The sequence below is a fragment of the Hahella sp. CCB-MM4 genome (genome assembly GCF_002260525.1).
In the GTDB taxonomy this organism is placed as follows: domain Bacteria; phylum Pseudomonadota; class Gammaproteobacteria; order Pseudomonadales; family Oleiphilaceae; genus Hahella.
In genome coordinates this window covers 1-115,343 of the sequence record NZ_MRYI01000014.1, presented here as the reverse complement: position 1 = coordinate 115,343, position 115,343 = coordinate 1, and the positions used below count along the sequence as shown (strand labels likewise).

Here is a 115,343-nt window from a genome sequence, read left to right as displayed (position 1 = left end):
TCGCTGAATCTGCCGCTACCCGATCAACTTTACTTGCCGGGCACCGCATAAAGGGGCAAACTTACGCAACTGATCATCTGCCGGTAAAAAGGACGCGTGATCATACCAGAAAACCAGAATATCACAAGCCCTGCTGCAAGCATTAAAATAAATTTCGCGTCAACCCCAGAAAGTTTCTGCCAGGCGCTTAACCGTACTCACTACCCAGGCCACCTTGCATTCCAGAATGTCAAACCAATTTGTTGTCTCCGTTGCCGTCCCCGTCCCCCTGAGAAAAACGTTTGACTACCTTCCATCGCCGTCCGCACCGGATCGTGCGCAATACAACGCCGGCAAAAGATGCGTAGTCCCTGTAGGGCGCAGACTGCTGACAGGCGTCATCCTGGGAACTCATGAAGCCCCGCAGGTATCTCATGACAGGCTCCGCCCCATCGAGAAGATTCTTGATCCAGACAATACAATTCCAAACCCGGTGTTAAGCCTGTGCCGATGGATCAGCGACTATTATCACGCTCCTATAGGGGAAGTTCTGTTGAACGCCCTGCCTCCACTCATGCGTCAACAGCGCACCTGGGTGCAACTGGAAGCATCAGTAAGTACAACGATCTGGCACGCCAGCACTAAATCAGCTGAAGCGAAAAGACCCAGGGGGAGCAAGCAAAAACTCTTGTTGGAACTGCTATTACAGTCGACCTCCGGCATGGAACAAAAGGACATCATCAGCCAGGGATATACCTCAGCACAACTACGCTCACTCCAGGAAAAAGGGCTGATTGGCTCGACTCAGGTTCGCCACTTTTCGCCACCCCAAAGAGACAACACCAACAAGCCCCGGCTTAGCGATGAACAGCAACTGGCCCTGCAGGAGCTTGAAGATAACGGGCACACCCCCTCTCCAACCCTACTCGAGGGCATAACAGGCAGTGGCAAAACTGAAGTCTACCTGGAGTGGATAGAAAACCGCTTAAATACACTTCCATCCGGCCAGATTCTCGTGCTGGTTCCCGAGATAGCCCTCACCCCTCAAACATTACGTCGATTCAGGGCAAGATTTGGGGGTAATGTTACCTGTTACCACAGCGGACTAAACGAAAGCGAGCGCCTGCTGACTTGGATGCAGGTCAAAGAAGGAAACACCCATGTCGTCGTGGCCACCCGCTCAGGCATTTTGCTTCCCTTTAAAAACCTGTGCGGCATCATTGTTGACGAAGAGCACGACTCCTCGTTTAAGCAACAGGATAATGCACGCTATCATGCGCGGGACCTGGCCATTATCAGAGGACAGCAAAGTCGTTGCCCGGTAATCCTTGGTAGCGCCACCCCTTCATTCGAGTCAATGAATAATGTTGCTGATGGCAGATACCGGCATATCAGACTTTCATCACGAATCTCAGCAACTCCACTTCCCAAAGTCTACTTAATAGATGTGAAAAGTCGCCCTCTTGAAGGTGGCATATCCCCGCCCTTGCTACAGGAAATCAAATCAACCATTTCAGCGGGCGAGCAGGTTATGATCTTCATCAACCGCAGAGGCTTTGCTCCTGTCATCATGTGTGTGGATTGCGGATGGATAGCCGAGTGCCAATCCTGCGACGTAAGGCTGACCTATCATCGACGCCAGAATTTGTTGAAATGCCACCATTGCGAAAAGCAGTATCGCCTTCCCCCCAAGTGCCCAAAGTGTGAGTCAGCCAATCTTAAACCTATAGGGGCCGGCACAGAGCGGACTGAAGAGTTTCTCGAGCAGCAATTTCCAGACTACCCGGTTATACGAATTGATCGAGATGCGATCCAGAATAAAGGTGCTCTTGAGCAAAAGCTTACCCCCATCCGGGATGGAGCCCCCTGTCTGATCGTCGGCACACAAATGCTGGCAAAGGGACATGATTTTCCCAACCTCACGACTGTTGCAGTGCTAAATGCTGATGGGGGACTATTCAGCAGTGATTTCAGAGGTGCTGAAAAGACCGCCCAACTCCTAATTCAGGTAGCCGGACGTGCCGGACGCCGGGAAAAAGCCGGCCGGGTATTTATTCAGACACAATTCCCTGACCACCCCCTCCTTCAGCTAATACGCCAGCATGACTACCAGGGCATCTATACCAGCGAGATGGAGATGCGACGACAGGGGCATTTCCCTCCGGTTCATTCCATGGCACTCATCAGGGGAGAAGCCGCAACTCTTGAGGATACACTCAATTCGCTTTGGCAAATGAGGGATCTACTTGAGGCAACCCAACACTCATTACCCTCAATACACGGTCCGTTTCCGTCCTTGATACAAAAAAAGCAAAACCGGTTTCATGGGCTCATCTGGTTGTTTTCACCGGAGAAACCCTCATTAAGGAAGTTTCTGAAACACTGGCTTCACCTGATGGAAAGCCAAAAACCCAAACTCTCCAGCAAGTTTCGCTGGCTGCTCGACGTGGACCCTATTGACACCCTCTAGCAACTATTACCCTTTAATAACATAGGCAACTGGAGCTATCGGTTGCGGACCCCGTCGAGGTATAGGATAATCACGCGGTTTAAGCACCTGTATCATTTTTAGACAGGTCACTCCCTGGTAATTGAGGTTTCATTGTTGCCGCACGCTATCTCCATGGTTGCGCCATCTCAATCACGGGCCGTAATGTCAGTTGATCGACATACGCGGTTAACATTCAGGGCCTATTTTCAATGGGTCGATGAAAGTGCTGCAACGGCTCCAAGAGTCAGAATTCATTGACACCGAACTTACAAACGAACTTTCAGAGAAGTTAATCGGATTTATATAGAATGAAGCAAACTATCGCATCGCTGCTTCGCACCGCGCTTTACAACCTAAGCCACGAAGGTACTCTGACCGAAGACCAGATACCGGAATCCATCCTGGTGGAAAACTCCCGTGACAAAAGCCACGGAGACCTGGCCACCAACATCGCCCTGACCCTGGCCAAACAGGTAAAAATGCCACCGCGACAGTTGGCGGAGTCGATCATTTCCAGATTGCCATCCTCGCATCACATCGTGGACGTACAAATCGCCGGACCGGGGTTTATCAACTTCTTTCTGAATGCTTCCAGCCAGTTTGAAGTTATTGGCAGCATTCTCGCCGCGGAAGACAGCTTCGGGCGCAGCAATTTTGGCCAGAAAAAGCGTATTCAGGTCGAGTTTGTTTCAGCCAACCCGACCGGCCCCCTTCATGTAGGCCATGGCCGCGGAGCCGCCTACGGCGCAACCATTGCAGAGCTGCTCAAAGCTGTCGGGTACAGCGTCCACAGCGAGTACTATGTCAACGATGCTGGTCGGCAAATGAACATTCTTGCGGCCAGTGTCTGGTTGCGCTATCTGGAAAGTCACGGGGAAAGCTTCGCATTTCCAAGCAATGGCTACAAAGGTGCCTATGTAAAGGATATTGCAGCCAATCTGACTGAACAGTTCGACGAAGCATTCAAGCACCCGGCTTCAGAAGTCTTCAAGGATATTCCTGTAGACGAACCTCAGGGCGGAGATAAAGAGGAACACATTGACGCCTTAATTCTCAAATGCCGTGAACTTTTGGGAGAAGCTGACTATCTCAAGGTTTTCAATGCGGGACTCAACAGCATTCTTGACGACATCAAAGACGATCTAGGTGAATTCGGGGTCCACTATAACCAGTGGTTTTCTGAAAAGTCCCTTAGTGAAGACATCGAGAAAGCTCTCGCCAAGCTGGATGCCTCCGGTCACCTGTATGAGAAAGACGGCGCCATCTGGTTCCGCTCCACCGATTTCGGAGACGATAAAGACCGGGTCGTCAAACGGGATAATGGTGACGCCACCTATTTTGCTTCTGACATCGCCTATCACCTGAATAAATTTGAGCGTGGTTTCGATCGGGTAATCAATATCTGGGGCGCAGATCATCACGGCTACATTGCCCGGGTTAAAGCAGCACTGGAAGCACTGGGGCTGAACAAAGACAAGCTGGACATCAAACTTGTACAGTTTGCCATTCTCTATCGCGGCAAAGAGCGCGTACAGATGTCCACCCGTAGCGGTGAGTTTGTTACGCTGCGAGAGCTTCGCAGTGAAGTCGGCAATGACGCCGCACGGTTTGTTTACGTTACACGTAAATCTGAACAGCATATGGATTTTGATCTGGAGCTGGCCAAGTCCGAGAGCAAGGACAACCCAGTCTATTACGTTCAATATGCGCACGCCCGTATTTGCAGCGTGTTACGCAAACTGAACGACATGAACCTTGACTGGGATAAACAGAAAGGACTTGAAGCCCTTTCCATGCTGGAGCATGAAGCGGAAAAAGATCTGGTTGCACAATTGAACCAGTATCCAGAGGTCGTTCACAACTCAGCGGTCAACCTGGAACCTCACGCGCTGACTCACTACTTACGGGAGCTGGCCTCCAACTTTCATGGTTACTACAACTCCCATAAGGTTCTGGAGGATGATGCCAGATTGCGTGATGCCCGTCTGACATTGAGCATGGCCGTGCGGCAGATACTGAGTAATGGGCTGGGCCTACTCGGCGTATCTGCGCCGACTCACATGTAAGACCTGGTGAGCCGGCACCATAAGTAAACAAAATCCCTGCAGCCTGTATCAGGTTGCGGCAGTGCAGTTCTCTGCCCCGCATCCTGATCAGCTGCTGATGACGTCATAATTTTTAAAGCTGATATTGCCAGACTCCCATCATGGCCAAGAAATCTTCAACTTCAACACAAAAAAAAGTTCCCGGCTGGGTCTGGGCCTTCAATCTCGCCCTCGCAGCGCTATTCCTTTATTTTCTTTACTATTTGAAGTCAGTTCCTGAAACCCGGAATGTAGAGCTACCTGCTGACACAGCTTCTCAACAGCCGCCGACTAATACAGCCCCCGCCAAAAGCGAAGACACTGACAAGAACGATCAGCGCTTTAAGTTTTATGACATGCTGCCCGAAACCAAAGTCGTGGCCCCGAAAGTTGAAGAGTACACCCCGAAAAAACTTCCGGAGAATGTCGCCTATATGCTGCAAACCGGCTCATTCAGAGCTTTTGACGATGCAGAAAGGCAACGTGCGATGATCGGATTTCAAGGGCTTAAGGCCCAGGTGGAAAAATTTCAGGCGAGCGAGGACAGCATCTGGTACCGGGTCCAGGTGGGACCATTCTCGTCCCGCTCAAAAATGAACAGCGCTGTTGATAAGCTGGTCGCCATCAATATCCAGCCCCTGGTAAAAACCCTGAAAACAGAAGGGGAATAGGCTTACTTGAATTCCATCAAAGTGGCTCCATATTGTCTTCTCTGTTGCGAGGGTTCCGCCTTCTGCTTTTTATCTCATTCACTTTACCTGGAGTAAGGAATGACAACCATCGTATCCGTTCGTAGAGACGGCCACGTCGCCATGGGAGGCGACGGCCAGGTATCCCTTGGCAATACAGTCATGAAAGGCAACGCACGTAAAGTCAGACGTCTGTATCATGACAAAGTCATCGCGGGTTTTGCCGGCGGCACCGCAGACGCATTTACGTTATTCGAACGCTTTGAGGCCCAGCTGGAAAAACACCAGGGAAATCTCGTTCGAGCGGCCGTAGAACTGGCCAAAGACTGGCGAACTGACAGAGCTCTCCGGAGACTCGAAGCCTTGCTGGCCGTAGCAGACGAGAAAGCCTCACTGATCATTACCGGTAACGGCGACGTAATAGAACCGGAACAAAGCCTTATTGCGATCGGTTCCGGCGGCCCTTATGCCCAGGCGGCAGCCCGGGCGCTACTAGAGAACACTGACCTGGATGCCCGCGAAATTGTTGAAAAAAGCCTGGAGATTGCTGGGGATATTTGCGTTTACACCAACCAGCATCGCACACTTGAAGAAATCGGCGGCACTCAGTAATACCAACGAATTTTAGAAGGTCCTAGATAATGTCAGGCATGACACCTCGCGAAATAGTTCAAGAACTCGATCGACACATCATTGGTCAAAACTCGGCAAAGCGTGCCGTCGCCATCGCACTCAGAAACCGCTGGCGAAGAATGCAGATTGACGAAGGACTGCGGGAAGAAGTTACTCCGAAGAATATTCTAATGATCGGCCCTACAGGTGTCGGTAAAACTGAGATTGCACGACGCCTCGCAAAATTGGCAGACGCCCCCTTCATCAAGGTTGAGGCCACCAAGTTCACAGAAGTGGGCTATGTGGGACGCGACGTAGAATCCATTATCCGGGACCTGGCGGATATGGCGATTAAAATGCTTCGCGAAAAAGAAATCGCCAAAGTGGAAAACAAGGCACTTGATGCCGCGGAAGACAGAATCCTAGATGTACTGCTCCCTCCGGCCCGCTCATTCGGCTCAGAGGACACACCAGCAGATCAGGAATCCACTGCTCGTCAGGTTTTCCGTAAAAAGCTGCGCGAGGGTGTACTCGACGATAAGGAAATCGACATCGAAATCAAGGCCACCCCTGTTGGCGTTGAAATCATGGCACCTCCCGGAATGGAGGAAATGACCAGCCAGCTGCAAAACATGTTTTCCAACATTTCTGGCGACCGCAAGCGTACCAAACGCATGAAAGTAGCCGACGCCATGAAAAAGGTAAAAGATGAAGAAGCCGCAAAACTGATCAATGAAGAGGAGCTCAAGCAACGCGCCCTCTCATTAGTTGAACAGAACGGCATTGTCTTCATAGACGAAATCGACAAAGTGGCAAAGCGCTCTGAAACAGGATCTGCGGATGTCTCCCGGGAAGGCGTGCAAAGAGATCTTCTGCCATTGATCGAAGGCTGTACCGTCAGCACCAAGTTCGGCATGATCCGCACCGACCATATCCTGTTTATTGCTTCCGGCGCATTTCATTTATCCAAGCCTTCAGACCTGATACCGGAGCTCCAGGGACGCCTGCCAATTCGGGTTGAGCTTGACGCACTGACCCCCGAAGACTTCGAACGAATTCTGACAGAGCCTAATGCATCCCTGACTGAACAGTACACTGCATTGATGGCGACTGAATCAGTCAATATTTCGTTTGCTCCGGGAGCGATCACCCGTATTGCCGAGATTGCCTGGAAAGTGAATGAAAAGACCGAAAATATCGGTGCCAGACGTCTACATACCGTCATGGAAAAACTCTTGGAGGAAGTCTCTTATAGTGCGGGAGATCAGATTCGCGAGCACTTTGAGATCACGCCGGAGTATGTGGATAAGACTCTTGGCGAGCTTTCCGAAGACGAAGACTTAAGCCGCTATATTCTGTAGACATAATCAAGCACTCAGGAGTAAACCACCAATATGAGTTGCATCCCAACGCAGATTCAATTGCATCAAAAGTCCCGAACACTGGAGCTAACCTATGCTTCAGGGCTGCATGAGACGCTTGATGCAGAGTATCTCAGGGTCAATTCACCAAGCGCGGAAGTCCGCGGACATGGAGGACAGGGAGGTCAGTTGCCGACGGGCAAAAGACTGGTCGGCATCGAAAACGTGGAAGCAGTCGGGAACTATGCACTGAAAATCACCTTCAGTGACGGCCATGACAGCGGACTTTACTCCTGGGAATACCTACTTGATCTCTGTCAGCACAAAGACCGTTACTGGCAAACCTACCTCAACAAGCTTGCTTCCATCAATGGGAGCCGCGACTGATACCCGCGAACCCAAGCAATAAAAAACCCTTCGTCCAAATGGGGTTTGATAGGAGGGGGAATCGGACGAAGGGCCAAAACTGAACCTTCACTATTCTCATCACCCTCTCCTGTTAAAGCCTTGATGAGAATTAAATAATCTTCCTGGCGCTATGCAGAAAATCTGCAACACCCTCCATACCTGCACCAAGTCGATTCAGATAACCACCACTGCGCCGACGTTCATTGGCAACATACAGCGGCAGCATCTCTCCATATAAACTGGTACTGATCGTTCTCTGTTCGTCTTCAAGAATATCCTTGCGCACAGAGATATTGAACGGCGCTAATTGCTCGGTCAGTTCTTCATAGCGATTCAGCAAATCCTGCCGGGTCATTTGATATGCGTGCTCACACACAATTCTTCGCGACTGAAAGCTAAACACATTGGAAAAGAATAGCTTGGCATCATCCCGAGTGGGCTCGAACAGACTGATCACAGCCTCGGGGTATTCCTTATCGTACATTGCCATGCCGGCACGCATTCTCGAATACACCATGGTGCGGTACGTCTGCGCCACAATATTGGGCATCCCCCGGTTCAACAGAGCTCCCGGCTCCATCGTTCCCGCCTCCACGGCAGCTTGCACATCAATCGGCACGACCGGGTTAATTGCCAGAATCAAGTCAGCACCATCTTCCAGCGCCACCGAAGCGTGAATCCCTTTCCTCAACGTACCGTCAGCATAGTAACGCCCATCAATTTCCACCGGCGTATACACTGCCGGGGCGGCAACACTGGCCTGTACCGCTTTGGAAATAGGCACGTGGTCGAATCCCGGCGCTCCAAACCTTACCGTCTCACTACTTTCCACATCGGCGGCAATCAAATACAGACGACGGCTGAGCTTGCGGAAATCATTTGTTCTGCCGAGTAGGCTGAATGAACGTTCCAGATATTCATGCAGACCTTCATTATCAAACAAACCGGAGGGAACTGCCTGCGCCAGAATGGTCATCGCCTCAACAAAGCTCTGATCCCTGGGGTTCTCCACAAATTTTGCGCACGCTTCCAGCAACAAACCCGGGACAGATACCGCCCGCTTTAAATATTCCCTGACTGCCGGCCGGTAAAACACCTCAGGGTGAAACGGGTGCACATCCGCTTCATTCTTCACGAATATCCGGCACATTTGGGCCGTCGTCATCTGATTGGCCAGATTGGCAGCCACAAAGGCTCCTGCACTTACGCCGACATAGACATACAGATCATTGAAATCGATACCTTCCAGCGCTTCATCCAGCGCACGTAACGCCCCGATTTCATATATTCCACCGAGCGCCCCGCCGCCGCCAAGCACCAGGCCAACCTTCGGTGAAGTCTTATTATCTTTGCGGTTTTCCGCCATAAAAGGTTCCGTTTAAGCTACTGACAAAGTCTGATAGAGACTGTGACTATGTAATGTTTAGCCACTGATACGCGTTGACTAAACTGCTTAAAGTATAATGTCTACACGAGAAATACTTGGCGAATCCTGCCACAAATTGGTCAAATCTCTCGACACTCGTCACAAAAGCTATCAGAGCTGATTAGAATAATCATACTAAAGAAAGGAATTAAAACTGGAGAACCTACCTATTCAGGCTTGGTTGCCATGATCAAGCTGTATGCCGGAAAGGCCGGCCAAAATGCTCAAACCCTATTTCTTTGAGCGCCAGCTCAAGGGAGCTCTTAACCACTTGCGGACTATCCATGTTCAGCAGGCGTCTGAGCACGTCTTCAGCCCATCTCAGGGAAACGGAACGTAACACCTGCTTAACCTTTGGCAGATTGACCGCATTCATTGACAGGACATCGTATCCCATCGCCGTCAACAGAATGGCACCACCAGGGTCGCCCGCCAACTCACCACAGATACTCGCCTGCTTGCCGGCGGCATGGGCATCACAAACAATTTTATACAGAGCCTGCAGCACCGCGGGATGAAATGAATGATAGAGGCTCGCCACACGGGGATTGTTACGGTCTACTGCCAGCATATATTGGGTTAAGTCGTTACTTCCCACACTGACAAAGTCAACCCGCTCAGAGATCTCCTTGACCTGAAAGACGGCACTGGGCACTTCGATCATGACCCCTACCGGAGGCATCTTGACGTCCACCCCTTCTTCCCGAACTTCGTGGTAAACCCGGTATATCAGATGAAGCGCTTCCTCAACCTCCGAGATATTGGAGATCATAGGCAGCATGATCCGGAGGTTATCCAGACCCTCACTGGCCTTGAGCATGGCCCGTACCTGAACCAGAAAAATTTCCGGGTGGTCCAGCGTTACCCGAATCCCGCGCCATCCAAGAAATGGATTCTCTTCCTTGATGGGGAAATACGTCAGTGACTTATCACCACCAATGTCCAGCGTTCTCATGGTGACCATAGAAGGGGCAAATGCTTCCAGCTGCTCCCTGTAGCAGTCCCGCTGCTCCATCTCACTGGGAAAGCGGTCATTGATCATGAAAGGAACTTCTGTCCGGTATAAACCGACACCTTCCGCTCCATGATTCAGGGAGCGCATGACATCCGTCATCAAACCGGTATTGACCCACATGGAAATATGGTGGCCATCGGTTGTAACACAGGGTAGATCCCTGAGCTCATCAAAGCCCTTGGAAATCTGCTCTTCTTCCTCCACCAATACGGAGTAGGAACTCAGCAATTCCGGAGATAGATGACTGTAAACCTCGCCTTTATAACCGTCGACTATCACCTGACGGCCATCCAGTTTGCCGATAGGCATGTCCACCACGCCCATGACACAGGGAAGCCCCATCGCTCTGGCAAGAATCGCCACATGAGAGTTTCCTGAACCCAAAACGGAAACCAGTGCCTTTAGATTTTCTTTAGGCACCTCTCCCAACATTGAGGGGGTCAACTCTTCACTTACCAGAATCGTTTCAGGCGGAAATTCCTTTTGCTCTCCACAATCAGGCTTTTGCAGATATGCAAGCACTCGCTGACCAAGATCCTTGATGTCTACAGCCCGCTCACGAAGATACGGATCATTGATACTTTCAAAGTGGCGTACATACTCCTGTACAACCTCTCTTAAGGCTCCCTGCGCCCAAAGCCCCTTGTGAATGATGTTCTTCACCTCACCACTGAGTGCGGTGTCGTCCAACATCCCCAGATAAACATCAAACAAAGCCTGCTCTTCCGGCCGCAGCTGACTGGCCAGTCTGGCACCCACGTCTCTAATGTCCTGCCTGACAGATTCAACAGCGGATTCGAAGAAAGCGATCTCTTCATCAATATCTGTACATTCTTTGTCAGGTACGGAATTAAGGTCAGCATGAGGATAAAAGACAACGCAGGAGCCTATCGCGACCCCCGCAGATCCTGCCACGCCTTTAAAACAGATGTCCTTGGCTTTCTGCCCGGTAAAATCCAGGCCCGATATGATATCTGTTGCCTCGCCATGAGCGATGATTGCCGCCAACTGGGCGGAGATAGTGACGAGAAAAGCCTCTTCCCCCTCATCGAACAGCCGACTGGCCCGCTGCTGAACCACCAGGACACCGAGTACTTTTCTGTGGTGGATAATCGGCACACCAAGGAAAGATTTGTATTTTTCCTCTCCGGTTTCAGGGAAATACCGATAGCGGGGGTGAGCAGGCGCATTGTGCAGGTTCAGAGGCTCCTCACGAACCCCCACAAGTCCGACAAGACCTTCAGAATGGCCGAGCTTTACTTTACCTATAGCTCCGGGATTCAGGCCTTTGGTGGCCATCAGGATGTAACGATTGGATTCAGGATCAAGCAGATAAATTGAACATACTTCGGTGTTCATCGCCTCATGTACACGCTCGACAATAAGCTCTAACGCTACCCCAAGGTCGGGAGCGGCATTGACCTCTTGTACAATACTTCGCAGTACACTCAGCATGGCCTACCTGTATATCTGTATATCAGTCGTCCTGAGACAACCACATTGGCGGAGTTATGGCCGGCAAATCCATTCACCACAAGGATGTTGTTTTCCGGATAAGCCCGGCCATTATTGTTATGTTCCGCAAGACTATCAGCATCTGCGGATATATTCGTCTGGTTATATTCCGCAGGGCTACCGGCACCTGCGAATGTATTCGTCTGGTAGTTATATATTGACGGATAAATGTCTAATTTCCATCATTTTTTAACCACCCTACCGTGGACAGGGTAACCCACGCAAAACATGACAGCTACTAAAGAATAGCAGCTCTTGGAACGCATGGTTCAATCCAGCCCCGGACTTCTCTTAAATAGCACAGGAGCAAACTCTTTCATGGCACGCCGGTAGACTTCCCGCTTAAAAGACACAACCTGCCCCAGCGGATACCAGTAGCTTACCCAGCGCCAGCCATCAAATTCAGGCTGGTCACAATCATCCATACAAATAGCACTGTCTTCTGCCAGAAGCTTGAGCATGAACCATTTCTGTTTCTGGCCTACACATATTGGATGCGAATCGTGTCGAATCATTTTCTTAGGCAGCCGGTAGCGCAACCAGCCCCGGGTTCCAGCGACAATTCTGACTGATTCCGGAGGCAGACCAACTTCTTCTTTCAACTCACGATATAGAGCATCCTCCGGCGATTCATCCCGCTTGATCCCCCCCTGGGGAAACTGCCAGGAATCCTGCCCAATCCGTCGAGCCCAGAACACTTGATTGCGCTCATTACATAAAATTATGCCGACATTGGGCCGATAACCTTCAGAATCGATCACACTTCTTTTCCTTCTACAGTCAAAGCATTGTTCCATAACTTGCTGACTTTATTCAAACCCTCTTGGATTCCGTTGATATTTAAGGCCTGAATTGAGAACGAAAAATAGGTCCGTCAGCCACTCATCATGTACAATTCAGCTTTTTCTGAAGGAGTCTGGCTTTGGCTTTAGCAATCTTTGACCTTGATAACACTCTAATAGCTGGTGACAGTGACCATACCTGGGGTGATTTCCTGATCAAACTTGGCGTGGTAGACAAAGATGAACACAAAGCCACCAACGACCAGTTTTATGAAGATTATCTGCGAGGTGAGTTGGATATATTTTCCTATATTCGCTTTGCAACCCGTCCACTCACCTGCCATCCCCTACCGCAGTTGCATGACTGGAGAGAACAGTTTATTCGCGATGCCATCAGCCCGATGATGTTGCCAAAGGCTACCAATCTATTGCAAAAGCACCGTGATCAGGGAGACTTTCTCCTGATCATTACGGCGACCAACCGGTTTGTGACTGAACCAATTGCCGAACTATTGGGAGTGGATGACCTGATAGCCACTGAGCTGGAAATGAGAGACGGTGCGTATACAGGCGAAGTGGAAGGCACTCCAAGCTACCAGGAAGGTAAAGTTACACGGTTGGGCCAGTGGCTACAGCAACGTCCTTTCGACCTATCTGACGCTTATTTTTACAGCGACAGCCACAATGACATTCCTTTGCTGGATAAAGTTGGCAATCCCATCGTTGTAGATGGGGACAGGCAGCTACTTGAATATGCGGAAAGAAATAACTGGCCGACCATGAGCTTGAGATAAGCCGGAGACCCCTATGCCACTGAGAGCTTTTCTTGTTGTACTCTCTTTATCCGTTCTGGCAACGGCCTGCTCAGACCGAAAAGATGCTCAGGTGCCATCAAAGCCCTCTGGGCAGAAACCGGAGGTAGAGTCCACCGGTGTCCCGGCAAGTGAACCCTCTCCAGAAAAACAGGAGAAGCTTTCCAGGGTCTCAACTCTCTCCGAGCAGTTGCACCAGCAGGCACTGAATGATGCCGTGGCATTACACGCCAGCACCACGAACCTCAGGAAAAACCATTCCTTCGAGACACTGCAGAAATCCCGTGAGCTCTGGCTGGCCAGCCACCGATCACTGCAGGCGTTATGGTCACTGTATGTCTTGGATAGTCCTGCAGAACTCCTTAAGCAGCATCCGAATAACTCATCATTTCAATACCGTTCTATTCTGGATCAAACTCCCTTATTGCCGGGGTATCTGGATACTGTAGAAGGATACCCGGCCAGTGGACTCGTTCACGCACTGGACCTGCCGATCAGCCATGCTCTTCTGGAAGAGAAGCATCTGTTTGCAGATCCATTATTTCTGACTTATGGCATGCACCCCTTGGAATTCATGCTTTGGTCAAAATCAGGCCTGTCTGCCGACCTGAATAGTGATGCCCCCCAGCCGGCCACCACTGCCAGCGAGGACGCCATGCAGGTTATGCAAAGACGGCTTGAACTGGTCGACACGTTATCCACAGATCTGGTCAGCTATCTGACCCAACTCAAAGCTTTGTGGCACCAGAAAAGCCCCCTGAATGCTTTTTTGCCCAGCGACACTCCAACCAAGCGAAATGAGCAGCACCCCCAGCTGGAACAAGTCATGCGCATCATTGACAGACTGATACTCGCGGAACTGACGCCGCTGGAAGGAGAACCTGGCTGGCATTACCAAGAGCACATGGTGTATGCAGAGGATTCCGCCCACTTCTGGCAAGGCCGGGTAGACGGTCTGACCAGCAGTCTGACTCTGTGGAAAAATAACACCGCGCCTGTTGAACAGGAGGTCTCTGAACTGAGGGAATGCCTGATAGCTCTCTCTCCTACTGATACCAAACAACAAGAGCAAATCCAAAGTTGTGAAGCCCTGGCCCTGTCGTTAAGAGAGAAACTGATCATCCGCTTTTCGGAGATATCCAGCTGACGCTACCAGCCTCGGTCAAATAGTCTACAATCAAAGATAGACCGGGTTGTAGCGCAGCGGCCTTGCTGATAGCAGTGAAACGTCCTCAGTAGCGGGGGCTTGCAGTGATATCGACCTATCTCAGAGGATAATTGGCAAGTAGTGCAGTATGGCGACCGAACTTACCGAAGAGCAGATCAAGCACATCCTTCAGGGCATAAAGATTCCACCGCAACCACAAATTCTGGTGGATATTCAGATCGAACAGATCATGCCCGACCCAGACATTGGACAGATAGCCACACTAATCAGCCAAGATGTCGGCCTGTCAGGGACCATACTCAAATTCGTCAATTCTCCATTGTTCGGCCTTTCCAATAAGATCACATCTATTGCCCAGGCCGTTTCTTTGCTGGGCATTACCAGTGTCGTCAACATCATCAACGGCATATCCATCAAGGGAGAAATGACGGACGAAACCATTGTCGAGCTTACCCGTTTTTGGGATACCGCTAACGACATTTCCAGCATTGCCGCCAATATTGCCAAAAAAGTGGGTTATCACTCTCCTGACGAGGCATATATGCTTGGGCTGTTTCACAACTGCGGCATTCCACTGATGCTGTCCCGATTCAGAGATTACATGGCCGTACTGGAAGAAGCTTATGCTCAGCCGGATAAGCGCATCACAGAGACTGAGAACCTTCATTACAATACAAATCACTCAGTTGTGGGTTACTACACAGCAAAGTCCTGGAATCTTCCACGCCACATCTGTGAATCAATCGCCGAACATCATTCCGCAGAGAGTGTGTTTGAAAACAAGGATGGCCGTAATCCAGAGAAAAAGACCCTGCTGGCGATTCTGAAAACGGCTGAGCACATATGCGGCAGCTTTCACGTCATAGGGAACCAGGACACGGACTATGAATGGCTGAGAGTACAGAATGATGTGCTGGAGTTTCTGGGTTTGTCACAATACGATGTGAACGACATGCGAGATAGTTTTGCGGAGATGGGCATCAACGTCTATCAGCCCTGATGAAGGGTGGAAGCCACCCCTCATCCAATTCGTCACCAAGTTCCGGTATAAAAGCCTTCAGTCTTCGGCGTCACATTGAGCCTTATATTCTACCGAGGACATAAGCCCATCCAATTCAGACTTATCTTCAACCTTGAGCCTGAAAAACCACCCGTCGTTGTATGGATCGCTATTCACTAGCTCCGGAGTCTCTTGTAGCGCGTCATTGATCTCGACCACTTCCCCGGCAATAGGAGCATAAATGTCAGAAGCCGCCTTTACAGACTCAACCACACCGGCCTCTTCTGCCGCAGCAAGGTTAGAACCGACTTCAGGAAGCTCAACAAATACCACATCACCTAACAGATCCTGTGCATGATCGGTTACACCGATTGTGACGGTACCATCCTCTTCCAACCGCACCCATTCATGGGTGGAAGTATATTTCAGTTCGCCTGGAATATTGCTCATTTTTAAACCCTTCTCACTGGATAAGTCATTATTGCGGGAACTATCTATGATCTGGAGTCTATTATCAAGAGGCTGTGTTACCTTGGATTGCCTCGTAGAAAAGTGTAGCAGAATTTCTCCCTGCCCCGAGTCGCCTGCAAATTGCTTCAGGGTCGGTGAAATCCTTCCAGATGACTCACTATCGCCGGAAGCACCTCAACGAAGCCATCAAATTCATGGCTGCCTCCGGGAATAATCCACATGGGATGACTCCCATACTTTTCTACGGCTTCATGATAATTGAGGGTTTCATCACCGGTTTGGACCAGCGTCAGTATTTGATCCCGGCGACACTCGGGAGCCCGATCCAGCGACAACAGTTCCTGCATGTGTGCTGGAATCACTTCAAACACTTCACCGGTATAGAGATTCTCATTTTGCCCCAGGTAATCATTCAGCAACAGGTATGGCTTTACAGCAGGATTGATTAATGCGGCAGGAACATGATGCTCCAGACTGAGGTAGTTGGCGTAGTATCCACCAAGAGAGCTTCCGATAATCCCTACCGGCCTGGTGCTGGAATGGAAGTATGAAGTTTCCAAATAGCGGATCGTTTCTTTCGGAGAGAATGGCAGTGCAGGGATTTCCACGTGCAAATCGGGACGCTGATCACGTACCCAGTCATACAACTTTTTCGCTTTTATGGATGCAGGTGAACTTTTGAAGCCATGTAGATAGAGAAGATAAGGGTTAGCCAATAGTATTTCCGTATCGTCAAACAGCAGCGATGAATTCGCGCCTCACACCGAGCCTAGTATCCTTTACTGCTCATATCCACTACAAACTCGATGTGGTCAGCCCGCTCAACCGCTGTTTCAATCGCTCCATCAACACCGAGCTTTAACCAACGGTAACCCGGAGCCAAGTCATCCACCGCGAAGTCTTCGCTCAGCGGTTTGAACTGCACACAGGTGGAGGGTGTGGCCAGCATTCTGACACCGTTACGAACCTGATCATATTCCTGGTGAATATGCCCCCAGAGTATCAGCTTTATATGAGAGTGCTGATCCGTAATGGCAAACAACTCATCGGCGTTCTTCAGCCCGATGGTATCAAGCCATGTGCAATCGATCGCAACAGGATGATGATGAAAACAGATAGCGACATGCTTGTCCTGATCCTTTTCCAGCTCCTGTTTTAAGAGAGCCAGCTCCGAGGCGGCCAACTCACCGTATACTTTGTTGCGCACAGACGAATCCAGAAAGATCAGCTTCCACTGCCCCATGATTTTGACTTTCACAAAGGCTTCAGAGTTTCTGATCGAACTGGTCATGACTTCCGGATCATCATGATTACCGGAAAACCATACAACGGGACATTTGAATCGAGACATTTTCTTCTCGAAACAATGATAGGCCTCAGCACTGCCGTCCTGAGCCAGATCCCCTGTTGCAAGAACCAGATCAGGCTGCTCCTTATGGGAATCCACCAATTCAAGCACCGCATCAAGACTTTCCCGGGTATTCATACCCAGCAGCTTGCCATCCACTTCCTTGCGCAGATGGGAATCCGTCACTTGAATAATGTTTAACCAGCGTTGCTTCTTCGCCACCCGATGCGGTCCTGTTTACCTTCTGTCAAAACTTTACGGCGTATCGATAGACACTCACTAAAGAATTATCGGTACGATATAAACGATATAAGCAGATTCGACTATTTTCCAGTCAATCATTCACAAAATGCTTGAAAAGTAGCAGCTTACAATGAAATGTGGGAACAACAGCGCCATTTTTGGCTGTCGCACTTGAAATCAGAAACCTTTTAGCGGGACGCTGGAATGACCATGATTCAAACAGTAACCCAACCATTCGGATAAAAACTGGTTAAGTTGCAACTTCTCATCCGGGAGATGCATCTTGTGATTTGGATAATCATTAACCGCCTCCACCCTTGGGTGATCGGCCGCACTAATGACTTCCACCATGCGTGCATCATGATATACACGAACAATCAGCTGGGGGTTGTTAAGCCACTTCCCTGCCGCCTGGATCTGCTCGAGCATAATCAGATTGGTATAGCGACTCGATTCCAGAACCTGCAACCGGATATCCCCCAGGTACATTCCATCGTTGTGCAACTGGTATATCACCTCCGAGCCTTCATCCATGTCGGATAGCAACTTATTTATCCGCACATAGTTCGACTCACAGATCGCACCAAATTTTGCTATGTCAGGGACATAACGTTGTTTCACCCATTCACCTCTTGGCAACAATTGAATCAATACCTCCCTTGATACATTCCTTTATCCGCCCCTTTATCTGACGACCAACGCCCTTGTGGAACCGGAACCGGTGATGTCCATTTCCTTACTACGTTACGCGATTACCCTTGGGTCCGCCACTCTTCCTGCAAGAATTGATAATTCATCTCCAGCCACTGCAAACCGATAATAGAGGCCGCATTATTGATGCGTCCGCGGGTTACCAGAGCAAAGGCATCCGATCTAGGCAAAACATGTACCCTGATGTCTTCTCCCTCTTCATCCAGCCCGTGCAGGCCACCGGCGGAGTCAGAATGAACCAAACCACAATACAAATGTATAAACTCAGAGCTTCCGCCTGGTGACGGATAGTATTGACAGATCTGCTTCAGGGCTAGCACCTCCAGACCGGCTTCTTCCTGCGCCTCACGAATAGCAACCTGCTCCGGAGATTCGCCGGGATCATCCATGCCTGCCACCAATTCCAATAACCAGGGGCTTTGTGCGTCTTCGATTGCACCAATACGAAACTGTTCACACAACACGACCATGTCCCGCCACGGATCATAGGGCAGCATGACAGTCGCACTACCTCGTACAAACAATTCCCGCTGAAGTTCCGGCCCCCATCCTCCTGCAAATTGGGCGTGCTGAAGTTTCAACGACTTGATTTTGAAGAACCCCCGATAGCTGTCCTTAGTCTCAAGAATTTTGACATTTTGCTTGCTGAAAGCTGCATCCTCTACCGACATGCATGTACCTCTTTCCGTGTAAACATGTTCTTTGTAAACATGGTGATTGCGTGAATATATCTCATTGCAGTATACGGTATCATGACAGACTTGCTCTGTCAGACTCCCGGACGTTCACAAAGAATCATCCGGGAGGCCGGGCAGCGTACTTTATACTTCCTGGTACAACTGACTTCCCTGGGCTTTGAATTCCGCAGATTTTTCCTGCATGGCAGAATCGAGTGATTCTGGATTATCTGCCGCAAAATCCCGCACTTCCTGACTGATTTTCATCGAACAGAATTTGGGACCGCACATAGAACAGAAATGGGCCACCTTGGCGGAATCCTTGGGTAAGGTTTCATCATGAAACGCACGCGCAGTATCAGGATCCAGAGAAAGGTTGAACTGGTCTTCCCAGCGGAATTCAAAACGCGCCTTTGACAGAGCGTTATCCCGCAACTGGGCTCCGGGATGGCCTTTGGCCAGATCAGCCGCATGTGCAGCAATCTTATAGGTAATGATCCCGTCTTTTACATCCTGTTTATTGGGAAGTCCGAGATGCTCCTTCGGTGTCACATAACAAAGCATGGCACAACCAAACCAACCGATCATGGCAGCACCGATACCGGAAGTAATATGGTCATAGCCAGGCGCAATATCCGTCGTTAGAGGCCCAAGTGTATAAAACGGCGCCTCATCACATTCCCTCAACTGCTTATCCATGTTTTCTTTAATGAGGTGCATGGGAACATGGCCCGGGCCTTCAATCATCACCTGAACGTCATGTTTCCAGGCTATTTTGGTCAGCTCTCCCAGCGTCTCCAACTCGCCGAACTGCGCCGCATCATTGGCGTCCGCCACACTGCCCGGACGCAGACCATCCCCCATGGAAATAGCGACATCATAGGCCTTGAGGATTTCACACAGCTCTTCGAAGTGGGTATACAGGAAATTTTCCTGATGATGGGCCAGACACCACTTCGCCATGATAGAACCTCCACGCGAAACGATGCCTGTTGTCCGATTGGCCGTTAATGGCACATAACGTAGCAACACCCCGGCATGGAGAGTAAAGTAATCCACACCCTGCTCAGCCTGTTCAATCAGCGTGTCACGCACGATTTCCCAGGTTAGATCTTCCGCTACGCCACCGACTTTTTCTAAGGCCTGGTAAATGGGTACCGTTCCAATAGGAACCGGCGAGTTACGAATGATCCATTCACGGGTTTCATGAATGTGTTTACCCGTGGATAAGTCCATCACCGTATCAGACCCCCAGCGAGTTCCCCAGGTCAGTTTTTCCACCTCTTCTTCGATGGTGGAAGTCAGGGCTGAGTTACCGATATTGCCATTGATCTTGACCAGGAAGTTCCGGCCGATAATCATCGGTTCGGACTCAGGATGATTAATATTCGATGGGATAATCGCCCGCCCCCTGGCGACTTCCTCACGCACAAACTCGGGGGTGATTTCATCAGGTATTGCAGCGCCGAATGACTGTCCGGCATGCTGCTGCAACAAAGACTCACTCTGCTTGAGTTGTGCACGCTTCATATTCTCCCGAATGGCGATGAACTCCATTTCCGGGGTAATAATGCCTTTACGGGCATAATGAAGCTGGGTGACGTTGCCTCCGGATCTTGCTTTTCGTGGCTGATGCATAAAGCCGAAGCGCAAGGTATCCAGTGCAGGATCCTGCATCCGACGACGGGAAAATTCAGAGCTGAAACCATCCAATAGTTCAGTATCCTCTCTTTCCTCAATCCATCGCTCCCGCAATCTGGGCAGGCCTTTGCGCAAATCAATCTCAGCCTGTGGATCGGTATAAGGGCCGGAGGTATCGTAAACGACGACTGGCGGGTTCTCTTCCAGACCATCCTTGGTCGGTGTGGGACTCAGGCTGATTTCCCTCATCGGTACCCGGATATCGGGCCGGCTTCCCTCCACATAAATCTTTCGACTGTTAGGTAGCGGCTCAATGGCTGCGTGATCGACCTTAGCATTCTCACGTAAGTATTGCAGTTCACTCATGAATAACCATCCTCGCCATGCAGATTGTCTGCCGGCACTGGTAAATGAATTTTATTTTTGACTATCCGATTACACGGATTAACTGATGCGGAGTGAACTGATGGTCGGCGGTTGGTTTTCCGACACTGCATGGAAGAGTAAAACTTTGCTCCCTACGCCGGTATTATCCGGATCAGGTCAACGGGTCCCACCTATGGTGATCTCAGCCGATAAAATTATCAGCACCCCGACAAGAGTGTTCCAAAGTGTAGAGATAAGCGTTATTATTGTCCATCATGTAAACAGTGAACACATTGAACAGAACTTCTCAGTCAACAGCAAGAAGGCATTTCCTTTGAAATACCCTCTAACAAGTAGCCATAGGATCAGATCATCGTCCGGGCTATGTAGAGAAAGAGAAAAGTCGAGTAGGAGAAGATGTCTAGACTGTTTAGAGAAGTTGTTAGGGTTTTATAGAGAATGTTATAGATAGAGTGTGAAGACAATTGGTCTCAAATAAACCCTTTACTTTTCAAACGATGACATTCAATGTCAACTGTTACCGACAATCAGCCCGGAACGACTACCGATAACGCCATCTGTCAGATTCCGGCCCCATAGCGGAAACCGGCAATTTTCCGCTGAACGTAACATCGCTACTTTACACTGGTTGAATATGGTGGAATTACCACCACTTATATACCCGGCACCATCGGGCGCCAGGTAGCTAATGGATTATTTTCAACGACCCGGCCGGACTATCAGGCTCGTCGATGAACCCAACGGTCGATGAACTCAACGAAGGTATTCACATGACATTCCGTTTTCGCTTACTGCCACTTGTGGCCAGTTCCCTATTCCTTTCACTGTCAGCGCACGCCATCGATCTTTCCAGCGCCTACAAAAAGGCCACCGAATATGACTCGGAACTGGCAACCGCCCTGGCCGCACGTAACGCTTCAGCAGAAAATGTCACCATTTCCCGCTCTGGCTTGCTGCCGCAGGTTGCGCTGGGCGGTAGTGTCACCCACCATGATGTGGACAAAGACGCCGGTGCCGATGACAGTTACCTGACGGAGGGTGCGGAACTGAGTCTTACCCAGCCAATCCTGAAGTTTGATACTTACCACAGCTATAAAGCCAGCGAATATTCCCGCAATCAGGCGGATGCAGAGTTGCGGACAGCGGAACAGTCTCTGATTCTTCGTACTGCACAAGCTTATTTTGATGTGTTGAGAGCCTGGGACGACTTAACCACGGCCAAGCGTGCGGAAGAAGCTTTCAAGCGACAGTGGGAACAGGCCAAGGAACGTTTTGAAGTTGGCCTGATCGCCATCACTGAAGTGCATGAATCCAAAGCGACCTATGATTCGGGCAAGGTATCCCGGATTAATGCTCAGGGTCAGTTGGATGTCGCGCTGGAAACTCTCGAGCGGATTACAGGCGAATACTTCAACCGCATCCAGATCCTGAGTCCGGACTTTCCTGTTGCAATGCTCGCGCCAGCTTCTGTCAATGAATGGGAAACCATCGCCTTTGAAAATAACCCACAGTTGCTGGCAACCCGTTGGAACGTTCAAAGTGCGGACAGCAATGTTTCTGCCCGCAAGGCAGGCCATTACCCGACATTAAATGCCGTGGCAAGTTATGCCTACAGCGACTATAACGGCCCGTCTCCGGCAGATGATAACTCCACCGATGCCAGCATCGCCCTGAATCTGACCGTCCCGCTGTATACCGGTGGTGGCACTCAGGCCGGAGTTCGTCAGGCTCGCTACCAACTGGAGCAGGCTCAGGAAACATTGAACACCACCCAGCGCAATATCCGTCTGCAATTACGCAGCCTTTACCGGACATTGCAGACTAACATTGAAGCGATTCAGGCGCGCAAGCAGGAAATCGTTTCCAATGAAAGCGCCCTGCAGGCTACCCGGGCCGGATATGATGTCGGCACCAGAAACATCGTTGAAGTACTGGATGCAGAGCGGCGTTACTTCGAATCACTGTCCAACTATGCGAACGCACGCTATGACTTTGTCGTCAACCAGCTATCTTTCAAACAGACTGCCGGTGTGCTTTCAATGGCTGATATTGAAGAACTCAACAAATGGCTTGGCGCACCAGTTCAGGTGGCTAACTAAGGTCTCCTGACGAGTTTTGGCCCTTGGGTGCTACCTCAGTAGCGCCCATTAGGGTCTATACGCTGAGAAATCCCTGATACCAAACGCTCAAGCGCACCTTGATTGGACTCGACAAATTGTCTGGCCTTCCCTCCCCGCTCCTGACGCAACTGTTCGCTCTTCAACAGACTCTCTATTTCCTCCTGCAGAGAGGTTTGACTAACCGTTACAAGCGCACCCTCAGTTTCCAATCGGGTACATATATCCTGAAAATTGAACACGTGGGGACCCATTAGCACAGGCAGCCCCAATGCAGCAGGTTCCAGAGGGTTGTGACCGCCTCGTTCAATCAGACTTCCTCCCACAAAGGCCACGTCAGCCGCCGCATAGAACTTCATCTGCTCCCCCATCGTGTCCCCCAGCACTACCTGCACCTCTGGTGAAAAGGGCACATTCAGGCTGCGACGCGACATGGTCAATCCGGCCTGATCAATTAATCCGGCCACAGACTCAAAACGCTCAGGATGACGGGGAACAATAATCAACAAAGCTTCAGGGTAACGGGTTCGTATCTTTTGAAAGGCTTCAAGTAATAGACTTTCTTCGCCTTCATGGGTACTGCCTGCCATCACCACCGGCCTCATCTCTCCCCACTGCTGCCGAAACTGTTTCCCGGCCCGCCTGATATCATCAGTGATCTGGATATCAAACTTGATACTACCGGTGACAGTCAGACTTTTATCTTTGACTCCCAAACGAGCGAAGCGAGCGGCATCCTGCGAATTCTGGGCGGCCACCCAGCTAATTTCCTCGAACATCGAACCGGACAACCAGCGAACTTTTTCATAGCCCCTGGCTGACCGTTCAGATAACCGTCCATTCGCCAGAATGGTCGGTATGTTCCTCCGCTTGCAAAAGTGCACCCAATTAGGCCACAACTCAGTTTCCATCACGATCAATGCCATCGGACGAAGCCGCTGGTAAAAGCGCTTAATGCAACCTGGCAGATCATAAGGGGCATAGACGTGGAAAACCGTGTCACCAAACAGGGACCGGACCCGTTCAGATCCCGTTGGTGTCATCGTCGTCACCACCAACCGAACCTGTGGATAACGGGCCTGTAACGACTTAATAAGAGGGGCTGCGGCGATGGTCTCTCCCACCGACACAGAGTGTATCCACAATGTAGGGGGAGTATCCGATGGCGAAGAAAATATTCCCAGGCGTTCCAACCAACGGAGCCGATACTGAGGCGCTTTCTTGCCCCGCCACCATAAACGCAATAACACCAAAGGAAAAATCAGGTAATAAATAAAAGTATAGAGGTATCTCGCCATGCCACGGTCTGCCGGTAACGCCTGAACAATTAGCGGGGCAGTGTAGCATAACTACCTAATGAGCTGTTTATCCTGAGCATTCCGCAGGCCGGGCCAGAAAACATTACAAATTGCCAACCTGAAATTTCAGGGATTGGTTTGGGTTCACTTGCCGGACTCGCTATAATGGCGCCCGATTTGTCAGCATGAGGCCAGTCCATGGCAGAAACTCTCGACACCGACATTGTCATTATCGGCGGCGGCATTGCCGGGCTTTGGCTCAATTACCGGCTCAGGTCAGCCGGCTACAGTACCGTTCTGCTGGAACGCCAGACACTGGGCGGCGGGCAAACCGTCCGTTCCCAGGGCATCATCCATGGCGGCACAAAATATGCCCTGCACGGGGCTTTGAGCAATGCATCCAATGCCATTTCAGAAATGCCAGCACGTTGGCGGGCCTGCCTGAATGGAGAGGGAGACGTGGACCTCAGCTCTGCTAAAGTGTTGTCCGAGTACCACTATATGTGGTCCAGGGACAGGCTTATGTCCAAACTCACGTCATTCTTTGCCAGCAAAGCGGTCAGGGGCAAAGTGGAAACTGACGAGTTTGAACAGCGTCCGGAGGCTTTTAAAAATCCGGCATTCCACGGCAACTTCTACGCTCTTAATGAAATAGTGGTAGATGTCCCCAGCGTGATCAATGCCCTGATAAGCCCCTTTGATGAAGGGATATATCAGTATGATTGTGCCCAACACAGCTCGCTGGAACTGGACAATGGCAGTGTTACTGACCTCCAGCTGTTCGGGAAGAACAAGCGTGTTCGAATCAAGGCCAAGCGTTATATTCTCACCGCCGGTGAGGGCAACGAAAGTGTATTGCATAGCGCACAGTTACATGGCCCCGCCATGCAACGACGCCCCTTGCACATGGTCGTAGTAAAGCACCACTACCCCCATCCGATTTACGCACACTGCATCGGTTCAGGCTCCAAACCCCTGCTCACGATTACCACACATTATATGGCCGATGGGCAACCCGTCTGGTATTTGGGTGGCAACCTGGCTGAAACAGGTGTTGAGCTGGACAAGCAGACTCAACTTGAGTCGGCCAAAACACTGATCAAGGAATTATTGCCCTGGGTTGATCTTGGCGAGGCGCACTGGGACAGCTTCATGATCCACCGGGCAGAGCCCCAGCAGAATGCTATGCTCAGACCGGATTCTGCCTTCGTTCACCAGAACGATAATGTCATCACCTGCTGGCCGACCAAGCTGGCTTTGACCCCCAATCTGGTCGATGAGGTTCTGGAAAAGCTGGAGCAGGACAACATCACCCCGGAGCTCGCAACAAATTACGAACTGCTCAAGTTCCTCAGTCGCCCACCAATCAGCAAGCCTGTATGGCAGGAGTTGTTGTCGTGATCTACCGACCGCTTGGAAATACAGGCATGAGCGTCAGCTGTCTGGGGCTCGGCACAGTAAAACTGGGACGTAACCAGGGAGTAAAGTATCCACAGGGCTTTGAAATTCCCAACGATATGGATGCCAAGGCCATTATCGATCTTGCAGCCGATCTCGGCATGAACCTGATCGATACCGCCCCTGCTTACGGCACAAGCGAAGAGCGCCTCGGAACTCTGCTAAAAGGACAGCGGGACCGCTGGATCATCTGCAGCAAAGTGGGTGAAGAGTTTGAGCAGGGACAGTCCAGTTTCGATTTTTCTCCCGAGCATGTGCGCTATAGCGTGGAGCGAAGCCTGAAGCGACTGAACACAGACTATATCGATATGGTTCTGGTCCATTCCGACGGCAATGACCTAGACATCATCCGCAAAGGAACTTTGGAAGCACTGGACGATCTTCGGCAACAAGGGAAGATCAGGGCCACGGGCATGTCCACAAAAACCGTGGAAGGTGGCATTGCTTCGCTACAGCATAGCGACATAGTGATGGTGACCTACAACATCAATGAACAGGATGAAGGGGCAGTCATTGACTATGCCCGGGACCACGGCAAAGGTGTCCTGGTCAAAAAAGCCCTGGCAAGCGGCCACCTGTGCCTGAAACCTGGAGAAGATCCCCTGACAGAAAGTTTCCGATTCGTCTTCTCACACCCCGGCGTCACCAGCGCCATCGTTGGCACTATCAATCCTCTTCACATGAAAGCCAATGTCGATGCACTAAACCGGGTCATGGCTCAATAGTCCGCTTTCGCTTAAAGAGATTCGCCCTAAAGAAAAAAGTTAAAAAAATAGCCGCAGATGCGGCTATTTTTTGCTCGTCCTATTTTACCGCTAGCCCTGCGCCAGCAAACTCCTCAAATCAATAATCGCCGCGTTGGCACGGGATATATAGGACGCCATGGTTAATGAATGATTCGCCAGCACCCCGAATCCACTGCCATTCAGAATAAATGGGCTCCACACCGCTTCCTGGGTCGCTTCCAGTTCAATAATGATCTGCCTCAGACTGACCAGTGCATTCTTATCACGAAGAACTTCCGCAAAATCCACTTCAATGGCCTTGAGTATGTGAATGAGTGCCCATGCAGTACCTCGGGCCTCATAAAATACATCATCCACTTTCAGCCAGGGAGTCTTCAGTTCCTGTTCCTCCAACCCGGGTTTGGATTGGGTTGCTGCCGGATCACCCGCCAGATCCAGGTTAAACTGACGCTTGCCAACGCTTTCACTCAAACGTTGAGACAAACTTCCCAACCGGGTTTCCACGTCAGTTAACCAGCTTCTCAAGTTGTCTGAGCGAGCATAAAACTGTCCGTCATTTTTATCTTCATCAGCCAGACGCACCATATAGCGCTTGAGCGCAGCAACGCCTCTTTTATACTCAGCCTCAGTTGACGGAATCATCCAGGAAGCGCTGTCAAAATGGAGTTGCGGCTCGGCAATCGTCAGATCCTTATCTTCCACCGACTGGCTCTGGGAACGGCTAATGTCTTTTCGCAGTGCCCGGCTCAAATCCCTGGCCTGAACCAGAACACCGAATTCCCAGTTACTGATATTGTCCAACCACAACCCAGGAGGGAATACATCATTACTGATATACCCGCCGTTTTTCTGCAGGAGGGTTTCCATCAACGCGATAAGGGTTGCTGTCGTGTGACTACCAACCACCGCCTTAGTGTGTAGCTCGGTCGCCTGGCGCTCTGTTTCCTCATTAACATCAAACAGTCCCGGTTCCTGACTCCAGTACCAGCCCACTAAAAGAGCGACCAACAGGTATACCAAAAGCAACAGGCCGATAAATTTCAACAGCCGGCCACCACCGAGATAGTCTTCCAGATCTTCCCAGCGCTCCACAAAAAACACTTTTATTGATTGCCACATAAACCTTTCCAGTATTGATACACACCTGATCACCCTGACGGCTCAGGGCGCTGCCCTCTTACTCTCCGAAATGCACAGGCTCAGATTGAGGATGGCATATATGATACCCCATTGCACCATCTACTCCGATATTTACCAGACATTCCCATTCCTCCTGACGCTCAACTCCCACAGCAATCACTTGACTATTTTGAGAATGGGCAATCTGCACGATGGAACGCAAATAGAACTGATGCCCATCATCTTGTTCGATATTTTTTATCAAGCCGGGATCAACCTTAATCGCATCCACGGAAAGATCCCGCAAATACCCGAACGGTAGACCGGCGGTGCCGAAACGCCCGATTATCAGCCGAAACCCAAATCTTTGCCGCAACTGCATTAAAACATCCACACCAGCCCAGCAAATTTGTAATGCGTATTCAGGGCACTCAAGGTACAAGCGCTTGGCCTCTTGCGGGAACTGGTGCAATAAGGCGGTCAGTGCTGCAGCCAGATCATCCCTGCTGAGAGTCTGAACAGATAATAAAATACATAGTGAACTGTCTTCCGGATGATGACTCAACCGAAGCAAGCCTTGCTCCAGCATGTACAAGTCCAGTTCAGACGTCATTGAGAAACGGTTCAACATCGGCACAAATTCAGCTGCCGCATGTTGCCCCTGGGCATCTGGAAGCCTAGCCAGGACTTGCTGCATGACGACCCGATAGCCGTCATCTCCACTCCGGGCAGTAGCCGCCTTTCCTATCGCGACCACAGGCTGAAAGTTCATCACAAAGCCCTTTCTATCGAGAGAATCACGCAGAAGATCATGCCAGTAAGAAGCCGGCTTGGCGGTTTCGGCAGCTGAACCGGCCTCCCGCCCGTTAGCGGACCAGCCTCCCTTGGGCAATTGCGCGGCCTCCTGAACAGCAAAATCTGCTGCAGACAACAGATTCGTTAACTGGTCCCCATCCCGGCACTGCGCCATCCCCAGCGCGGTAATACATCCCTGATCTCCCTGAAATGCTTCCAGGGCACTGAGACGCAGGAGCAGATGGTCAGCCATCTCTCCCGCGTGTGACATTTCACATCCTGGAATAAATGCGGCAAACGAGGACCCGGCATGCCGACCGACAAAACTCCCCACGACGGCCCCCAGCTCATCACGAAGAATCTCAGCCACTTCCGTCAAGAGCCTGTCTCCCGCCGCACGCCCATGCACCTCATTGAATTGAGCGAAATGCTTTATTTGCAGCAACCACAGCACTCCTGCCCCTTCTCCAGCTTCACCAGAGAGATTGGCCTGGAGCCGCTTATCAAATGTCTCGCGATTTATTAGACCGGTCACGGAGTCCTGGAGGGCAGACTTGCGCAAACTTTCAATTGTATGAATCTGCTCATCGAATATAGAGCGGAGAGAGGACGCCATCGTGTTTACCGCCAACGTCACGCTTCGCATCTCTCTCGTGGAGGGCACCGGAAGCTCCACATCAAATCGTCGATGGGCGATCTTGTCTGCGACAGACTCAAGATTCTTCAGAGGCCGCAGCAGTTGTTTCAACAGCAGATGCAGTAACAAAAATACCAGAATGCCCAGCCCGGCAAACAACGCCCCCTGCTGCTTGACCGTGGACCAGAGATCCCGGTAGGCCAAGCCAGGATGACTTCTGACCTGAAGGGTCCCGACCCGCTGCCAGCCCGATATCACATCCGACTGCCCCATTGGCGTATCCAGCGGCAACAGCGCCACAAACCAATCCGGCACCTCTTCCAGATGCAACCCAGCACTGCGGTTGATAACGACCTGCCCCTGACTGTCCAGCAACCGAACATTCGAATAGGCACCGGAATCAAATATCACATCGATCATGGAAGAAGCGGCAACCCAGTCTCCCTCTTTCGCCACGGTTGAGAGGGACAGGCCAAGGGAGGTGGCAGAATCCTGGCCATGAGAAGCCAATTGATCCTGCAGATAGTTACGTTTCTGCAGGACGTTCAGTAGCAGGCCGCCCAATAAAAGTAGCAACAGGACACCATAGACGACAGCCAAAAGCAGTCCTTTAAAACTGTACGGAGCTTGTATTTCCTGGGGCTTTTGACTCACGGGAAAGTTATCCTCTTTATTCTTATCCACCAATCAGTGCACCCATCGCACGTTCTGAAAATCTGACGAAAGTCTCACTCGAACAATAAGTTACAGAGCTATACAGTTTCCCACTATGCCGATCCGAAAAACCACTACTATACTTCATCTAGTTGAAAGAATAACAATAGAAGAGCCTGGGCGTAGATCAATCACAGATTCCTTCCAGCTCGCAACCCAATTCAGGCGCCGTCATCAAAGGACTCTTCACAAAAAAAGCGGATATGGGCCACACTACACTTATGACCATCGAAAGCCAAAGGGACAAGCTCAAACAACATTTTGCCGGCCGGGTGACCACTCAGGCCCGTGTTGTTCTGGAGGCCTGGCAACAACTAAAACTAAGACATTGGAACGACTCCCAATGGCTGACAGATTTCCAGAGTGCCACCATTAAACTGGGCCGCTATGCCGCCCGCTTTGATATGACCGATCATTTAAGCATCGCTCAGGCCATCAATCAGGAACTCAAGAAAGTCCACATTCGGGGCAGCAGTGCCATCAGCACGGAGATCGAAGCCCTGGAAGCCCACATACTGGAATTGGCCAACCTGACTCAACGCAAGTCTGACAAGCCTGGCATGTATGCACAACGCACCTATATCAAAGCGCCGATTTACATTGCATTGAACAATGACCAGCTCGCTGATCGCATTATTCAGCAGATGCAGTTCTTTGGTTTTCGTGGCGAACGCTACTATGACCATGAAACCCTGATTGCAGCAACTCAGAAAAACAAGCCTGAAACACTGATTCTTGATGTGGACTTCGGCGACGCTTCCAGAGCTGGGCTTGAAGTGATCAAAACGATACAGGGCCACCACGAAACCCCGATTCCCGTTCTTTTCGTCTGCGCTGACGAAGGAGACATCGAAACCCGGTTGATTGCCGCCCGTAATGGAGGCGAGGAATTCTTCTCCGGCCAATTCGATGCCTCCCAACTGATTGAAAAGGTAGAAACCTTTACCCGAACCAGCAGCCATCAGCCCTATCGGGTAATGGTTGTAGACGACTCTAAAGCCCAGGCTGCCTTCATAGAGAGTGCGCTGAAGAAAGCCGGCATCATTCCAAAAATCATTACCGACCCGATGCAGGTATTGGTGGGACTCAAGGAGTTTTCACCGGAATTGATCATCATGGATATGTACATGCCCGGCTGCACAGGCACCGAGCTGGCCAAGGTGATTCGCCAGCAAGACCAGTTTGTCAGTGTTCCCATTATCTACCTGTCTGCTGAAGACGATATCAATAAGCAGCTGCATGCCATGAGCCTTGGTGGGGACGACTTCTTGGTCAAGCCGATCGTGCCGCGCCATCTGGTGGCTACAATCCACAACCGGGGCCGCAGGGCGCGCTCATTGCTGGCTCTGATGATTAGAGATAGCCTGACCGGCCTGTTCAACCACACTCATACCCTGCAGTTGCTCACCACTGAAATTGAAAAGGCAGCTCAAAACGCCTCGTCTCTTTGCTTCGCCATGATGGATATTGATTATTTCAAAAAAATCAACGACCGCTATGGCCACCCGGTAGGCGACCGTGTATTGAAAAGTATCTCGCTGTTCCTGAAGCAGAGACTGCGCAAATCCGATCATATCGGCCGCTATGGCGGAGAGGAATTTGCCGTCATTCTTCCAAATACCTCGGAATCTGATGCCCGGGACATCATGAACGAAATTCGGGAGAAGTTTTCAGAATTGACTCATCCGACAGACCTGGAACATTTCAAGGCAACGTTCAGCTGTGGCATCGCCTCATGTACCCCGTCGGACACTCAACAATCTCTGGCGCAAAAAGCCGATAAGGCACTATATGATGCCAAACACGGTGGAAGAAACTGTGTCCGCGTTTATCGTGACAGCTGAGGGGCTTTGGCCGCTCAGCTTGCCACAGCACCGGGATTAGCCCTGTACAGCATATCCTCCATATACCAAAGTATGACCAAAGTCACCGCCAAATTGCTTGAATACCCCTATTAAAAGAGTCAAACTTCTGCAAACTTGCTGAAATCATTCATTTCTATAATTAGCCAAAAAAGCCCTAAGGATATTGAGCAATGGCAAGCATCCTGGTTATTCATGGCCCCAACCTGAACCTCTTGGGAACCCGGGAACCGGACATCTATGGATCCGAAACCCTGGACGACATCAACCTGCGTCTGGCCCAAATGGCCAAAGCTCAAGGGCATCACCTGCTGACTCTGCAAAGCAATGCAGAATATGAGTTGATTGACCGCATCCATGAAGCCAAGCGGGAAGGCGTCGACTTTATCATCATTAACCCGGCAGCGTTTACTCATACAAGCGTAGCCATCCGTGACGCGCTACTCGGCGTCAGTATCCCGTTTATTGAAGTACATCTTTCCAATGTACATGCACGGGAAGCCTTTCGGCACCATTCGTATTTCTCCGATATCGCCATTGGTGTGATATGCGGACTCGGCAGCCAGAGTTATGATTTAGCTTTGCAAGCCGCCATTGCAAGAATTAACCCTTAACCATCGAGACACCAATTATGGATATTCGTAAAGTAAAAAAGCTGATAGAACTCCTAGAAGAATCGGATATTGCGGAAATCGAAATCAAGGAAGGCGATGATTCCGTTCGCATTTCACGCAAATCCTCGGTTGCAGCCGATCCAATCTATGTCAACGCACCTGCCGCAGCCGCCAGACCTGTAGCTGCAGCTCCTGCAGAACCAGCGCCTGCCGCTGCCGCATCTGAACCAAGCAAACCGGCACTGAACGGACATGTCGTTAAATCTCCCATGGTTGGAACCTTCTATCGCTCACCCTCACCGACGGCTCCTGCATTTGCAGAAGTTGGCCAGCAGGTAAAAGCCGGCGATGTACTGTGCATCGTGGAAGCGATGAAAATGATGAACCAGATCGAAGCGGACAAATCCGGCACCGTGGAAGCTATCCTGGTGGAAAACGGCCAACCGGTGGAATTCGATCAGCCGCTGTTCACCATCGTCTGACTCTAAGCATCACGTCCGTATGTGACGGCCGGCTTCTGACACCAGACCAGCCTGTCACTGCACAAACGGCTTTCTCTTCTTAGTTACCGAAGAAAGCCATTGAAAACGAAATTCTTACGAGTACATCGACCATGTTGGAAAAAGTACTGATCGCAAACCGTGGCGAAATCGCTCTTCGGGTTTTGCGTGCCTGCAAGGAGCTGGGCATCAGCACCGTTGCAGTACATTCAAGTGTCGATCGTGATCTGATGCACGTTCGACTGGCGGATGAATCCGTGTGTATCGGTCCGAACAGCCCGACTGACAGCTACCTGAACATTCCCGCCATTATCTCTGCTGCCGAGGTGACCGACACTGTAGGCATTCACCCTGGATACGGCTTCCTGTCAGAAAACGCCGATTTTGCAGAACAGTGTGAGAAAAGCGGCTTTGTATTTATCGGTCCTCGTCCCGAAACCATTCGCCTGATGGGGAACAAAGTCTCCGCCATACAGGCCATGCGCAAGGCCGGGGTCCCTACAGTCCCAGGCTCCGACGGCCCGATTACCGAAGACAACCAGCGCACCATTGAGGTCGCCCGTAAAATTGGCTATCCAGTATTGATCAAAGCTGCCTCTGGCGGCGGTGGCCGTGGCATGCAGGTGGTTAACAGTGAAGCGGCTCTGCTTAACTCTATCCACGTGACCCAAAGTGAGGCCAAAGCGGCTTTCGGCGATCCCACGGTATATCTTGAGAAGTTCCTCGACCGGCCGCGCCATGTGGAAGTACAGGTACTGGCTGATGGCCAGGGAAATGCCATTCACCTTGGTGATCGTGACTGCTCACTTCAGCGTCGCCACCAGAAGGTCATAGAAGAAGCGCCGGCTCCGGGTATTGATCCTGAAGCCCGAGCCAAAGTACTGGAAGCCTGTACCCAGGCGTGTATCGATATCGGCTATCGTGGGGCGGGCACCTTCGAATTCCTGTATCAGGATGGCAAATTCTATTTCATAGAAATGAACACCCGTGTACAGGTCGAACACCCTGTTTCAGAAATGATCACCGGCATTGATATCGTCAAGGAACAGCTGCGTATTGCCAGCGGAATGCCTCTCTCGATCAAACAGGAAGACATTCTGTTCCGCGGCCACGCCGTCGAATGTCGTATCAATGCGGAAGACCCGCAGAAGTTCACTCCAAGCCCAGGTACTATCCAGCATTTTCACGCTCCCGGTGGCAACGGTGTACGAGTGGATTCGCACCTTTATAGCGGTTATTCAGTACCGCCCTATTATGATTCACTGATTGGAAAAGTGATTTGCTGGGGAATTGACCGCGACAACGCCATGGAACGTATGCATAATGCGCTCGAAGAAATGGTGGTAGAGGGAATCAAAACCAATATTCCCCTGCATCGTCGCCTGGTGAGAGATTCCGGCTTCAGAAGCCAGAACTTCACCATCCACTACCTGGAAAAATTACTTAAGGATTAACATGAGCTGGCTACAGGTAACTGTTGCTGCAAGTGATGACACTGCTGAATATATAGAGGGGCTCCTTGAAGATCTTGGGGCACTTTCCATCACCATGGTGGATGCCCATGATGATCCGGTGCTTGAACCGGATCTCGGCACCACGCCGCTTTGGTCTAATACCCAAGTGGTTGCCCTGTTCAGCGCCGAAGTTGATCGGCAACTGGTCACATCACACCTTGAACAGCACCAGATACCCGTTAGCGCCATTCATTGTGAAATCATTGAGGACCGTGACTGGGAGCGGGAATGGATGACCCACTTCCAGCCCATGCAATTCGGGCAGAGACTCTGGATCTGTCCCAGCTGGCAGCCACCACAAGACCCTAATGCGGTGAATCTGCTGCTGGATCCGGGTCTTGCCTTTGGCACCGGCACCCATCCCACCACTGCCCTATGCCTGGAATGGCTCGACGGGCAGAACCTGCAAAACCAGGCGCTTCTCGACTTTGGCTGCGGCTCCGGCGTACTGGCTATCGCAGGTCTGTTACTCGGTGCAAGCAGTGCTGTCGGCACTGACATCGATCCTCAGGCACTTGATGCCAGCCTGGACAATGCTGAGCGTAACGGCGTGGAAGACAGGCTGACACTTTACCTTCCAGACCAGCTTCCGGAAATAACAGCCGATATCGTCGTTGCCAACATTCTGGCTAATCCACTCATCGCCCTTGCCCCCACCCTGGCAGGTTTGACTCGTGCTGACGGATCTTTAGCGTTATCCGGCATACTGCGGGAACAGGAGCAGGACGTCCGGGACGCCTATGAAGTGTTTTACGATCTGGATCCCACGCAATATAAGGAAGACTGGGTTCTCATCAGCGGCAAGCGCAAGAGCGGGATTTAATTCATTTGCCACTCCTGGTGCTTACGTTGTCTGCACAATATTGTGGCAAAAATGAAAGTTGACGGGGATGTGTTTGACACATGCCCGTCTGTCACCAAGTATTAAAGATCAGATACTTGCAAAAATTCTGTCTTTCATTCATGTTTAAACAGCTCTTTCCTACCGAGTACGCAGCAGCCTTCAAAGCTATGCATCTGAACCTTGATTTGGATGTCTGAATTGAAATCCGGCTTATACCTGTCGGCAGGAAGTGGAAATTGGTCATTTGCTAGTTAATCTTCGGAGGCTTCATTGTTAACCCGTTGTCCACATTGTTCCGCCAGCTTCAGGGTTTCCGATGCACAACTACAGGCTGCCCACGGAAAGGTCCGGTGCGGAGCCTGCATGAAAGTTTTCAATGCCTCTGAACATCTGATGTCAGAAGATACCGCTGCTGCGCCGCCACCCCGCTCACAGGCTACCAGACCACAAGCCAAAAAAGCGGCTCCAGAACCTGCTGTTGCAAAAAAAGACAACACATCCAGCATTGTCTCCGGTGACAACATATTCGCCGATACAGACTTTGAAACTCCGGAAATCGACGATAGCCTGGATGAGCTGACAGAAGCCCTTACTGCTGCCGGCGACGATATCGATGACGAATTGATGTTCCAGGATGACCCGGATGAGGATAAGGAAGAGGAAGGCTACTCAGGTGGACTGCTTGACGAAAGCGAACTAAGTGACAGCTTTCGTGAACTGGAAAAGCCCGATGAGAAAAAAGCTTACGAATTTGAAGGAGACTCCGAAGAAGAGGAACCTGCCGGGACAGATGAAAGCTGGGCTGAGCAAATGTTGCGCGAGCTCGAAAAGCCGTCATCGCCATCACCCGCACCAGATAAACCGGCACCACCAAGCAAGGCTCCGTCCAAGCCGTCCTCCCCTTCAGCCTCCGCCCTGGAAGTAGCGGATTATTCCGAGCCTACACCGGCGCCGCCTCCACGCCCGAAAACGACCTCCAGTCCGCCGCCTCAGCCTGATCCGATGGCCTCATCGATTCGTGCCGAAAGGGATAACCCCTACCATTCGTTAAGGGCCGACCCTATCAGTGTCCGCTCGATTGCAGGGGAAGGCGGGGGCTCCAACTGGTATAAAACCGCTTTCTGGACCCTGTCGATTATTTCTCTGCTGGTGTTCCTGGTACTTCAATTGGCCTGGTTTCATTTCGACAAGCTGGCCCGCTATGATCAGCTACGTCCTATATACGCCAAGGCTTGTGACGTCCTCGGATGTACCCTGCCCTCCTTGTACGACATTGATAAAATCAAGAGTCAGAACCTGGTTGTCCGTAGCCACCCATTGGTTAACAAAGCGCTGATTATTGATGCCATCATCATTAATCAAGCCACCTTTGAGCAGCCGTTCCCGGATATTTCATTAAACTTCTCCGATATCAATAATGCAGTGATCGCACAACGTCGATTTACCCCGCAGGAATACCTGTCCGGAGAAGCCAAAGGTATGAAAGTCATGCCGTCCAATGTGCCGGTGCATATTGCTTTGGAAATACTCGATCCAGGCAAAGAAGCGGTCAATTACACCCTCGATTTTATTGCCACATATGAAACCGGCAAGTAATACCTGACGGTTTCAGATCGGCCCGGATCAACGGGCCGAGAACACTCCTCCACAATGTATTGGTTAAATTTAACCCTTACGGGATAAAAAATACTCTATTTTTTAAATTTCAAGTCTTTTCCGCCCCCTGTCATCTGAGTATCATAGGCACCCCTAATCAGGGCGAACATTTTTTAAACACCTATCGTCATTGAGCTTCTATAGTCGCTACACGAAAGTAGCTGAACGAATTTGGTAGTAACTAAACGAATTTGGTAGTAACTAAACAAATTTGGTAGTAACTAAACAAATTTGATAGTAGCCGAACGAGCTAGATAGTAGCTGAACGAAACCGGCAGTAGCCGAACGAACTTGATAGTAGCTAAACAAAACTGATCCGCGGCCAATAACGAATACACCTCATGCAAATCGGACCTTACCCATTGCGTAACAATCTGATTCTCGCACCTATGGCAGGTGTTACGGATCGCCCTTTTCGACAGCTGTGTCGTTCGTTGGGAGCAGGCCTTGCGGTTTCGGAGATGATGGCGGCCAATCCGGACCTGAGAAACACCCGCAAATCAAAATTGCGGATGGACCACTCAGGTGAAGATGCCCCTATCGCGGTACAGATCGCCGGGGGAGACCCCGAAATGCTGGCAGCTGCCGCTCGCTACAATCAACAGCATGGTGCCCAGATCATCGATATCAATATGGGGTGCCCTGCAAAGAAAGTATGTAATAAAGCCGCTGGATCGGCTTTGTTAAGGGATGAAATCCTGGTCAGGGACATTTTGACCGCTGTGGTAAAGGCTGTTGATGTGCCTGTTACCCTGAAAATCAGAACTGGCTGGAGCCCGGAGAATCGCAACGGTTTAACCATTGCAAAGATGGCAGAAGATTGCGGCATTCAATCACTTGCCGTTCATGGCCGCACCAGAGAGTGCAAATATTTTGGCCATGCAGAATATGACACCATTGCAGAGATCAAACAAAGCATCTCAATTCCGGTTATTGCCAATGGTGATATCACCTCTCCGCTTCAGGCAAAAAAAGTACTGGACTACACCCAGGCTGACGGCATTATGCTGGGCCGTGCAGCTCAAGGACGCCCCTGGATTTTTCGGGAAATCGAACATTACCTGCGTACGCAGCAGTTTTTACCGGAGCCGTCTCATCAGGAGATTCGACTCATATTGGTCGGGCACATCAGTGATTTGCACGCGTTTTATGGCCCTGTGCAGGGCGCCAGAATCGCGCGTAAACATGTTGGGTGGTACCTCGACAGTGCCCGTATCGGAGCAGAATTTAAATCGCAATTTAACCGAATAGACGACGCCCAGGCACAATTAGATGCCCTTGAGAGTTTCTTTGAGCGTTTGTCGATAAAAGGAGAGGAAATCGCAGCATGACTACAGAGACCTTTGCCACGCCAGAAGCACCACTTCAGGTTGATAAATCCACCGCAGATACTATGACTCTCCGTGACAGCGTTGAGCAGGCATTGGAAAACTACTTTACCCAACTGGATGGTGCACCGGTCAAAGATGTCTACAACATGGTGCTGTCAGAAGTCGAAGCTCCTCTGCTGGAGCAGGTGTTGAAGTATACCCGCAACAACCAGACTAAGGCGTCAGTGTTGCTGGGACTTAACCGCGGCACCCTGCGCAAGAAGTTGAAACAGTACGGCTTGCTTTAACCTAAACAGGTAATCGTCGACTAGACTTATCATTTTCATTTAAATCAAGAGAGGGCTTAAAGCCCTCTTTTTGCTTAAACGAGAGACCCACTGACCATGACCAGTTCTGACTCAGTCAAAATCAAACGCGCCCTACTCAGCGTTTCCGATAAAACCAATATCGTAGAATTCGCCCGCTCTCTGGCTGACCTTGGGGTCGAGCTTTTGTCCACCGGTGGCACATACAAATTACTGAAAGATGCCTCTATCGAAGTAAGGGAAGTATCCGATTACACCGGTTTTCCGGAAATGATGGATGGCCGGGTTAAAACACTTCACCCCAAAGTACATGGCGGCATACTGGGACGTCGCGGTCAGGATGATGCGGTCATGGCAGAACATGGAATTGCCCCGATTGACCTTGTGGTGGTCAACCTTTATCCCTTCGAAGCCACGGTAGCCAAACCCGATTGTCAATTGCCGGATGCGATTGAAAATATCGATATCGGAGGTCCGACCATGGTGCGCTCCGCTGCCAAGAACCATAAAGATGTCGCCATTGTCGTCAATCCTTCAGACTATAACGGCATCGTAGAGGAATTGAACGGCAGCCAGGGTCAGTTGAGCCACGCAACCCGTTTTGATCTGGCCGTCAAAGCTTTCGAGCACACTGCGGCCTATGACGGCGCGATTGCCAACTATCTGGGCAAGCAGGTTCTGGCAGAGGAAACAGCCTATCCCCGGACCCTGAACCAACAGTTCATCAAAGTTCAGGATCTGCGCTACGGTGAAAACCCACATCAGTCCGCTGCATTCTATGTGGAGAAAAATGCCACAGAGGCTTCCGTGTCGACCTCAACGCAATTGCAGGGCAAGGAACTCTCCTATAACAACATCGCCGATACTGATGCGGCACTTGAGTGTGTCAAACCATTCGCTGACCCTGCATGTGTTATCGTCAAGCATGCCAACCCCTGTGGAGTGGCAATCGGGGCAGATCTGAAACAGGCCTATGACCTGGCCTTCGCGACAGACCCGACCTCAGCATTTGGTGGCATCATTGCCTTCAACCGGGAACTGGATGAAGAGACCGCCAAGGCAATCGTTGATCGCCAGTTCGTGGAAGTCATCATTGCACCACGGATCGCCCAGGCAGCCAAAGCGGTTGTCTCAGCCAAACCCAACGTCCGCTTGCTGGAATGCGGCGAGTTTGACGGTGAACGTCTGGCTGCCTTTGACTACAAGCGGGTTACCGGAGGGTTGCTGGTTCAGGACCGTGACCTGGGAATGGTGAACATGGACGCGCTGACCATGGCGACAGAGCGGGCGCCGACTGAGCAAGAGCTGAACGATCTGCTGTTTGCCTGGGAAGTGGCCAAATTCGTCAAGTCAAATGCCATCGTATATGCCAAGAACGGTCGCACTATCGGGATCGGCGCCGGACAAATGAGCCGGGTATACAGCGCCAAGATTGCCGGAATCAAAGCCGCAGACGAAAATCTGGAAGTCAAAGGCTCCGTCATGGCATCCGACGCATTTTTCCCATTCCGGGACAGTGTCGATGCGGCAGCTGCGGCAGGTATCACCGCGATCATTCAACCTGGCGGCTCCATGCGCGACCAGGAAGTGATCGATGCAGCGAATGAGCACAGCATTGCCATGGTATTTACCGGCATGCGCCACTTCCGTCACTAAGCGCCCAACAAGGCTAAGGATTCACAATGAATATTCTGGTCATCGGCAGCGGCGGGCGTGAACACGCACTGGCCTGGAAAGCTGCACAGGCTGACTACGTCAGCAAAGTCTTCGTTGCACCGGGTAACGCGGGCACGGCTCTGGAAGACAAACTGGAAAACGTCGCAATTGATGTTCTTGATTTTGATGCCCTGGTGGATTTTGCCAGACAAAATCAGGTGGAACTGACAATTGTCGGCCCCGAAGCACCACTGGTCGACGGGATTGTTGACCGCTTTCAATCCGAAAAACTGTGTATTTTCGGCCCCAGCAAAGGTGCAGCTCAACTGGAAGGCTCCAAGGCATTTACCAAGGACTTTCTGGCTCGCCACAATATTCCGACCGCGGCCTATGAGAACTTCACTGACATCGAACCCGCTCTGGAATATGTACGTCAGCAGGGAGCTCCGATTGTCGTCAAAGCCGACGGACTTGCCGCCGGTAAAGGCGTGATTGTCGCCATGACGCTTGAGCAGGCAGAAGATGCCATCAAGGACATGCTCGCCGGCAATAAGTTTGGCGATGCAGGGCATCGAGTGGTGGTTGAAGAATTTCTGGAAGGAGAGGAAGCCAGCTTCATCGTCATGGTGGACGGCAAGAACGTTTTGCCAATGGCAACCAGCCAGGACCATAAACGAGTGGGGGACGGCGACTCCGGCCCCAACACCGGCGGAATGGGCGCTTATTCACCTGCTCCGGTGGTCACAAAAGAGATTCACCAGCGCATCATGGACGAGGTGATATACCCCACTGTGCAAGGTATGGCATCTGAAGGAAATGACTATACCGGCTTCCTGTATGCCGGTCTGATGATTGCTGAGGATGGTACCCCCAAAGTCATTGAATACAATTGCCGTTTTGGTGATCCGGAGACTCAACCGATCATGCTGAGAATGAAGTCTGACCTGGTCCGGCTTTGTCAGGCAGCCACACGTGGCGAGTTGGATCAGGAGACCTCTGAGTGGGACTCCAGAGCCTCTCTGGGTGTCGTTCTCGCAGCAGGCGGCTATCCGGACGCTTATGCCAAAGGTAACGTTATCAGTGGTCTGAAGGACGCTGCAGAGCTTCCTGGAAAAGTGTTTCACGCTGGCACCAAACTGATTGATGGTGAAGTAACCACCAGCGGTGGACGGGTTCTGTGTGCAACGGCACTGGGCGATACTGTCTCAGAAGCTCAGCGGAACGCCTATGCACTGGCCGGCACCATATCCTGGGATGGCATGTTTTTCCGTAAGGATATCGGTTACCGAGCTGTAGCAAGGGAAGAAGCTAACAAGAGCTGATACGGCTTCCGAAAATTCCCTTTAAAACGGCAACCATAACGGTTGCCGTTTTTTGTTGATCAGACAGAACTTTAGCCGGCCTCTTGATCTTCGAAATTCCCCTGAAACGCTTTCCGCTCTTCAATTTCCTGAAGCAGGCGGGCAACGACACAGTCGTGAGTACCGGGGAAATTATCCCGTATGGTTTCCAGATACTCTTCGGCAATCTCGTAGTTACTCTCACGGCGTCTCATATAAGCGACTGCCACGTGATAAAGGGCATGAGAGCGCACCTGATCAGTCTGGGTGGTGTCGTTATAGATTTCCATCAACATTTTGATGGCGGCATCCAGACCATAGGGCGGACGGCTTTTGGCGAACTCCACAATCTTGGGACTGACCTCATATTCATTCCGTGGGCAGTCAGATCCTTCCCAATCCTGCTGATACTGCGCATAACCGTCTTCCATAGCATGAATAAAGGCATGCTTTTGTTTGGTTCTCTCAATAATGGCCACATCTGCCACCCCCACGGCAGCAGAATAGAAACAACCGCTCAGAAAGGAGCTGATCAGAATCATTCCGACACAGACGATTTTTTTCACTAAACTTTCCTCTATATTTTCATCCGGCCTGACTATCAGCAACAGAATAGCATTCAGACCCGGTCAACATTTCACACCTATCAACTTAACTTGAGGTACTTCGTGATTACTCCTCTCCCCAGAGACGCCAGCTCACAGGACAAACGGCGTCATTATCAGGAAACATTGAAGATTATTCAGCATCTCATCGCAGAAGAGCGGGATTGGATCACAATTCTGTCCACCGTATGTTGTGAGCTGCATCAGAGGTTTGATTATTTTCACTGGACCGGCTTCTATCGTGTTGTAGAACCGGCTCTGATGAAAGCGGGCCCTTACCAGGGCGGGCACGGCTGCCTGACAATCCCCTTTCACCGAGGTGTTTGCGGAGCAGCAGCGACCACCCATGAAACTCAGTTGGTGGAGGACGTTAACACGTTCACCGACCATATCGCCTGCTCCTCGACAACTCAAAGCGAAATTGTTGTTCCGGTCTTGAATAAAGAGAATGCGGTGATTGCTGTACTGGATGTCGATTCAGACTTACCAGCAGCCTTTGATCAGACAGATAAAGAGCAATTGGAATACCTGGCGACGATGCTGAAAGAAAAAGCCCCCTTGTTATAGCCTGTCCGAGCGAGTTTGAACAGCTCCGAATCCGCCGTTCTTTTCGGTAGCACACTCCCGACTCAACTATACTGAAATGGTTCCCGGGAAAAACCGAGCAGGCCGATAGTCGCCTCATGGTTGTCTCCATTCGCCCTTTGCGCCTGGAGGTTGTAATGAAACCTGTTTCGTCTTATTGCATGAGATCATTAGTGCTGCTGGCATTCAGCGCCTGGAGTTCTATGGTCGCAGCTATCAGCTATATAGGGCTCCCTGAAGTAAAGGCGGCCGGGATCACAAGAACCGAAATCAGAGTCGCCATTGATGCCTGGCCGCCATTTCGAATCCTCAATGAAGAAAGCTATAGCGGAATCGACTTTGATTTGTGGACCCGTCTGGCAGACGCACTGGAGCTGAAAATAGACTACGTGCGTTGTCCGTGGATTCGTTGCCTGAAAATGATGGAAGATGGGAATGTCGATGCCATGGGAGGCTTGGCGCTACGGCCGGAGCGAGCGGTTTATATGGAGTATCTGAAGCCGCCCTATTATAGATGCTCAACGGTTTTTTATGTAAGGAAAGGAGAACGGCAGCGTATTCGAAGTTATCAGGATCTTTATCAGATCGATGTCGGCATCGTGTCAGGCTCAGCGTATTTTCAGACATTTGATCACGACCAGAAAATCCATAAGGTCAATGTCAGCACCGAAAAGCAGCTGGTTGATATGCTTGGAAGAGATCGACTGGCAGCGATCATCGGAACAGATTGTCAGGCAGATTATGAAATCGCGCAGTCGCCCTATAATGACGTCGTCGAAAAAGCAGAGTTTCGGCCAGGCAACAGTGTCGATTTATATTTTGCCATATCAAAAAAATCTCCCTACCGTGCCCACGCCGAAATGTTCTCGAAAGCATTACGCCGACTTCTGAATAATGGGGCTATCGATGAAATCCGTAATGCTTATCTGGCACCGGATGCCAAGCCTGTTAAACGATAACGACTAGACGATAGCTGCCAATGCCAGATTCAGATAAATCATTCAGCAGCCTTAGGTGCGGCTGCTGAATTGTTTCGCAACGGACTGCAAGCGTATGACTTCTTCCAGCAAGTTCTGGTTCGCTGCATGGGTTTGCTGCGCATTCTGCGTCGTGATAGTCGCGGAATCATTGATATGGTGGATATTTCCATTGATCTCTTCGGTCACCGAGCTCTGCTGCTCAGCGGCGGTAGCAATTTGTGTCACCAATGAAGTGGTTTCCTGGGTTGCTGCCAGAATAGACTCTAATGAACTTCCCGCCTCCCGTGACAATTCGACAGTGTCTATCGACATTTCCTTCGCACGGTTCATCATCGCCACAGCGTGATTCACATCCGACCGAATAGACTCAATCGCCTGCTGGATCTCCTCAGTTGTCTTGGCAGTGTTGCTGGCGAGGTTGCGCACCTCATCGGCCACCACCGCAAAACCACGCCCCTGCTCACCGGCGCGGGCAGCTTCAATAGCCGCGTTTAAAGCCAGTAAGTTGGTCTGTTCGGCAATATTTTGAATCGATTCTACCAACGTGGAGATATTCTCACTCTTCGAACTGACCTCCTCCACTTTCCCTGAAGCTTCCGTCAGGCGATTGACCAGGTGATCCACCGAACTGATGGTTTCGTTGACCTTCTTCGAGCCTTCATCAACGAGCTTTTCAACCGCATGCATGGACTCAGAAGCGGAACTGGAATTTCTCGCAACATCATCAATGGTGGCAGACATTTCATTCATTGCCGTGGCAATCTGCTCTATTTCCACCTGTTGGTTGCGAATCTGCTGTTCAGAATCGGTGGACAATGAAGCGGTCTGCTGCGCAACAGTTTCCAGTTGTCGTACAGAATCCTGCAGGCGCCAGATCACTGTTTCCAGTTTGTTCTGCAGAAAGTGATGTACGGTTGCCAGTTGTCCCAGCTCATCATTTCTACCGCCATAAATCAGCCGGGATACCAGATTATCGTACACCTTGCGGGAGTTATCCGCGGCAGCCCGATATGGGGAGCTAATCCAGGCTCCCGCCCCTGCCCCCAACACCAGCCCAATGATCATGGATACCAGCATCGCCGTAGTGCCGACGTTTCCGACAAACAGGTTGACAGCCACCGGTAGCATGGTGAGCAGCACCGCTGCCATGACTTTGAAATACAATGACCAATGGCGAGGGGCCAGTTTGACATCCGGCATCTGTCCGGCGTTCAGTTTCTGATATATCTTTTCCGCCGTCTCAACCCGTCCGGTATCCGGTTTCACCCTGACAGACTGAATGCCGCTCTCTCCTGTTGATTTGGAGACAAAGGCGTCAACCCAATAATGGTCGCCGTTTTTACAGCGGTTTTTGACGATTCCCATCCAAGGTTTGCCGAGCTTTAGGGTATCCCACAAATCCTTGAAAGCCGCCGGAGGCATATCAGGGTGGCGCACAATATTGTGCGCCTGCCCCATCAACTCTTCCTGAGAGAATCCGCTGACGCTGACAAAGTCATCATTTGCATAGGTAATGACACCTTTGTCCGTAGTTGTTGAGACGATATGTATATTGTCAGGGTAATTCTTATTAACCTGAGTAACCGGTGTATTCTTTCTCATCTTTAACCTCGATGACATTGTTACGATCCGAGTTTCCGAATGAGGTCGGTTGAGATCGCATCCATGGTTAAAGCATAGAAATTATTGCCGGGTAGTCAAACCGTTTAGGAGGAGACAAAAGTAGAAATCTTCTGCCTTCTCTACACGTAACTGTATGATTTTTAAACTGAGGAGATTATCTTTCCCAATCACGCCCTCAGCACCTGAATGACCTCGAACAGTGCATTCAGATTGTGATAATCACACTTGGAACCCGCCTCGCTTTTCCGATTACTGACACAATGGTTGTTGCGAGTCAGAAGCCTAAACCAGGCTCCGTGCGTATGATCAACGAAATGGTTCCAACAATACTCCCACAGCTTTTCACAGGACTGCCAGTAATTGTCATCGCCTGAAGTCTGCGCAAGCATGGCAGCGGCTGCCAGTGACTCCGCCTGCACCCAAAAGTATTTGTCGTCATCGCAGATTGACCCATCAGGAGCAAAGCCATAATACAGGCCCTGGAAATCATGGTCCCAGGCGACCTCCATACTTTTATCAAACAGAAAACGGGCTCGCTGCAGCCACTCGGGGTTTTCATCATGGCGGTGCAGCATGAGTAACAGTTTACTCCATTCGGTCTGATGGCCCGGCTGAAAGCCCCAGGGCTTATAGAGATTTTTGGGATCATCACGATTGAAGTCCCAATCGATACTCAAATCCTGATGATAATGCTCCCAGATCAACCCCTGCGTGTCTGAGACCAATTGACCGGTAAATATTTCAGCAAGTTGTCGGGCTCTGTCCAGGTAACGGTTTTGACCGGTTGCCTCATAACAAAACAGGAGGGCTTCACAGGCATGCATATTGGCGTTTTGCCCTCGATACCCGGACACTTCAGACCAATCCGCACTGATTTCGTCCGCATATAGCCCTTGCTCACTTAACCAGAATTCCGATTCCCATAGTTCCCAGACTTCATCAAGCCATTCAGCCGCTCCGGGTTCCCGGGCCTTAACCGCAGCGGACAACGACAGCATGACAAAAGCATAGCCGTAACAATACTGAGTAAGATCTGCGGGCTCGTTATCTTCCAACGTCCAGACAAATCCCCTACTGTCCTGTCGTTGATGACGAGTTTTCAGGAATTCAAAGCCATGTTGGGCATGCTCCAGCATCCATTGCTCTCTGAACTCGAAGTATCCCCGGTAAAAATTGAACATCATGCGGGTGCTGCTGACCAAGTGCTTTGTTCCGTGATCAAACACCTCACCGTTATCAAAAAAATTCTGAAAATATCCTCCTGCCGGGTCAATGCAGCGATCCCGATAGAATTCAAGAATCTCCCGACAATGCTTAACGAGAAACGTCTCGTTACGATACATATCCATAACTCCCATTAGATAACCATCTAAGCCACGGCTGGTTTCAGTGCTATCCTGAATCAGAAATCAGCCGGGCGGTTTAATCATCATCCCCTGCCCCCCTCCAGTGGCCGGAAAAGTGCCGCTTGCGATACTGCAGAGGAGAGATTCCAAAATATTGTTTAAAGACCTCATAAAATCGGGTCACCGAACCAAAACCACAGGAAAAAGCAATCTGTATGACCTGTTCATCAGTACTCAGCAATAATTTTTGAGCCTGGCTCAGTCGTCGGGCGGTCATGTATTCCAGAATGGTGGTTCCCAAAGACTTTTTGAACAACCCCATTAAAAAGTTTTTGTTCAGCCTGACAGAATCCGCTACCTCAGCGACACCTATAGGACTGGTGTAATTCTGATGTATATATTCCAGAGACTTTAACACATGCGAATTCAACGCCTGACAAGGACCACCGCTGGAACCGTGGCATTCCTTAAGATTCGGACCAAGTTTACGCCTCAGAAACAGACAGACTTCGTCGAGCACCAACTCCTCCAGAGCATGGTCCTGCAGACCCAGCTCTGACTGCCACCTTGGTAAAAGAGATTCGTTACAGTAATAATCCTGGGACAACAACAGAGGATACCCATGGAGAATTTCGGTCTTATAGATGGAGGGTAACTTCAGGTTGAAAAACGCCATGAGAGACAGACGCAAACAATACAGATCAACATCTTCCGCCTGGGTAAAGCGGTAGGGGTGCATTCCGGATAAAAGAATTAAATCCCCCTGCTTTACGGCCATCTGTTTGCCCGCATACTCTAGCTGCATACTTCCGTGTAAAGGGAAAAGCATTTCCACACCGGGATAATGCTGAATATCTTCTGGAGCACTGTCGTAGGAAATCAGCGCAAGCGAGCACCGTCTGGTGTCGCTCTCGGGCTGAAACTCCACAGCCGGACAGCTCGACATCTGACCAAATTTCACGTTCAGCTCCTGACCAGTATTCTTATTTTTAGAGATTGCCGGAGTAGAAATTTCTGTCTTATCAGACCAGAAAACTACAGCCCCGCCAAAGCGGCTGGGAAATATATCCGGCAGATGGTCGCATTCCGTTATCTAAAAAAAACGGCGACCGGAAAACCGTGCCGCCGTTTTCGAGGCTAGATCCTGGCCTCTGTTTCGCTGTCGAAGAAGACAGCTTTTGATAAGTCCACCATAAAGTCCATCTCCTCTCCGGCTTTCACTGCAGAGTCTGGAGCCACCCGGCAGCCCACCTCTACACCGTTGAGGTCGATATGGATCAGAGTATCCGGACCTGTAGGCTCAACAATTTCCGTTTTCGCCCGGACCACCACCACGTCTTCTCTCTCGACTTCCGTGATGTTTACTTCACTGATCCGCTCAGGACGAACACCCAGGATAACCTGACGCCCCTCATAATCTTTCAGGGCAGCTCCTCGCTGACCTAAAGGCAGGCTGTAGGTACGGCCATCGGCAGTGGTCACTTTAGCCACCAGCTGATCCTGCTCTTTCTGAATAGGCGCCGGAATGAAGTTCATTGCCGGAGATCCCATAAAACCGGCAACAAAAATGTTGGCGGGTTCGTCGTAAATTTCCTGGGGAGTACCAAACTGCTGCACAATTCCGTCTTTCATTACCGCGATACGGTCAGCCAGTGTCATTGCCTCGATCTGGTCGTGGGTAACGTAGACAATGGTTGTCCCCAGATTCTGATGCAGCTTCTTGATCTCGGTCCGCATCTCAACCCTTAGCTTGGCATCCAGGTTACTCAGGGGCTCGTCAAACAAATAGATCTTCGGCTTACGTGCGAGAGCACGTCCCATTGCCACACGCTGACGCTGGCCACCGGACAACTGAGACGGCTTGCGGTCCAACAAGTGCTCTATCTGCAACATCTTGGCAACACGATCCACCTCTTTCAGGCGATCTTCCTTGGGAACCTTACGCATTTCCAGGCCAAAGGCGATGTTATCCCGCACATTCATGCTGGGGTACAAAGCATAGCTTTGGAAGACCATCGCAATATCACGGTCCTTCGGAGAGCTACCGGAGACATCTTTGCCGCCAATAAGAATGCGCCCGTCAGTGATGTCTTCCAATCCTGCGATACTATTCATCAAAGTGGACTTACCGCATCCGGAAGGACCGACCAGTATCAGGAACTCACCATTCTCGATGCTGATATTGATTCCCTTCAGAACTTCTGTCTTACTGCCGAAAACCTTGCGGACATTATCAATTTCCAACGCAGCCATGTTGCTAACCTCTCTTCATTCAGGGCCGCTTTACGCACGACCCTGCATAATCATCAAAATTCAGGGAAAACTCTTTAACCTTTTGCCGAACCGTTTAACCTTTTACCGAACCGGCGGTTAACCCTCGAACGAAATACTTGCCTGCCAGGACATAGACCAGCAGCGTAGGCAGACCGGCAATAATCGCTGCCGCCATATGAACGTTGTATTCCTTAATCCCGGTAGACGTATTGACCAGGTTATTCAGCGCTACGGTAATAGGCTGGGTGTCACCACTGCCGTATACCACGCCGAACAGGAAGTCATTCCAGATCTGAGTCGTCTGCCAGATGATAGTCACCACAATAATCGGGCCCGAGATCGGCAACAGAATTCGCCAGAAAATTCTGAAGAAGCCCGCCCCGTCCAACTGGGCAGCTTTGACCAGTTCACTCGGGATATTGACGTAGAAGTTACGGAAAAACAGCGTGGTAAAGGCTACGCCGTAGGCCACATGAACCAATACCAGACCGGCAGTGGTGTTAGCCAGCCCCAGCCAACCCAGAGTCTGTGCCATAGGTAGCAGCACAACCTGGAATGGAATGAAACATCCGAACAACAGCAGACCGAAGAACAACTCACTGCCACGAAAGCGCCACTTGGTCAGTACATATCCGTTGATGGCTCCGACTGCTGTCGAAATCAGTACAGCAGGCACCACGATTTGAACTGAGTTGAAAAAGTAACTGCCGACACCTTCACACTTCACACCGGTACAGGCGGAAGACCAGGCTTTGATCCAGGGCTCAATGACGAACTCCGCTGGCAGGGAAATCAGGTTACCCGCACGGATATCGCCCATTGTCTTAAACGATGTCAACAACATCACCACCAGCGGCAACAGATAAAACAAGGCTGCGGCAATCAGCAGAGCATGAATAATGCCCCGATTAATCCAGAATCCCCAGGAACGCTGGGCCATGTGTGTATTAACCATTGCGGGTTCCTCTCAACTCTGAATACAGGTAGGGAATCAAGATCGCCAGAACACCGCCCAACATAAGCATGGCGCTGGCTGCTCCCAGACCGATAGAACTGCGTGTAAATGAGTGCGCGTACATGAATGTGGCCGGCAGGTCAGTTGCATAACCTGGTCCGCCACCGGTCATCGCCATGACCAGGTCAAAACTCTTGATGGCAATGTGCGAAAGAATAATGAATGCGCTGAAAAATACGGGGCGCAGACTGGGGACAATAATTCTCCAGTAGATACGGGGCATGCTGGCACCGTCCATCTGGGCCGCCTGGATGATCGAATTATCAATGCCTCTCAGTCCAGCCAGGAACATGGCCATGACGAAACCTGATGATTGCCATACCGCAGCAATTACCAGCGTATAGATCGCCATATCAGGATCAACAATCCAGTCAAAAGAAAAGTTTTCGAATCCCATATCCCGAACCAGCTTTTCCAGTCCAAGTCCAGGGTTCAACATCCACTTCCAGGCAGTACCGGTCACAATGAAAGATAGCGCCATGGGATAGAGGTAGATGGTTCTGAGTACACCTTCCCGGCGAATCTTCTGATCCAGCAGAATGGCCATCATAACGCCGATAATCAGGCAGATCAGAATAAACAGTCCACCAAATAACCCCAGATTCGTGTAGGCGGTTTCCCAGCGAGGGTTATCAAACAGCTTTTCATACTGGAGTCCGCCAACGAAGCTATAGGATGGTAAGAACCGGGAATTCGTTGCAGACAAAACACCGGTCCAGATGATGTATCCGTAGATAAAGACCAACATCATAATGAATGTTGGTGCTACCACCATCTTGGGTATCCAGTGCTCCATCCGCTGCAGCAACCCACCTGATTGCTTTGCTGCCTGCAGAGGCTCTTCAGCACTCATCGTTATCGCCCTCATAGTGACCTCTAGTAGATATAAAGATAGCCCATTCCACAGAGAAGACTCCCTGTAGTCAGATTCATGATTTCAGAAGGAAACGGCTCCAGAGGCCCTGGAGCCGGTTATTATTACATGGCCGCTTTGACAGCTTGTGCCAGACGATTGACTGCGTCTTCTGCAGACAGGGAATCGTCGTTGAAGAAGTTGGTTACAACATCATAGATCGCACCTTGGATGTAAGATGTTGTGGACATACCGTGAGCCATACTGGGCACCAGGTCGCCGGTAGCCGCTGCGGCGTTGAAGGCGTCCATGGAAGCATCGGCACAGGAATCAAACTTCTCGCGGGACATGCCGGAGCGTACAGGAATCGAACCTTTGTTCAGGTTGAATGTTTCCTGGAAGGCAGGTTCCATGATGGTCTTCGCCAGTGCATTCTGGGCTTTGGCGTTTTCAGCATCGTTCAGCTTGAACATTGCAAAGCTGTCGATGTTGAAAGTGTATTGACCAGAAGTTCCTGGTGCAGGCAGACAGGCAAAGTCAACACCCGCTTTCTTGCCGGCAGCAACGAACTCACCTTTCGCCCAGTCACCCATGACCTGCATGGCAGCTTTACCGTTAATCACCATGTTGGTAGCGATGTTCCAGTCACGACCGGCAGAGTCTTTGTCAATGTACTTACGCAGGCCTTTGAAGGTTTTGAAGATATCGACCATTTTCGGGCTCTTCAAAGTGTCCATATCGTGGGTCACGAACGCCTTACGGTAGAAATCGCTACCGCCCATGCCCAGGGCCACAGCTTCAAACAGAGTTGCGTCCTGCCATGCCTGGCCACCATGTGCCAGAGGGATGAAACCGGCTTTTTGGATTGCGTCAGCCGCAGTGGAGAATTCTTCCCAGCTATTCGGGATACCAACACCGGCTTTCTTGAAAACTTCAGGGTTGGCCCACAGCCAGTTAACACGGTGAACATTGACGGGAACTGCGACGTAGTGGCCGTCAGACTTCATAACGTCTGAAACAACTTTGGGAAGCAGGTTGTCCCAATTGCCTTGCTTGGCGACAGGATCAAGATTGGTCAACAGACCCAGATCCGCCCATTCCTGGATATCAAGACCTTTGATTTGAGCTGCAGCAGGAGGATTGCCGGATACTGCGCGGGACTTCAATACGGTCATGGCACTTTCACCGCCACCACCAGCTACTGCGAAGTCTTTCCAGGAGTGACCCTGTTTTTCCAGCAGATCTTTAAGCACGGCTACCGATGCTGCCTCTCCGCCGGAAGTCCACCAGTGGAGCACTTCCACTTCACCAGCCTGTACGCTGGTAGCTGTAGCTGTGGCGCATGAGAGAACGATTGGAGCCAGATACTTTTTGAAATTTTTCATGATCAAACCTTCTGTTTATTTTTTTTAACCAGGTTTGCCAGTCAGCAAGCACTGATCGCTGTCAAACCCGAGATAAGCGAAAGCCCTGCTGAAAAGGCTGACAATTAGTATAAGGAGAGTTTTTCACCAACGGGGTAAGATAGAGCAACCTAATGTAACAAAACCTTACACCCTCATTTGACGGGCGTTACAGGGCAATCTTCCCGGATCTGACTCCCATTTCGCACATACATACGACGACGATATTGATTTGTCTCACCCCACCGGGCTTGTTTGAAAATTCTGCAACTTACTGAAAAAAGGCGATCAGCGGGCTGTATCAGAAAGAGGAAAGGTTGAGTATTGCTGAATAATTTTGTCCAGAGTTCCATTGCCCTTCAGCAGGGTAAGCGTGTCGTTAAAGTCGTGCAGAATATCCGAATATTTGCCTTTCTTTGCGGCAATAAAGATACCCACCTTGGAAATTGGATCAGAAACCACCCGTATTCTGTCCGACATCCCCGAAACCTGCAATTGATAGAGCCCGGACAGTCTGGAGTGGAGAAACCCATCGACAGTACCTTGGTCGGTCGCAAGAATATTGGCCGTCAAAGTGCCGTCAACCGTATTGAACAGCAGGGAGTCGCGCGCTTTGTCAACCACCTCACCATAGCTCCACCCCAGAATCACCCCAAAGGTTCTGCCCTTCATATCCTCAACAACCTGGTAATATTTGGGGTGGTTCATAACACTGAATACAACCATGTCCTCCTGGTAAATCGGGTCTGAATATTCCAGGTACTTCAGTCTTTCTGAAGTTTTCAGGATCCCCGCCACGATGGATTTACCGTCGTAAGCCATCTGCAGCGCACGCCGGAATGGATGTATTTGGACCTCTACCGGCTGATCCATGGCACCAAATACAGCCAGGACAATATCCAGGTACATTCCAGCGGGTTTGCCATTATCGTTATATAGAAAAGGGGGATTCTCCGGGTAGACGGAGATAAGATATTTGGAAGCCCCAAAGGCCAGACTGCTCATCGCAAGCGATAAAACCGCCAACCATTTTGAGATAACAGAAAGCCCGTTCCGCAATGACTCGCACCCAATGATTTCTGCTTTATTTTCAGTATAGCCGTTCTGTTAACGGGGATAGCAAAATCAGGCAATAATGGACTTCGGCAGTCGTTTTGTTCAGCCCGGACGATCAGTCCAGTGCCAGGGCCTTGTCGGTAATTGGCAGAGTCACCTCAACCACCAGGCCTCCTCCGGGATGATTCCGCAGGCGAATTTCGCCTCCATGTCCCTTAATAATATTCCTGACAATACTTAACCCCAAACCAGAGCCACCGGTGTTGCGATTGCGAGACTTTTCCAGCCGGACGTAGGGCTCAAAAATTCGTTCCATATCCCGTTCAGCCACACCGGGACCGTGGTCCCGAATAGTGACCATCATGGCTTCTTCTGTTTGCGACAAATGCACATTGACCGGTTTCTGAAGATCTACGACATGCATGCCCTTGGAGGTCTGCGACAAATGCGCTTCCGCCTGCCTTCCATAGAACACGGCATTATCCACCAAGTTGGTAAATGCCCGCTTCAGCGCCAGCGGCTTGCCCCAGTATTTTTTATTCACAAGACCAGTCAGGGACACCTGACGCTTTTCCAGGTTCGCGCCATCGCATATTTGCTGCAGCATGATGTTCATGTCGATGTTGACCGGATTCTCATGAATAGCGGTGTCTTTAACACACTGCAGGGCGCCCTGCACCATGTGCTCAAGTTCCAGCAGATCCTGCACGAACTTCCCTTTCACCTGCTCGTCCTCTAGCAGTTCGGCCCTCAGACGCAAACGGGTAATAGGTGTTTTTAAATCATGAGAAATGGCGGAGAAGAGAGTCTCGCGATCTTCAATATATCGCCGCAGCCGTTCCTGCATGGCATTAAAGGTTCTCGCTGCAGTCACCATTTCTGCGCTCCCGGATTCAGGGATGGGAGGACGATCGATATCACGCCCCAATTCCTCTGCGGCGCGGGACAGCAATTTCAAAGGTCGGGTCAGATAACGTATGGTCAACAGGGAAACCAGCATCACCAGAACTATGGTAATCCCCATAAACCACAAGCGATCTGCAGGCAGATTATCATTTTCCAGCAATCCATCCGGCGTGGGCATTAGGGTGGCGAGATAAAGCCACTCGTTTTCCTTGAGTCCCACCTGGATAACCAGAATCGGTGTTTTTGCCGGCTCCAGCAGCAGACTGTGGTGCCCCCATCCTGGCGGCAGGTCCAGCAACCGGATATCGTTGTTGAACACATGGAGTGTGGACGCCAGGGAAAAGTCCGCATGAAGATCAACTTCTGATCCCAACTGAGCCTTTAACACCTCGTTCATTTCCTCAAGAACCGCTTGTTTGAGCTCACTTTGAGGCGTGGGAGTGATGTTGATGTATTCGCTGTTGAAGGTGACGAAAAAGCGCGAGCCGCCGAGACGGCGCAACTGATCCAGCACGATATGGCGATAGTCCACGGGTAACGATTTGAAGAAGCGGACGGTTGAACTGATGCTGTAGGCAATCTGACTAGCCATACCGATCACACTTTCGTGGTGCCGGGTCTTGAGCTGGGTAACCCACACCAGCGACGACAATCCTTGCGCTGAGAGAACGGCAATCAATAACAGCAGAACAAAGCGGGATGCCAAAGATTTGGGTAACCACCGATTCAGGAATCTTCCAGCAGCGGCCTTATTCGCCCGCATCGACGTCCACCGGGACCGTTAACACATAGCCGGCACCTCGCACAGTTTTAATCAGGTGCGGATTCTTGGCATCATCGCCCAGACGTTGACGAAGACGACTCATGTGAACATCAATACTGCGATCAAACGGGCTACACTCACGACCATGTAGTACGTCGGAGATTTCATCCCGACTCAATACATCGTTGCCCTTGTTGAGAAACATCAGCAGCAGGCTGTAGTCCGCTCCGGTCAGATGGGTTTGTTCGCCATCAGGAAACTGCAACATACGTGTCGTGGTGTCCAGAGTCAGTCCACCAAAATGATAGAGTTTGGGTTGCTGGGCAGATTTCACCGGCTCCTGAACCCGCCGCAATATGGCTTTGATTCTTGCCAGCAATTCCCGGGGGTTAAACGGTTTGGCAAGATAGTCGTCTGCCCCCATTTCAAGCCCCACGATTCTGTCGGTCTCATCGGAGTTTGCAGTCAGCATGACCACCGGAACCCCGGATTCCCGCCGCAAGCGTTGGCAGATGGCGAATCCATCCTCACCGGGTAACATGATATCCAGAACCACCAGGTCGGGTGTGGATTGAGCCAACATCTGAAAGAACGCTTCACCATCGGCAGCCGATGACACATTGAATCCGTTTCGGGTGAGGTAATCACTCAACAGGGAACGAATCTCAGCATCATCATCGACCACTAAAATGTGTTTATTCTTCTGGGTCATCCCGTTCGACTTCTCTACGTCAAGTTCTCGTCAATTATCACTGGCCTTGAAGTGCCTTTGGCGGGATCATAGCACAAATTTCTGTTATGGCAGCGTCTGACAGCCTTGCCAGCGGTCGTCCACAGGTTAAAGTGGGCGGTCAGAATATACTTTCAGGAGAGCAGTGAAGCTACATGTATTTCTTTCTCGATGTCTTCGGTATTGCAGTATTTGCCATCAGTGGCGCATTAAGTGCCGGACACAAAAAGCTTGATGTTTTCGGGGTTCTGGTCGTGGCTCTGGTGGCTTGTCTGGGTGGCGGCACCCTTAGAGACCTGATCCTGGACGCCCACCCGGTTATATGGATTGCCAATACTTCATACCTATTTATCGGCATTCTCGCGGCACTTGCCACTTTTGTTCTGGTACGAATGCACTGGATTCCCAAACACACGCTGGAAGTCTGTGACGCGATCGGACTGGCCTTTTTTACCCTGGCCGGTACCCAAAAAGCCCTGGCGCTTGGGCACAGTACTGAAATCTGTCTGTTGATGGGCTTGATGACCGGCGTTGCCGGCGGTGTGCTCAGAGACATTATCTGCAATGAAATACCTCTGATTTTCCACAAAGAGATATACGCGACTGCCGCAATTGCAGGCGGGCTGATCTTCCTTTCTCTACACCACTTTCAGGTCAACGAACAATTGGCGGCAATTCTCGGCATGGCGACGACTCTTGTCTTCCGATTAGCCGGGATATTCTTCGGCATCTCACTACCCGCCTTCCTGTTTTCTGAAGACGAAAGGAGTAACGAATAAGATGCCATCGTAGCTTTCTATTTTGATATTCATTCATCGTTCTCCCTACCCCCAACGACTCCTTCAGGCTGGCAGCCTCCGTACGATTGTCTATTCTAAACAATATCTTTTTGAATTTTTTGATACTTAGGCCACGCATATCACCGGCCCGGATCAAGGGCACTCAAATTGCTGGCTAACGGGACACAATCCTGAAATGAGACTGAAACGGTTGCAAAGTGTTTTATCAGAAGTATGCGTTTCTGGCTCCTGGTCCGTCGTTCACCATGTTGTTTTAATGGACACCCCATTATGAAGAATCTCTTATCTCTATTTAAAAGCAGGCTGTTAATGCCGGTATTCCTGGTTTTGATTGCCGCAGTTGCCTTGCAGATATTGATTAATACCTGGCTGACCCAGTCCCAGGTACAGGGACTTGCAGAGCAAATTCAAAGGGATTTGAACGACAGCACAGCCACCGTTAACGCCGAGCTTAAAGTGGCGGAAAAGGCGGTGCTGGAAAGGCTACAGTCCATGAGAAGTGATGCCGCCTCCCAACTGGGACAAAGCCTCAATAAAGCCTTAACGGAAACCCAAACCAAGATTGAATCTGACATCAAGGCCTCCATGACCACGAACGCACAGAATCTGGCGGATATTGTGGCAGCCGTGGCGGCCCCCTCAATCTGGGATCGGGACGTCCCCGTCCTGACCAGTCTGGCGGAAATGGCCGATGCCAATGAATCGGTGGTGTTTGCCGGCTTTTATGATCAATACGGCGAACGCCTCACCCGCTATGTGGACCGCACCGATGAACGCTTGAAAGAGTTAGTATCCAAGGGAACAGGTAAAGGCAGCCTGGGTAAAGCCATTAATGCGGCAGAGAATGATCCCTCCATTATTATCATTACTTCTGATATTTCTCCCAATGAAGTCTCCATCGGCAAATTCATCATGGGACTGAGTACCGATCGCATCGATCGTGAAATGCAGGTACTCAAGGGCGAATTTGAGCAATTGACCACACAAAGCCAACAGGCGGTATCCACCATTCTTGATGAGCAAAGCGGCCAGGTCTCCTCTCGTCTGGCACAATCCCTGGCACAGACCGAAAAAACCTCTACAGAGGCCAGTACCCAGGTGCTGGAAACCATCGACGGAGGTGCCAATCAGATAATCGCCAGCTTATTTATGACCGCCTTTATGTTGGGGATCGCTCTGTTTATTGTGATTGCGCTGATGCTTGGTGTCCGCGTCCTGCTGAAAGTTAACGTCCTGAAGAGTGCGATATGGGATATCGCCGAAGGCGAAGCAGACCTGACACAGCGAGCCAACGTCAGAGGCAAAGATGAAATCTCCCATATGGCGGAAGGCCTGAACCAATTTATCGCCCGCATCCAGAATATCATCATAGAGGTGGCCAAGTCGGCCCAGGCGGCCACTCTCAAAGCTGGAGAATTGACCGCCAACAGTGATCAGGCTTCCTCTGCCGTCAATAAGCAGAAGCAGGAAATCGACCAGATATCGTCAGCGATTACGGAGATGTCTGCCAGCATCCAACAAGTGGCAGAAAACGTTCAATATGTTGCCAATGACGTTGACCATGTGAATGCGGAGACCAAGGCTACTGCCACAATCTCGCGTCGCGTCAGCGGAACTCTGTCTGCCATGGTAAGTGAAGTGGAAGCTGCCGCCACTGTCGTACGAAAACTGGATCACCAGAGCCAGGAAATCGGTTCCGTGCTCACCGTCATTAAAAGCATCGCGGAGCAAACCAACCTGCTGGCACTAAATGCCGCAATCGAGGCTGCCCGAGCTGGCGAAAGTGGGAGAGGGTTTGCTGTGGTCGCAGATGAAGTCCGTAATCTTGCGAGCAAAACCCAGCAATCCACGACGGAGATAGAAGACATCATCACTCAACTGCAACTCGGCAGTGAAGAGGCCGTTGCCGCTATCGAGAACGCCTCGCAAAAGGTACAGGTATCCACTGAATCTTTCAGAGAAGCGGACCAAAACCTGGAAAATATTCAGAACCTGGTGAGTAATCTACACGGGCGAGCCACTGAGATTGCCTCGGTAGCGGAAGAACAAAGTGCCGTATCTGAGGAAATCACCCAGAACGTGACTCATATTGCTGATTCCGCAGAAACCACGGCCACCGCCATGCATAAGGCAGAACAGGCCAGTACGGACATCAGTCAGCAGATCAAAGCTTTAGAGGTTCAGGCATCACAGTTCAAAGTGTGACCCCAGGGATTAATGGAGGATGCCCTTCACGGGCATCCGTCATCGCTAAGATCGCTAAGATCGCTAAGATCGCTAAGATCGCTAAGATCGCTAAGATCGCTAAGATCGCTAAGATCGCTAAGAAAAAGACTAGCTCAGCGCGCTGTGCAGCGTGTGGAGCACGTCGTCTGTTTCATTCCAGCCGATACAACCGTCAGTAATGGATACTCCATACTCCAGGGGCTGTCCTGGACAGACTTTCTGTTTCCCTTCATTGAGGTGGCTCTCGATCATGACGCCCATGATCGGTGAATGTCCGAGGCTCAATTGACGGGCCACTTCCGCAACCACATTGCCCTGCTGGCGATAATCTTTACCACTGTTGTCATGGCTGCAGTCCACCATCATGCGGGACGACATGCCATGCTGCTCCAGAATCTTGCTGTACCGCTTCACAGAAGCTTCATCGTAGTTGGGCTTCTGTGCCCCGCCACGCAATACCAGGTGAACGTGAGAATTACCGAGAGTTCTTCTGAGCTGTGGACGACCACAGGCTGACAGGGTGGGATAAGCATGAGGGGCCTGGGCAGACTGCATGGCTTGAATGGCCACATCGACGCCACCGTCAGTTCCATTCTTGAAGCCTACTGTGGACGTGAGACCACTGGCCATCTCGCGGTGCAATTGACTCTCCGTAGTACGTGCACCAATGGCGGTCCAGGAAACCAGATCCTGGAGGTAATCAGAAACAATCGGGCTCAGAGCTTCTGTCGCCAGTGGCAGCCCCAGCTCTGCCAGGGAGACCATCAGCCGACGAGCCTCTGACAACCCCAATGCCATATCGTGACGTCCGTCCAGGTGTGGATCGTATACCAGCCCCTTCCATCCGACGGTGGTGCGAGGCTTCTCTACGTAGGCGCGCATCACCAGCAACAGTTTATCGCTCAACTGAGTCTGCAGTTGCGCCAGCTTGCGGCCGTACTCAATGGCGGCATCCACATCATGAATGGAACAGGGGCCGACCACCACCAGAAGACGCTTGTCAGTACCATCCAGAATGGCGTTGATCTGTTCCCGATGGGACTGCAATTGCAGCTGCAAAGTTTCCGATACAGGGTAACGCTCAGCCAGTTGCTGGGCAGAAGGTAAATGGTCTTCAGTCATGGACTCGGATACCGCACCGTTGATCTGAATTTCTGAATTCTTGAGGGTTGATTCTAAAATAGCCTGGTTCATCAGTATTACTCCTTTGGATTCGTTTCGCATTAAATTGTCTGGGTCATTTCACTTTCTGAATCTTATTTGCCTGAAAAGGCGGTTAGATTTAGTGACTAAACCGAGACTGGCACCACCAGCGAATCCAATAGAAGTGATAAGGTTCCCACCGCCGGAATACTGACTGCATTCTGGATGCTTCCACCTTATCTTGCTGATTTTCCTGACCTTTCATTTTAATTCCCGTTTTCTCAGGTTTTCCGGTTGTACCTAGTTGAGCGATCCTGCAGATCCGGGACATAAAAAAAGCCCCGAGGGTGCGACCTTCGGGGCTTTTGGGTTTCCGGAAGGCCGCTTGCTTAAGCGTTCCTTCCTGTAATTCTTTTCAGGCGGCGCGCTTAAAGGTTCTAAAAAAATAAAACCAAAAGTGCCAACCGCTAAAATAAGCGCCAGATGCAACAACACCTTCAGCCGCTGCTGAATGGTTGATTTTGTTGTTGATGAGTGCGCTTAAAGTATTCATGGGCCTGAGTCTATCCGCTAGCCGAGGGTTTCTGCAACCCTTAATTCGACATAATTAACATTTTTTCTCGATATCCGTGACTCGCCTCAACGCAATTCATCCAGCAGCTTCTTTTTGGCTTCATTAATCTTGGCCGCCAGATAATTACTGCCTCCCCGGTCCGGATGAAATTTCTGCATCAGTCTACGATGAGCCTCAACGACTTGCTCTTTGGTCACCTCTCCTTCCAATCCCAGGATATCCTTGGCGTCATCCATACTCATGGAACCATTCGAGCTTCTATCACGAGAACCGACATCGTCCACTTCGAACTGTGTCCTCCAATGCACCCCATAGGTTCGTTCAAAGTAGGTTTCCAGGACTTCAATGCTATCGCTATAGCCTCGCACTGCTGTCCGGTACAGATCGGCCAACTGCTGAACAGACATAGCGCTAAGCCTCTGTCCAGTATAGGTTCCCGTCAGTATTGTACCGTCCATAGCACCTGAAGCATGGTCAAGACTCATCCTTATCAAGCTGGTTTCCAGAGTTGATTCCTGCCCTTGCCCCATAGAGCTCTGAGCATTTCCCATGAGTTGCCTGATCACCGGCAGTGATTTCAATATCCAGGGCAACTGTCGCAGTATCAACAGAGCCGCCGCGCCAAGAGCTGCCAGAATGTGCAGTCTTCCTGTAATCACCAACATCAACAGGATGATGCCGGCCAGCCCCAGCGCGATATAGATCATCCTTTTCTGGCTGGGTGTGGAGGGATTCTTGAAAGCGTTATTGAGCAGATAGAACACTACTAACAACAGCGCAATTCCCAAAAATATCTGCACGTCGATAAATCCTTAGAATTTGTTTTTTTGACTAAATCAAAATAATACTCGCAGGTCTAAAATTAATACCCGCATGTCCACAATTATTACCCAAAGGCCGGAATCAGGACGACAGCCGGAATAGCATAATTATGTGACAGTGACATGTGACAAAGACATGTGACAAAACTATGCGACAGACTGGCATATGGCAGACCGATGCCGTCAACGCTTGGGTGAAGGCAACTGTCTGATTAATTCCAACGCCCGCGTATTCTGATGACGTCTGGCATAATCTTCCAGTGCCATATAACCACCAGCTGCGTATTCTGCGACAGCCTTCAATAACTCCTTCAGCTGCGCAACGCTCCCAGCGTCAAATCGACAATAGGCACCACCGGTCAACTGAGCCAGCTTGCGATACACCGCTTCCACCCTGGGATCATAACCTTCCTGGAAAATAAACAACGGCATTCCCAATAGCCCCAGTTGCCCCGCCAGCTTGTACAGGTCCTCAGCACTCTCTTCCAAGGCATCACCAACAAAAACAGCCGCATTCACTTTGTGCTGACGGGTTTCATTCTGCATATGCTGCAGTGTTCTTCCTAACTGAGTTTGCCCTGCCTGACAATATACCCGTGTCATCTCATTGGTCAGCCGTTCAGGCTGATCTACCCAGGAACTATGATAAAACTCCAGCAGTCCCCGGTAGTAGGCAAACTGTACTAACAAACCTGTGTCATGACCGGCAGCCAACAGCATTTCTGCCTGCAACTGGCTGGCCTGATCCCACAATGGCTGCCGGCTCATTGTCGCATCAATGGCAAACAGCAACCTTCCTTTACCATGCCGGGGAGCCGGTGGAGTTGATTTGACTTTTGCCAGAAACTGATCAATATCCGATCGTTTTGCCGGTGGCTTAGCGCCCTGTCCAGACATGGATAAAGTCCTCCTGCTGTTTCCCCCTAATCTGCTATCAGCACAAGCAAATATCAACCTGAACAGGCAAATATCGACACCCTGCGCGCCAAGAATGCCTCGCTCTCTTCATTCGCTGCGTAAAATAACTTAAAGTAAGCTCCCTGTTTAACACCTGACCAGAGGTATATCGTGATCGTTTATCAAGGCCATGAAGGCGCCTATTCCCACCTAGCCTGCAAGCATGTATTCCCCGATAAGGAAGCGCGGGCCTGCTCATCGTTTAGAGCAGCCATGGAGGAAGTGGAACAGGGCAAGGCTGAGTTGGCCATGATTCCTCTGGAAAACTCAACCGCTGGCAGAGTTGAGGAAATTTACCGCCTGATCCCCAAAATGAGCCTGTTTATCATTGAGGAGCATTTTGAGTCGGTCAATCACTGCCTGATGGCGCCCGATGGGGCAACCAAAGACAGCATCAAAACCGTATATTCGCACCCCCAGGCACTTGCCCAATGCAACGAGCATATTCGTCAACTGGGCTATAACCCGGTAGCGACTCTGGACACTGCCGGCGCTGCATTACAGGTCAGTCAAAGCGGCAAGACTGATGCCGCCGCGATCGCATCGAGTCTGGCAGCAGAGCTGTATCAACTGAACATTGTTGAACAGGGATTCCAGGATCAATCCGGCAATACCACCAGATTTATTATTCTCTCCCATGAGCAGAACTTACCTCCTTTGGAGCCAGGTGTTGCCTATATCACCTCATTGCTGTTCAAGGTCCGCAATATCCCGGCGGCTTTGTATAAGGCCTTGGGAGGGTTTGCCACCAATGGGGTGAATTTGGTGAAACTGGAAAGCTATATGCCCGGCGGCACTCTGAATGCCAGTCAGTTTCATGTGGACCTGGAAGGCCACATCAACTCACGCCAGCTTCAACTGGCGCTGGAAGAGCTGAATTTCTTTGCTGAAGATGTCCGCATACTGGGCACATACAGAGCACATCCCGCACGTGCCAGCCGCAGCTTTCACGATTAAACGATCATATACCGATGAGAAAACGGCAGCGGATTGAACGGCTGCCGCCCTCACCTGACGGAGTACCCGATACCATGACCCAATGGCTGAACGATATATCCATCTTCGCCGTCAACCTGGCACTGAAGGCCGGTGAAGTCATCGAAAAAGAGCAACGCCATGCGGCCTTTGAAACCCAGTTCAAAAGCCACCAGGAATTGGTTACTTCAGCTGATCTGAAGGTGGATGAGATGATTCGGAAAAGTATCCAGAGCAACTTCCCGGACCATGTCATTTTGTCTGAAGAAGGCGCCAACGATCTTTCCAAAATCAAGGACACCAATGCCCCGCTATGGGTGGTTGACCCTATCGACGGTACCGTCAATTTTGCCTACGGCCATAGCCAGGTTGCCGTTTCTATCGCCTATTTCGAAGGCGGAGAGGCCAAAGTGGGCGTCGTTCATGCCCCAATGCAGAAGGAGACTTTTCACGCTATTCGCGGTCAGTTTTCCCACTGCAACCACAAACCTATTTCAGTCAGCGGCGAATCTGACTTCCGTCAGTCCTTGATCGCCACAGGTTTTCCTTACCACAAGAATACGGTGCATCATCTGGTTAAGCGGCTTGAGGCCGTTCTCAGCGAATGCCGCGACATCCGCCGCATCGGATCAGCAGCTCTCGATATCTGCTGGGTCGCCATGGGTCGTCTGGACGCCTATTACGAAACCGTCAGCCCCTGGGACTTTGCCGCAGCCCGCCTGATTGCATCAGAAGCCGGAGCCCGCTGCGGCCACCTGGGCCCTGTACCTGACGACATTCCGGAAGAGTTGTATGGTATTGACAATATCATCGCAACACCAGCGATCTACGATAGGTTGAAAGAGTTACTACAGGAAGCTGATGCGCGGGAGTAATCCCGCTTTGCTGTAAATGGCTCCTCCTCTGACGCAAGGAACACCTGAGACCCCTCTCTCATCCCTATCAGTTTGAGTTAATACGTCAACGAGGCCCTCATGACCAACTCAACGACCGACACCAGCCCCTTTGAGAATAAGCGTGATATAAATAAGAAGGAGAGAGAGGCCGGACAGAAAAATGCGATCACAGGCTCGCTATTGGGCTTGATGGTGGGCGATTCTTTAGGCTTGCCTTATGAGGGAATTTCTTCGCGGCGAATCTCCAAATTGCTCAAAGACAGGCCAAGACAGCGCCTGATTTTCGGTAAAGGTATGATCTCGGATGATACCGAGCATGCCGTAATGACGGCGGCATCTCTCATACAGTGCTGGAATGACTGGAATCACGTTCAGTCCAGCTTAGCCTGGCGATTGCGCTGGTGGTTTTTACGTTTACCGGCCGGGATTGGACTCGCCACGGGTCGCTCAATCATAAAGCTCTGGTTAGGCTTTCCTGCGAAATACAGCGGCGTGTATTCAGCAGGAAACGGCCCCGCAATGAGAGCCCCGATTATCGGTGTTGCCTTAGGAGATCAACCTGAGGTGATGAAGCGCGTTGTCAAAGGCTCCACCGAACTGACCCACAAGGACCCTAAAGCGGCCATTGCTTCCTTAGCTGTCGCACAGGCTGCTTATCTGGCAGCTCAGGGCGAAGCAGTGACGATCCAGAGCTATCGCAATAGGTTAACTGAATTGCTGACCCGTGAAGACGAACTGGCAGTCAATGAATTCCTGTCACTTATAGATTCAATCGATAAAAATTCGTCTATGGACGCAGTGGGATTCGCCAAGGTGCTGAAGCAAGAGAGTGGCATTAGTGGTTATATCTATCACACCGTCCCGATGGTTCTATTCATCTGGTTAAAGCATCAAAACGATTTTTCAGGTGCAATAGAATCGATGATTCGATTAGGCGGGGATACGGATACCACCTCTGCCATTTTAGGCGGAGTGATTGGTGCAGGTATCGGTAAGGCCGGCATTCCAGGAGACTGGCTGGACAATATTGCGGATTGGCCCATAACGGTGCGCTATGTCGAAAAGGTCGCAGCCCAATTGCAGCAGTGCAAACAAACCAATTCCAAAGCGTCTATTCCACTCTTACCCGGACCATTGATTTTTATACGCAACATGGTCTTTTTGATGATCGTGCTGCTACACGGTTTTAGACGGCTACTTCCACCTTATTAGCGTTCACCTATACTTCTTAACTATGAAAGCCCGACAGGCGCTTCATTTTTGGGATGCTTAATGTAGAACTTCAGCCGGATCTCTTTCGTTACGCCTGGGCCAAGTTCGATATCCCAACCCAGCACGCCTTCCTTGGACTGATATTCTTTTTCTGTCGGTTCGGGGTTTAACTCCACACCTTTGACCTGAATAACATCTGTTTTGGCTACTGGAATATGGTCAATGTATTTAACCGTAATCGATTCATCCTTAAGGTTCTCAATCCTGGTGAGAAACTCTATCTCTCTCGCCACACTGGACCGATCCACCATCCCGAAAAAGGTCTCTGCTTTTTTATCGCTGACCTTTTGCCTTGAAACCTTCACACCTCGATCAGCCCCCAGGTTAAAGACCATCGGCTCTCCTGCCGCTTTGTCCTGAAGCAGTGTATTCGCGATATAACGCCCACCGTAGTAAACATTCACAGAGCCAGGGAGCAGGTTGCTATCCGGTTGCACGGCACAGACGAAATAGGTGTGCGAATCAATTTTTGGGACGGAGTAGTGATAGAACTTACAGGGGAGCTTTTTCTGCATAATGGGCAAGGTTGCATCGTCGCCGCCCGAGTTAATCTGAACCCGCTGCGGTAAATCAAACTCAAAGGAGATCCCCTGCTCCCTTTGTTCAGCCTGCATGAAGGCCGCAGGAGCGGGCTCTTCCAGATCTTCCAGCATTTCTCCAGCAGCCGCAGCGCCAAGCATAACTTCGTGAGCAACGGGACTAGCGACGGGCATAGGCGGTGCACGGTAGATATCCAGTAACCAGCTATTCAAATTTGGCAGACGAGCGCTCTGGATAGCCACAGCATTGGAGATACTGATTTTGGTATTGGGCCAATCCTCACCGGTGCGCTGGGCTATTTTGGCAAATTGTTGCAGAGTAATTTCATCAGAATGACGATCTACATCGAGCTTATATATAGGTTGCCAGCTGGCCAACCCCACGTTGTAATAGATATCGAGCTTGGCTGTTTGCTCTTCGTTGCTCTCAAATATCACTTCGATCAGCTTCAGGCTTTTTTTGTCAGAACGGGCTTTATCCTTTAGCTTCTGGTCAATCACACTTATGGATTCATCGCGCGCTTCAATCCCGGCTTCAAGCTCTGTAACGCTTTGAGTGACGTCCTCATAACCTTCGGAAATAAATCCCATGATTTCGCGCATCTTCTCTACCGAAACCAGTGACGTTTGAATTTCTTGCGGCACTTGGACTTTTGAAAATTTCGAGATCGAATCAAGAAATTCCCGGCGCTTGAGCTCGTTCTCCTTCTTCTGGTCGAGCAATTGACGCTCTCGTTGCAATTGCTTCTTGTCCGCTTCCAGCTGCATCAGCTCTTGCTGTCGGAACTGCTTCTGCGGAACTTCCTTATACTGCACACCCACAATATTGCCATTGGCATACACCTCTGCTTGCACAGTATCGCCAAATACCTTAAACGCCGTTACCTCCACCGAGATAACATTCATGCCTTGCTTCAGTTGGGTCGAGACTGAACGTTTGACCTGTGCCTGGTCTGCAAATACGAGCACACTATCTATGGTGTTATCAGCACCGGATTCTAGAATGTTTTCTGGTTCTACATGGGCATGCATAGCAGTCGTCCTTTTATTTCTTAGGCGCTCTAGTCAGGACTTTCCATCCATCCTCTGTTTCAGCGACGTAGGTATTGAAATAGCTTACAAACCCACTTTCAGATTCACAATCCTCAGTCGCAATAAAGATATTATCTTGATGATGCCTCAATAACCCCAACTCGCAGCTCGCCTCGCTGAAATCTGGAAATCCGTATTCTCTAATTTCATGCCGATAGGTTAGTTCCAGCACTTCCGCCGCTTGAATAACCAACCCAGGGTCCTGATCAAATGAGTCTCCCAGGTCTCTTAGCATTAGCTTTGCCTCCTCCTTGAACCCTTTCACCGCAACGGCCGCTTCTATATTCTTCGCCCTATATGCCTCAATCAACAACGCCATTGCCTCAGCAGCACCGGTGTATCTGTCTTTTTCCAGCTGCTCCTCACTTACCGTCGAACAACTGGAAACCATCAGTGTCGCAGACAAAACGATGACTGCCGAAAGAGAACTATTTTTACTTGAGAGTAGGGGAACCATCCTCAATGTATTGGTATTGTCCATTACCTATTGCTTCCTTTTTTAATGACAAACCCTTCAATGCGGGAAATTTAGAGCTTGCCCCGAGGACATACTGTGCCAGCTTTACCAAGTCCAAGTATTTTGGCTTGTGAAATTCACTCGCTAGTATGTCTTTCTAAAATCCAGGCATAACGTGACAATTCCACCTTCCTGCCCTTCCAATTTCTGATCTTGAAATATCATGAACAGGCTACTGTCTGTATCAAAATGAAATTCAATTTCATCGTACTTATATATTAACGGGGTTTTCCTTTTTCCAAAGAAGCCCCCCACATCATCAGGATCTCCAAGTTTCCCTTTCACGGACTCTTTAGTGTCTATTTTTGAAAGAGACACCACTCGCCCCCTAATTTCTAGTATTAGTTCTTTTATGTTCATATTGGACCCTAACGCTTTGCACACCTGCACTAAACCAGATATTTCTTCGCTCGTAATGGTATGTCCTTCAATTCAATATCAAACCTCTGCAACCAGGATTTGATCCGATGAGTATCATTGGTCTGTTTGCGGCGTAGACGGGAACGATCAAAGAGCTTACGACCCGCTTCGGCATAGGAAGACGATTGTTTGATTGTATCAACCGCCAGAGTCAACGCATGAAGGTCAATCGCATCGATATTGCTAAGCGTGGTCTGGTCAATACAATCCAGAGCCGACTTATCCCCAACACATTCCCCAGTAGTATTGTCGCCGAACCAAATAGCTTTAAGTCGACTGATCTCTCTTTCAACATCATCCGTTCGAATAATGCCGCCATCGGACAACGTCGTCATTCTTCGGACACTGGCAATCAGATCACGGAAGTTTCCGCTCCATATAGCATCCTGATGCGAAGAAAATTCCACAAAGCGCCTGCGGGCATCCGAGGCCATACGAAAACGCTGATCAAGGGCTCGACTGACCTGATCAAGCTCGTAATCCAGATTAGGCTCCAGGTCTTCGAGGCGCTCTTTTAACCCCGGCAAAGTAAAGGTCCACAAATTTATCCGCGCCAGCAGATCTTCTCTAAAGGTTCCTTGCCGGCAGGATTCACGTAGATCGCGATTAGTTCCGGCAATCAGTTGAAACCTGCTTTCCTGCAGACGGTCACTTCCCAACGGATAAAATGACTGGTTTTCTATGGCAGACAACAACATGGCCTGCTCCTCAAGCCCCAACTCACCGATTTCATCCAAAAATAGCAATCCGTTATTCGCGCGCTGCAGCAGGCCCTCTCTGTTTTCAGACGCGCCGGTAAACGCCCCTTTTTTATGGCCAAACAACGCCGACATAGCATTGTCCCCCATCAGAGTGGCACAGTTGATCTCTACATAATCGCCGCTAATTTGAGATGATTTATGCTTTAACGCATAAATTCGCCGGGCAAGGTCTGATTTACCCGCACCGGTGGGGCCCATCAACAATATTGGATAGGGACTACGCCGACTGATAATTTCCAGCTCCTCGATCATTTGATTGAATTTCAGATTCAGTGTTGGAATGCCTCTTTTAAGATCATTCTCTTCAGCCTCTTTTTGCCGACGCACACGTTCTGCAACCGCATCATATTTGGAAAGATCCAGATCAATCACCTGAAACCTGGCTTCCCCGCCTTTTTCTCCTGGTGCGGTTTGAAGGATTTTTCCAGGAAAATAATGCCCTTCCACTAATTTATAGATACAGATCTGCTGAATATGGGTTCCGGTTGTAATATGAAAAAGATACTCGTGGTCAGGCTTAAAGTTGACCACCTCCTTCTCAACAAAATCAACCAAAGTGAGATGCACCTCAGCCAGCTCCCATGGATCAGCAAATCCGACCTGATGAAGACTGACGCAAACGTCACTATTTAGTTTCTGGATATCCTCCTTCACTTCCTCTGCCAACGCCCTCTCGTTGTCATAGAGCAAATGTACTTCAGAGACATTATCCATCAGGGCCAAAGACACCGTCGGCCGCCATCGGCGTTCAAATCTTTTTTCATATGCTCCCCGACGCTTTGACGCTTTATCCAATCTCTGCCCGACAATGGAATATATAACCTTTGAGGATGTCATCGCTCTTTACACCTACAGATAAACAATTATCCAAATTTGTTCCATGAATCACGGTTGTTATTTCATCAGTGTCATTCAAAGCACAACAGAATATCAAAATTTATAGTTTTGATATAAACACTATTTAAATAGATACCTTTATTGTTCACTTGAATAGAAATTTTCTCCTCAATTCTCACAATTTTGGGACTTTTCAAAAGTTGGCACGGAAAGTGTTAATACATATAAAAATTGCAGATGTAAGCACGAATACAAACAAGCTGCCTAACATCATTAGCAGCTAACTGTTTTTAAGAACTTTGGAATTCAGCATGAGACATGAACTTTTCACAATCTATTGGCCAACCGGCAAAGGCAACTATCGCCTTTGTGCCAATAGTATACGTGCGCTCAGTAATAGCGCCGCTGAAATGTGTCGACTGAATCTCCATGCTAAGCATGACATACAGCAAAGCAACTTGACTGATCCCTTCTGACTAGACGTCTGGAGGGTCACATGCGCCCTCCAGGATATCTGTTAATACCCGGAAACCTGGTGGGCTTATTGAGACACCAGGTTTTTTTGTGCCCGGACAACCGTGATAAGAACGTCCCGGATCCGGACACAAATCTGACTTAACAATGAAATATCGGATGGGCTGTCGATGGAGAGACAAGCAGACTGTAAATCTGTAGCCAAAAACTGCGGCGGTTCGAATCCGCCCCCATCCACCAGATGAATCGTGTATTCGGTAGGTTGGCAGAGTGGTAATGCATCGGATTGCTAATCCGACGTCTTGAAAGAGGCGCGTTGGTTCGAATCCAACACCTACCGCCATTATCAGTGTATTAACACATCGATATTTAGCACATCGATGAGCAAGTGAAACGAATTGTGGTCCTGTCGCTTAACAGGTTAAAGCACCGGCCTCATAAGCCGGCAGATGCAGGTTCGAATCCCGCCGGGACCACCAGATTTTGGGTTGATAGCTCAATTGGCAGAGCAAGGGCCTTTTAAGCCCGAGGTTGAGGGTTCAAATCCCTCTCGACCCACCAGAATGTTCCGGAATAGCTCAGTGGGTAGAGCGGGCGGCTGTTAACCGCCAGGTCACAGATTCGAGCCCTGTTTCCGAAGCCAGATATTGAGGGTTTGGCCGAAAGGTGAAGGCGCAAGACTGCAACTCTTGTTTCTGTCAGTTCGAATCTGGCAACCCTCTCCATCTTTTGAAAGATGGCAAATGATATACCCGTGTAGCTCAGAGAACAGAGCGCAGGTCTACGAAACCTGAGGTCGATGGTTTGACTCCATCCACGGGTACCAATTTAAACATGAGCGCAAGTGACGGAACTGGCATACGTACTGGTCTTAGAAACCAGGTTTTAGGGGTTCGACTCCCCTCTTGCGCACCAATTAACAGATCCAAAGGATCATTTGGCCGCTGGCGCAATGGGCAGCGCATCTGACTTTGACTCAGAGGGTTCCCGGTTCAAATCCGGGGCGGCCAGCCATTTGCATTATGGTGATCGTAGCTCAATGGCAGAGCGCCTGGTTGTGGCCCAGGTGATACGAGTTCGATTCTCGTCGATCACCCCAAATACTTTTAACCATATATTTAGCAACTGCACAGCATTTACAACCAAGCTTTAACAAAAGGAGCCAGCCGCTCAAAGACGCTGTTATTGTCATGAAGTACCCACTAATTCTGAAAATTACCTCAGGCGGCCAACCTCAAAGTTGGCTAACAGTGCACCAGGCCGCCCAACACCTGACAGCAGGAAGAGTCTCCTGGTCATTTGGCGAGACAGATATTGTCCTGAAAGGCGGTTTCAACAAAAAGGGATCCCAATCCTCTCTGGTGATACCTGCCATTCTGGCCAGCAGGAGCGACTACGCACGTATCGCGCAGTCCATCCCGTTGACCCGCCACAATCTGTTCGCCAGGGACCGATATACATGCATGTACTGCGGGGATATTTTTCCAGAGAGAATACTCACGATTGACCACATTATCCCGACAAGTCGCGGAGGGCATCATACCTGGACAAATACCTGCGCCAGCTGCATGGCATGCAACCAGCGCAAGGCAGCCCAAACTCCGGAAGAAGCTGGCATGGCACTACTGTCAGTACCTTATACTCCTAACCGATACGAGTATATGTATCTGCGCAACCGCGCAATTCTGGCAGATCAGATGGATTATTTGTCCAAAGGGTTTCGGAACTTCGTCGCCTGATAAGACACTGGCTGGGCTTACCCAACGACCCCCAGGGTGAACCCGGCCATTACTTATCTATTCAAAACAGCCTTCATGTCAGGAAAACGCTCGCTTGAGAGGAGGTATTCTCTGTAGCACCAACATATCCATGGCCAATATCACCAACACTGCGATCCCGGCCAACGGAAAAGCCAGACACAAAGCCAGCCCGATACAAATAGCCCCTTTCCAGAGAGGCATATCTATCGGCATTGGAGGTGCTACCAATCGTCCCGCTTTCGCAGGACGGCGCTTCCACCACATCACCACCCCACTGACACACACAAAGATGACTGACAGACAGAAGATTGTATTCAGCGCAATATTCCAGATTCCCATATCTCCTTCGTGAAAAGCGATTGAAACAGCCATGACCTTTCCACCTGGTGAATAATCTTCGTATTTCACATCGGCGAGAATTTTTCCGGTATAACGATCCAGATGCATCGTCCGGTCAGAAGAGGGATTTGTGGTATCGTCACTCATTGAATCCTGTGAAAGCGTCCAGACTCCTCCCTCCCCCTGAGGAAGGTTTACCTGAAACCGGCGCTCTCCAAAACCAACCGTGTAACCAAAAGCCACAACAGTATCAAGACTAATGGGTGTCCCAGTGGGCATACCTGTGACGCCAGCGACAGAGCCGGACTCAGGCATCGGAGTTTGTTCCAGCGCCCAGGGAACTTCCTTGATTGCGCCATGATTCATTGAGGCGTGAATATCATCGGACAACGGGACGTTATCCCATTTCTCCGCGGGAAAAGTGCTCCAGGCCTGCACGAACTTTTCTCCCCAGATTCCCGACCACGACAAGCCGGACAATAAAAAGACCAGTAATACTGCCGAAATATAAAAGCCAATACTTTGATGCAGCGTTTTCCATAGGGCACGACCTCTCAGCCTCAAATCCGGTATCAAAGTTTCTGCAAAGCTTGCCCCGTTTCTTGGCCACCAGAGATATAAGCCCGAGACAATCAAAACCACCCCCAATCCCGCGGCAATTTCGATCAACCTGTCACCAACATCACCTATTAGCAATGAACCATGTATATCATTTGCCAGATCATACAACCCCGCCCTTCGCGACCATGTATCAATATGCTCACCGGTGTAGGGGTTAACGGCTACCATAAGCGCCTCGTCACCCATATCCACCCGAAACAACGCTGCCCCATCTACATCCAATGGCCCGATATATTTTTTCAGCACTCCGCCGGGGATGGAGCTAACGGCCGTTTCTGCCTGCATGGAAACGGCGATAGGATCTCCCTTGGGTTGTACCGCATATGCCTTTTCTCCGTCGCGTCCGTCGATAACACTCGTCCAAAGCATCATCAATCCTGTTACGGCCAGCACGCACAGGAAGGGGATAACATAAAGCCCGGCATAAAAGTGCCAGCGCCATACGGCACGATAGAATTTTTCAGTCAGATTGGCTTCCTGGGTGGGTAAAGGTGAATCATGATCCGTTGCCATTTTTTTATTCCCTATACATTGTCATTCTTATCACCCCCGGGGATTCACCTCCCTGCGGGCAATCAGAATAGTAAGGCGTGCAATAAGGGAATGCCATATCCCAAGCGGATAAGCGACTAGAGATTTTTACTCATGCAATTTGGATAGAATACCACCCGATGAGGCGTAGCAGAATTGCGGGAATCTGAAAGCCCCACACTAATATAGATAGCCTGATATAGATTTCAGACTATCTATAGGCGGCTCTTCTTTTTGGTAGTGTTAACCATCTCCAGCACCTGACGGGTACAAAAATAATCATGGGCCAGATCAGAAAATATAACAGGAAGGTGATTGGCGCGAAGTTCGGCGTCATCTGTCCGAACAGCAGAATAGTAAGCTCACGCTGCCGCTCTCTGTCAGCAAGCAGGTTCTCTATCGGCCAATACAGCATCGCAATCAAGTCATGACCGTATTTGATCGGCAGCAAAAATGATGCGCCGATCAAAACGATAGCAATGGCTATTGCGAATATATATTCGAGAAGGAAACTTTTAATCACAAGCTTCTCACTCAGACCGAGCAATTCCCTGCCATACGATATCCCACTGAACCGGCCAGGCAGACGTAGGATCGTACTTGAATTGAGTTCTCACAAAACGCTGAAGCGTTCCCTCAATGACACTCACCAGCAATTGGGCGGCAATGGTACTGGAGACCTTCAACGAAACTTGATTTTGAATCTCAGCATTTCTGATCAGGCTGCGAAGCTCGGTTTCCAGACGGTCGGTAAGTCCTCGGGCACGCTGTTGGGTCCGGGGATTTTCACCCACCAGAGCCTCACCATTCATCAGACAGCTGAGGCCAGGGTTACGTTTGGCAAAGGTCAGCCACAACATGGCCACTTTATTGACTTTGTCCTTCAGGCTATCCGTTTCGCCGGCGATCACATTGATGCGACTGAACAGCGCTTCTTCCATAAATTCCAGCAATGCTTCAAACATTTTCGCCTTGCTGGGAAAATGCCGGTAAAGCGCAGCCTCAGAGACGCCAACCGCCTCCGCCAATTTTGCAGTGGTAATACGAGCACCACTTTGTTCCTGCAGCATGATTGCCAGACATTCCAGAATCTGCTGCTTACGCTGACCTCGTTCGGGTTTCACTATATTCTCCAGATATACTGCTTCAAGAGATGTTGATTATTAGTAGTTATCAGACAGGGCGGTTCCTTCCTATCCCTTACCGGAGAGCCGGCGTTGAATTTGCAGTTGCGGCAGGATCATCTACCTGATCACTCACAACCGCACAGATGCGTCCTTTCATCTGTGTTTAAAGGATTGAGTCAATGCACAGAGTAAAAACCGTACAGACTAAAAGAAAGTCCCATCAATCGGGGAAGAGGCACTAGCGTACAATTTACGCGGCATCCGTCCCGCAAGATAAGCTTCCCGACCACTTTCAATGGCCAAACGCATGGCGCGCGCCATACGCACAGGATCCTGCGCCGCAGCGATGGCGGTATTCATCAGAACACCATCACATCCCATCTCCATCGCAACAGTGGCGTCGGAAGCCGTCCCTACCCCCGCATCCACCAGAATCGGCACATTGGCATTTTCCAGAATGATACGAATGTTGTAAGGATTACGAATTCCTAAACCAGACCCGATAGGAGCTCCTAAAGGCATGACCGCAATACATCCTATTTCCTCAAGCTGCTTGGCCACCAGAGGATCGTCACTAGTGTAGACCATAACCTGGAAGTCTTCCTTTACCAATTGTTCGGCAGCTTTCAGAGTTTGTACGACGTCAGGATACAGAGTCTTCTGATCTCCCAGCACTTCCAGCTTTACCAGATTGTGACCATCCAAAAGCTCGCGGGCCAGTCGACAGGTACGAACAGCATCATCCGCGGTATAACAACCCGCAGTATTTGGCAGCAGGGTGTATCGCTCCGGAGAAATTACATCCAGCAGGTTAGGCTCATCCGGATTCTGTCCCAGGTTGGTTCTACGTACGGCCATGGTAACGATATCCGCACCGCTGGCCTCAATAGCCCTGGCGGTTTCATCCAGGTCTTTGTATTTTCCGGTGCCGACCAGCAATCTTGAGCTATAGGTCTTACCGGCGATAACGAGAGGTTTGTCTTGTCCAGGTGTGTTTTGTGTCATGAGATGTATGCTCGTGTTCTTATTGGGAGAAGAGATTGGAATGAAGTTCAGACGGGAAATCAGCCTCCGCCCACAGCACCAACAACTTCGACAACATCACCATCATTCAGCAAGGTTGTCGGGTGCAGGCTTTTAGGCAGTATTTCCTGATTCAGTTCAACGGCCAGGCGCTTTCCGGAAATACCGAGCTGCTGCAGAAGTTCAGTCACGGAAACAGAGCTTTCCAATGCACGGATCTCACCGTTTAGACGGATATTCAGCATAAAGGAATCTACCAGCTATTAATTTTTTTGTGATGATTGTTTAATTTATTTGTGATGATTGCTGTATCCGGTTGGCAATGACCGGTCAGGTATCTGAAGGGGAGCGACTTTCTACAGCCCCCCACAGCACCCCACTACCCCAAAGTATCCAGCCGATGATCAGGCTCATTCCCCCAACTGGAACCCAGGGACCCGATAACTGAATGATCCCGAAAGATTTGAGGTATAGCAGACCACAAAACAAGATCAGACCAGCAACGAAGCAGCCGCTGACCAGCATGACCAACCGTCGATGGCATAAAGAGGCCAGCAGACTAAGCAATACTACCCCAATACCATGCAAAGTATGGTAACGAAGTGCAATCGCAAATGTCGATGCGCCTTCCGGATAATGTAGCTGGACAATATGACTCCCTACGGCCCCCATGGCCACAGAGGTTCCGATCAGGATTAAACCAATTCCCAATCCAATTCTCTGCCGAGGCGACAATGAAGCAATAAATGCCGTAGCACCCACACTATTCATTTCAGCGACTCCACCCTACTCATCCCGATTACTCAACCTTCTCCTTTGCATGGCTTTCGACCTCGATGTATTCACCGGTATCGACATTCATTGCCCGCAAAACACCACCCCAGACACAACCGGTATCCAGTGCATGACATCGCTCAATGCCCGTTTTTCCCTGAATCGCGGCCCAATGACCAAATAGGATAGTGAGCTTGTCTTCACGGGGATACATGAACCAGGCCCTGAACCCTTCCGGCGCAGTTTCCAATCCTTGCTTGTGAGTCAACTCCAAACATCCTCCGGCATCCAGAAAACGCATACGAGTGAGATAATTGGTGATGACCCGCAGCCTTTCCATTCCCAAGAGACTTTCATCCCAACAATGGGGAAGGTTGCCATACATGGCATGAAAAAAATCTATGGCATGAGAACCACGAACCACTTGCTCCACCTCACCGGCAAGGCGCAGTGTTTGATCAACATTCCACTGCGGCGGAATCCCCGCATGAGTCATCATCAGATGACGAGACTGGTCGTAGTATGCGAGAGGACATTCTCTGAGCCACTCCAACAGAACCTCCGCATCCTCTGCCTCATACAGGTCCGACAACGTATCTTTCTTTTTGCTTTTCTGGCGACCGAAGTACACCGCCAGGGCATGCAGATCGTGATTCCCCAAAACAGACATCACAGAGTGCCTGAGAGAATAAATCAAACGCATTGTCTGCAACGACTCAGGACCACGATTAATGAGGTCCCCGGCGAATAGAATCTGATCCGATGCCGGATCAAAGTTCAGCTTATCAAGCAGGCGTCCCAGGGCATCATAGCAACCCTGAACATCCCCAATGGCATATACGGACATGTGGCTTCCAGGTCAGTGGAGTGTACGCGGTGTAGAGAGTACAAAGCGGGGAATGGGCGCGATGAATTCATGACCGTCTTCCGCCTTCATAATGTAATGGCCCTCCATGGTACCGACTTCCGTTTCCAGCACACAACCGCTGCTGTATTCATAGGACTTTCCAGGCGCAATCACAGGCTGCTGCCCCACCACACCGTCACCAGTCACTTCCTGTTGGCGGTGATCACTATCCGTGATTAACCAACGCCGACTCAATAGCTGAGCGGCTTTCACTCCCCGGTTAATGATGGTGATATGGTATGCAAACACATAATGATCGTTTTCAGGATCAGATTGCGAAGGAATATATTGGGTGCGCACTTGCACCTTGATGTCGTAAGTGGGGGATTCTTCGCTCATGGCTCCCAGTCAGTCTTCAGTCAATGGATGTTCCAGAATATAGTCGGCAATTTTGACAAAATCAGCCACACCAAGAGTTTCTGGACGGGCTTGTGGGTCTATTCCCAGCAATTCCAGCGCTTCTGCACTAATCTCCTTTTTCAGGCAGTTTCTTAGTGTCTTACGGCGCATGGCAAATGCCTGCCTGACTACACGTGACAGCAACTTCTCGTCTCTACATGGAAACGGCTTTTCCTGGTGCGGCTCCAGCCTCACGATAGCCGACCAGACTTTTGGAGGGGGATTAAAGGCACCCGGCCCCACATTAAAAATCGATTCCACGCGACAATAATACTGCGCCATGACACTTAATCGGCCGTACTGACCATCTCCAGGTTTGGCAGCCAGACGATCCACCACTTCCTTCTGCAGCATAAAGTGCATGTCGGTCACAGACGGTCCTATTTCCAACAAATGAAAGATCAGGGGCGTGGAAATATTGTAGGGAAGATTCCCTACCAGACGAAACGGATGCCCCTCCTTGATCAAAGTCCGGAAATCAAACTTCAATGCATCCGCTTCAATAATATTGAAATTGGGATAGTTAAAAAACTTGGTCCGCAATACAGGCACCAGATCCCGATCCAGTTCTATCGCGGTAAAGGGTACGCCGGAATCCAGCAGTGGCTCCGTCATCGCTCCCAGTCCCGGACCGATTTCCACCAATTGCTCTTCAACTCGGGGATTAATGGAACGCACGATGCGGTCAATCACCGTCATGTCATGCAGGAAGTTCTGACCAAAGCGTTTTCGGGCCTGATGCCCTACCGGCTTACGCGAACCTCGGGAAGAGTTTTTGGACATCCGATTACTCCATGGATGGCGATTGACTCGCCTGGCTGGCCACCATATCGATAGCACATTGCAAGGCGGTTTTCAGACTGCCGACATCTGCCTGGCCGGTACCGGCCAAATCCAGCGCTGTACCGTGATCAACAGAAGTCCGGATCATGGGCAGTCCTAAGGTAATATTGGCGGCTTTTCCGAAGCCCTGATATTTCAAAACAGGCAGTCCCTGATCATGATACATGGCAAGAACAGCATCAGCCCGATTCAAATATTTCGGTGTAAACAGCGTGTCCGCGGGCAGCGGCCCAATCAGGTTCATACCTTTACCACGCAGGCGATTGAGACAGGGCTCGATAATATCGATCTCCTCACGCCCCATATGCCCACTTTCTCCGGCATGCGGGTTTAGGCCCGCAACCAGTATGCGGGGCTGCGGAATTCCAAATTTGGTCTGCAGGTCATGATCCAGAATAGTCAGCACCTGCTCCAGTCGCTCATCGGAAATAAGCCCTGAAACTCGGGATAAAGGCACATGTGTCGTGGCCAACGCCACTCGCATAACGTCCGATGCCAGCATCATGACAACCCTGGGTACCCGGGTGAGCTGTTGCAGAAACTCGGTGTGTCCGGTAAATGCGATACCCGCTTCATTAATCACGCCTTTATGAACAGGTGCCGTGACCAGAGCATCAAACTCCCGACTGAGACAGCCGGTGATACTCCTCCTCAGGGTATCAAGAACATACTGGGCATTAGCCGGCGTCAGAACTCCCGCCACCGGATTTTCCTCACATACAATAGGCAATACCGTGGCAACACCGGAACGGGAACTGATGCTTTCATGACGCGTAGCCGCAAATGCCTGGGCATCATAAAGCTCAATTTCCAGCGGCAGATCCAACATTCTGGCTCTCTCCCGCAACATCTCGGGATCACATACCAACACCAACCGCACAGGCCAGCTTTGTTGCAATAATTGGATACAAATGTCCGGCCCAATGCCTGCCGGCTCTCCCGGCGTGATCGCAATGATCATAAAAAACCTTTGTTATTTGGAACTGCTCGTTATCAAGAACTACTGGGGCCTATATTTTCAACTCGACGAATGCTTCGTCACGGATTTCACCCAGCCAGTTCTGCAGCTCCTCCTCATAACGACGGCGATGCAACGCTTGCCTGGCCTGGTTGGCCTGCAGCTGATCGCCAATGTCCGCTGTGCGTCGTTCCTCGACCTGAAGAATATGCCACCCGTAGGGCGAACGGAAAGGCTTACTGATCTGGCCAATTGCTGTCTGATCTACCATCTGTTCAAACTCCGGCACCATTTCACCAGGGCTGACCCAATCCAATGAACCACCCGCACTGGCACTGACCGCATCATCAGAATTCTCCTTGGCCATTTCAGCAAAGTCTTCACCGGCAAGCACCCTCTTATAGAGTTCGTCTATGGTTGCCTTGGCCGCCTGATCGTCTCGCACCTCGTTTGGCATAATCAGGATATGCCGGACTTTGGCCTGGGTTACCAGCTTACTGGTACCGCCACGTTTGTCAGTCAGTTTGACCAGGTGAACGCCGCCACTGGTTTCAATCGGCGGCGAAACCTCTCCAGGTTGCAGCTTGGGAACCACTTCAGTAAATAATGTCGGCAGCTCATCACGCTTACGCCAGCCAAGATCACCGCCATCAAGCGCAGTGGACGAAGAAGAATAAGTCGCAGCCAGTTCAGCAAAGGAACCACCGGCCTTCAACTTATCAATAATCTCCTGGGCCAAAGCCAGATTGTCACGACCACTATCATTGCTCAATAGTATATGAGCGATCCGGTACTCTTCCTGACTATTGGCTTTTCCTGCCGCTGATTTCAGGAAGTCTTCCACTTCCTTTTCAGTGATACGGACCCGTGGATTAACCCTTCTCTGCTGCACCCGGCTTATCAACATTTCCCTTTTAATCTGTGCTCGAGCGCCCTGGTAAGTCACACCGTCTTTGGCCAATTGCTGCTGAAATGCGTCCAGGCTCAATCCGTTTTGTTGCGCAATACTTTCCATCGTCTGGTTCAATTGAGAGTCGCTGATCCTGACCCCTAGACGATCAGCCATCTGCAACTGGATCTGTTCCAACACCAACTGATCCAGCAGTCGCTCACGCATAACCTCTTCAGCGGGTAACGGAGTTCCCTTCGCCAGGAACCTCTGCTTGAACATAGCGACCCTTTCGTCCAATTCCGACTGCAGCACAACACCGTCATCCACGATGGCGATGACCCGATCCAGCGGTTTGACTTCCGCCATCAATTGCCCGCTAAACAGTCCCATCAGGACAACCAGCAACGCAGGAAAACAATACTTCTTCAACATAATCAACAGGCTTTTATTCATTGGAATGCTTCAACATGCACTTAAGTAAGGTCTTACTTACCATTGATAACGCTCGTCCCGGTAGGATTCACGAGCGCTGTAGTTTTTCAAACCAGAGGACAGAGCCGATTCGTCGCCGGTTCCCAGCCCTCCCAGCCCACGAAGCTGAAAACGCAGAAAAATGCCGTGATCCAGCCGGCTCTCATTATTATCTTCATCTTCCAGGAAGCTGCGTGCCACCAGCTGCATACGCCAACAACAGTCGCTGTATTCTACACCTGCCAGGGTACCAATGGTACGATGCCTGCGCAGGTCAAACAGCCAGCGGCCCAGCAAACTGACAGAGTCAGAAACCGGGAACAGAGTCGACACATCAGTCTGCTCGATATGATCATCCGGATCAGAATCCGTCACCGAATAACGATGACTCAAATTCAGCAGTTTTCGATATTCCGGATCATGAAAGGACAGCGTGGAAGTTCCTTTCTCGGTTTTGGATTCTTGTGGATCCCACAATCCGCTCACCTTGATATCCATATTCTGATTCGGACGCCACAGCATTTCTCCGGCATAGGAGGATTCACTCTCGTTCACCTCTCCACTTCCGCTCAGATCAACATCACCTTTTCCGTAGTAAAAGATCTGCCCAAGACTCGCCCGAAACACTTCGACCCCGGTTTCCATATCATTGAAGCGGGTTGTGATGCCCGCACTCAAACGATTGTTGTCTCCAACCCGGTCGCCACCGACAAAGCGGTCTTCCTGGAACAAACGGGAATAACTGAAAGTCGGCACCGAACTATCAAAGTCCGGGATATCACTTTGCTCGGTATAGTCCGAATAAACGTAGAACAGACGGGGCTCAAGAGTCTGGTTGTAATCATGCCCAAACATCTCTGCATGTCGGTCAAAATATAATCCGCTATCTACCCGGTAAAAAGGTACGGTCCGACCAACATGACTGTCGTTACCCTCTGGCTCATCCTCCAACAGATAGTCCGTATGATCCAACCGAATACCGGGCTTGAAATATCCCCATACAGGACTAAGGTCAAGCTCCAGATCAGGCTGGGTACGCCAGCGGCTGCCATTGGTTCGTTTCAGACCGGAGAGGTTTTCATTCTCTCGCCAGAAATAGGTATATTCGGAATTTACCCCGTAGTTGAACCATTCGCTGCTGTCATTCCAATCAAGCGTCAGTTGAGGCAGTTGGTAATAGGGGTAGTCACTTTCAGCGACACCATCATCAATGGTCTGGTACCCGGAGACCCGGCTGCGGAAGGTTAGCGTTTCCCCTCCATAGTTGACGTCCCACAATCGTTTGATATGGGAGGTTTCCTCGATCTCCAGAGTACGGTTAAGGTCATTGAGGTATTCATTGTCACCGACGGCGTTGTAATCAATGCTGGAACGCCAGCCTTCCGCGATTCGGTAACTGTTTTGGAAGTCCAAGGCCCAACGGTTCCCATTGTTCTCATCGGGAAACTCTTTCAGGAACTCGCTGTCATGATGGAGGTATCCCAGCCTGAGCTCGGAATAACTGTTTTCAGTCAGCCAACGGCCTTCCACTTCATTTAACAGCCCGCGCCCATGGATATACCTGGGCGAGTAGGTCGCATCGAAGTCTGGCGCCAGGTTGAAATAATAGGGAACCCCGAAACTGAGCCCTCTTCCGGTATTCGAGGTCCCAATCGTGGGAAACAGAAAGCCGCTCCGGCGGCGATCATCAATGGGAAATGCCAGATAAGGGAAGTAAAGTACCGGCACATCCAACACTTCCAGCCGCATATGCTTGGCATTGCCTTCGCCTTTATCTCGATCCAACACAATTTCGCTTGCCACCAGGGACCAGGCGCGACTATCTGGGGAGCAGGTTGTGAAACTGCCGTATTGGATGATGACCTTTTGTGTGCCGATACTGGACAGAGAATCTGCCTCGCCTCTGGCATGCCGGTCATACAATAGATAGGAAGAATCTTCGAGGGTGAAGTCCGCAGAGTTCAGATCATAGCTTGCAGCGCTGCCGTGCATGGCCAGTCCAGAGGAGCGGCCGGTGATATGGCCGTCAATATTAGCCACATTGGAACGCCGGTCCAACGTGGCTTTGTCAGCCCGCAACCACCAGGTTCCCTGCTGTAGTTCCACATTCCCCCAAAGTTCAATATTGCTTTCAGGGTCTGCCGTCACCCGATCAGCCATTGCTTTGAGCAGAGTAGAATTCTCTTCCACACGGTAATCGGAGAAACCGTACTCAGGTTCCACATAGGTTCCGTGGCAGTATGGCTCTAAATCAGTCAACTGCGATTCCGTCAGTTGATCCCGGGCCACCCAGTCCTGCGAAGCGGCAGTCAGCTCTTCCGCCCCCGCAACAGCGGCAGGCAGCAGACAAGCGCCAGCACAGGCCATCAGCAGACGCCGGAAATTATCAGCCTCATAAGTTGCCCTGTTTTTCTGTCGTATCAACCAAACTGCCCGGTTCAGCTTGTGTTCTATCATTCAGCCCCAGATAACGATGCGGTTCATAACCAAGAGAAGGGTGTGCCTCTTGCCGTAGAGGTCTTTGGACCCTGCAAATTCCCAAAAGGAACACATGATACTCATGCTCAGGTGCCCAGTACAGCAACCTTGTAACAATGACGAGGATTTAACCCGATTACACCCTCCCCATAAAGTCGGGCTAAACTGATTAAATACGCCTATGGCAAAATCCGGTATCGATAAGTTTTGTTCGCCTTTCATAATCAAGAAAACAATTCACTCTCAATATTTGCGAGCACTAATTAAAAACATTCATTGAGAGTTCCCAAGGGCATACCTGGAGGTTCCGTGGCAACATCTGACAAACATTCTTCCCACCCATCCAAAGCGGCACTGGTACTCACGGGGGGAGGTGCTCGGGCGGCTTATCAGGTAGGCGTCCTGAAAGCCATATCAGACCAGTTGCCGGACCTGCACTTTCCCTTCCCCATCATTTGCGGAACATCCGCCGGCGCAATCAATGCGATCGGCCTCGCCGCGACCGGGGATATTTTTCGCCACAGTGTTGAACACCTGGAAGAACTCTGGAGCGAACTGAAAACCGATAAGGTTTACCGCTCAGACTTCTGGGGCATGACCCGGCGCATGGGGTACTTTATTAAGGCAGCACTGGGCGGAGAAGAGCGCGAAATGCCTGCTTCAATGCTGGACAACAGCCCTTTGCGGGAGTTTCTCACAAGCCATATCAACTTCAATCAACTGTCTGACAATATTCGTGAACGCGGTGTTGACGCCGTCTGCATTACGGCCTGCGGCTACCGAAGCGGCCAAAGCATCAGCTTTTTCCAGGGTAAAGACCATATCAGCGGCTGGCACCTGGGGCAGCGGGTGGGCGTCAAAACCATGATGACAATAGAGCATTTGATGGCTTCTTCCGCGATACCCACCATTTTCCCACCGGTCAAAATCAATCGGGAATACTTCGGCGACGGCGTAGTACGCAACATGGCACCGTTGAGCCCTGCGGTACATCTGGGCAGCGATCGTATACTTCTGATAGGTGTCAGCGCCAACCGGGTCATGGCTCCGGTCCGGAAGAAACATGAAAAATTCCCTCCCCTGGCCTACATCATGGAACATATGCTGAACGGCGCCTTTATCGATGTCATAGAGAATGATGTTGATAAGGCATTACTGATCAATCAACTCATCAAGGCTATCCCACCTGCTAATCTGGAAAAATTCGGCATCGATCTGCGCCCGCTGGAGATCCTCAATATTTCCCCCAGTCAACCCATAGATGAACTGGCAGCAGCTCATATCCAAGAACTTCCTGCGACCGTGCGCAAGTTTGTCGGACAGAATAACGATAGTCCGGAAGGCGGGGCCAGCCTGGCAAGCTACCTCCTGTTTGAAGGAGGTTTTATGCGGGATTTGATCAAGTTGGGTTACATGGATGCCCAATCCCATGCCCGCCAGATTGAGAACTTCTTCCGGCCGGACCTGACAGCAGAGAACTGAACTGACACAATACATCCCAGATTTTTTTATTGATGGTCGCTTGGTTTCCAATTAACCCATTGGTCGTCCACCTAATCCATTGATCATCTAACCAATAATAGAAGGCAACTCGTCAGTGTCCGGCAAACCAAGATTTCAACAGGTTAAAGACTTTCTCCTCAGCGGAATTGAAAATCAGCGCTACCCGGTAGGCAGCCGCATTCCCACTGAAATGCAGCTGGCCCAGCAATTCAATGTCAGCCGCATGACCGTCCACAAAGCCATTCGAGATCTGGTCAATGACGGCCATCTGGTACGCTATCAAGGCCAGGGTACCTTTGTCTGCGAATCAAAACCGGTTTCCTCCTTTGCCGACATACGCAATATCGCTGAAGAAATTGCGGAACGTGGCCATCAATACAGCAACCGTATTGTTAAGCTGGAACAGATCAAAGCCTCTTCCCAAGTCGCCACCCAGCTGGGCATTCGTACCGGTTCAGACATCTTCCACAGCCGGATTGTCCATCTGGAAAACGGCATTCCGGTACAACTGGAGGAGCGCTATGTAAACCCCGCGTTTGCTCCGGAGTACCTGGCCCAGGACTACCGGAAGATCACCCCCAATCAATATCTGACTCAAACCAGTCCGGCTTCCGACGCAGAGCATATCATCGAAGCCATCCTGCCTGACGAGCTATGCTGTGAACTACTGGAGATTCAACCTGAAGATCCATGCCTGCGGGTTCATCGACGTACCTGGAGCCAGCAGCATCTTATCAGTAGTGCTTACCTGACCTATCCAGGATCCCGCTACCGTCTGCAATCTGAGAGCCACTTCCGCTGACCAAAGCGCTACATCGCATCTATTGACAAGACTTCCCCCCATCATTGACGAGATTTCCCCCTCAAATTTGTATATACATTTAGAGCAAGACTTCCCACCCCCGACATCTCAACGCTCACTAGCAATATTTTTCAGCAATCTTAGAAATAGCGCTACACATCTGTTTATTAACACTATTCTATATCACCATAAACACGACCTATGAGGTAGACGCAACTTAATAGTTGCAGGCAGTGATTTTTTAAATTTAAATGTATATACATTTGATAATGACAACGATAGAAAGCGGGCACAAATATGCAATGGTGGATCAACGCGAAAGTAGCTTCTTGCCAGCCCCATCCATTGGATGATGAGGCTCATGGCAGCTATGCCATTGGAGTCGCCAAAGGCCATATCCAACAAATCATTCCCATGTCGTCCTGGAAAGCAGGGCGAGCTCAGCAGACCACTGGGGCTGTCTTTGATGTAAAAGGACGCCTGGTTACTCCCGGACTGATCGATTGCCACACCCACCTTGTCTACGCAGGACACCGGGCGGAAGAATTTGAGCAACGTCTAAACGGCGTCAGCTATGCAGAAATTGCCCGGCAAGGAGGCGGAATTCTCTCGACCGTCCGGGCTACACGTGCGGCGTCGTTTGAAGAACTGATGGAAAACTCCACCAACAGATTGATGGCCCTGATGTCTGAGGGGGTCACCACCGTCGAGATCAAATCAGGTTACGGCTTAAATCTGGAAAGCGAGCTAAAAATGCTCAGAGTCGCCCGAGCGCTGGGCGAGAAGTTTCCGGTACGAATCAAAACCACTTTGCTGGCAGCCCATGCCCTGCCAGAAGAATATAAAGGCCGGTCCGATGAATACATCGACTGGGTCTGCCGGGAAGCTATTCCTGCCGCAGCCAAAGAAAATCTCGCCGATGCGGTCGATGTTTTCTGTGAAAGTATTGCCTTCACCACAGAGCAGTGCCGAAAAGTATTTGAGACAGCCGCTCAGTATGACCTGCCGGTGAAAGGACACATGGAACAGCTGACTCTTTCCGGAGGTTCAAAACTGGCCGCGGCCTTCCATGCGCTCTCGGTTGACCATGTGGAATATCTGGATGAAGTCGGTGTCGCCTCCATCGCCGAATCCGGAACCGTCGCCACTCTGTTACCGGGCGCTTTCTATTTCCTGCGTGAACACCAACTTCCCCCGATAGACCTGTTGCGGAGCTATCAGGTGCCCATGGCCCTGGCCAGTGACCTTAATCCCGGTTCGTCACCTCTGGCATCTCTTCGCCTGATGATGAATATGGGCTCCACGCTGTTTGGCCTGACTCCCCAGGAAAACCTGGCCGGTGTCACCCGAAATGCAGCCAAGGCGCTCGGCGAGCAATCATCGCTGGGACAACTGCAGGAAGGGTACGTTGCTGACTTTGTTGTCTGGGATCTACAGCACCCGGCACAGCTCAGTTATCAGTTCGGCACCCAGGACGTTTATCAGCGGGTCTTTAAAGGAGTTGTCAGTAATGACTTTTAATCCAGCCTCTTCTGAAGGATTCAACCAAAAGCTTTGGCAGGGTCGTGTGGATACTGCCGACGGCAAAAATGCCCGTCGCTGGCACCAGATGGTCCAGGCAATGCCCTCCGATGCCGAACCTGCGGTTGCCATTGTAGGCTACCCCTGCGACCTAGGAGTGGCAGCGAATCAGGGCCGAATCGGTGCCGCAGAAGGGCCAAATCAAATTCGGCAGGCATTGGCCAAACTGCCCTGGCACCATACAGGGAAAATCTATGATTCGGGTAATGTCAAAGTACAGCCTACTTTGGAGAGCACCCAAGCTTTATTGGCCGATCAGGTGGCTTATATTCTCCAGCAAAAATGCGCGCCATTGGTTCTGGGCGGAGGTCATGACATTGCCTGGGGGAGTTTTCAGGGTCTACGCACTTTTCTGCTGGAACAAAGCAAACGGACATCAGCCCCTCTGCCCAAAGTCGGCATTCTGAACTTTGATGCTCACTTCGATTTGCGCAGCGACAGCGAAGGGGCAAGCTCGGGAACACCATTTTTTCAAGTAGCCCGTGACTGCGCCGAGCACGGCCTTGAATTTCATTACGCCGCGGTCGGGATTAGCCGCCATTCCAACACCCAAACGTTGTTTGACCGCGCAGAAGAATGGCGGGTGACCTGGATTGCGGATACCGAAGCCGGGATGCATCAGATTGCATCCGCCGCAGACCGCCTCGCCGGTTTTCTCCAGCAAATCGATGCTCTCTATATCACCATCGATATGGACGCCTTTCCTGCGGCCGTAGCCCCGGGAGTCAGTGCCCCAGCCCCACGTGGTATCAGTGTCGAGCTGGTGGAAACACTGCTGGAACAGATTGAAGCAAGCCGGATTCCGGTTCTACTGGCAGAAATCGCCGAATTTAATCCGACTTTTGATATTGACGGCCATACCGCCCGTCTGGCCGCCAGACTGGCAGCCACCCTGGCCGGCATGCTGGAAAACTCCAGAGTTTATGGCTCAGTGACAACCGATGACATCACTGACACGGCCACAACCCATAACAACATCGAAAGCACATCGCTTTCCAACCACGATTGAGGAGGTGACGTTCATGTCCGATTCCAATTCTAGCTCTCATTCCAACTCTAGTTCTAATATCGGCTCACGGTTGGATACCAGCCGTACAATTCGCGCGCCACACGGAACCGAATTGTCCGCAAAATCCTGGCTGACCGAGGCCCCCCTGCGCATGCTGATGAACAACCTGGATCCGGATGTGGCCGAACACCCGAATGCACTGGTGGTTTACGGAGGAATCGGACGGGCCGCCCGTAATTGGGAATGTTATGACAAAATCGTCGAAGTTCTGAAGCGCCTGGAAGAAGACGAGACTCTCCTGGTTCAATCCGGTAAACCTGTCGGTGTATTCAAGACCCACGCCGACGCTCCTCGTGTACTGATTGCCAACTCCAACCTGGTGCCTCACTGGGCCAACTGGGATCACTTTAACGAGTTGGATAAAAAAGGCCTGATGATGTATGGCCAGATGACGGCCGGCTCCTGGATTTATATCGGTTCCCAAGGCATCGTTCAGGGGACCTATGAAACCTTCGGTGCTGTGGCACGCCAGCATTTTGGCGGCAACGCCAAAGGTAAATGGGTGCTGACCGGAGGCCTGGGTGGCATGGGTGGAGCGCAACCTTTGGCAGCAACAATGGCCGGGTTCTGTATGCTGGCCGTAGATTGTGATCAGACTCGCATCGATTTCCGTCTGCGTACCCGTTACCTTGATAAACAGGCAAAGGATCTGGACGAAGCCCTCACCATGATCCATCAGGCGCAAGAGGAAGGCGCAGCGATTTCCATCGGTTTGTGCGCCAACGCCGCGGATGTATTTGCTGAACTGGCAGCCCGAAATATTGTTCCAGATGTGGTCACCGACCAGACCTCTGCCCACGATCCTCTGAACGGCTACCTGCCTCAAGGCTGGACGATGGAGTATGCGGCCGAGAAGCGTCAAACAGACCCACAGGCTGTGGTGAAAGCCGCCAAAAAATCCATGGCCGTACAGGTTCAGGCCATGCTTGATCTGCAAAAAGCAGGCGCAGCGACTCTGGATTACGGTAATAACATTCGCCAGATGGCCTTGGAAGAAGGCGTCAGCAATGCCTTCGATTTCCCTGGCTTTGTCCCGGCCTATATTCGCCCACTATTCTGCGAGGGCATCGGCCCGTTCCGTTGGGCAGCCCTGTCGGGTGACCCGGAAGATATCTATAAAACAGACGCCAAAGTGAAAGAACTGATACCGGACAATCCCCATCTGCATCAGTGGCTCGACATGGCCCGTGAACGTATCGCCTTCCAGGGCCTGCCGGCACGTATTTGCTGGGTGGGACTGAAAGACCGTGCCCGTCTAGGCCTGGCATTCAACGAAATGGTCCGCAACGGCGAATTGAAAGCCCCGGTAGTCATTGGCCGTGACCATCTGGATTCCGGCTCTGTCGCCAGCCCAAATCGTGAGACCGAAAGCATGCTCGATGGATCTGACGCTGTTTCTGACTGGCCATTACTGAATGCGATGCTGAATGTTGCCGGTGGCGCGACCTGGGTTTCACTGCATCATGGTGGTGGCGTTGGTATGGGCTTCAGCCAACACTCTGGGGTGGTCATCGTATGTGACGGCACCGACGCGGCAGAAAAACGGATTGCCCGGGTACTGAGAAACGATCCAGGCACCGGCGTGATGCGCCATGCAGATGCCGGTTATGACATCGCCCGCAACTGCGCTAAAGAAAACGAATTGGATTTACCGATGCTGGACACAGCAACCAAGCACGCAGGAGATGCCTGATATGAACCATAAGATTGTCTTGAACCCAGGCCATCTGACACTTGCAGATTTACGTCGAATCAGCCGCGAGCCGGTCACCCTGTCGTTATCTGAAGACACCTACGCCAATATGGAAAAGTCTGCGGATACCGTCAGTCGGGTCATGCAGGAAGGACGTGTGGTATACGGCATTAACACCGGATTCGGCCTGCTGGCTAACACCCGCATCGCTGAAGAAGAGCTTGAAACCTTGCAGCGCTCTATCGTCCTGTCCCATGCAGCTGGTACCGGCGAGTTCATGAACGACAACACCGTGCGCCTGATGATGGCTCTGAAAATCAACGGATTGGCCCGTGGTTTTTCAGGTGTGCGCAAGGTAGTTGTGGATGCCTTGATCGCACTGGTCAACAAAGGGGTCTATCCTATCGTTCCCAAAAAAGGGTCTGTGGGTGCTTCTGGCGATTTAGCACCATTGGCCCATATGAGCTGTGTTTTACTGGGCGAAGGTCAAGCACGTTATGAAGGTGAGATTATCGACGCCCATACAGCGCTCGATATCGCCGGACTTCAACCGCTGACGTTAGCTCCCAAAGAAGGACTGGCGCTCCTCAATGGAACCCAGGCTTCAACGGCTTTCGCACTGGAAGGCCTGTTCTACGCTGAAGACCTGTTTGCCGCCGGTGCGGTGACCGGAGCGATGAGTGTGGAAGCGGCTCTTGGCAGTCGGGTACCTTTTGATGCCCGCATTCATGAGGTCCGGGGACAACCAGGACAAATCGATGTGGCTGCTCTGTATCGCCACTTGCTGGAAGACAGCTCAGAGATTGCCCGTAGCCACACCAACTGCGGCAAAGTTCAGGACCCCTACTCATTGCGCTGCCAGCCCCAGGTCATGGGTGCTTGTCTGGACCAGATCCGCCACGCATCCAAAGTGCTGGAAATCGAAGCCAATGCAGTATCGGATAACCCGCTGGTGTTCGCCGATGATAATGAAATTCTTTCCGGCGGCAACTTCCATGCAGAGCCGGTCGCCATGGTGGCAGATAATCTGGCTCTGGCAATTGCCGAAATCGGTTCACTGTCTGAACGCCGCATGGCACTGCTGATCGACAGCAACATGTCGAAACTGCCACCGTTTCTGGTGGAAAACGGAGGCGTAAACTCCGGCTTCATGATTGCCCAGGTGACCAGCGCAGCTTTGGCTAGTGAGAACAAGAGCCTGGCGCACCCCGCCAGTGTTGACAGCCTGCCGACCTCTGCCAACCAGGAAGATCATGTCTCCATGGCAACCTATGCCGGCAGACGCCTGTACGATATGGCCGACAACACCCGGGGGATCCTAGCGATCGAGATTCTGGCGGCAGCTCAGGGACTGGACTTCCGTAACCCTCTCAAGTCCTCTCCTCTGGTCGAAAACGCTCGCAAAGCTGTTCGCGGAGTTGTACCGTTCTACGACCACGACCGCTATTTCGGGCCAGATATTGAAAGGGCCAAGGGTCTATTGGAATCTGCCAAGTTGAACGAGTGGATGCCGGAAGACCTTCTTCCAAGCGATCGATAAAAAGTCAGGAATTCCTGACCTTCCAATAAGGGTGAACAAGCTGTTCGCCCTTTTTCTTTTCTCTTATTCTTTTATCCTATTCTTTTCCCCATTTCTGCTCTTTATTGCTTCCTCCGACATCCAGGCCTCCCTCCCGGAATACCCCTTAGGGGATACACCATATTCACACCTATATACCACTGAATATGTATTGGCTCTGACATCCCAGACGGTATTGATGTGAGTCAATTACCTTTTTACTCCACTCACTTAGGCTCCCTGGCGACAAACTCATAGACCTTAAGGATGTTCCAGGTGAGTCATTTCTTGTGCGCAAATCACCTTCATCGATGGATATGTTTCTTTCTGCTGGCCCTGATCTGTGGACAGGCTGCGGCACAAAACGACAAAGGTCTTCAGCGTCTCACCTCTATTTTCCCTGGCTATGACAACCTAACTCCCAGCACATCCGTTCCGTCTGTCAGTCAAATCATGCAGGGCAACAACATTCTGGGTTATGTGTACCAGACTCGTGAGGTTGTCGAAATTCCGGCGTACTCAGGCAAGCCGGTTAATTTGCAAATTATTCTGGACACCAAAGGTACGATAAAGGACGCATTTGTACTTGAGCATCACGAACCCATCCTTCTGGTCGGCATTCCCGAACAAAAGCTATTCGATTTTGCAGCGGCCTACCAGGGCATCAATGCGTCCCAAAGAGTAGTGGTTGGTCGATCAACCGATCCATCCAGCATATCGGTCGATGCCATTACCGGCGCAACAGTCACTGTCATGGTGGTCAATGAGTCCATCATGCGGTCAGCTCATAAAGTAGCTGCCAAGCTCGGCTTAATCGAGCAGGATCTCACCGGTCACAAAGGGCGAAACCGCGCCCGTATCAGAGCAGGACAATTCACAGCGGCGAGCTGGAACAGTCTTACCGGGGACGGCTCAATACGTCGCCTGCACCTGACCAAAGGGGAAGTGGACAAAGCCTTCCAGGGAACAGAGGCAGAGGGTATCGGAGAAGCATCCCCCGACGCCAAAGATCATACGTTTATTGACCTCTACTATGCCTATCTCAATGCTCCCTCGATTGGTCAGAACCTGCTGGGAAAGAATCAGTTTCGGTGGCTGAAGGAGGAGTTGAAACCAGGTGAGCACGCCATAGCCGTCCTGGCCAATGGGGAGTATTCCTTCAAAGGCTCCGGCTATGTTCGCGGAGGAATCTTTGACCGCGTACAAATACGCCAGCACGGAGATCTGATCAGCTTTCGAGACCTGGATTATCAGCGCCTGAGTGATGTTTACGCAGAAGGCATGCCTGACTTTCGGGAAATGGCGATATTTATCGTGCGCCCTCAATACGATTTTGACCCTGGCACTCCCTGGGATCTTGAACTGCTGGTACGTCGCCAGACAGGGCCGGTTGACGGAGTATTTACGAGCTTCTCAGGCTCTTACCAGATTCCTGAAGCTCTTGTGGAAAGGCCTCCCGTGGAAGCATCAACCTCCGAGGCAGATGAACCGGTCTGGATCAGTATCTGGCGTAACAAGAGTCTGCAGATTGGGGTCGTCATCACCAGTCTGGCAATACTAATGACCATTTTGTTCCTGCAGGACTACTTTGTTCGCTTCCCCCGCCTTCTGCACAATATCCGTCGCTTTTACCTGATATATACGGTGGTATTCCTTGGCTGGTACACCCTGGGCCAACTCTCCATCGTGAATGTACTGACCTTTGTACATGCCGTCATGCAGGACTTCCACTGGGAGTTGTTCCTGATCGATCCGGTGATATTTATCCTCTGGACTTTCACCGCCGCCACCATAGTCCTCTGGGGTCGGGGCGTCTTTTGCGGCTGGCTCTGCCCATTCGGAGCTCTGCAGGAACTCATCAATGAGGCAGCCCGCAAGTTCAAGGTTCCGCAGTTCGATTTACCCTTTGGTCTCCATGAGCGTCTGTGGGCGGTGAAGTACATTGTGTTACTCGCGCTGTTCGGCATCTCACTGGAGTCTATGGCAACAGCGGAAAAGTACGCCGAGGTTGAACCTTTCAAAACCTCCATCACTCTCCTGTTCCAACGAGAGTGGTGGTTTGTGTCCTATGCGGCACTACTGCTGTTAATCAATGTGTTTACCCGTAAATTCTACTGCCGCTATGTCTGCCCGTTGGGCGCAGCCCTGGCGATACCGACCAAGTTTCGATTATTCGATTGGCTTAAAAGGCGTAAGGAATGTGGAAATCCATGCCAGCTTTGCGCCGTGGAATGTGAAATTCAAGCCATTCATCCGGATGGCCGCATCAATGCCAATGAATGTCATCACTGCCTGGATTGCCAGATGACTTATCACAACGATCAGAAATGCCCTCCCCTGGTGTTGAAACAAAAACGGCGTCGCAAAAAAGCAGCTTCACAAGACCACGAAATGATTCCTGTAGCACAGCTTGATGACTGACTACGAAACCCGACAGGAGTAATACGTATGAAAAGAGAAGACAACAACGCGCAACCGGATCAGGACAACCCCACCGGCCTCAGCCGGCGTATGTTCCTCGGCGCTACGGCAGTAACAAGCGTCACCGCCATGACAGGATTAGGTTCTTCGGTGATGACACCTGAATCCTGGGCGGCAGCGGTTAAATCCGCCCAGCAGAACGCCGTGGTAGAACCCGGTGAACTGGACGAATACTACGGTTTCTGGAGCGGCGGCCATTCAGGCGAGGTCCGGGTTCTCGGAGTGCCCTCCATGCGGGAGCTGATGCGAATTCCGGTATTCAACGTTGACTCTGCCAGTGGCTGGGGCCTGACCAATGAAAGCAAGCAGGTGCTGGGCGAATCCTCAAAATATTCCAACGGTGACTGCCACCACCCCCATGTTTCCATGACTGACGGGCAGTACGACGGCAAATATCTTTTCATCAACGATAAAGCCAATACCCGTGTCGCCCGTATTCGCCTGGATATTATGAAATGCGACCGGATTACCAGTATTCCCAATGTACAGGCGATCCATGGTTTGCGACTGCAAAAAGTGCCTCGTACCAAGTACGTTTTCTGTAATGCTGAATTTGTCATTCCCCAGCCGAATGACGGCACCAACATGGAAAACCTGGATAACCATTACACGATGTTCAATGCCGTCGACGCGGACACGATGGAAGTGGCGTGGCAAGTCATTGTGGATGGCAACCTGGATAATACCGACGCCGATTACACCGGCAAATATGTCGCCTCCACCTGCTATAACTCTGAAAAAGGGCTGCTGCTGGCGGATACCATGCGTAACGAAAGAGATTGGGTCGTCGTCTTTAATGTTCACAGGATTGAAGCGGCAGTAAAAGCCGGGAAATTCAAAACCATCGGGGACTCCAAAGTACCGGTTGTTGACGGCAGACACGGGTCAGAATTGACTCGCTATATCCCGGTTCCGAAAAACCCGCACGGTCTTAACACTTCACCTGACGGAAAATATTTCGTTGCCAACGGCAAGCTTTCCCCTACCGTCTCCATTATCGCGATCGACAAGCTCGACGATCTGTTTGCCGGTAAGCTGCAGAATGAGCGGGATGTTATCGCCGCCGAGCCGGAACTCGGTCTTGGACCTCTGCATACCACCTTTGATGGTCGCGGCTTCGCTTATACCACCCTGTTTATTGATAGCCAGATTGCCAAGTGGAACATTGCCGAGGCCATTCGCGCCTATAACGGGGAGAAGGTTAATTACATCAAACAAAAACTGGATGTGCAGTATCAACCCGGCCATAACCATGCCAGCCTGGCGGAGTCCAAGGATGCCGACGGCAAATGGCTGGTGGCGTTATGTAAGTTCTCCAAAGATCGCTTCCTTCCAACCGGCCCACTGCATCCTGAAAACGATCAGCTCATCGATATTTCCGGCGATGAGATGGTATTGGTACATGATGGTCCGACCTATGCCGAACCCCATGACTGTATCCTGGTCAGGCGCGATCAGATCCGGCCAAGGAAAATATGGCAGCGGGATGATCCGTTCTTTGCCTCAGCGGTTGCCCAGGCCAAGAAGGACGGGGTCAATCTGGATGCTGACAATAAAATTATTCGCGATGGAAACAAAGTTCGCGTCTATATGACCTCAGTAGCCCCCACCTATGGCATCACCGAGTTTCGCGTCAAACAAGGCGATGAGGTCACCGTATATATTACCAATCAGGACATGGTGGAAGATGTCACCCACGGATTCTGCATGGTCAATCACGGTGTCAGCATGGAGATCAGTCCACAGCAGACCTCTTCGGTGACCTTTATCGCAGACAAACCCGGAGTGCACTGGTACTACTGCAACTGGTTCTGCCATGCATTGCATATGGAAATGCGTGGCCGAATGATCGTCGACAAGGCCTGAGCATGAAAACGGTATTCCCGTCAGATCCATCCCGGTACAGGACGGTGATCATTGTCATCGCCCAGTACATCCGCAACGGGATTATCCTGGCGCTATGGTTGAGTCTTGCCTCCTCCATGGCGACAGCGGATCTGCGGGAATTGCCGTTGCAACAGAACAATCAAGGGGATTGGTATTTACCGGCAGGTCTGTACACCGGCAACTTTATCATTTCCCGTAGCGTGGAATTTTATTGCGAAGCCGGCGCTATGATTGACGCCAATGGACAAGGCGACGCCATTCGCATTAAAGCACCGAACACCCAGGTCCGGGATTGCAACGTCCGCCATTGGGGGCGAAACCTGACAGACCTCAATGCCGGCATTTTCGTTGAACGTCAAGCCACCAATACCGTTGTTCAACAGACTGTACTGGAGGGCGCCGGATTCGGTATCTGGGTGGACGCAACTCCTGATGTGACACTGTCCGGGAATCGCATCCACGGTGATACATCCATCCGTTCCCAGGACCGCGGTAACGGGATACATCTGTTTGCAGTGACCGGTGCCCTGGTGACCGGCAATGAAGTCTGGCATACCCGGGATGGAATCTATATCGATACCTCTAACGGCAACACCCTGAAAGAAAACTTCCTTCACGACCTGCGCTACGGTGTGCACTACATGTATTCGCACAACAATGAGGTCATTGGAAACCACACACTACGCACCCGAACCGGCTACGCATTAATGCAAAGCCGCCGGCTGACAGTGACCGGCAACCTGTCTGAACAGGATCAGAATTACGGCATCCTGATGAATTACATCACCTACTCCACACTTCGGCAAAATCGTATCACCGGCGTCAGGCAGGGTACTGCGGGAGGTTCCGCCATTGACGGTGCAGAAGGAAAAGCCCTGTTTGTGTACAACTCGCCATTCAATATTTTTGAAAACAATCGCTTCGAAAACAGCGATATCGGGATACATCTCACCGCAGGATCAGAAGACAACCAGGTGAGCGGCAACGCCTTCATCAACAACCAGCGTCAGGTCAAATACGTAGCAACCCGACTACAGGAATGGTCTCTTGAGGGGCACGGCAATTATTGGAGTGACTATCTCGGCTGGGACCGCAATGGAGACCAGATTGGTGACATCCCCTACGAGCCAAACGACAGTGTTGACCGGCTACTCTGGACTTATCCGCAGGCACGCTTGCTGATGAACAGCCCGGCAGTGGATGTGCTCAGATGGGCACAGCAAGCCTTTCCGGTGGTCAAGTCTCCGGGCGTGCGAGACAGTGCTCCGCTCATGCAACCTCCTGATCCAGGAGTAACGTTAACCAGGACGGCAGACGGAGGTAATTGAAGTGCTACATCTGAAAAATGTCACCAAATGCCTGGAAGCAGCCTCAAACAAGCTGAAACAACCGACGGTAAACAATCTGAGTCTGAACCTGGCAAAAGGCGAAATTCTCGGTCTCTTTGGACACAATGGTGCGGGTAAGACCACCACGATCAAAATGATCCTGGGCATCCTGCCGGTGGACTCTGGAGATATCCAGGTTTTAGGCTATTCCCCACGACATGTTCAAGTCCGGAGAAGTGTGGGTTACCTTCCTGAAAATGTCATGTTCTATCCCCAACTGACAGGAAGGGAGACACTGAACTACTTTGCCAGATTAAAACAGACCGACAGCCACCAAGTGGAGCAACTCCTGCAGCAGGTGGGCCTGTCTGATGCGGCAAGTAGAAAGGTTAAAACCTACTCCAAAGGAATGCGCCAGCGTTTGGGCCTCGCCCAAGCCCTTCTGGGACAGCCCCAACTATTATTGCTGGACGAGCCGACAGTCGGTCTGGATCCAATCGCCACGGCTGAACTCTATGCCCTGATAGAACAGCTGCGCCAGACCGGCACCAGTGTCATTCTTTGCTCGCACGTGCTCCCTGGTGTCGAATCTTTGCTGGATCGAGCAGCAATTATGTCTCGGGGCCAACTGTTGGCAACAGGAACATTATCTGAGCTAAGACACCATGCTAACCTCCCCGTTCGCATTCGCATCCAAGGCATCTCTTCTGAAGATTCCTGGTTTGGGAGGTGGAGGGAAATTGTAAGTATCCCCCATCAAATATCTGACCGGGTCGCCGAGATCACTATCTCCCCTGAACACAAGATGGTCATTCTCAAAGCTTTAATGGCGCACCCTCACATTACCGATGTGGATCTCCGCCTGCCTGGTCTGGAAGACATCTATCAATACTTTATGACAGGCGGCACAACCGCCCCTGACAGCCAGCGTGATCAAAATCCCGTCCGGGTTTCACAAGCCAGATTATCTTCTACGGAGAATGTCGCATGAACAGTATCCGGTATATTGCCCAAAAAGAATTTCGAGATGGCTTGCGCAACCGATGGATACTGGCAATCACTCTGGTATTCGCCCTGCTCTCTTTGGGCATCACCTGGTTTGGCGCTGCGGCATCAGGGCAGGTTGGCTTCACATCTATACCGGCCACTATCGCCAGCCTGACGAGTCTGGCCAGTTTCCTGATCCCCTTAATTGCCCTGCTGATAGCTTACGATGCCATCGTGGGAGAGGAGGAAGGAGGCACATTACTCCTACTGCTGGCCTATCCAATTTCCAGAGGAGAATTGCTGGTGGGCAAGTTTTGCGGACATGCCTTAATACTGGGATTAGCTGCCCTGGCAGGATTCGGTTCAGCAGCATTGGCTATCGGCCTGTTCGCAGAAGGCATTAATCTGATGGAAATGTCATTGGCGTTCGGGCGATTCGTTTTCTCTTCCATGTTGCTTGGTTGGGTATTTCTGGCAATGGGTTATATCGCCAGTGCGAAAGTTGCCGAGAAGTCCCGGGCTGCGGGGCTGGCTCTGGCCATCTGGTTTTTGTTCGTACTGGTTTTCGACCTTTCTCTACTGGCTTTTTTGGCAATCAGCCAGGGAAAACTCAGTCCAGAGCTATTGCCTTGGCTGCTAATGCTCAACCCTGCAGATATTTATCGCCTGATAAACCTCACGGCCTTGGATGGCTTTGGGGGTGTAAGCGGAGTTTTGGCTCTGGGCTCAGATCTGCCGGTTAGCGATGGCCTTTGGTGGGTACTGTTAGGGTGGATTGCGATTCCACTGTCCCTGGCCCGCTGGTTGTTCAGTCGCAGAACGATTTAAATTTATCTATCTGGAGCAAGGGTTCCAACATGTTGCAAAATGATTTCCGTGCAAATTTACGCATATTATCCCTGGTGACGATCATTCTCTCACTACTAACCGGCTGCTCTCCTACAGAAGCCACGGACCAACCCTCATCTTTTGGGCCCGTGGGAATTGAACCCGGTGACGAATGTCATATCTGCGGAATGATGATTTCACGCCAACCGGGCCCCAAAGGCGAGTTCGTAGGAAAAGATCAACGTGTCTACAAATTCTGCTCTACCCACGAACTCTTTGTCTGGATGCTACAACCGGAAAACCAGCACTTACAGGGAGAAATCTTCGTCCACGACATGGCCAGAACCGACTGGAACCGCCCTGATGATTCCCATCTGATTGAAGCCAAAACAGCCTGGTATGTGATCGGATCGTCGGTCCAATCCGGCATGGGACCGACCATCGCCTCTTTCAAACGCGCCGAGGATGCCCAAAAATTCATCGACGAATACCACGGCAGACTATTTTCGTTCGAGCAAATATCCTTGAATGAGCTTTAAACTGACGGCGGCTCACCAATTTAAACTGACAGTAGCACACAATAGTTGAAAGCCCGGGACTTCTCTCTATCCCCAAAATGACTGTCATTCACCCTGCAGTCTGGAGCGCATTCAACCTGCTTTGGCGCTCTGCCGTCTCTCTTGAAAAGAGATAGGCAAAGACCAAAAAGCCGGATACCAGGTTGAGATAGCGCCAGTAAAAGAGAACTTCCCCCATGGGCGTGGGGGCTTCAACATAATAGAAAACGCCTACCGGTAGTTGAATCAACACCAATGACCAGCGAAACAACCTTTCGAATTTATTGGAGGGGCGAATAGTAAAAGCCAGGGCAAAAAACGCAAAGTATGCCAAATGCCACTTCAACATACTGAACACCATCTGCCATTGAATATCCTGTGCATTCAGAGGTTCATTCATTTCCGCCATGGTGAGCATACTCAAGATATGATGATTCTCAAGGAAATCCAGTACCCCGCCAGCCAAACCTGAGACCAATACCAATAACAGAAGATTGCGGGCATGGTGCTGCCATAGCACCTGAACCAACAGAAAAACCGTCATGGAATAACAAGCGATAAAAATGTTATCCAATCCGATTATGGTCCGAAGAGGCCCTGCTCCTTCAATTAGCTGAGCCGCATAGGCAGATGGCGGCATAAACCATTCAAAGGTTTGTTGTGATACACCGGTGACTAGACTGATACCGATCATTGAGATCAGCATTATTCCGGAAGCCAAAGAGGTGAAGACCAATTGTTGGGACTTACTCATCGTGGAATCTCCTGTCATTTCAAGATATCCAGAGCTTACCCAACACAGAGTTCAGCGCATTAAACTAGTTTTATTTCCGGCACGATTCAGGATGAAAGAAAAAGCAGGTTGAAAGAAAATGCAGAATAAAAGTCAGCGACGCCTTAAGCGGCTCAACATCACAGGAGTGATCCCCAGGTAAGAGGCAATATGATATTGGGGCACCTGCTGCTCAAGATCCGGGTATTCACGCAACAGGCTTTGATATCGTTCCCAGGCGCTCATCGTCAGAAATTCGTGTTCACGCCGGGCCTTCTTCATAAACAGGGACTCCGTCAACAATCGGCCCGCTCGCTCCCAACACGGGTAGGTGTCGTAAAGCTTTTGGAAGTCGATGAACGGAGCGACCAGCAGTTCACAGTCCTTCAACGCCTGGATTGAGACCGTTGAGGGCTCTCCAGACAACAGATCGAACAATGATCCGGTAAAGCTTCCGGAAAGCACAAATGCCTTATTGAATTCAGATCCCTCAGAGGTGGCGTAGTACTCTCTCATTGACCCTTTTACTATGTAGGCCAGGTAGCGGGCAGGTTGACCGGCTCTCAGGAGACAGTCACCGGCTGCCAGGTTCATGGGCCGCATTAAATCAATAAATGCCTCCCACGCAGGATCAGAGATACCGGAAAAGGTATTCTGTTGATTACGCAGGGCCACCAATGGGCCAATGTATTGATGAACCACAATCAATCCGTTGATTTCAATCAGGCACATAGTTGCCGGTCAGTCGCCGAAGAATGGTCTGTAACTCGTCGACACTCATATCAACGTGCTCGACCACCCGACCATAAAGCATGGGAGTGGGAACATTGCGACCATTTCTTTCCTGCTGTATCTGGTTCAGACAATACAGTACGACGCGTTCTTTCTTCGTCAGACCATCGCGTGCATCGGGTATGTTGTCGTATTCGTCCTTAGGCATGCTGCCTCCACCAGTGTCACCAGAATATTCATATGCATTGTCCACGGATTGGGTCCGGCAGCAAGATCGTGGCTCATTAAATATTGACAATATACCTCATATCAACAGAAAACCTGCGGAGTCCCATCTATCGTCCCGACCATATAGCCTGCGGATTTCCTTCTCCCTCATTTACCTACCCTTCGCCCTCATTCATCTACAACGTATAAATCTGCATGGGGGCGTATTCTTCCTTTTTCTCCCTGGTCACGATACTTGGGCTGACATTGATGAACTGAACTTCCTTTACCCGTCCATTGAATTCGGGAATCGAACTCCCACCCTCAACCTCAATGATGTACCTCAGGTACAACCAGCGACCATTATTTCTGGCCCCTAGAAATCTTTCCGCCTCGTTAAGATCCATCGACAGCATTGGTAACTGATCATAGTTGGTAATATTGACGTTAATTCGCTTGGGGAGGTTGATCATTGAATTATTCCCCTTCAACTCAATGACTTTCTTGTGCCTGACAGGAAAGCCGTGTTGTTTCACATCATATTTACCTAACTCTGAGGAGATGGTGATTTGATACGTCGGTTTCAATGAATGCCGACTTAGATCGTCAGCCAAAAGACCGGCCGAACGCTGAATTTCTTTTTGATAGGTGATTTCATTATTCCGGAGCGATACAGCCTTCAGGCCTATCCGGCTCTTAAGATAGTCTTCACCGTAAGGGCTCATATCATTACCGGGCTGGTTTGATAACCACTCCAGCATCATCGGATGCCAGGTCAGCTGACGATAGTTGTTGGCGCCAGGCGTCTCATAGTCGAGAGTATCCCTCGTGACAATATCGTTCCAGCAAGAGATGCACTTTCCATTAACGTAGGTGTGGTGCCCATTCATCGTACAGGCACTCAGCGATACGATAAGCAATAGCAGCACCAGTTCCCTGATAACCATTTTCCCTCAGCCTCCATGAATTATTTGGAGGTGCAATCTAGAAAGGTTGTCACCTTATTACAACCTGGGGGTACCCCTAGGTTTCAGGGCAATCAGACCCGGCGGCAGACTCATCATCTACAGCCGGATCATTTGAAAAGGCGCTAAAAGCTAATGTTTTTAAAAGACTAGTGTTCTTAAAGACTAGTGCTCTAAAAAACTGACGTTCTTAAAAACTGCGTCTCTTAAAAACTATAGCGGCCGGCGTTGCAGACCTTCTTCTTCCATTGCTTCGAGGCTTGTCATGTCATCCATACCAAAGCTTCTGAGCATCAAAGGTGGGTCATTGGGCGCGACTCCTGTCCACTGTTCCAGCATCGCATAGGCACGTTTCTTATCCTTCTGGTTCAGCGTGAGGATGTTGGAACCGTGGTTCCCTCCTTTCACCATGAAAGTGTAAGTGCTGCGAGGCTCGGAGTTGGGAACAAAAAACGCGGCTGCTGTCCAAGGATCAATGTCGCCATAGATGAACATAACATTGTTACTTCTCAATGCTGCATAGGTTGCCACATCCCACATGGCCCAATAGTCGAAACGCTGACTTGGCCATTCACTGACGTATGCGCTGTAGTCATTAGGATCAAACTGAAGCAGGTCATCCATGTGTTTGGTCAGCAGTTTTGGGTAACCTAACTGGGTGATTGCCTGATAGAAATAAGCTTCATACTGAGCAAGGCCCGTATCCGAAGAAAACGTCAATGGACCCCAGGCCAACATGAAATCAAACAATTCCTGGTCACTGGCTGTATCGGCTGGAATATCCTTACAGTAGGCCAGATCTCCGTACTGGAAAAACTGGAAATACAGTTCGCCAATGGTGAGATCAAGAACCCGGTCTAACCCTCCTGGCATATTGAACTCCAGACCGTGCTGGACCGCATAAGTCTGAATGTAAGCCTTCATGGTTTCACGGTGTTCCAATACCGTACGCTGATATTGCTTAAGGTCGTCGCGACAGGCCTTGGTACCTACTTCATTCTGGAATTTGACATAACGACGGTCCAGGCGGCCAAAGCTTAACGGCGCTACATTGGCAACAGTGCCATCCACATCGTTAGGGAAAAAGCGGCGATGGTACATGGCTGTCATACCGCCTTTACTGGCACCGCGGGAGATCCATTTTCCTGAATAAAACGGACGAATCGCCTGAACAATGCGATGGTGGTCATTGGCCGCCTGTTCGATAGTCAGATATTTCCAGTCCAATGGTTCCGGCGTGGATTCCGCAAAATAACGGTGTTCTATCTTTAACTGACTCGCGTCCAGTACCTTCGTCAGATTGTAGCGGTAGGTGCTGACCGAGATATCGTAACCATTAGTGGCCAATACCATGGGCGCGTCCACTGATTTATGCAGTAGAACCATACGCTGCTTGAACGTTCCCATCGCAGGGTTTTTGTGATCAATAGGCTGTTCATAACGAATCAGTATGTAACGATAGCCGGAGGGAGGATTATCCAGTTCCTGTGCTTCCATTCCCGGTACCGCATTCAGGTACTCAAGGATATCCGGTGCTGGTACAGGGCTGGCGAAACTGATACTGCAAAAAAACAGGGAAAAGAGAAGCGCAAAGAATGTCGAATGACGTGAACTAGTATGCATATCCATTGTAGCCTTTTTCATTAAGTTCCTTTTTCCAGGCGTAGAGCGACTGACATTACAGCCGGCTCAGGCAATGAATCTAACGGTATAGACAACCGTTATTCCGCAAGAGTTGCTTTTATTATTCTTGAATTAAGAATCCTCAGCCGATCCATGCCCGGGATTTATTGTTTGAATTTAACTGATATGTGTCCGGGTTGTAACACTCCTTCAACGACGTTAGGGAGTGCCATTATAGACAGGAAAAATGACAGATTTAAACTTGTGTTGCGGCAGGGGCTAAAGATGGTGTTATGACAGGATATAAGACTGTAACTTATTGAGATGGCGATTAAATTGTTCTCGATGTTATCGCTTTATGCAAGCCGTACAGGACGGCTTGCTTGCAAAGATGGTGGTATTTACTTACGTGTTTTCAGTACTGCCCCACCGATGAACAAGGCTGACAACGCAAAGATCCCGTAGTGATTCCAGGGATTCCTCTTACGATCAGACAAAGAATACTGCTGAGACAGCTCTGCCTTGTATTCGTCATCCAGATCACCTGCCGAGAATTCTTCAACATTGATGGCCATCAGATCGCAATCCCAGGTCCACACATCAGCCCCCAGCAACGCGAATCTCTGACAGGCATAACCCACTGAATATCCATCTTCGAATGTAGGTGCCCCATCAATTTCGAAGAGTTCATCCCCGGTTTGAAAGAACAATGGAACGCCTTTAGCGTAAGACATGGTTGGTGCCAGTGCACCTACCGCCAACAATACTGCCAAAAAGAATTTTTTCATTTACTAAACTCCGTTTATATTCATTATAAAAAGCCACAGCCAGGGTAGTTTCCGTCTCACCTCCTTATCTTGCCTCTGATTTGATGATCGTATTCTTGATCACTCCACTATCGGAGAAACTTATATCGGTTTCCCAAGAATCACTTTGAAAATCACAATACAGAGCACAATAAATACAAACACGATATTCACTCCAAGCATGGAGAAGACCAACTTGGGGTTTAAAGTGGTTGTTGCTTTATTGATAAAGAAACCAAACAACACTGAAATTATTGCCAGCGGCGAAGTGATAAACATCACGATCAGGAAGACATATCCTGAAGCAGGAGGATGGCCGGACCGCATATATGCCATGGCATAAAATATGACGGCAATTGCAGTCATTACCAACAATCCCGTCGTGACCACGACGTATTCCCTTAACTTCTTCACCAACCACCAACAATATCTGACAAAAAGTTATTATCTTGAAGGAAGGTAGCCCCAAAGCACATTGGCTGCAAGATTATAAGTGACAAAAAGTTAACAATACAGTGAATACACTAGAAAATAATTGAAACGCAGGATGCGGGATATACATCCTCAATCTGAAAAGTTCTGCATTAGAAGGTATGTGGCTAGTCAGAAGTTATAAAGTGAGTCAAAAGTTATAAAGTGAGTCAGAAGATGTGTGAAAAATAGAAGGCAGGTATAAAAATGAAGGTTCTGAGCACGATGACAATATGAGGGATTGAGTTTCTTACTATCTACAGCTTTCAACCGACAGCTTTTGCATCGACAGAGAAGGCAAACAGAAACGTACTTCCCCTTAGCCCAAAGGGTCTAAGCATAATGGGGAGCTTAGCTTGAAAGTTATCTCGGAACGCCATAATGAGTTCCGTTTACGCCATCACGACCACCTCTCACCTTGTAGCTCAAAAAACATACTTATACATTGCAAATGTGTCGCAACGGATGACTCTTCATCCGGTACTTATTGCTGAGGCCGGTGCAGGTCGCCTATCGATACGCCTGATAACTGAATGCAGTTCAGGAAATAAACAAAAATAACGATGGATGTTACGCGAGGTAAAGCAACGATGAAAATCGTCAAGCCATTTGCAATTGTATTAACCGGGCTGTGCCTTACGGCCAACTTCGCCCATGCGGGAGATACCATAAAGTCCTATACCAGTACCCTGTACCAGCTGGATGACAGCGACGCCAGGGCTAAACGGATAAGACTGATCTATACCGTACAGAACGCCTGGAATCAGAGCCATTACCCGGAAGGTATCAAGGAAGTAAAACTGGTACTCAACGGCGGTTCGGGTTTTGATATGACCAATATTCCCTCCCGACAAACCCTCTATGAGTACGGCACCAGCGCCGACTACCGTTACACAGTTCCCACAGCATTTCAGCTTAAGGTGGGCTACCAGGATGGCGCTATCCTGCGTCACTTGAGTCACGCTCCTGCCAACACCATTGCCAGCGCTCAAGTCAGTGAATCCACAGACTTCAACCTGGGGGTGACACTGAACGAGGAGTCTCCCAGCATTACCGGTGGGGTATCCTGGAGCACACGGATCACCTATAACCAGGAGGAATTCAAGACCATCACAGACTTTGACCAGTCAAACGAAGGTATCACCTGGGATATCGTCAATCAGACGATCAAACACCGTACGCCACCCAAGGATAACCTGTTGTATGCGTGGACCTACCTTTTCTGGGGCTGCAGTATCAATAACCTGATTCCCACCAGTGAACTCCCCACGGTCATGACTTCAGACTTCAAACCGGAAGCAGCGGTCCTCTACCGCAAGCGGGACCTGAACGATGGAGTTAACTACTCCCGCCTGAAGCTTGAAGCTAACTGGCAGAAAACCCACTACCACTTCGCCCGCGACTGGTGTTCGTTCTATTCCAACTTCAGTTGGAAGGGCTACAGCGACTATAGCGAGTGGACCAAAGCGAGCCGCATCGTCACGGTTTCCTGGAACGACAGCCTGTATCACTAGGCCTCCATTGAAACCTCACAGGTGCCCTGACAATTAACAGGGCACCTTAGGACTTAACAGGCAAACAGAAGACACACAGAAGTGTAATCAAAAAGGTATTCAGCATGTCACTCAAAAAACTTGCTCTTTGGGGATCATCTCTTTGTCTGCTCGCGGCAGGAGCTCTCGTTTATTTTCCCGGCACCAACTCCAAGGATCAGTCGGTTAGCGGGCAAACAGACGAAACGATCAGCGTTGTTGCCGAAGAGGGCCAAAGCAGGACACTATCATCTGAGGCACCGGATACAGATTCCAACAATCCGACAGATGAGGAAGAGGTTGTCCGGGATACAGGGCCCTGGGTATCACAGGCTTCAACAGAGCTAAGTTCTGAGCTTTACGATTTTATCGAAGCAGAACAGCTCAGATACGTTGATATCAGCACCTATCCATTCGACCCGCAAACCGAAAAACTGCTGCGTAAGTTATCGCAGACAGGAGAAATAATGCTGTTCGATAACACCGAAGCTGACAGGCTGGGAGGTCTCAGTGAAACCCCGTCAGATATTATCGCAGATTATTATGGTACAGCCGCGGAAGCAGACGTGATTGTTGCCACCAGCGTTAAAACCGCCGATGGCGGAATTAACTTCATGGTACTTCCTGTTGCGAAAAAGGAAGAAAGCAACTCTTTACCGGAAGACATCAAGGTCGCCGTTGCTCTGCTCAAACAGGAAAAGGCCAACAAGGAGATGATGTAGTTTCATGTCCCGGCGCAGGCACAAACACAGGTGTTAATGCCGGGTAGCATCAAACATTCACTCAATCCCTGACAACCCTTGCTTCACCTTGGCCAGGAGCCGCGCCAGCTCTTTCTTTTCATCCTTGTTCAGGTCTCTGAGAACTTGCTCAGAGACCTCCTCACCGACCTTCCTGGCCTTCCCCAACCTGGGTTGAAGCGGAGTAGTCAGAAAGATCCAGGTCTTTCGCTTATCCACCTCATCAACCTCCCGATAGACATAATTCAAATCTTCCAGCTTTTTAAGCAGAACGGTCATCGTCGATTTGGTGACGCCCAGGAATTCCCTTAATTCCGTTACGGTAGCTCTCTGATAGAGGTTCAGGTACATCAGGATATCTGCATGGCTGACGGACAGATTCGCATCCAGCTCCGACTTGAGTCGCCTTTCCAGCAATCGCTGAATGGCCTTATTGATTACTGAGATCTGGAAAAAGAGCGCTTTCTCTCCCAGTCTCAATTCATCTTCAACGCTTTCTGTCATCACTCACATCTCGAAATTGAACGCGGTTTTACCGCATGGTTACCGGTGCCTCACAGGATAGAGCCCCTCTCCTCTCAGTTCTTCAGGTTCTCACTTCCCGCCCACATTTTCTATTCAGCCTTTCGAATCACACTTACTGGCCCAGTCTACAGATCTCACATATTGCTCATATGTTGCTCAAGCACAAATAGTACTGTATCGTACCATTATAGTACGTCATCGTACTATTTTTTTAGAACTCATCACGCAGGAGTCAGTGAAATGACACAGTATAGCTATAACGATCTGATAAAACGCTGTACCGATACGGAAGCTTCACTAGTAACACTGGAAAAAGAAGGTCACTACGCCGTTGTCACCATGAATGACCCCAAACGGCTGAATTGTCTGAGCGGGCCTCTCACCGTTCAACTACTGGACAAGTTATCCCAGGCTGCCGCCGATACGGATGTACGTACCATCATCCTGACAGGAGCAGACCCCGCTTTTAGTGCAGGTGGAGATATGGAGCTGATGCAAATGGCCCATGACAGCATAGGACACCAGTCGCCGGAGGGGGTCACCATCATGCGCAACTGGATTCGTTATCAATTCGGTGGTGTCGCCCGCCTCATCAAGCAAACTGAAAAATTGGTCATCTCAGCGATTAACGGTGCCGCAGCGGGTGTCGGGTTATCTTTCGCCTTTGCTTCCGACATCTTGATCGGATCAGAAAAAGCCCGCATTGTCCCCGCCTTCGGCAAAATTGGATTGACCCCGGAAGTCGGCACCAGCTGGTATCTCACCCGGAAGCTTGGCTATAACAAGGCAATAGAGTATTACCTTAAGGGGCAGGAGTTGAGTGCAGAAGAAGCTCTGTCTCACGGCATTCTCAATCAGGTTGTCGCTCATGAAGAGCTTCTCGATGCCGCGATTGCTTATGCTGAACAGGTTCACCATCTGCCCGCCAGTGTTTTCGGAATGGCTAAAACACTCCTCCGCCGTGCCGGGGAGGTGCCTTGGGATCAGGCAATTGAACTGGAAGAATTTATCGAGCCCATTTGTTTTACCACAGAGTTTCACCAAAAGGCTGTCAGTCGTTTTCTGGGACGTTAGAAATTACGCGTGCAGCTGTACCGCACGCCATTTTCATGGAGAATCATACCTAACGACAGATATGACATTTCATTACCTAGCACCAATAACCAGCGATCAACAAGTGATTTAGGTTTTAAAGCCTATTGTGAAAAACACTCTCCTTGACTAGAGTAGATTTCGACCAGTTATGGCAGTCCTATCGACCGACTAAATACTGGCAGGCAGTCGAGGACACAATCCTGACTGCACCCCACACAAAGGCAAAACAATACGTTGCCTTTCCTTACGGCGATGCTGCTGACCGCGGCTTATCTCTGTAGAGGTAGGAATGGCTTCTAAGGAAGGAGAACCTAATGAACAAATATTTACGACTCACCGTTCCAGCGCTGCTGGCGGCGTCGCAATTGGCACTGGCGGACGACGTATGGATCACCACCGATGCAGAAGGACTCAATGCCATCCAACGTCACTTTCCAGAACTCGTTGATCAAAACGCAGTTCGGGCGTTCACCTCAAACGGCATTTCTGCGCTCAAAGTCAGTGAAGAGCAAGTCCCTGCAATTTCAGAGATGATGCATCACGAACTGAATCGTTGTGGTGGATTTATTGCCCATGAGTCTCAAGAGTCTGCACAAGGCGCAGCCCTGTTTGACTCACTGATTGCTCCTGCTCTTGCAGTACAGCCACCCGACTACAGCATCGACAACGGTGAAGTGGTCAACGCCATGCAGGGCAAGGTGAAAGAGACCGATATTCGCTCCACCATCCAGAGCCTCGCCAATTTTACCAATCGCTACTACACCGCCTCCGGAGGCTTGCAGGGAGCCCAATGGATCAAGAATAAATGGCAAAGCCTTGCCGGATCACGGAGTGATATCACGGTAGAGTTTTTCAACCACAGCTGGCAGCAACCCTCAGTGATCATGACAATTCAGGGTAAAAGCAAACCCAATGAGATTGTCATCCTTGGCGGGCATCAGGACTCTATCGCCGGCTTCAACACCGGTGAAAACACACGCGCTCCGGGTGCCGATGATGACGCCTCCGGAATCGCCACCCTGACCTCGGTGATCACAGCAGCCATGGAGACCGGATACAAGCCGGATCGGACGGTCATGTTCATGGGCTATGCCGCGGAGGAAGTCGGCCTGCGCGGATCCCAGGATATCGCTCAGTCATTCCGCAATCAGGGCAAAGATGTCGTGGGTGTCCTGCAGCTGGATATGACCAACTACAAAGGTTCCAGCGGCGATATCTATATCATGGAGGACTACACCAACTCCGCTCAAAACCAGTTCCTGGCAGACTTGGTCAGCGCCTATCAACCCTCTGTAACTCTGGGCTACAGTGAATGTGGTTATGGTTGTTCGGATCACGCTTCCTGGAACAACCAGGGCTATGCTGCATCATTCCCATTTGAGTCCACCTTTAACGGCTCCAACCCTTACATCCATTCTGCCAACGACACGATCGATAAGAGCGGCGGCAACGCTGACCACGCGGTCAACTTTGGTAAACTGGCAGCGGCTTATGTGGCAGAACTGGCGAAAGGGGATTTCACTGATGATCCAGGACCTGATCCGGATCCAGGCGATGAAGTCACCGAGAACTTTGAAGGTGACGTCAACCGTGGAGTGAATGATCAGTTGGGCCCGTTCAAAGTAGAATCCGGCACTGAATTCAGTGCGGTGATGACCGGAACTAACGATGCTGACCTGTATGTCCGCGTTGGCGCGGCTCCAACCACCAGCCAGTACGACTGCCGGCCATATAAAAACGGTTCCTCCGAAACCTGCAACCTTACCGTCCCACCTGGTGAAGATGAGGTTTATGTCATGGTCAGGGGTTATAGCTGGTCAAGCTCTCATTACAATCTTGAGGTCACCTATACCCAGATCAAGTAATGGTATCTAAATCGTACTGATAACTTCAGTGCTAATCGGCCTTTACGTCTGTGATCATAGATACGATTCGCAGGCGTAAAGGCCTTCCGCCCTATTCGGCTCAACCCTCACCACAATAATCCAGACAAAAAGCCTATAGTTTGGATATCTCCATTACCGCATGCACTTGCACTTAAGTCCCCCTTCTGGAACAGCAGAATCCTGCGTATAGTTCTCCCCGGTATTCGTAGTCGAGGCGATACCTCATTGGGTTAGCCGCTCATATTTGCGGTTAACAGGCAATGACATCCATGCAGCTGGCAGGCATAAGCACAAAAAATCGATGCTATGCGAATGGGAACTTCATTTTTGTAAAGGACTAGTTAATGAAACGTTCAACAATTTTGCTGCCATTCATATTCGGCCTACTCACCACCCTGATGGGAACTTCGGCATTGGCAGACGAAGTCAGCCTGATAAAGGCAGACTCCAGAATCCACGGCCGTTACGGCTTTTCCTGGCAAACCTACACTGCTGATATCCTGATAGAGAATATTGCCCGAGACAAAAAAGTTTCGATGCAGTACCTGGATGATGATGGTCAATGGAAACGGCAGGACGCCAGATTCGATCATATGATCGACAACAACAAGGAAGTGTGGCGAATCTCGGAAACCCGCATGCTGCATCACCCTAATGAGCCGACTCAACAACCCCTTAACCTGACTTTCGCCCTAGAGTATGAAGTTGATGGTACTGTCTTCTGGGACAATAACCATGAGCAAAATTACTTTCTTCCAGCGGATTCAGGGGAATATATCGGCTCAAATATCCAGGTTGACTATGCTGGAGCACTCGCACCTTATGATGCTCAATATGGAGAGAACAGCACGCACTTTGACGGCCGCTTCAGTGTGGGAGTTTTGCTAAAAAACCTTGGCTATGCCAAAGACGTGAAAGTTCACTACACACTGGATAACTGGAAGACAACTTATGTTAAAGATCTGACCTTCCAGTACGGACGATTAGTGGGATACAGTTGGGTAACCTATCCCAATGCCAATGGGGTTGAATACTGGAGCATGACGTCAACCGGCGAGGAAATGCAGGATCCTACCTCCAACATCGTTGAGTATGCGGTCTCCTACCAGGTCAATGGCGACACTTATTGGGACAATAACTTTGGGCGGAATTATCAGATAGACATCATTCACCGATAAGCCAATCACTTACGCCTGACAGACAATCGTTCTGTCAGGCGTCTTTCGATTTTACGCAAATCTCCCTGCTGACGGGCAACTTACCGGCTGTGACCTCAACTTTTCTGCTTATCAAGCAACGACAGGAAGTCATCATTCAGCCTTAAATCATATATATAGAAACTGTCATCCTTCTCGCGATTAACACATTCCCGGAAATTTATCGTCCAGGGCGAGACTTCAATCAGGTCATCCAGAAAGTTTTTATAACCACTGTCGGAATATGCAAAAACAAGTCTGCCATTCCGCTCTATATGATACGCACTTCCCAGGATCAGCATTTCCAAAAGCCAGCGTTTACCATGGAAGCATTGTGCCATCCGATGATGACGAAGTTTCCATATCTGTGAGGTCCTTGAGAAAGGCAGATTGGCAATGATCAGATCAAACTTTTCATTGGTCCCAACTTTCTCAAAAGGATGATTTTTGCGGACAGTATAGAACGCGGTATTTTCCCTGACACCATTACGCCAGGCGTTGATCCGCGCCACATTAATTTCCTGATCGTCGATATCGATGCCGGTCACCTGACAACCTCTTTGCCTGGCGAGTGTAACCGCGTAATAACCGGTTCCCGTACCGAGATCCAGAACTTTCGAGCTTGGCACAACACAGGATTTCACGTATTCAAGTAACAAGGTAGATACCTTGCCAAACGTCGGGTTGAACGAATGGCTGGGTATATCAAACTCCAGCCCTTGATAATAATATTTCTGATCGCCCGACAGGCTTTCATGCTTTTCAATAATTCCTTGAATAATAGAGACCTTTGCCGGCAACTTTATCTGGGTTAACCAATACCAAATGGGATTGGTTTTATATTGAATATACTCATTTGATCTCCCCTTATGTTTTCGGTCGTCAACATCAGTACCTTTTTGATGACCACCGGAAACGGCTCCCAAAAGCTTCCCAATATAAGGTTCAGACCTTAGCTGGAACAGCACCGGTGTCTTATGGACTCTGCCACTATCCTGAGTCTTTAGCTCCCCTGACAGGCAGTCTCCACTGATTAGCAGCGGCGTCATTCTGGCTCCCCAAACCGGCCTCAAATTGGGAGCATACAAAATGGATAAATAGAATCTTCCAAATGATCGTTTCAGGCGATTGATGGAAATATTGGTTTCATGCCGAATGGGGTCATTCCACAAGCCGAAATATATTCCCGGCTTGATATTCCGGCTCCGTACCCCTTGCCAAATCCTGGCCAGAAGAGAAACCAGCGCTATCATCATGATGGATATAAGAGTGATTGCCAGAATGGCAGAGACTAATTCAATTTCGAGACCATTTAAAAAGCTATCAGTCCATCGAACGTTCATCTTTAACTCCCTACGCCTGCCTGCGATAAACACGAAGTCCTTTTCTCGACGGTATCCCGACACTCGCTGCCGGTATTCGCCAAGAGGCTTCCCCTTTTTCAGTTCCCAAGCCCCTAAATCAATCCATGATCTTCCATGACAAATAGCGAAAATATGGAAGTACAGATGAATATTTTTTGTACAAATCGTTTTTTTCAGACTAGCTTAGATTTCCCATTTTGTATAAATATTCACCTTCATATTTCTACCCGTAGAAAGACCGTGAAGAATATATTCCTATTAGAAATAACTCACTTTCAGGATATGGATCTTCTCTAGGTTCAGGTACGAGCAAGTGTAGTCTCAAGACCTTCGCATTTAGGCCCTCTATGCCCCTATCCTTTTACATAATAGCTGTACAGTCGGTCGCTTAATGCTTTATAGCTTGGATCAGACGAGGAACTGAATTTCTCTGGGACCGTTGGAAAAAAGACTCCACTTTCTTCTACCCAGTTACTGTCCAGACGAACATAGATACCCGTCTCATCTTTTCGTACTGCTTCAGCATTTAATTTAACGATAGCCTCAGGCCATTGAGATTTTGGAATTTCTCCCACTTTATTGCTGATAGACAAATCAGTATCCGATAGAGAAACAAGCGCCCTTTCCAATTCAACAAGATCAAAATCAGTCGCCTCGTAATGCCCAACGCATCCGCTTAGCAGAAGCATCAAGCCTAAACATAAGGGCATGAATATTTCTCTCATCCAAAATCCTCCAACCTCGCCACTTCTAGCCACACTTGATACCAAAGTCAGCCACAGTTACCCAGCTAAAAGCCAACTTATACCGACATCCTTTACCGCAGGCAAACGGCTACGGATTTGGACAATGAAATCAAAAATCGAGGTTTACGCCCTCGCAGTATGCTTCTTCTGTGTGATATCTCTACTATTTACCCTATCCTTCAGCGGATATGCGATCATTAGAATCACCACTCCGGAAATCACCCTTCCCTCTTACGAATATCAACGACTTCAATCCAATGCGGCTTATTGGAACAGATACTCTTCAGCAGATAATGCTGTGGCAATGCCCGCCGAAGAAGAACTAACCCAACAAAGATTGGAAGCATATGATATCGCTGTTAGTTCTGAAGCCCGGGATGGAAAGCAGGACCTTTTCCAACAAGCGATTTTTGCTTTGGTAGGCTCAATCCTGCTTCTCATTCACTGGCGAATATTCCGTCAGTTGTCGGCAAGATAATGTTTATTGGGCATCTTCCTGCCGGCTACGTCTGCTCACGATACTTTCACAGGTGGTTTGGCAAAGGTTTTGATTCACCCAAGCGGTGGATGGCTGCTTGCTTACTGGGTGCAATAGCTCCAGATTTTGACCTGCTGTATTTTTATCTCTTTGATAATAGGCAGCATCACCATCATTCCTATTGGTCCCACTTTCCTGTGGTCTGGCTCTCTATGCTGTCGCTCTGCAGCTGTTTCCTTATGACAAGACTTCGATCACAGGGTTGGCTGGCATTCCTATTTTCAGTCAACGGAATAATTCATTTACTTTTGGATAGCATCGTGGGAGATGTCCGCTGGCTGGCACCATTTTCTGATAATACCTTTGCCCTGATTGAAGTTAAGGCGCTGCATGACCCCTGGTGGATAAATTTTTTCTTACACTGGACATTTGGTTTAGAGTTAATAATTCTTGGATGGGCTATTTATCTTGCCACCAGAAGACCTGCTAAGACCAAGTCACTTGAATCTATAGATGATTAAATAAGAACAACAAGCAAGTGGATTGCGACCAAATACACGAAAGTGTGAAGGTAAGGGGCAGATCTGCCCCCCACGATTCTGTTGCTCAATTCCGGAGCGATAATTCTACTTGACCCGATAGACCGCACAGAGCTTGTTGCCGTCGGGGTCGCGGACATAGGCGAGATACATTGCCCCTAAGCTGCCTTCGCGCAGGCCGGGCTGCTCCTCAATGGACTGACCGCCGCAGGAAACCGCTGTGTCATGGAACTCTTGAACTTGTTCGGGCGAGTCGCACTTAAAAGCTATGGTACCTCCATTTGCAAAGGTCGCCATTTCACTGTCGATTGGCTCGGTGAGGGTGTTCAAAACTCTGTGTCAGCCAAGTCAAAGATCGATATGAGCGTCCAGCCGCCCTTCAAAGTGAATCGATAGCTGCGAGAGCGTGAGATTCCAGTTCTGCACCGGATGCGTCCACCGTTCTGTGGCATTCAACATACCAGCGTACAGCAGCTTCAGCAAACTGTTCTCATTGGCAA

General features: G+C 50.3%; 103 protein-coding genes, 10 tRNA genes, 1 pseudogene and 1 riboswitch. Of the genes and pseudogenes, 59 read left to right on the top strand and 55 right to left on the bottom strand.

The window, feature by feature from the left end; all coding sequences use genetic code 11:
• The first annotated feature begins 226 nt into the window (after nucleotides 1-226).
• The 6 genes from BTA51_RS21035 (at nucleotide 227) to BTA51_RS21010 (ending at nucleotide 7,603) form a co-directional block, all read left to right on the top strand.
• On the top strand, nucleotides 227-2,449 hold the full coding sequence (locus BTA51_RS21035) for a primosomal protein N' (protein WP_094710910.1): 2,223 nt from the start codon (nucleotides 227-229) through the stop codon (nucleotides 2,447-2,449).
• 329 nt (nucleotides 2,450-2,778) lie between these two features.
• Nucleotides 2,779-4,536, top strand: a complete 1,758-nt coding sequence (gene argS, locus BTA51_RS21030; protein ID WP_094710908.1) for an arginine--tRNA ligase — start codon at nucleotides 2,779-2,781, stop codon at nucleotides 4,534-4,536.
• Between the two features lie 140 nt (nucleotides 4,537-4,676).
• A complete protein-coding gene (locus tag BTA51_RS21025) occupies nucleotides 4,677-5,225 on the top strand; it encodes an SPOR domain-containing protein (protein ID WP_094710906.1) in 549 nt (182 codons plus the stop codon).
• Between the two features lie 99 nt (nucleotides 5,226-5,324).
• Nucleotides 5,325-5,855 (top strand): ATP-dependent protease subunit HslV, encoded by a 531-nt coding sequence (hslV, locus tag BTA51_RS21020; protein ID WP_094710905.1) that lies wholly within the window; start codon nucleotides 5,325-5,327, stop codon nucleotides 5,853-5,855.
• A gap of 29 nt (nucleotides 5,856-5,884) precedes the next feature.
• Nucleotides 5,885-7,216, top strand: a complete 1,332-nt coding sequence (gene hslU / locus BTA51_RS21015) for an ATP-dependent protease ATPase subunit HslU (RefSeq protein WP_094710903.1) — start codon at nucleotides 5,885-5,887, stop codon at nucleotides 7,214-7,216.
• 33 nt (nucleotides 7,217-7,249) lie between these two features.
• Nucleotides 7,250-7,603 carry a gamma-butyrobetaine hydroxylase-like domain-containing protein gene (locus tag BTA51_RS21010; protein ID WP_094710901.1) on the top strand — a complete coding sequence of 118 codons (354 nt, stop codon included), beginning with the start codon at nucleotides 7,250-7,252 and terminating at the stop codon, nucleotides 7,601-7,603.
• A gap of 130 nt (nucleotides 7,604-7,733) precedes the next feature.
• Here BTA51_RS21010 and BTA51_RS21005 read toward each other — a convergent pair whose 3' ends face one another.
• The 3 genes from BTA51_RS21005 to rppH form a co-directional block, all read right to left on the bottom strand.
• Nucleotides 7,734-8,990: a patatin-like phospholipase family protein gene (locus BTA51_RS21005; RefSeq protein ID WP_094710898.1), complete on the bottom strand. Its 1,257-nt coding sequence runs from the start codon at nucleotides 8,988-8,990 to the stop codon at nucleotides 7,734-7,736.
• 250 nt (nucleotides 8,991-9,240) lie between these two features.
• Nucleotides 9,241-11,520, bottom strand: coding sequence for a phosphoenolpyruvate--protein phosphotransferase (gene ptsP, locus BTA51_RS21000; protein ID WP_094710896.1), 2,280 nt, complete (start codon nucleotides 11,518-11,520; stop codon nucleotides 9,241-9,243).
• 329 nt (nucleotides 11,521-11,849) lie between these two features.
• Nucleotides 11,850-12,341 carry an RNA pyrophosphohydrolase gene (gene rppH / locus BTA51_RS20995; RefSeq protein ID WP_094710894.1) on the bottom strand — a complete coding sequence of 164 codons (492 nt, stop codon included), beginning with the start codon at nucleotides 12,339-12,341 and terminating at the stop codon, nucleotides 11,850-11,852.
• Nucleotides 12,342-12,502: 161 nt separating this feature from the next.
• Between rppH and BTA51_RS20990 the strand changes: the two genes are divergently transcribed.
• The 3 genes from BTA51_RS20990 to BTA51_RS20980 all read left to right on the top strand — a co-directional run bounded on the left by BTA51_RS20990 (nucleotide 12,503) and on the right by BTA51_RS20980 (nucleotide 15,342).
• Nucleotides 12,503-13,156, top strand: a complete 654-nt coding sequence (locus BTA51_RS20990; protein WP_094710892.1) for an HAD family phosphatase — start codon at nucleotides 12,503-12,505, stop codon at nucleotides 13,154-13,156.
• A gap of 13 nt (nucleotides 13,157-13,169) precedes the next feature.
• Nucleotides 13,170-14,321, top strand: a complete 1,152-nt coding sequence (locus BTA51_RS20985; protein ID WP_094710890.1) for an imelysin family protein — start codon at nucleotides 13,170-13,172, stop codon at nucleotides 14,319-14,321.
• Nucleotides 14,322-14,469: 148 nt separating this feature from the next.
• On the top strand, nucleotides 14,470-15,342 hold the full coding sequence (locus BTA51_RS20980) for an HDOD domain-containing protein (protein WP_094710888.1): 873 nt from the start codon (nucleotides 14,470-14,472) through the stop codon (nucleotides 15,340-15,342).
• A gap of 57 nt (nucleotides 15,343-15,399) precedes the next feature.
• On the opposite strand, the gene gcvH is transcribed toward BTA51_RS20980, so the two are convergent.
• From gcvH to thiC, 6 genes are all read right to left on the bottom strand, one after another.
• Complete coding sequence (gcvH, locus tag BTA51_RS20975; RefSeq protein WP_094710886.1) at nucleotides 15,400-15,792, bottom strand: glycine cleavage system protein GcvH; 393 nt, start codon at nucleotides 15,790-15,792, stop codon at nucleotides 15,400-15,402.
• Between the two features lie 146 nt (nucleotides 15,793-15,938).
• Complete coding sequence (locus BTA51_RS20970; RefSeq protein ID WP_094710884.1) at nucleotides 15,939-16,529, bottom strand: YqiA/YcfP family alpha/beta fold hydrolase; 591 nt, start codon at nucleotides 16,527-16,529, stop codon at nucleotides 15,939-15,941.
• Nucleotides 16,530-16,582: 53 nt separating this feature from the next.
• Nucleotides 16,583-17,383, bottom strand: a complete 801-nt coding sequence (cpdA, locus tag BTA51_RS20965) for a 3',5'-cyclic-AMP phosphodiesterase (RefSeq protein ID WP_094710882.1) — start codon at nucleotides 17,381-17,383, stop codon at nucleotides 16,583-16,585.
• Between the two features lie 198 nt (nucleotides 17,384-17,581).
• On the bottom strand, nucleotides 17,582-18,025 hold the full coding sequence (locus BTA51_RS20960; protein WP_246841118.1) for a DUF1249 domain-containing protein: 444 nt from the start codon (nucleotides 18,023-18,025) through the stop codon (nucleotides 17,582-17,584).
• A gap of 131 nt (nucleotides 18,026-18,156) precedes the next feature.
• The gene (locus BTA51_RS20955) at nucleotides 18,157-18,786 is read right to left on the bottom strand and encodes an NUDIX domain-containing protein (protein ID WP_094710878.1); all 630 of its coding nucleotides are present in this window, start codon (nucleotides 18,784-18,786) and stop codon (nucleotides 18,157-18,159) included.
• 150 nt (nucleotides 18,787-18,936) lie between these two features.
• On the bottom strand, nucleotides 18,937-20,799 hold the full coding sequence (gene thiC, locus BTA51_RS20950) for a phosphomethylpyrimidine synthase ThiC (RefSeq protein ID WP_094710876.1): 1,863 nt from the start codon (nucleotides 20,797-20,799) through the stop codon (nucleotides 18,937-18,939).
• A gap of 132 nt (nucleotides 20,800-20,931) precedes the next feature.
• Nucleotides 20,932-21,038: riboswitch (TPP riboswitch) on the bottom strand.
• A gap of 513 nt (nucleotides 21,039-21,551) precedes the next feature.
• Between thiC and BTA51_RS20945 the strand changes: the two genes are divergently transcribed.
• Entirely contained in the window at nucleotides 21,552-22,919 is a 1,368-nt protein-coding gene (locus BTA51_RS20945; RefSeq protein WP_246841117.1) for a TolC family outer membrane protein, read from the top strand.
• A 35-nt stretch (nucleotides 22,920-22,954) separates the two neighbouring features.
• On the opposite strand, the gene waaA is transcribed toward BTA51_RS20945, so the two are convergent.
• Nucleotides 22,955-24,235: a lipid IV(A) 3-deoxy-D-manno-octulosonic acid transferase gene (gene waaA / locus BTA51_RS20940; RefSeq protein ID WP_094710874.1), complete on the bottom strand. Its 1,281-nt coding sequence runs from the start codon at nucleotides 24,233-24,235 to the stop codon at nucleotides 22,955-22,957.
• A 198-nt stretch (nucleotides 24,236-24,433) separates the two neighbouring features.
• Here waaA and BTA51_RS20935 point away from each other — a divergent pair, with 198 nt between their 5' ends.
• Together BTA51_RS20935 and BTA51_RS20930 are read left to right on the top strand one after the other, a co-directional pair.
• Complete coding sequence (locus BTA51_RS20935) at nucleotides 24,434-25,636, top strand: FAD-dependent oxidoreductase (RefSeq protein ID WP_094710872.1); 1,203 nt, start codon at nucleotides 24,434-24,436, stop codon at nucleotides 25,634-25,636.
• 26 nt (nucleotides 25,637-25,662) lie between these two features.
• Complete coding sequence (locus BTA51_RS20930; protein WP_246841116.1) at nucleotides 25,663-26,418, top strand: aldo/keto reductase; 756 nt, start codon at nucleotides 25,663-25,665, stop codon at nucleotides 26,416-26,418.
• Between the two features lie 90 nt (nucleotides 26,419-26,508).
• Here BTA51_RS20930 and BTA51_RS20925 read toward each other — a convergent pair whose 3' ends face one another.
• Both BTA51_RS20925 and BTA51_RS20920 read right to left on the bottom strand, forming a co-directional pair.
• Complete coding sequence (locus tag BTA51_RS20925; RefSeq protein ID WP_094710868.1) at nucleotides 26,509-27,558, bottom strand: DUF2333 family protein; 1,050 nt, start codon at nucleotides 27,556-27,558, stop codon at nucleotides 26,509-26,511.
• A 58-nt stretch (nucleotides 27,559-27,616) separates the two neighbouring features.
• Nucleotides 27,617-29,644, bottom strand: a complete 2,028-nt coding sequence (locus BTA51_RS20920) for an EAL domain-containing protein (protein WP_168188244.1) — start codon at nucleotides 29,642-29,644, stop codon at nucleotides 27,617-27,619.
• Nucleotides 29,645-29,925: 281 nt separating this feature from the next.
• Between BTA51_RS20920 and BTA51_RS20915 the strand changes: the two genes are divergently transcribed.
• The 10 genes from BTA51_RS20915 (at nucleotide 29,926) to purD (ending at nucleotide 41,308) form a co-directional block, all read left to right on the top strand.
• Nucleotides 29,926-31,548, top strand: a complete 1,623-nt coding sequence (locus BTA51_RS20915) for a diguanylate cyclase (RefSeq protein WP_094710864.1) — start codon at nucleotides 29,926-29,928, stop codon at nucleotides 31,546-31,548.
• Between the two features lie 191 nt (nucleotides 31,549-31,739).
• Nucleotides 31,740-32,180: a type II 3-dehydroquinate dehydratase gene (gene aroQ / locus BTA51_RS20910; RefSeq protein ID WP_094710862.1), complete on the top strand. Its 441-nt coding sequence runs from the start codon at nucleotides 31,740-31,742 to the stop codon at nucleotides 32,178-32,180.
• A gap of 17 nt (nucleotides 32,181-32,197) precedes the next feature.
• Nucleotides 32,198-32,662 (top strand): acetyl-CoA carboxylase biotin carboxyl carrier protein, encoded by a 465-nt coding sequence (gene accB / locus BTA51_RS20905; RefSeq protein WP_094710860.1) that lies wholly within the window; start codon nucleotides 32,198-32,200, stop codon nucleotides 32,660-32,662.
• Between the two features lie 131 nt (nucleotides 32,663-32,793).
• The gene (accC, locus tag BTA51_RS20900; protein ID WP_094710858.1) at nucleotides 32,794-34,134 is read left to right on the top strand and encodes an acetyl-CoA carboxylase biotin carboxylase subunit; all 1,341 of its coding nucleotides are present in this window, start codon (nucleotides 32,794-32,796) and stop codon (nucleotides 34,132-34,134) included.
• Between the two features lies 1 nt (nucleotide 34,135).
• Nucleotides 34,136-35,017 (top strand): 50S ribosomal protein L11 methyltransferase, encoded by an 882-nt coding sequence (prmA, locus tag BTA51_RS20895; RefSeq protein WP_094710856.1) that lies wholly within the window; start codon nucleotides 34,136-34,138, stop codon nucleotides 35,015-35,017.
• Nucleotides 35,018-35,308: 291 nt separating this feature from the next.
• Nucleotides 35,309-36,634, top strand: coding sequence for a DUF3426 domain-containing protein (locus BTA51_RS20890; RefSeq protein WP_094710854.1), 1,326 nt, complete (start codon nucleotides 35,309-35,311; stop codon nucleotides 36,632-36,634).
• Nucleotides 36,635-37,026: 392 nt separating this feature from the next.
• Entirely contained in the window at nucleotides 37,027-38,025 is a 999-nt protein-coding gene (gene dusB, locus BTA51_RS20885) for a tRNA dihydrouridine synthase DusB (RefSeq protein WP_210404889.1), read from the top strand.
• The gene (gene fis, locus BTA51_RS20880; protein ID WP_094710850.1) at nucleotides 38,022-38,312 is read left to right on the top strand and encodes a DNA-binding transcriptional regulator Fis; all 291 of its coding nucleotides are present in this window, start codon (nucleotides 38,022-38,024) and stop codon (nucleotides 38,310-38,312) included. The genes dusB and fis overlap by 4 nt, the downstream gene beginning before the upstream one ends.
• A 96-nt stretch (nucleotides 38,313-38,408) precedes the next feature.
• Complete coding sequence (gene purH, locus BTA51_RS20875; RefSeq protein ID WP_094710848.1) at nucleotides 38,409-39,986, top strand: bifunctional phosphoribosylaminoimidazolecarboxamide formyltransferase/IMP cyclohydrolase; 1,578 nt, start codon at nucleotides 38,409-38,411, stop codon at nucleotides 39,984-39,986.
• Nucleotides 39,987-40,012: 26 nt separating this feature from the next.
• Nucleotides 40,013-41,308, top strand: a complete 1,296-nt coding sequence (purD, locus tag BTA51_RS20870) for a phosphoribosylamine--glycine ligase (protein ID WP_094710846.1) — start codon at nucleotides 40,013-40,015, stop codon at nucleotides 41,306-41,308.
• 71 nt (nucleotides 41,309-41,379) lie between these two features.
• Here the strand turns inward: purD and BTA51_RS20865 are convergent, their stop codons facing one another.
• Nucleotides 41,380-41,892 carry a hypothetical protein gene (locus BTA51_RS20865; RefSeq protein ID WP_094710844.1) on the bottom strand — a complete coding sequence of 171 codons (513 nt, stop codon included), beginning with the start codon at nucleotides 41,890-41,892 and terminating at the stop codon, nucleotides 41,380-41,382.
• 102 nt (nucleotides 41,893-41,994) lie between these two features.
• Here BTA51_RS20865 and BTA51_RS20860 point away from each other — a divergent pair, with 102 nt between their 5' ends.
• Both BTA51_RS20860 and BTA51_RS20855 read left to right on the top strand, forming a co-directional pair.
• A complete protein-coding gene (locus BTA51_RS20860; protein ID WP_094710842.1) occupies nucleotides 41,995-42,498 on the top strand; it encodes a GAF domain-containing protein in 504 nt (167 codons plus the stop codon).
• Between the two features lie 155 nt (nucleotides 42,499-42,653).
• Nucleotides 42,654-43,475, top strand: coding sequence for an ABC transporter substrate-binding protein (locus BTA51_RS20855; protein WP_094710840.1), 822 nt, complete (start codon nucleotides 42,654-42,656; stop codon nucleotides 43,473-43,475).
• A gap of 51 nt (nucleotides 43,476-43,526) precedes the next feature.
• On the opposite strand, the gene BTA51_RS20850 is transcribed toward BTA51_RS20855, so the two are convergent.
• From BTA51_RS20850 to BTA51_RS20805, 10 genes are all read right to left on the bottom strand, one after another.
• Nucleotides 43,527-45,098 (bottom strand): PAS domain-containing methyl-accepting chemotaxis protein, encoded by a 1,572-nt coding sequence (locus BTA51_RS20850; RefSeq protein ID WP_168188242.1) that lies wholly within the window; start codon nucleotides 45,096-45,098, stop codon nucleotides 43,527-43,529.
• Between the two features lie 188 nt (nucleotides 45,099-45,286).
• On the bottom strand, nucleotides 45,287-46,462 hold the full coding sequence (locus BTA51_RS20845) for an AGE family epimerase/isomerase (RefSeq protein WP_094711042.1): 1,176 nt from the start codon (nucleotides 46,460-46,462) through the stop codon (nucleotides 45,287-45,289).
• Between the two features lie 79 nt (nucleotides 46,463-46,541).
• The gene (locus tag BTA51_RS20840) at nucleotides 46,542-47,426 is read right to left on the bottom strand and encodes a helix-turn-helix domain-containing protein (protein WP_094710836.1); all 885 of its coding nucleotides are present in this window, start codon (nucleotides 47,424-47,426) and stop codon (nucleotides 46,542-46,544) included.
• A 176-nt stretch (nucleotides 47,427-47,602) separates the two neighbouring features.
• Complete coding sequence (locus BTA51_RS20835; RefSeq protein WP_094710834.1) at nucleotides 47,603-48,718, bottom strand: ABC transporter ATP-binding protein; 1,116 nt, start codon at nucleotides 48,716-48,718, stop codon at nucleotides 47,603-47,605.
• Between the two features lie 94 nt (nucleotides 48,719-48,812).
• Nucleotides 48,813-49,679 carry a carbohydrate ABC transporter permease gene (locus BTA51_RS20830; RefSeq protein WP_371333221.1) on the bottom strand — a complete coding sequence of 289 codons (867 nt, stop codon included), beginning with the start codon at nucleotides 49,677-49,679 and terminating at the stop codon, nucleotides 48,813-48,815.
• A 7-nt stretch (nucleotides 49,680-49,686) separates the two neighbouring features.
• Nucleotides 49,687-50,607 carry a carbohydrate ABC transporter permease gene (locus BTA51_RS20825; protein WP_094710830.1) on the bottom strand — a complete coding sequence of 307 codons (921 nt, stop codon included), beginning with the start codon at nucleotides 50,605-50,607 and terminating at the stop codon, nucleotides 49,687-49,689.
• 125 nt (nucleotides 50,608-50,732) lie between these two features.
• On the bottom strand, nucleotides 50,733-51,992 hold the full coding sequence (locus BTA51_RS20820) for an ABC transporter substrate-binding protein (RefSeq protein WP_094710828.1): 1,260 nt from the start codon (nucleotides 51,990-51,992) through the stop codon (nucleotides 50,733-50,735).
• Between the two features lie 306 nt (nucleotides 51,993-52,298).
• Nucleotides 52,299-53,015 (bottom strand): ABC transporter substrate-binding protein, encoded by a 717-nt coding sequence (locus tag BTA51_RS20815; RefSeq protein ID WP_094710827.1) that lies wholly within the window; start codon nucleotides 53,013-53,015, stop codon nucleotides 52,299-52,301.
• 166 nt (nucleotides 53,016-53,181) lie between these two features.
• Nucleotides 53,182-54,735, bottom strand: a complete 1,554-nt coding sequence (locus BTA51_RS20810) for an ATP-binding protein (protein WP_094710826.1) — start codon at nucleotides 54,733-54,735, stop codon at nucleotides 53,182-53,184.
• A complete protein-coding gene (locus BTA51_RS20805; protein ID WP_094710824.1) occupies nucleotides 54,722-55,447 on the bottom strand; it encodes a response regulator in 726 nt (241 codons plus the stop codon). Before BTA51_RS20805 ends, BTA51_RS20810 begins: the two co-directional genes overlap by 14 nt.
• Nucleotides 55,448-55,620: 173 nt before the next feature.
• Here BTA51_RS20805 and BTA51_RS20800 point away from each other — a divergent pair, with 173 nt between their 5' ends.
• Nucleotides 55,621-56,244: a trimeric intracellular cation channel family protein gene (locus tag BTA51_RS20800; RefSeq protein ID WP_094710822.1), complete on the top strand. Its 624-nt coding sequence runs from the start codon at nucleotides 55,621-55,623 to the stop codon at nucleotides 56,242-56,244.
• Nucleotides 56,245-56,535: 291 nt separating this feature from the next.
• On the top strand, nucleotides 56,536-58,470 hold the full coding sequence (locus tag BTA51_RS20795) for a methyl-accepting chemotaxis protein (RefSeq protein WP_094710820.1): 1,935 nt from the start codon (nucleotides 56,536-56,538) through the stop codon (nucleotides 58,468-58,470).
• A gap of 129 nt (nucleotides 58,471-58,599) precedes the next feature.
• Here the strand turns inward: BTA51_RS20795 and BTA51_RS20790 are convergent, their stop codons facing one another.
• The 4 genes from BTA51_RS20790 to BTA51_RS20780 all read right to left on the bottom strand — a co-directional run bounded on the left by BTA51_RS20790 (nucleotide 58,600) and on the right by BTA51_RS20780 (nucleotide 61,926).
• The gene (locus BTA51_RS20790; protein ID WP_094710818.1) at nucleotides 58,600-59,685 is read right to left on the bottom strand and encodes a 3-deoxy-7-phosphoheptulonate synthase; all 1,086 of its coding nucleotides are present in this window, start codon (nucleotides 59,683-59,685) and stop codon (nucleotides 58,600-58,602) included.
• A 364-nt stretch (nucleotides 59,686-60,049) separates the two neighbouring features.
• On the bottom strand, nucleotides 60,050-60,187 hold the full coding sequence (locus tag BTA51_RS30250) for a hypothetical protein (RefSeq protein WP_168188241.1): 138 nt from the start codon (nucleotides 60,185-60,187) through the stop codon (nucleotides 60,050-60,052).
• An 86-nt stretch (nucleotides 60,188-60,273) separates the two neighbouring features.
• The gene (locus BTA51_RS20785) at nucleotides 60,274-61,008 is read right to left on the bottom strand and encodes a molecular chaperone DnaJ (protein WP_094710816.1); all 735 of its coding nucleotides are present in this window, start codon (nucleotides 61,006-61,008) and stop codon (nucleotides 60,274-60,276) included.
• A 204-nt stretch (nucleotides 61,009-61,212) separates the two neighbouring features.
• Nucleotides 61,213-61,926 (bottom strand): hypothetical protein, encoded by a 714-nt coding sequence (locus tag BTA51_RS20780; protein ID WP_094710814.1) that lies wholly within the window; start codon nucleotides 61,924-61,926, stop codon nucleotides 61,213-61,215.
• A gap of 171 nt (nucleotides 61,927-62,097) precedes the next feature.
• Between BTA51_RS20780 and BTA51_RS20775 the strand changes: the two genes are divergently transcribed.
• From BTA51_RS20775 to BTA51_RS20765, 3 genes are all read left to right on the top strand, one after another.
• Nucleotides 62,098-62,943 (top strand): prephenate dehydratase, encoded by an 846-nt coding sequence (locus BTA51_RS20775; protein WP_094710812.1) that lies wholly within the window; start codon nucleotides 62,098-62,100, stop codon nucleotides 62,941-62,943.
• A 74-nt stretch (nucleotides 62,944-63,017) separates the two neighbouring features.
• Nucleotides 63,018-63,836, top strand: coding sequence for an inositol monophosphatase family protein (locus tag BTA51_RS20770; RefSeq protein WP_094710811.1), 819 nt, complete (start codon nucleotides 63,018-63,020; stop codon nucleotides 63,834-63,836).
• A 99-nt stretch (nucleotides 63,837-63,935) separates the two neighbouring features.
• Nucleotides 63,936-65,069 carry an ADP-ribosylglycohydrolase family protein gene (locus tag BTA51_RS20765; protein ID WP_094710809.1) on the top strand — a complete coding sequence of 378 codons (1,134 nt, stop codon included), beginning with the start codon at nucleotides 63,936-63,938 and terminating at the stop codon, nucleotides 65,067-65,069.
• A 20-nt stretch (nucleotides 65,070-65,089) separates the two neighbouring features.
• Here BTA51_RS20765 and BTA51_RS20760 read toward each other — a convergent pair whose 3' ends face one another.
• From BTA51_RS20760 to BTA51_RS20745, 4 genes are all read right to left on the bottom strand, one after another.
• Complete coding sequence (locus BTA51_RS20760; RefSeq protein WP_094710807.1) at nucleotides 65,090-66,700, bottom strand: mucoidy inhibitor MuiA family protein; 1,611 nt, start codon at nucleotides 66,698-66,700, stop codon at nucleotides 65,090-65,092.
• Nucleotides 66,701-66,713: 13 nt separating this feature from the next.
• Nucleotides 66,714-67,241, bottom strand: a complete 528-nt coding sequence (locus BTA51_RS20755) for a hypothetical protein (RefSeq protein ID WP_094710805.1) — start codon at nucleotides 67,239-67,241, stop codon at nucleotides 66,714-66,716.
• 120 nt (nucleotides 67,242-67,361) lie between these two features.
• A complete protein-coding gene (locus BTA51_RS20750) occupies nucleotides 67,362-67,637 on the bottom strand; it encodes a hypothetical protein (RefSeq protein ID WP_094710803.1) in 276 nt (91 codons plus the stop codon).
• A 29-nt stretch (nucleotides 67,638-67,666) separates the two neighbouring features.
• Nucleotides 67,667-69,295, bottom strand: coding sequence for an RNA repair transcriptional activator RtcR family protein (locus BTA51_RS20745; protein ID WP_094710801.1), 1,629 nt, complete (start codon nucleotides 69,293-69,295; stop codon nucleotides 67,667-67,669).
• 631 nt (nucleotides 69,296-69,926) lie between these two features.
• Between BTA51_RS20745 and BTA51_RS20740 the strand changes: the two genes are divergently transcribed.
• The 11 genes from BTA51_RS20740 to BTA51_RS20690 all read left to right on the top strand — a co-directional run bounded on the left by BTA51_RS20740 (nucleotide 69,927) and on the right by BTA51_RS20690 (nucleotide 71,508).
• Nucleotides 69,927-70,009 (top strand) — tRNA-Tyr (locus BTA51_RS20740).
• Nucleotides 70,010-70,025: 16 nt separating this feature from the next.
• Nucleotides 70,026-70,112 (top strand) — tRNA-Ser (locus BTA51_RS20735).
• Nucleotides 70,113-70,171: 59 nt separating this feature from the next.
• Nucleotides 70,172-70,248 (top strand) — tRNA-Ile (locus BTA51_RS20730).
• Nucleotides 70,249-70,254: 6 nt separating this feature from the next.
• Nucleotides 70,255-70,330: transfer RNA gene (locus BTA51_RS20725), tRNA-Lys, on the top strand.
• 6 nt (nucleotides 70,331-70,336) lie between these two features.
• Nucleotides 70,337-70,412, top strand: a tRNA-Asn gene (locus tag BTA51_RS20720).
• 6 nt (nucleotides 70,413-70,418) lie between these two features.
• Nucleotides 70,419-70,494, top strand: a tRNA-Cys gene (locus tag BTA51_RS20715).
• A 25-nt stretch (nucleotides 70,495-70,519) separates the two neighbouring features.
• A tRNA-Arg gene (locus BTA51_RS20710) sits at nucleotides 70,520-70,595 on the top strand.
• Nucleotides 70,596-70,607: 12 nt separating this feature from the next.
• Nucleotides 70,608-70,684 (top strand) — tRNA-Leu (locus BTA51_RS20705).
• A 23-nt stretch (nucleotides 70,685-70,707) separates the two neighbouring features.
• Nucleotides 70,708-70,783: transfer RNA gene (locus tag BTA51_RS20700), tRNA-Gln, on the top strand.
• A gap of 11 nt (nucleotides 70,784-70,794) precedes the next feature.
• Nucleotides 70,795-70,868 (top strand) — tRNA-His (locus BTA51_RS20695).
• A 91-nt stretch (nucleotides 70,869-70,959) separates the two neighbouring features.
• Nucleotides 70,960-71,508 carry an HNH endonuclease gene (locus BTA51_RS20690; RefSeq protein ID WP_094710799.1) on the top strand — a complete coding sequence of 183 codons (549 nt, stop codon included), beginning with the start codon at nucleotides 70,960-70,962 and terminating at the stop codon, nucleotides 71,506-71,508.
• A 78-nt stretch (nucleotides 71,509-71,586) separates the two neighbouring features.
• Here the strand turns inward: BTA51_RS20690 and BTA51_RS20685 are convergent, their stop codons facing one another.
• From BTA51_RS20685 to BTA51_RS20630, 12 genes are all read right to left on the bottom strand, one after another.
• The gene (locus tag BTA51_RS20685; RefSeq protein WP_094710797.1) at nucleotides 71,587-73,002 is read right to left on the bottom strand and encodes a PepSY domain-containing protein; all 1,416 of its coding nucleotides are present in this window, start codon (nucleotides 73,000-73,002) and stop codon (nucleotides 71,587-71,589) included.
• A gap of 229 nt (nucleotides 73,003-73,231) precedes the next feature.
• The gene (locus tag BTA51_RS20680; RefSeq protein ID WP_141215645.1) at nucleotides 73,232-73,543 is read right to left on the bottom strand and encodes a hypothetical protein; all 312 of its coding nucleotides are present in this window, start codon (nucleotides 73,541-73,543) and stop codon (nucleotides 73,232-73,234) included.
• 7 nt (nucleotides 73,544-73,550) lie between these two features.
• On the bottom strand, nucleotides 73,551-74,144 hold the full coding sequence (gene slmA / locus BTA51_RS20675) for a nucleoid occlusion factor SlmA (protein WP_094710793.1): 594 nt from the start codon (nucleotides 74,142-74,144) through the stop codon (nucleotides 73,551-73,553).
• Between the two features lie 207 nt (nucleotides 74,145-74,351).
• Nucleotides 74,352-75,152: a thiazole synthase gene (locus BTA51_RS20670; RefSeq protein WP_094710791.1), complete on the bottom strand. Its 801-nt coding sequence runs from the start codon at nucleotides 75,150-75,152 to the stop codon at nucleotides 74,352-74,354.
• A gap of 59 nt (nucleotides 75,153-75,211) precedes the next feature.
• Nucleotides 75,212-75,415: a sulfur carrier protein ThiS gene (gene thiS, locus BTA51_RS20665; protein ID WP_094710789.1), complete on the bottom strand. Its 204-nt coding sequence runs from the start codon at nucleotides 75,413-75,415 to the stop codon at nucleotides 75,212-75,214.
• An 85-nt stretch (nucleotides 75,416-75,500) separates the two neighbouring features.
• Nucleotides 75,501-75,941, bottom strand: a complete 441-nt coding sequence (locus BTA51_RS20660; RefSeq protein ID WP_094710787.1) for a DUF423 domain-containing protein — start codon at nucleotides 75,939-75,941, stop codon at nucleotides 75,501-75,503.
• A gap of 28 nt (nucleotides 75,942-75,969) precedes the next feature.
• A complete protein-coding gene (locus BTA51_RS20655; RefSeq protein WP_094710785.1) occupies nucleotides 75,970-76,791 on the bottom strand; it encodes a symmetrical bis(5'-nucleosyl)-tetraphosphatase in 822 nt (273 codons plus the stop codon).
• Nucleotides 76,792-76,803: 12 nt separating this feature from the next.
• A complete protein-coding gene (gene apaG / locus BTA51_RS20650) occupies nucleotides 76,804-77,190 on the bottom strand; it encodes a Co2+/Mg2+ efflux protein ApaG (protein WP_094710783.1) in 387 nt (128 codons plus the stop codon).
• Between the two features lie 9 nt (nucleotides 77,191-77,199).
• Nucleotides 77,200-78,033: a 16S rRNA (adenine(1518)-N(6)/adenine(1519)-N(6))-dimethyltransferase RsmA gene (rsmA, locus tag BTA51_RS20645; protein ID WP_094710781.1), complete on the bottom strand. Its 834-nt coding sequence runs from the start codon at nucleotides 78,031-78,033 to the stop codon at nucleotides 77,200-77,202.
• Between the two features lie 4 nt (nucleotides 78,034-78,037).
• Nucleotides 78,038-79,054: a 4-hydroxythreonine-4-phosphate dehydrogenase PdxA gene (gene pdxA / locus BTA51_RS20640; protein ID WP_094710779.1), complete on the bottom strand. Its 1,017-nt coding sequence runs from the start codon at nucleotides 79,052-79,054 to the stop codon at nucleotides 78,038-78,040.
• 49 nt (nucleotides 79,055-79,103) lie between these two features.
• Nucleotides 79,104-80,396: a peptidylprolyl isomerase gene (locus BTA51_RS20635; RefSeq protein ID WP_094710777.1), complete on the bottom strand. Its 1,293-nt coding sequence runs from the start codon at nucleotides 80,394-80,396 to the stop codon at nucleotides 79,104-79,106.
• A gap of 36 nt (nucleotides 80,397-80,432) precedes the next feature.
• Nucleotides 80,433-82,871 carry an LPS-assembly protein LptD gene (locus BTA51_RS20630; protein WP_094710775.1) on the bottom strand — a complete coding sequence of 813 codons (2,439 nt, stop codon included), beginning with the start codon at nucleotides 82,869-82,871 and terminating at the stop codon, nucleotides 80,433-80,435.
• Nucleotides 82,872-83,201: 330 nt separating this feature from the next.
• Between BTA51_RS20630 and BTA51_RS20625 the strand changes: the two genes are divergently transcribed.
• From BTA51_RS20625 to BTA51_RS20565, 12 genes are all read left to right on the top strand, one after another.
• Nucleotides 83,202-84,374 (top strand): patatin-like phospholipase family protein, encoded by a 1,173-nt coding sequence (locus BTA51_RS20625; protein WP_246841115.1) that lies wholly within the window; start codon nucleotides 83,202-83,204, stop codon nucleotides 84,372-84,374.
• Nucleotides 84,375-84,489: 115 nt separating this feature from the next.
• On the top strand, nucleotides 84,490-85,197 hold the full coding sequence (hutC, locus tag BTA51_RS20620) for a histidine utilization repressor (RefSeq protein ID WP_094710773.1): 708 nt from the start codon (nucleotides 84,490-84,492) through the stop codon (nucleotides 85,195-85,197).
• A gap of 297 nt (nucleotides 85,198-85,494) precedes the next feature.
• The gene (hutI, locus tag BTA51_RS20615) at nucleotides 85,495-86,718 is read left to right on the top strand and encodes an imidazolonepropionase (protein WP_094710771.1); all 1,224 of its coding nucleotides are present in this window, start codon (nucleotides 85,495-85,497) and stop codon (nucleotides 86,716-86,718) included.
• Nucleotides 86,708-87,787, top strand: coding sequence for a formimidoylglutamase (gene hutG, locus BTA51_RS20610; protein ID WP_094710769.1), 1,080 nt, complete (start codon nucleotides 86,708-86,710; stop codon nucleotides 87,785-87,787). The genes hutI and hutG overlap by 11 nt, the downstream gene beginning before the upstream one ends.
• A 13-nt stretch (nucleotides 87,788-87,800) precedes the next feature.
• On the top strand, nucleotides 87,801-89,540 hold the full coding sequence (gene hutU, locus BTA51_RS20605; RefSeq protein WP_094710767.1) for a urocanate hydratase: 1,740 nt from the start codon (nucleotides 87,801-87,803) through the stop codon (nucleotides 89,538-89,540).
• A 1-nt stretch (nucleotide 89,541) separates the two neighbouring features.
• The gene (hutH, locus tag BTA51_RS20600; protein WP_094710765.1) at nucleotides 89,542-91,080 is read left to right on the top strand and encodes a histidine ammonia-lyase; all 1,539 of its coding nucleotides are present in this window, start codon (nucleotides 89,542-89,544) and stop codon (nucleotides 91,078-91,080) included.
• 294 nt (nucleotides 91,081-91,374) lie between these two features.
• The gene (gene nosR, locus BTA51_RS20590; RefSeq protein ID WP_246841114.1) at nucleotides 91,375-93,519 is read left to right on the top strand and encodes a transcriptional regulator NosR; all 2,145 of its coding nucleotides are present in this window, start codon (nucleotides 91,375-91,377) and stop codon (nucleotides 93,517-93,519) included.
• A gap of 27 nt (nucleotides 93,520-93,546) precedes the next feature.
• On the top strand, nucleotides 93,547-95,445 hold the full coding sequence (nosZ, locus tag BTA51_RS20585; RefSeq protein ID WP_094710759.1) for a TAT-dependent nitrous-oxide reductase: 1,899 nt from the start codon (nucleotides 93,547-93,549) through the stop codon (nucleotides 95,443-95,445).
• A 2-nt stretch (nucleotides 95,446-95,447) separates the two neighbouring features.
• Nucleotides 95,448-96,794 (top strand): nitrous oxide reductase family maturation protein NosD, encoded by a 1,347-nt coding sequence (locus tag BTA51_RS20580; RefSeq protein ID WP_094710757.1) that lies wholly within the window; start codon nucleotides 95,448-95,450, stop codon nucleotides 96,792-96,794.
• 1 nt (nucleotide 96,795) lies between these two features.
• A complete protein-coding gene (locus BTA51_RS20575; protein WP_094710755.1) occupies nucleotides 96,796-97,785 on the top strand; it encodes an ABC transporter ATP-binding protein in 990 nt (329 codons plus the stop codon).
• On the top strand, nucleotides 97,782-98,609 hold the full coding sequence (locus BTA51_RS20570) for an ABC transporter permease subunit (protein WP_094710753.1): 828 nt from the start codon (nucleotides 97,782-97,784) through the stop codon (nucleotides 98,607-98,609). Before BTA51_RS20575 ends, BTA51_RS20570 begins: the two co-directional genes overlap by 4 nt.
• Before the next feature lie 29 nt (nucleotides 98,610-98,638).
• Complete coding sequence (locus tag BTA51_RS20565; protein WP_094710751.1) at nucleotides 98,639-99,148, top strand: nitrous oxide reductase accessory protein NosL; 510 nt, start codon at nucleotides 98,639-98,641, stop codon at nucleotides 99,146-99,148.
• A gap of 88 nt (nucleotides 99,149-99,236) precedes the next feature.
• Here BTA51_RS20565 and BTA51_RS20560 read toward each other — a convergent pair whose 3' ends face one another.
• From BTA51_RS20560 to BTA51_RS20530, 7 genes are all read right to left on the bottom strand, one after another.
• Nucleotides 99,237-99,920 (bottom strand): hypothetical protein, encoded by a 684-nt coding sequence (locus BTA51_RS20560; RefSeq protein ID WP_094710749.1) that lies wholly within the window; start codon nucleotides 99,918-99,920, stop codon nucleotides 99,237-99,239.
• Between the two features lie 132 nt (nucleotides 99,921-100,052).
• The gene (locus tag BTA51_RS20555) at nucleotides 100,053-100,670 is read right to left on the bottom strand and encodes a Crp/Fnr family transcriptional regulator (RefSeq protein WP_094710747.1); all 618 of its coding nucleotides are present in this window, start codon (nucleotides 100,668-100,670) and stop codon (nucleotides 100,053-100,055) included.
• On the bottom strand, nucleotides 100,657-100,878 hold the full coding sequence (locus BTA51_RS20550) for a hypothetical protein (RefSeq protein ID WP_094711038.1): 222 nt from the start codon (nucleotides 100,876-100,878) through the stop codon (nucleotides 100,657-100,659). The genes BTA51_RS20555 and BTA51_RS20550 overlap by 14 nt, the downstream gene beginning before the upstream one ends.
• Before the next feature lie 196 nt (nucleotides 100,879-101,074).
• Nucleotides 101,075-101,824, bottom strand: a complete 750-nt coding sequence (locus BTA51_RS20545; protein ID WP_094710745.1) for a DUF4852 domain-containing protein — start codon at nucleotides 101,822-101,824, stop codon at nucleotides 101,075-101,077.
• A gap of 231 nt (nucleotides 101,825-102,055) precedes the next feature.
• The gene (locus BTA51_RS20540) at nucleotides 102,056-103,486 is read right to left on the bottom strand and encodes a S28 family serine protease (RefSeq protein ID WP_246841113.1); all 1,431 of its coding nucleotides are present in this window, start codon (nucleotides 103,484-103,486) and stop codon (nucleotides 102,056-102,058) included.
• 380 nt (nucleotides 103,487-103,866) lie between these two features.
• On the bottom strand, nucleotides 103,867-104,253 hold the full coding sequence (locus tag BTA51_RS20535) for a hypothetical protein (RefSeq protein WP_094710743.1): 387 nt from the start codon (nucleotides 104,251-104,253) through the stop codon (nucleotides 103,867-103,869).
• A gap of 120 nt (nucleotides 104,254-104,373) precedes the next feature.
• Nucleotides 104,374-104,685 carry a hypothetical protein gene (locus tag BTA51_RS20530; protein WP_141215644.1) on the bottom strand — a complete coding sequence of 104 codons (312 nt, stop codon included), beginning with the start codon at nucleotides 104,683-104,685 and terminating at the stop codon, nucleotides 104,374-104,376.
• 647 nt (nucleotides 104,686-105,332) lie between these two features.
• On the opposite strand from BTA51_RS20530, the gene BTA51_RS20525 reads away from it, so the two are divergent.
• Nucleotides 105,333-106,256 (top strand): leukocidin family pore-forming toxin, encoded by a 924-nt coding sequence (locus BTA51_RS20525; protein ID WP_094711034.1) that lies wholly within the window; start codon nucleotides 105,333-105,335, stop codon nucleotides 106,254-106,256.
• Between the two features lie 104 nt (nucleotides 106,257-106,360).
• A complete protein-coding gene (locus BTA51_RS20520) occupies nucleotides 106,361-106,996 on the top strand; it encodes a hypothetical protein (RefSeq protein WP_094710739.1) in 636 nt (211 codons plus the stop codon).
• Nucleotides 106,997-107,053: 57 nt separating this feature from the next.
• On the opposite strand, the gene BTA51_RS20515 is transcribed toward BTA51_RS20520, so the two are convergent.
• Entirely contained in the window at nucleotides 107,054-107,518 is a 465-nt protein-coding gene (locus tag BTA51_RS20515) for a MarR family winged helix-turn-helix transcriptional regulator (protein WP_094710737.1), read from the bottom strand.
• Between the two features lie 261 nt (nucleotides 107,519-107,779).
• Between BTA51_RS20515 and BTA51_RS20510 the strand changes: the two genes are divergently transcribed.
• The 3 genes from BTA51_RS20510 (at nucleotide 107,780) to BTA51_RS20500 (ending at nucleotide 111,698) form a co-directional block, all read left to right on the top strand.
• Nucleotides 107,780-108,613, top strand: a complete 834-nt coding sequence (locus tag BTA51_RS20510) for an enoyl-CoA hydratase/isomerase family protein (RefSeq protein WP_094710735.1) — start codon at nucleotides 107,780-107,782, stop codon at nucleotides 108,611-108,613.
• Nucleotides 108,614-108,948: 335 nt separating this feature from the next.
• Nucleotides 108,949-110,499, top strand: coding sequence for a M20/M25/M40 family metallo-hydrolase (locus BTA51_RS20505; protein ID WP_094710733.1), 1,551 nt, complete (start codon nucleotides 108,949-108,951; stop codon nucleotides 110,497-110,499).
• A gap of 365 nt (nucleotides 110,500-110,864) precedes the next feature.
• Nucleotides 110,865-111,698 (top strand): carbohydrate-binding protein, encoded by an 834-nt coding sequence (locus BTA51_RS20500; RefSeq protein WP_094710730.1) that lies wholly within the window; start codon nucleotides 110,865-110,867, stop codon nucleotides 111,696-111,698.
• A gap of 95 nt (nucleotides 111,699-111,793) precedes the next feature.
• Here BTA51_RS20500 and BTA51_RS20495 read toward each other — a convergent pair whose 3' ends face one another.
• Entirely contained in the window at nucleotides 111,794-113,059 is a 1,266-nt protein-coding gene (locus BTA51_RS20495) for a methyltransferase domain-containing protein (protein WP_094710728.1), read from the bottom strand.
• 374 nt (nucleotides 113,060-113,433) lie between these two features.
• Complete coding sequence (locus tag BTA51_RS20490; protein WP_094710726.1) at nucleotides 113,434-113,805, bottom strand: hypothetical protein; 372 nt, start codon at nucleotides 113,803-113,805, stop codon at nucleotides 113,434-113,436.
• Between the two features lie 124 nt (nucleotides 113,806-113,929).
• On the opposite strand from BTA51_RS20490, the gene BTA51_RS20485 reads away from it, so the two are divergent.
• Both BTA51_RS20485 and BTA51_RS20480 read left to right on the top strand, forming a co-directional pair.
• Complete coding sequence (locus BTA51_RS20485) at nucleotides 113,930-114,304, top strand: hypothetical protein (RefSeq protein ID WP_094710724.1); 375 nt, start codon at nucleotides 113,930-113,932, stop codon at nucleotides 114,302-114,304.
• Nucleotides 114,304-114,825, top strand: a complete 522-nt coding sequence (locus BTA51_RS20480; RefSeq protein WP_094710722.1) for a metal-dependent hydrolase — start codon at nucleotides 114,304-114,306, stop codon at nucleotides 114,823-114,825. Before BTA51_RS20485 ends, BTA51_RS20480 begins: the two co-directional genes overlap by 1 nt.
• Before the next feature lie 105 nt (nucleotides 114,826-114,930).
• On the opposite strand, the gene BTA51_RS20475 is transcribed toward BTA51_RS20480, so the two are convergent.
• Nucleotides 114,931-115,173: a VOC family protein gene (locus BTA51_RS20475; protein ID WP_246841112.1), complete on the bottom strand. Its 243-nt coding sequence runs from the start codon at nucleotides 115,171-115,173 to the stop codon at nucleotides 114,931-114,933.
• 18 nt (nucleotides 115,174-115,191) lie between these two features.
• Nucleotides 115,192-115,343, bottom strand: a pseudogene (locus BTA51_RS20470) (IS256 family transposase); the annotation flags it as partial.

Coding starts and splice junctions, on each gene's coding strand:
- BTA51_RS20520 (WP_094710739.1), top strand. CDS start 106,361: ATGTCACTCAAAAAACTTGCTCTTTGGGGATCATCTCTTTGTCTGCTC.
- BTA51_RS20490 (WP_094710726.1), bottom strand. CDS start 113,805: ATGAGAGAAATATTCATGCCCTTATGTTTAGGCTTGATGCTTCTGCTA.
- BTA51_RS20825 (WP_094710830.1), bottom strand. CDS start 50,607: ATGAGTGCTGAAGAGCCTCTGCAGGCAGCAAAGCAATCAGGTGGGTTG.
- BTA51_RS20535 (WP_094710743.1), bottom strand. CDS start 104,253: ATGAAAAAATTCTTTTTGGCAGTATTGTTGGCGGTAGGTGCACTGGCA.
- thiS (WP_094710789.1), bottom strand. CDS start 75,415: ATGCTGAATATCCGTCTAAACGGTGAGATCCGTGCATTGGAAAGCTCT.
- hutU (WP_094710767.1), top strand. CDS start 87,801: ATGTCCGATTCCAATTCTAGCTCTCATTCCAACTCTAGTTCTAATATC.
- BTA51_RS20835 (WP_094710834.1), bottom strand. CDS start 48,718: ATGGCTGCGTTGGAAATTGATAATGTCCGCAAGGTTTTCGGCAGTAAG.
- BTA51_RS20925 (WP_094710868.1), bottom strand. CDS start 27,558: ATGTGGCAATCAATAAAAGTGTTTTTTGTGGAGCGCTGGGAAGATCTG.
- hutH (WP_094710765.1), top strand. CDS start 89,542: ATGAACCATAAGATTGTCTTGAACCCAGGCCATCTGACACTTGCAGAT.
- BTA51_RS20855 (WP_094710840.1), top strand. CDS start 42,654: ATGAAACCTGTTTCGTCTTATTGCATGAGATCATTAGTGCTGCTGGCA.
- BTA51_RS20510 (WP_094710735.1), top strand. CDS start 107,780: ATGACACAGTATAGCTATAACGATCTGATAAAACGCTGTACCGATACG.
- BTA51_RS20795 (WP_094710820.1), top strand. CDS start 56,536: ATGAAGAATCTCTTATCTCTATTTAAAAGCAGGCTGTTAATGCCGGTA.
- BTA51_RS20500 (WP_094710730.1), top strand. CDS start 110,865: ATGAAACGTTCAACAATTTTGCTGCCATTCATATTCGGCCTACTCACC.
- nosZ (WP_094710759.1), top strand. CDS start 93,547: ATGAAAAGAGAAGACAACAACGCGCAACCGGATCAGGACAACCCCACC.
- BTA51_RS20540 (WP_246841113.1), bottom strand. CDS start 103,486: ATGAAAAAGGCTACAATGGATATGCATACTAGTTCACGTCATTCGACA.
- BTA51_RS20660 (WP_094710787.1), bottom strand. CDS start 75,941: ATGAATAGTGTGGGTGCTACGGCATTTATTGCTTCATTGTCGCCTCGG.
- argS (WP_094710908.1), top strand. CDS start 2,779: ATGAAGCAAACTATCGCATCGCTGCTTCGCACCGCGCTTTACAACCTA.
- purD (WP_094710846.1), top strand. CDS start 40,013: ATGAATATTCTGGTCATCGGCAGCGGCGGGCGTGAACACGCACTGGCC.
- BTA51_RS21025 (WP_094710906.1), top strand. CDS start 4,677: ATGGCCAAGAAATCTTCAACTTCAACACAAAAAAAAGTTCCCGGCTGG.
- hslU (WP_094710903.1), top strand. CDS start 5,885: ATGTCAGGCATGACACCTCGCGAAATAGTTCAAGAACTCGATCGACAC.
- BTA51_RS20565 (WP_094710751.1), top strand. CDS start 98,639: ATGTTGCAAAATGATTTCCGTGCAAATTTACGCATATTATCCCTGGTG.
- BTA51_RS20830 (WP_371333221.1), bottom strand. CDS start 49,679: ATGGCCCAGCGTTCCTGGGGATTCTGGATTAATCGGGGCATTATTCAT.
- BTA51_RS20955 (WP_094710878.1), bottom strand. CDS start 18,786: ATGTCGGTAGAGGATGCAGCTTTCAGCAAGCAAAATGTCAAAATTCTT.
- thiC (WP_094710876.1), bottom strand. CDS start 20,799: ATGAGTGAACTGCAATACTTACGTGAGAATGCTAAGGTCGATCACGCA.
- BTA51_RS20930 (WP_246841116.1), top strand. CDS start 25,663: ATGAGCGTCAGCTGTCTGGGGCTCGGCACAGTAAAACTGGGACGTAAC.
- BTA51_RS20780 (WP_094710814.1), bottom strand. CDS start 61,926: ATGTCTGGACAGGGCGCTAAGCCACCGGCAAAACGATCGGATATTGAT.
- BTA51_RS20655 (WP_094710785.1), bottom strand. CDS start 76,791: ATGTCCGTATATGCCATTGGGGATGTTCAGGGTTGCTATGATGCCCTG.
- BTA51_RS20850 (WP_168188242.1), bottom strand. CDS start 45,098: ATGAGAAAGAATACACCGGTTACTCAGGTTAATAAGAATTACCCTGAC.
- hutG (WP_094710769.1), top strand. CDS start 86,708: ATGACTTTTAATCCAGCCTCTTCTGAAGGATTCAACCAAAAGCTTTGG.
- BTA51_RS21005 (WP_094710898.1), bottom strand. CDS start 8,990: ATGGCGGAAAACCGCAAAGATAATAAGACTTCACCGAAGGTTGGCCTG.
- BTA51_RS20525 (WP_094711034.1), top strand. CDS start 105,333: ATGAAAATCGTCAAGCCATTTGCAATTGTATTAACCGGGCTGTGCCTT.
- BTA51_RS20685 (WP_094710797.1), bottom strand. CDS start 73,002: ATGGCAACGGATCATGATTCACCTTTACCCACCCAGGAAGCCAATCTG.
- BTA51_RS20800 (WP_094710822.1), top strand. CDS start 55,621: ATGTATTTCTTTCTCGATGTCTTCGGTATTGCAGTATTTGCCATCAGT.
- BTA51_RS20945 (WP_246841117.1), top strand. CDS start 21,552: ATGAACCCAACGGTCGATGAACTCAACGAAGGTATTCACATGACATTC.
- BTA51_RS20635 (WP_094710777.1), bottom strand. CDS start 80,396: ATGAATAAAAGCCTGTTGATTATGTTGAAGAAGTATTGTTTTCCTGCG.
- BTA51_RS20935 (WP_094710872.1), top strand. CDS start 24,434: ATGGCAGAAACTCTCGACACCGACATTGTCATTATCGGCGGCGGCATT.
- pdxA (WP_094710779.1), bottom strand. CDS start 79,054: ATGATCATTGCGATCACGCCGGGAGAGCCGGCAGGCATTGGGCCGGAC.
- BTA51_RS20495 (WP_094710728.1), bottom strand. CDS start 113,059: ATGAACGTTCGATGGACTGATAGCTTTTTAAATGGTCTCGAAATTGAA.
- BTA51_RS20745 (WP_094710801.1), bottom strand. CDS start 69,295: ATGACATCCTCAAAGGTTATATATTCCATTGTCGGGCAGAGATTGGAT.
- BTA51_RS20985 (WP_094710890.1), top strand. CDS start 13,170: ATGCCACTGAGAGCTTTTCTTGTTGTACTCTCTTTATCCGTTCTGGCA.
- BTA51_RS20790 (WP_094710818.1), bottom strand. CDS start 59,685: ATGAACCAGGCTATTTTAGAATCAACCCTCAAGAATTCAGAAATTCAG.
- BTA51_RS21010 (WP_094710901.1), top strand. CDS start 7,250: ATGAGTTGCATCCCAACGCAGATTCAATTGCATCAAAAGTCCCGAACA.
- BTA51_RS20485 (WP_094710724.1), top strand. CDS start 113,930: ATGAAATCAAAAATCGAGGTTTACGCCCTCGCAGTATGCTTCTTCTGT.
- BTA51_RS20630 (WP_094710775.1), bottom strand. CDS start 82,871: ATGATAGAACACAAGCTGAACCGGGCAGTTTGGTTGATACGACAGAAA.
- BTA51_RS20770 (WP_094710811.1), top strand. CDS start 63,018: ATGACCCAATGGCTGAACGATATATCCATCTTCGCCGTCAACCTGGCA.
- BTA51_RS20980 (WP_094710888.1), top strand. CDS start 14,470: ATGGCGACCGAACTTACCGAAGAGCAGATCAAGCACATCCTTCAGGGC.
- BTA51_RS20555 (WP_094710747.1), bottom strand. CDS start 100,670: ATGTGCCTGATTGAAATCAACGGATTGATTGTGGTTCATCAATACATT.
- gcvH (WP_094710886.1), bottom strand. CDS start 15,792: ATGAGCAATATTCCAGGCGAACTGAAATATACTTCCACCCATGAATGG.
- fis (WP_094710850.1), top strand. CDS start 38,022: ATGACTACAGAGACCTTTGCCACGCCAGAAGCACCACTTCAGGTTGAT.
- BTA51_RS20560 (WP_094710749.1), bottom strand. CDS start 99,920: ATGAGTAAGTCCCAACAATTGGTCTTCACCTCTTTGGCTTCCGGAATA.
- apaG (WP_094710783.1), bottom strand. CDS start 77,190: ATGAGCGAAGAATCCCCCACTTACGACATCAAGGTGCAAGTGCGCACC.
- accC (WP_094710858.1), top strand. CDS start 32,794: ATGTTGGAAAAAGTACTGATCGCAAACCGTGGCGAAATCGCTCTTCGG.
- accB (WP_094710860.1), top strand. CDS start 32,198: ATGGATATTCGTAAAGTAAAAAAGCTGATAGAACTCCTAGAAGAATCG.
- BTA51_RS20580 (WP_094710757.1), top strand. CDS start 95,448: ATGAAAACGGTATTCCCGTCAGATCCATCCCGGTACAGGACGGTGATC.
- BTA51_RS20765 (WP_094710809.1), top strand. CDS start 63,936: ATGACCAACTCAACGACCGACACCAGCCCCTTTGAGAATAAGCGTGAT.
- BTA51_RS20810 (WP_094710826.1), bottom strand. CDS start 54,735: ATGCGGGCGAATAAGGCCGCTGCTGGAAGATTCCTGAATCGGTGGTTA.
- BTA51_RS20750 (WP_094710803.1), bottom strand. CDS start 67,637: ATGAACATAAAAGAACTAATACTAGAAATTAGGGGGCGAGTGGTGTCT.
- BTA51_RS20820 (WP_094710828.1), bottom strand. CDS start 51,992: ATGAAAAATTTCAAAAAGTATCTGGCTCCAATCGTTCTCTCATGCGCC.
- aroQ (WP_094710862.1), top strand. CDS start 31,740: ATGGCAAGCATCCTGGTTATTCATGGCCCCAACCTGAACCTCTTGGGA.
- BTA51_RS20515 (WP_094710737.1), bottom strand. CDS start 107,518: ATGACAGAAAGCGTTGAAGATGAATTGAGACTGGGAGAGAAAGCGCTC.
- BTA51_RS21035 (WP_094710910.1), top strand. CDS start 227: ATGTCAAACCAATTTGTTGTCTCCGTTGCCGTCCCCGTCCCCCTGAGA.
- BTA51_RS20760 (WP_094710807.1), bottom strand. CDS start 66,700: ATGCATGCCCATGTAGAACCAGAAAACATTCTAGAATCCGGTGCTGAT.
- BTA51_RS30250 (WP_168188241.1), bottom strand. CDS start 60,187: ATGAATACTTTAAGCGCACTCATCAACAACAAAATCAACCATTCAGCA.
- BTA51_RS20545 (WP_094710745.1), bottom strand. CDS start 101,824: ATGGTTATCAGGGAACTGGTGCTGCTATTGCTTATCGTATCGCTGAGT.
- BTA51_RS20570 (WP_094710753.1), top strand. CDS start 97,782: ATGAACAGTATCCGGTATATTGCCCAAAAAGAATTTCGAGATGGCTTG.
- purH (WP_094710848.1), top strand. CDS start 38,409: ATGACCAGTTCTGACTCAGTCAAAATCAAACGCGCCCTACTCAGCGTT.
- BTA51_RS20550 (WP_094711038.1), bottom strand. CDS start 100,878: ATGCCTAAGGACGAATACGACAACATACCCGATGCACGCGATGGTCTG.
- BTA51_RS20505 (WP_094710733.1), top strand. CDS start 108,949: ATGAACAAATATTTACGACTCACCGTTCCAGCGCTGCTGGCGGCGTCG.
- BTA51_RS20670 (WP_094710791.1), bottom strand. CDS start 75,152: ATGACACAAAACACACCTGGACAAGACAAACCTCTCGTTATCGCCGGT.
- BTA51_RS20755 (WP_094710805.1), bottom strand. CDS start 67,241: ATGGACAATACCAATACATTGAGGATGGTTCCCCTACTCTCAAGTAAA.
- BTA51_RS20480 (WP_094710722.1), top strand. CDS start 114,304: ATGTTTATTGGGCATCTTCCTGCCGGCTACGTCTGCTCACGATACTTT.
- BTA51_RS20845 (WP_094711042.1), bottom strand. CDS start 46,462: ATGTATCGTAACGAGACGTTTCTCGTTAAGCATTGTCGGGAGATTCTT.
- prmA (WP_094710856.1), top strand. CDS start 34,136: ATGAGCTGGCTACAGGTAACTGTTGCTGCAAGTGATGACACTGCTGAA.
- hutI (WP_094710771.1), top strand. CDS start 85,495: ATGCAATGGTGGATCAACGCGAAAGTAGCTTCTTGCCAGCCCCATCCA.
- hslV (WP_094710905.1), top strand. CDS start 5,325: ATGACAACCATCGTATCCGTTCGTAGAGACGGCCACGTCGCCATGGGA.
- ptsP (WP_094710896.1), bottom strand. CDS start 11,520: ATGCTGAGTGTACTGCGAAGTATTGTACAAGAGGTCAATGCCGCTCCC.
- BTA51_RS20690 (WP_094710799.1), top strand. CDS start 70,960: ATGAAGTACCCACTAATTCTGAAAATTACCTCAGGCGGCCAACCTCAA.
- rsmA (WP_094710781.1), bottom strand. CDS start 78,033: ATGTCCAAAAACTCTTCCCGAGGTTCGCGTAAGCCGGTAGGGCATCAG.
- BTA51_RS20805 (WP_094710824.1), bottom strand. CDS start 55,447: ATGACCCAGAAGAATAAACACATTTTAGTGGTCGATGATGATGCTGAG.
- BTA51_RS20915 (WP_094710864.1), top strand. CDS start 29,926: ATGACCATCGAAAGCCAAAGGGACAAGCTCAAACAACATTTTGCCGGC.
- BTA51_RS20815 (WP_094710827.1), bottom strand. CDS start 53,015: ATGAGCAGTCTGGCCTTTGGGGCTTCCAAATATCTTATCTCCGTCTAC.
- waaA (WP_094710874.1), bottom strand. CDS start 24,235: ATGGCGAGATACCTCTATACTTTTATTTATTACCTGATTTTTCCTTTG.